Origin of the sequence: Microbacterium sp. MMO-56 (genome assembly GCF_037146215.1) — a bacterium.
GTDB lineage: Bacteria > Actinomycetota > Actinomycetes > Actinomycetales > Microbacteriaceae > Microbacterium.
Window position 1 is genome coordinate 56,395 of record NZ_JBBCVW010000006.1, and the last position, 112,774, is coordinate 169,168.

Sequence of the window (112,774 nt, forward strand, 5' to 3'; positions counted from 1 at the left end):
GGGGCCCGATCAGACAGTCACTGCCGATGCTCACGAAGCCGCCGCCGATGACGACGAAGTCGGCGTTGAGGAAGGTACGGTCGCCGATCGTCAGGCGCATCCCGTAGTCGATGCTGATCGGCGGGCGGAAGTCGATGCCCTCACCGGCTCCGGGCACCAGTTTCCGGAACAGCGCGGTCGCGTGCTCAGGCGCGTCGTGGAAGACGCGGCCGATCTCCGCACAGATGGCGTGCGCCTCGCGGGAGAGCTCCTGCAGCGCCGGAGACGTCCGGTACCTGATCCACCCGCCGTTCAGGAGCGAGGCGAGATCCTCGTCGACGGACGCCAGTTCGCGCACTCGCTGATCGATGAGGGCATCCGCACTCTGGGTCATATCCATCTCCTCCTATAAGTTGTTGTCAACAACATAAAGGAAACGGAGAAGCGCCGCCACTGCACGGTCGGTCGTGTCGGTCGGTGGGTCCGTCCGGCGGCCCGCGTGGGTAGGGTGTGGGCATGGATCTGCGCGTCGCCGCCTACGCCGTCGTCTACGACGACGAGCGCGGGCTGCTCCTCGCGCACTGGCACGAGGGGCGCCGCGGAGCGTGGACGCTCCCCGGGGGTGGCCTCGAGCCGGGCGAGGATCCCGCCGACGCGGTCCGCCGCGAGGTGCGCGAGGAGACCGGCTTCCGGGTCGAGATCGACGAACTCCTCGGCATCCACTCCCGGGTCATCCCGGTGCGCCAACGTCTGGGTTCCGGAGCGGATGTCCCCCTGCACACCATCCGGATCGTCTACCGGGCGCACGTCGTCGGAGGACAGCTGCGCAACGAGGTGGACGGGTCCACCGATCAGGCGGACTGGTTCCCGCGTATCGCCCTGAGCGCGCTCCCCCACGTGCAGCTCGTCGACATCGGCCTCGAGATGGCCGGCCTCGGCTGACCCGCGGCGGCAGCCGGCTCGCGTGGCAGCGTCGGGCGTCAGGCCGCCGGCTGCGAGATGTCGGCGACCGTGGCGGCGTAGGCGGCGATGAGGTCGTCCGCTGCCACGAAGAGGCTGTATCCGTGCGCGCCCGCGCCCATGGCGACGCGGCGCCCGACGATCGACTCGTCGGCGTAGACCGGCCAGTCGGTCGTGCTGCCGATCGGCACGATGGTGCCGCGCTCGTACCCGGTCGCCGCCAGCGCGAGCTCGGGTTCGGGCAACCGCAGCTTGTTGACGCCGACGAGAGCGCGTAGCTTCGGCCACGAGATCGCCCGGTCGCCCGGGATCAGCGCGAAGAGGTACGTGTCGTCGGCACGCTTGACCACGAGGGTCTTCACGATGTCCGCCGGTTCGAGGCCCAGCAGGTCCGCGGCCTCCGCGAGGCTCGTCGCCGCGGGGCGCTCACGGATCTCGATGTCGAGTCCCCGCGCCGCGGCCGCGTCGCGGACGCGGTCGGTGGGTTCAGGCATCCGGTGCGCGCAGCGGGTCGTCCGCCACCCACAGCTCATCGTCGGCACGCAGCGTCTGCCACGCCGCGTAGATCACGCCCGCAGCCGCGGCGACACCGAGGATGATGGCGATGACGCCGCCGGCGCTCACACCCTTCTTGGCGGGCGCGACGGGAACGGCGAACTGCTTCGTGACCTTCTTGCCGTACTTGTCGGCGTTCTTCTGGAGGGCCGCGATGTCGACGGATCCGAAGCCGCGGCCGGCCGCGAGCTGCTTGCGCTTCTCGTTGGCGGCATCCCACACCGACAGTGCCGAACCGATGACGCCCGCGGCGGTCGGAAGGACGGCCTGGTTGTAGACCTTCTTCGAGGTCGCGAGGCCCTGCTCGACATACGGTGCGGCGTACTGCTCGTACGTGTGCTGCACCGTGGGCACGACCTGCTCACGGTTGTAGTTGCCGAGCTGGCGTCCGGCCTCGCGGGCCACGTTCCCCGCCTGGCCGAGCAGCACCTGCTGCGACTCCCACAGAGTCGCCGCCTGGTCCTGGAGCTTGCGGAGTTCCTTCTTGCGCTTGCGGCTGAGGCTCACGGTGCCCTCCCTGGGGATCCGGTGGTTGTCTCTCCATCTTGCCAGACCGCTCCGACCGCGCGAGGGCTTGACAGGTGAAAGAATGCTCAGCATGACGATTCACACCGCGGTAGCGACCCTCCACACGAACCATGGCGACATCGTCGTCAACCTCTTCGGCGACCACGCCCCCCGCACGGTGCAGAACTTCACCGGCCTCGCCGACGGCTCGCAGGCGTGGACCGACCCCGCGACCGGCAAGCCGGGCGAGGGCCCCCTCTACACGGATGTCATCTTCCACCGCATCATCCCGAACTTCATGATCCAGGGCGGCGACCCGCTCGGTCAGGGCATCGGCGGCCCGGGCTACAACTTCGACGACGAGATCCACCCGGAGCTGAACTTCACCGCCCCCTACATCCTCGCGATGGCCAACGCCGGCCTGCGTCGCAACGCCATCACCGGCAAGGCGGAGGGCACGAACGGCTCGCAGTTCTTCATCACCACCGACCCGACCCCGTGGCTGCAGGGCAAGCACACGATCTTCGGCGAGGTCGCCGACGACGCGTCGCGCGCGGTCGTGGACGAGATCGCGGGCGTGCGCACGGGTGCCGGCGACCGCCCCGTCGAGCCCGTCGTCATCAGCTCGATCGACGTCGTCGCCGCCTGACGCGCGGCCGGGATCACCGACCCGAGAGACCCCGTGACCGACACCGACTTCCGCTCCAATCCGGACAACTTCTGCTACCGCCATCCCGAGCGCCAGAGCTTCGTGCTCTGTCAGCGCTGCCTGCGCACGATCTGCCCGGAGTGCCAGACGCAGATGCCCGTCGGGGTGATCTGCCCGGAATGCCTGGGCGAGCAGCAGAAGAAGTCGGCCACGATCACCCGGATGCCCCGTCGGCGCGCGGCCGCGGCCTCGCTCGGCGGGGCGCCCGTGGTGACCTACTCGATCATGGGCGTGACGATCCTCTTCTACCTGGTCGGTCTGATCCCGGGCATCGGCGACCAGATCTCCCGCGCCCTGGTCTTCTGGGCGCCGCTGACCTACGCGCAGCCGTGGCGACTGCTCACGGTGACGCTCGTGCACCTGAGCCCCTGGCACATCGCCCTCAACATGCTGGCGCTGTGGGCGCTGGGGCGCAGCCTCGAGCCGCTTCTCGGTCGATGGCGCTTCCTGGCGCTCTATCTGCTCAGTGCCCTCGGCGGATCGGTGCTGACGGCGCTGATCGCGCCCGGCACCGTCGTCGCCGGCGCATCCGGGGCCGTGTGGGGTCTGCTCGGGGCGATGTTCGTCATCGGCCGGCATCTCGGCGCGAACGTCACCGCGATCGCCGTCCTGCTGGCCTTGAACCTGGTGATCACGTTCCTGCCGGGATCGAACATCGCCTGGCAGGCGCACATCGGCGGTGGCTTGGTGGGTGCTCTCGTGGGGGTCGTCTTCGCACGCACCCGCGCGATCCGGATGCAGCGACGGCAGGTCTGGCTGCTGGTCGCCATCGCGGGAGGGCTGCTCGCCCTCCTGGCCGTGCCGGTGCTGATCTATCGCTGACGCCGCGGGATGCCCGTCATCCCCGAGCTGCGCGTGTGCGCCGAGTTATCCACAGGTCTATCCACACGTGGGGATGAATCACACCGGTGTAATTCACACCCGGACGGTCGATCGGACGAGGCTCAGCGCCACCGCGTGGTCATGAGGAAGCCGACGAACGCGATGCCGAAGCCGATGACGAGGTTCCATCCGCCGATGCCGGGGATGGGGAGCGCCTGACCGCTGAGGTAGAAGACGATCACCCAGAGCAGGCCGAGGATCATGAGCCCCAGCATGATGGGCTTGAACCACACCGGGTTGGGGGCTGCCTCGCCCTCTCCGTGCTCGGTGATCTGCTCGTCATCCCTGCCAGAACGTGCCATGCCGCGATTCTACCTGCCAGCCGCGCCTCAGCCACGCTGTGGGATGATCGCCGTATGGGGCAGACCGAGCCGCGCACACGCCGCAGCGAGCGTGCAGCACGGGAGGCGGCCGAGGCCGAGGCTCGCGTCGAACCCCGTGTGGAGCCCCCGGCTCCGGCGAAGCGCCGAGCGCGCACGTCCGTCGTCGGCGTCGTCGGCGAGCTGCTGATCACGCTCGGCGTGGTGGCGCTCCTGTACGTCTCGTGGCAGATGTGGGTGGGCGACTGGATCATCGGCGCCGAGAAGCACAAGGAGGCCGGTGCGCTGTCGCAGAGCCTCCTGTCGCAGGCGCCGACCGACGCGCCGTCGCCAGATGCGACCATGACCGCCGCTTCGGGCGACGTGCCCGTCCCCGTGCAGGCGCAGCCCGACCACGGCACACAGTTCGGCGTCATGTCGGTCCCCCGGTTCGGCCCGCAGTGGCAGTTCGCGATCGCCTCGGGGACGTCGCGACACGACATTCTCGATGCGGGGGAGATCGGTCACTACACGGACACGGGGATGCCCGGGGCGATCGGCAACACCGTCTATGCCGCCCACCGCTGGACATCCGGAGCGCCCTTCGATCCCATCGACCGGCTGGTGATCGGCGACGCGATCGTCGTGCAGACCAGCGACGGCTGGTACACGTACCGGTTCCGTACCCTCGAATACGTGCAGGACACGCAGGTGGAGGTCCTCCTCGACGTCCCGCAGAAGGTGGGGGTCGCCGCGAACGGCCGCTACCTGACCCTGACCAGCTGCGCCCCGAAGCTCAACATGCTGGAGCGGATCATCGCGTACGCGGTGTTCGAGAGCTTCACCCCGGCCTCCGCGGGCCCGCCGGCGTCGCTCGCCCCGCCCACGCAAGGAGCATCCGCCTGATGTACGCCGCCCTGTGGCGCATCCTCCCGGGACCCGCCTGGGTGCGCATCCTGATCCTGCTCGTCCTGCTGGCGGCCGTGCTCTACGGCCTGTTCTGGTACGTCTTCCCGTGGGTCGGGCAGGTGGTCAACCCGCAGGAGTCCACGATCGGTGGCTGAGCGGATCCTCGTCCTCGACAACCACGACAGCTTCGTCCACACCCTCGTCGGGTATCTGCACGAGCTCGGGGCGCGCACCGACCTTGTCGAGGCGGATGTGGTGCGCTCGCCGGCCGAGGTCCTCTCCGACGTCGCGGGGGTCCTGGTGTCCCCCGGTCCCGGGAGGCCGGAGGATGCCGGCGCGTCCGTCGACGTGATCCGCGCGGCGGCGGTCGCGCGGATCCCCCTGCTCGGCGTGTGCCTCGGGCATCAGGCGCTCGCCGTCGCCTTCGGGGCGCGGGTCTCCGAAGCGCCGGAGCTTCGCCACGGTCTCACGAGCGCGGTCCACCACGACGGCGACGGGCTGTTCGCGGGACTGCCGTCCCCGTTCGCCGCGACGCGGTACCACTCGCTCGCCGTCGAGCCCGACTCTCTCCCGCCTGAGCTCAGGGTGACGGCGTCGACGGCCTCGGGCGTCGTCATGGGGCTGGCCCATCGCGAGCTGCCGCTGCAGGGGGTTCAGTTCCATCCCGAGTCGGTGCTCACGGAGGGCGGCTATCGCTTGCTGGGGAACTGGCTCGAGGGCCTCGGATGCCCCGGAGCCGCCGCCCGCGGCGCCGCCCTGCATCCGCACCGCCGCGTCACCCCCTGACCCCGCCCCGTCGCTCTCGCCCCGCCCCGCCCTTCGCCCCGTCGCCCTCGCCCCGTCGCCCCCTCGTCCCGATTCGTCGCCCCCATCCCGTCTCTCCCCAACCCCCCGAGTGTCCACGACACGCGGCCGCACCCCCACCCCGCACCGCGCGTCGTGGACACTCGGCGGGCCGGGCCGGGCCGGGCCGCGCCCGGCGCGGGTGCGGCCCGGCCCGACGTCCGGCGGTCCGCATCCGCACCGCCACCCCACCGTGTCACCCATTGCGCCGCGTCACCCATCGCGCCGCGTCACCCATTGCCCGAGTGTCCACGACGCGCGGCCACAGCCCTACGCCGCACCGCGCGTCGTGGACACTCGGCAGGGCGGGTTGGGCGGACCGGCGCAGGTGCGGGGAGGTCCGACGTCCGGCGTCCACATCTGCGCAGCCCCGCCACCCCACCCAGCCGCGTCACCCACTGCCCGAGTGTCCACGACCCGCGGGCACACACCCATGCGGCACCGCGCGTCGTGGACACTCGGCGGGACTGGAGGGCGCGACAGCGCGAGGGGCGCGCAGAGGCGAGGCCCGCGCGAGCGAGGGGCGCGACAGCGCGAGGGGCGCGACGGCGCGCAGGGGCGGGGTCAGCCCTTGCCGGTGCAGACGCGGAGCTCCACCGTCGAGTGGATCGGCACATCGCCCGGGGCGAGCGACTGCGCGGCCACGGTCGCCTCGCCGGGTGCGGCGGGGCAGTCCGGGTCGTCCACGACCACGGGCGTGAGCCGGAGGTTGTCGGCAGAGAGGGCGCGCTCCGCGGCATCCGCCGTATAGCCGACGACGTCGACGAGCGTCACCTTCCCGCTGGCGACCACGAGGTTCACCGCCGTGCCGAGGGCGATCTGAGTCCCCTCGCGCTGATCCGCCGACATCACGGTTCCGGCGGACAGACCAGGATCGTTGCGCGTCGTGACCGTCCCGAGCGACAGGCCGGCGGTCGTGAGGGCGGATGTCGCCGCGGCGGTGTCGAGGCCGGTGAGCGTCGGCACGGTCGCCTTCTGCTGCCCCGTGGACACGTACACCTTGACGGACTGCCCGGGCGCGACCGTGGTCCCCGAGCCCGGTGAGGTGCTGACCACGTTGCCGGCTGCGATCTGGTCGTCGCTCTGGTCCACGCGCTCGGCCTGCAGGTCCCGTTCGAAGAGCAGCTCGTTCGCGCGCTCCCACGACATGTCGACGACGTCGGGGACGACGCGGGCGCTGTCGGGGATCGTCGTGCCGGGCCGGTTGCTCAGCACCCAGAACAGGACGGAGATCAGCACGACCGCCAGGACGGCGATGCCTGCCCAGATCCAGGCGACCGGCGGTCCCTGCTGCGTCCGCGCCATGGTCGTGTCGGTCGAGAGCTGGCGCAGCGACCGGGCGGTCTCGGCCGCGTGCCGCGGATTCGCACCGTACAACTCGCTGGTGAGTGCGCCGACCTCCTTCTTGGTCGGCACGTGGCCGTCGCGGGTCGCATCCAGTGCCGCGCGGAACGACGCCGCATCCTGGAAACGCTGGAAGGGATCCTTCGCCAGGGCGCGGAGCGCGACGGCGTCCAGGGCGCGCGGGACCGTCTCGACGAGCTCCGACGGAGCCACCGGGGTCTCACTGACGTGCTGATATGCCACCGCGACGGGGGTCTCGCCGCGGAACGGAGCGCGCCCGGTGAGCAGCTCGTAGAGGACGACACCCGTCGAGTACACGTCGGCGCGGGAGTCGACGGGCTCGCCCTTGGCCTGCTCGGGCGAGAAGTACGCCGCCGTCCCGATGATCTTGGTCGTCTCGGCGACGGTCGACGACGAGTCCGACACCGCGCGCGCGATGCCGAAGTCCATGACCTTGACCTGCCCGGCGGGGGTCACCATCACGTTGCCCGGCTTGATGTCGCGGTGCACGACGCCCGCGCGGTGGGAGTACTCGAGTGCTTCAAGGATGCCGTCGGTGTAGCGCACCGTGTCGGCCAGAGGCACCGGACCCTCGTCGATGATGTCCTTCAGAAGACGCCCGGACACCAGCTCCATGATGATGTACGGCACCGGATGCGACGTGCCGTCCTCGTCCGTCTCGACGGCCTCGCCCGCGTCGAAGACCCGCACGATCGTGGGGTGTGACATCCGTGACGCCGCCTGCGCCTCGAGGCGGAAGCGGGTCCGGAACGTGCCGTCGGCGGCGAGCTCCCGCTTGAGGATCTTGATCGCGACCTCGCGGCCGAGGGTGAGGTCGCGCCCGCGGTAGACGCTCGCCATCCCGCCTCGACCGATGAGGTCGCCGACCTCATAGCGATCGGACAGCACGCGGTGCTCTGCAGACACTTCTCCCCCTGGACCGGCTCGCAAGCCAGCCTATCCGACGCTCAATCAGCGCGCGGGCGGCGTCGGGGTCCCCGTGGAACCGGCCGTGATGGATGCCGCCGCCTCGGGCGACTTGGGCGATTCGCGGTCCCCGCACGACACGGTGTACTGGACGGTGAGCAGCCGCGTCACCTCACCGTTGACGGTCACCGCGACGGGACGATCGCCCGCCTGGAACGTGCGCTCCGTCGTGCCGTCGTCGAACGTGCCGTTGAGCACGGACAGGTTGTAACCGGTGACCGACCCCGTGCCCGACGGGCAGGTGTACGCGTCCCAGACCACCTGGGCGACCGTGCCCTGCTTCACCTCGGAGACCGTCGCGCCGCCGACCTGGATGCGTGCGGCGCCGGACGGGGCGGGAAGCGCCGTCTGCTCCGCGTAGGCCGTCAGGGTGAACTGCTGGGCGAACGGGACGTTCGCCTGCGGCTCGTAGCGGTAGACCTTCCCGACCTCCTCGGCCGTGGGGGCCGGGTCGCCGGGCATGCAGCTGACGTTGGTCAGACCGGCGTCCTCGGCCTTCTGCTTGGCCGCCGTGCAGTCCATGCCGATGAGGTTGAGCGCGTCCACGTTCACCGAGGTCGGCGTGGGCGTGCTGGGCTTCGGCGTCGGAGTCTGCGGTGTCTCGCCCGTCGCGCTGGGCGTCGTCGGCGCCGGGGCGGGCGTGTCGTTCGACACGAGCGCGAAGACGGTCGCCCCGAGCACGATCAGCAGCAGCGCGATGAGCGCGATGAGCGGCCACGTCCACGGGCTGCGCTTCTTCGTCGTCGCCGCGGGCGCTGCGGCCTCCGCCGCCGGCCCGGGCGCGGCGGTCGGCATCAGTCGCGTCGTCTCCTCGCCCGTCGGTCGGAGCAGCTGCGTGGCGTCGTCGAGCCCGCCGGCTCCGCCGATCGCGGGGACGATGGCGACCGCCCCGGCGATGTCGCCGCGGCGCAGCGCGGTCGCGGCGCGGGCGACGGCGGACGCGGTGGCGGGCCGGTCCTCGGGCTTCTTCGCGATCATGCACAGGACGAAGTTGCGCACGGGCTCGGCGATGGTCGCGGGCAGCGGCGGCGGGGCGTCGTTGATCTGCGCCATCGCGATCGCGACCTGCGACTCGCCGGTGAACGGGCGCTTGCCGGCCAGGCACTCGTACGCGACGATGCCGAGCGAGTAGATGTCCGTCGCGGGCGACGCGGGATGACCCGACGCCTGCTCCGGCGAGAGGTACTGCACGGTCCCCATGACCTGACCGGTCGCCGTCAGCGGCACCTGGTCGGCGATGCGGGCGATGCCGAAGTCGGTGATCTTCACCCGCCCGTCGGGCGTGATGAGCAGGTTTCCGGGCTTGATGTCGCGGTGGACGAGCCCGGCCGCGTGGGCCGCCTGCAGGGCGGAGGCGGTCTGCGCGACGATGTCGAGGGTCTTGTCGGTGGACAGCGACCCCTCGCGCTCGAGGATCGTCGACAGCGCCTCACCGGGGACGAGCTCCATCACCAGGAACGCGGAGCCGTTCTCCTCGCCGTAGTCGAAGACGCTCGCGATGCCCTCGTGGTTGACGAGCGCCGCGTGCCGGGCCTCGGCGCGGAAGCGCTCGAGGAACCCCGGGTCGCCCATGTACTCGTCCTTGAGGATCTTGATGGCGACCGTCCGGCCGATGACGTGGTCGGTCGCCTCCCAGACCTCGCCCATGCCGCCGATCGCGATCCGCGAGTCCAGCTCGTAGCGCCCGCCGAAGCTCACACCCTGCGTCGGTCTCATCTGGTCAGCACCGCCTCTATGACTTTCTTCGCGATGGGGGCCGCGATCCCGTTGCTCGTTCCGGACTGCCCGAGCCCTCCGCCGTCCTCGATCATCACCGCGACGGCCACTTTCGGGTCGTTCGCCGGAGCGAAACCGGTGAACCAGAGGGTGTACGGATCACCGGGTCCGTGCTCCGCCGTGCCGGTCTTCCCGGCCACGTCGACGCCGTCTATTCTTGCACCGCTGGCTGCGCCGTCGCTGACATTGGCGATCATGAGGCCGGTCATCGTGGCGGCGTCCGCCTCCGACAGCGCGCGCCCGAACGAGCTGTCCTCGAAGGTCTGCTGCACGGTCAGATCGGGTGCGACGACGCGGTCGACCATGCGCGGGTTCATCACGATGCCCTTGTTCGCGATGGCCGCCGAGACCATCGCGATCTGCAGCGGCGACGCCTTCACGTCGAGCTGTCCGTAGCCGGTCTGCGCCGTCTGATCGGGCGAGAGCGGTCCCGCCGGGTACACCGAGGTTGCGGTCTCCAGCGGGATCTCGAAGCTCTTGCCGAAGCCGTACTTCTGCGCCTCGGCGCGGATCGCGTCGTCGCCGAGGGCGACGGCGAGCTCCGCCATCGGGATGTTGCAGCTGAGGCGCAGCGCGGTCGCGAGGTTGACCTGTTCGCCTGGGCCGCACGTGCCCCCGTCGAAGTTGCGGATCGAGGTGGAGGTGCCCGGGAGCGTGTAGGTCGCCGTGTTCGGGAACGTCGAGTCGGGCGTGAACTGCCCGGACGCGAGGGCGGCGGATGCCACGACGAGCTTGAACGTCGAGCCGGGAGGGTTCAGGGTGTCGATCGCACGGTTGGTCAGGGGATCGACCGCCGAGGCGAGGAGCTCGTCGTGCGTCGTGTTGACCTGCGCGCCGTCGTGCACGGCGAGGGTGTTCGTGTCGAAGCTCGGACTCGTCGCCATCGCGAGGACGCGTCCCGTGGCCGGCTCGAGGGCGATGACGGCGCCCTGGTAGGAGCCGAGGGCAGCCGTCGCGGCCTTCTGCACCGCGGGGTCGAGGGTCAGCAGCACGTTCGACCCGCGGGGTGGCTGACCGGTGATGATCTGGTCCATCCGGGAGAGGAACTGCGAGTTCGCGGTTCCGGAGAGCTCGCGGTTCATCGCCTGCTCGATCCCGGTGGCGGACTGCAGCACGGGGTTGATGTAGCCCGTCACGCCCGCCCACATGGGGGCGTCGGCGTACTCGCGCTGCCAGCTGTAGATGTCGTCGCTCGGCACGGACGAGGCGATCACCTGGTCGCCGGCGATGATCGATCCGCGCTGCACCTCGAACGAGTCGTACAGGGCCCGCTTGTTGCGCGGGTTGTCGGCCAGGTCGCCCGCCTGGGCGACCTGGATCCAGCTCGTCGCGCCGAACAGGGCGACGAACATGAGCAGCATGATGATGCTGAGGCGGCGCAGCTCCTTGGTCATCCGATCACCACCCGCGGTCTCGAGCGGACGGCGTCAGAGATGCGCAGCAGGAGCGCCACCACGATCCAGTTCGCGACGAGCGACGAGCCGCCCGCGGCGAGGAACGGCGTCGTGAGGCCCGTCAGGGGGATGATCCGCGTCACGCCGCCGACCATGATGAACACCTGCAGCGCGATCGTGAACGACAGTCCGGTCGCGAGCAGCTTGCCGAAGTCGTCCTGCCCCGCGATGCCGATGCGGATGCCACGGCTCGTGAACACCATGTACAAGCAGAGGATCGCGAAGACGCCGATGAGGCCGAGCTCCTCGCCGATGCTGGGGAAGATGTAGTCGCTCTGCGCCAGCGGGGTGAGTCCCGGCCGGCCCCGGCCGAGGCCCGTGCCGATCAGGCCGCCGTGGGCGAGTCCGAAGATGCCGCTGACCAGCTGATAGCTGCCGCCCGTGCGGTCGATGACGTCCGGGTCGAAGGCGTTCAGCCAGTTCTGGAAGCGCCAGCCGACGTAGGTGAGCACCTGCGAGGCGATCACCGCGCCCGCGACCGCCAGGCCGACGCCGATGACGACCCAGCTTGTCTTGCCGGTCGCGACGTAGAGCATCGCGATGAACATGCCGAAGATGAGCAGGCCCGTCCCGAGGTCGCGCTGGAGGACGATGATGCCGAGCGAGGCGAGCCAGATGAGCAGGAGCGGGCCGAGCTCGCGTGGGCGCGGCCACGTCATCCCCAGGAAGCGTGTTCCGACGGAGCTGAGCGCCTCGCGGGTGCGCACGAGGTACCCGGCGAAGAAGATCGCCAGGGCGATCTTGGCGAGCTCGCCGGGCTGGAACGAGAAGATGCCGCCGATCGAGATCCAGACGTCGGCGTTGGCGTCGGTGCCGAGACCCGGGACGAAGGGCAGCAGCAGCAGCAGGATGCCGGCGAAGCCGAAGACGTAGGTGTAGCGCAGCAGCACGCGGTAGTTCTTGAGGACCACGACGATGGCCACGGCGGCGGCGATGGCGATGACCAGCCAGACGAGCTGTCGCGTCGACAGCGCCGCCCACCCGGAATCGCCGTCCTCGATGTCGATGCGGTAGATCATGGCGACCCCGAGCCCCGACAGCACCGTCGCGATCGGGACGACGAACGGGTCCGCCTGCGGGGCGCGGTAGCGCAGCACGACGTGGAGGGCCAGGACGAGCACGGTGAGCGCGCCGCAGTAGTAGAGGAAGGTCCAGTCGATCCCGCCCAGGGCCCCCAGCTGCACGAGGGCGACCGCCGCGCCGTTGATGACGAACGAGAACAGCAGCAGGCCGAGCTCGCGGTTGCGCTGCGTCTGCGGCATCCGGAGCTTGCGCAGCGCCTTCAGCACGGTGGTGTCCGTGTTCAGCACGCCGGTCACGGGGAATCCTCCAGGGTCTTGCGCATCGTCTCGACGATCGCCTGGGCGTCGGCCAGGGAGCGCGCGGAGATCGTCTGCTGGACCGCGAGGCGCTGGTAGAACGGCAGCTGGTCCAGAGCGATCCCCGTGTCCTCGAACGGCGACGACAGCGAGATCGGCCCGATGTCCTGCTGGACGCCGCGGAAGATCACGACCGAGTCCTCGTCGGATCCGACGAAGTAGCGCGACTGGGTCCACGAGTAGGCGCCGAACGCCGCGAGGGCGAGAGAGGCGAGGATGACCGCGAATCCGACGATCCACCACACACGGCGGCGCCGCGCGCGGCGCCGATCCTCTTCGATGAGCTCCTCGAGGAACTCGGCGGCGGGCTCGAAGTGGGTGGGTTCGTTCGCGGCCTGGCGGGCGGGGTGCAGCCAGCTCGTGCGGCCGGTGCGCGCGGCCGGGACCTCGACCCCGCGCGGGTTGGAGGCGGAGCCGACCACGGTCCCCGTGCCGCTGAAGAGCGGGTGACTGCCCCCGACGTCCACGATCACGACCGTGACGTTGTCGGGCGCGCCGGCGTCGAGCGCCTGCTTGAGGAGGATGTCGGCGGTGCGGCCGGGTGGAAGGTGCTGTCCGAGCGCCTTCGCCGTGTGGGTGTCGTCCACCACGCCCGACAGTCCGTCGGAGCACAGCAGCCAGCGGTCGCCCGGCTGGGTCGGCATGATGAACGTGTCGACCTCGGGATCGGGGTCCATGTCGCCGAGCACGCGCATCAGCACCGAGCGCCGCGGGTGGTAGCGCGCCTCTTCGGGCGTGATGCGGCCGGAGTCGACCAGACGCTGCACGAACGTGTGGTCCGCGGTGATCTGGGTGAGGGCGTCGTCGCGGTAGAGGTAGATGCGCGAGTCGCCGATGTGCGCGATCACGGCGTAGTCGTCGACCATGTCGAGCGCACTCACCGTCGTGCCCATCCCGGCGAGCTCCGGGCGGCTCGCGACGGTGTCGATCAGGACGGTCGCGGTGGCGCTGATCGTGTCCCGCAAGGCTTCCTCGGCCGCTGTCGGCGTCGGGAAGGGGTGGTCGAGCTCCTTCAGCCGGTGCACCGCGATGCTCGAGGCGACGTCGCCGCCCGCGTGGCCGCCCATGCCGTCGGCGACGACGAACAGGTTCGCGCCGGCGTAGCCCGAATCCTGATTGTTGGAGCGCACCTTCCCCGTGTGGGAGATGGCGGCGCTCGACCCCTCGAAGACCATGGCGGCGTCCGGCTACTTCCGCAGCTCGAACGTCGTCGCGCCGACCTTGATGGGTGCGCCCACCCGCACCGCGACGGGGGTCGCCACCCGTGCGCCGTCGTGCCAGGTGCCGTTCGTCGAGTCGAGATCCTGCAGCATCCACTGGTCGCCCCACAGCAGCAGCCGGGCGTGGTGGCTGGACGTGTAGTCGTCGCGGATGACCAGACCCGATTCGCTGGATCGGCCGATCGTGAGCGGCTCGCCCGTCAGGGGCAGCTCGAGACCCGCCTTCGGCCCGCTCGTGATGACGATCCGCGAGACGGCGTCGCGCGTGGCCTGCGCCGGACCGGCCGGGCGCGCGGCGGGGCGTGCGGGCGGTGCCGCGACGGGGACGACCGGTGCGACCGGGGCGGTCGCGTCGGCCGGTGCGGATGCCGGACCGGCCGACGCGGGTGCGGGATCGGGGAGCTTGCGCACCTTCACCCCGAACACGTCCGCGCGGAGGGAGTACACGACGGCGAAGACGAAGAACCAGAGCAGGATCAGGAATCCGACCTGCAGCAGCAGGAGCGTCAGTTCGCTCACGTGAGACCGCCGATCCCGAACGCGCGCGTCGCGTCGGAGGCCGACGTCGTCGGGCGGGGCGGGGTCGACTGCGCGACCACGCGGAAGGTGATGTCGGTGCGGCCGATCGTGATGATCGAGTCGGGCGGCAGCGGCGCTTCGGCGACCTTGCGCCCGTCGACCTGGGTGCCGTTGGTCGAGCCGAGGTCGCGGACCATGGCGCGCTCGCCGTCCCACAGGATCTCGACGTGCCGACGGCTCGTCCCGGCATCCGAAATCGTGATGTCGGCGTCGCTGCCGCGGCCGATGACCGTGCGCCCCGAGAGCAGGGGGTGGCGCTCGCCGGCGATGTCGACGACGCCGCGCCAGGCGACGGTGCCCGCCGCGGTGCGCGAGGCGACCTGGAGGGTTCCCGTCGGCAGCTGCGGGTCGGCGGTCAGCGTGATCGTCACCGGACCGGCGAAGCTGAAGCCCTGCGACGACGCGTGCGTATCGACGAGCGTGTGCAGCTCGGAGTCGAGGGCGGACCCGATCGACTGCATCCGCTCGGCGTCGGCGGGCGACATGCGCACCTCGAAGGTATTGGGCGCGAGGATGCGGTCGCGGCTGACGACGGCAGCCTTGGCATCCAGCTCCGTGCGCAGCGCGGCGGCGATCTCCACCGGCTGGATGCCGCTGCGGAAGGACTTGGCGAACGCGCTGTTCACTGCGCGTTCGAGTCCCTTCTCGAAGCTGTCAAGTAGTCCCACGGGGCTCCTCAGGGCTTGGGCCGGTGCGTACATGCTAGTTGCACACCCTGAGCACTGCCGGAACGACGCCCCCGGCGACCGATTGGGAGGGCGTCACGCGGCGTGATATCCTCGGAAAGTTGAACACGTGGGATCTTCGGATGCCGCGGTTCGCGCGAGTGGCGGAATAGGCAGACGCGCTGGCTTCAGGTGCCAGTGCCCGAAAGGGCGTGGGGGTTCAACTCCCCCCTCGCGCACCAGATGGTGTCTCAGGACATCAAGAACGGATGGGCCCCCGGTTTCGGGGGCCCATCCGTTCTTGCGTTGGCGCTGGCTTGAGCTGCGTGGCGCTGATCAGGGATCGGAGTGCACGACATGAGCTGTACGCCTCAGTTTCTGTCGGCCGCTCTGGCGATTGCTCTGGCGGGTATCAGCATCGTCGCCTCGAGGTGGGGGGTCGACTACGTGAAGAAGGTCAACGCCGAGAGTGGAGGCGTGCGGGCAACATATGCGCGGCATGTGCCGTATTGGGCAGGACCCACGTTGGCCGCATCCTCGACGGTCGCGGCGGTGGTCACGACGAAGACGTGGTACACATCGTGCACCTCCGGCATTTCGCTGAGTCCGGCGTCGCTCGCGCTGATCGCCCTCAGCGGCACCGTGTTCGTCGTGGCGATGATCCGCTTGATCATGGGGAAAAAGCGGACCGACCGCCGATTCCCTGCGATCTCCAAGAATGAGGACCCGTCGGAGACGGTGAGGACAGATCACTCGGAGCGGTGGCGCGCGCGCGGCCTCGTCGTTTCGGAGTACGGCGTATCGGTCGCGGTCGCGGTCGCGCTGCTCGCGGGGGCCCTGTTCGTCTTCTGATCCATGGCGCTCGCGCGACTGGCGGAGCCCCGGCGCGGGACCCGTATGGTGCGCCACCCGGTCCTGTCCGGCCTCGCCGATGAGTGCCCTTCCACTCCTTCTTTCCTCACGCCATCTGATCGACCATCGTTTACCTCTCCAGCGCCGAGGCGTTCGCTAGTCTCGGGAGGCGAGCCGCGAGGGGAGATGCGATGCCGTCCAACGCGAGTGTGCACCGCGCTCTGGAGGGCGCCCGCGAGGGAACGCCCACGGTCCTGGACATCGAGGGGCACGCGGGCTTCGGCAAGACCCACCTGATCCGCGGCATCGTGGCGGAGTTCCCGCGGGAGCGCGTCCTGATGGCCACCGCGTACGAGGACACCCAGAACGATGCCCTCGGGGTCCTCCGTCAGCTCGGGGTCGATGTCGGCACCGTGAGCCCGAACGCCCTCAGCGCCTCGCAGGCCCTCATGCGCCGGATCGATGCGCTCGGCGGCGGCGAGCCCGTGCTTCTCGTGATCGACGATCTGCACTGGGTCGACCGCAGCTGGCGTCGCTGACGGCGTCCGTATCCACGACGGTCCGATTCACCGATGCCGACGGTGCCGGCGGTCACTGCGAGCCGCTCGCACGCGGCCGGGTCGCGGCGCGGGTGCTCGACTGGCTGGGCGACACCCTCGACGCGTGATCGCCTCGCCGCCGCGCGCGCGGCTCACTCCGCGAACCGCGCCGTGATCCAGTCGGCGGCCTCGGACGGAGCGAAGCGCGGTCGCATCGTCCCCGAGTGGTGCGTCGGCCACCACCGGGCCGTGAGGTCGACGCCCCGGGCGCGATAGCCCGAGAGCAGCCGTCGGGTGAGGGGAGCCGGTGCGACCTCGTCGAAGCGGGCGGCGTCGATCCGGACCGGTGCCCGGTGTCCGCGGAGGGCGGCGACGTCGTTGCGGCGGAAGACCTCGAAGAGCGCGTCGTACAGTTCGTCGCCGGCAGGGCTGGCGATCGAGGAGGGCGCCAACCCGCCCCACGACGTGGGCGCGGCGAGCTCCGTGAGGCACAGCGCATCGAGGTCCGGCCACAGCGCGCGGGCCCGCGCGCCGAGGCCGTCGCCCCTGACCAACCCGCCGACGCGCGCGTCGACCGCCGCCGCGCCGCGCAGCATCAGCCCGATGAGGGCCGAGACGACACCGAACGCGGGGACGGCGATCGGCATCCGCAGGGCCCACCGGATGCTCAGGTCGAGTCGCGTCACCGGCGCGAACGCCGCCGTGCCGCGCAGCCGCGACCGGCCGTCGGGCTCATCGGACACCGAGGCCCACAGGGCGGCGACGGCTCCCTCGGAGTGTCCGGCCGAGACCCAGTCGTCGCCGAGCGCGGCGTCGAACTCCTCGCGGGCGCGGACGATCGACGTCACCGACGCCGCGAGCGAGGAGCCGACGAGATACGGGTGGATGCCCGGGCCGCCGATCCCCTCGTAGTCCGGCCGCACGACGGCCACGCCGCGGGCGAGGAGCGCGTCGCACAGCACGTCGCCCTGGGACATCCGCCGCCACTCGGGATGGGCCGGGTTCCCCGCGCTCGGCGCCGAGCGCGGGCCGCCGCCCGTCGTCATGTGTCCGTAGGCGACGAGCGGGTACCCCGTGCGCGGTGCGGGTGCGTGCGGCACGTGCAGCAGTCCGGTCTGACGGTGCACCGATCCGTCGACCGCCGGCGCGGAGAAGGAGACGGTGCGGGTGGTCCCGTGTCGCATCACCAGCGCCTCACCACCGTCCCCGTGGCAGCAGCAGGCGGAGGGGCCGGGGGATGAAGCCGAGCAGGCCGCCCGGGCGGCGGTCGGCATCGTCGATCACGTCGAGGAAGAGCCGGGCGACGGGCACGAGCTGCGACCGGTCGATGCGCTCGATCGTGTCCGCGTCGTCGTAAAGGTAGAGCGGCCCCGAGATCAGGCTCACGGTGGGGACCCCGGCGACGAGGGTGAACGAGGCGTCGGTCGGGATGCCCCCGGCGAAGAACTCCAGCGCGGTGGCGTCCAGCAGGGTGGTGGCGGGAAGCCCGTGACGACGGATGCCCCGGGCTATCCGCAGGGCGAACAGAGGATTCACGTTTACGAAGATCCCGCGCGGCTCGGTGTCGCCCGTCGCCCGGAAGCCGCCGTCGGATCCCTCGACCGCCCGGAGCCCGATGTGCTCGATCGTCGCGTTGAGGACGATCCGCCACGGGGCGCGGCGCGACAGGACGTGGCGGCGCGCGAACTCCTGATGGGCCTGGTACCCGGTGAAGTGGGTGTCGAAGGTGACGAAGAGGAGCGTCTTCTCGCGCAGACGCCCGCGTGCGGCCTCCGCACCGGCGTACTCGGCGAGGGCGATCACCTCGGCGGTGCCCGACGCGTCCTCCACCGCTCCGGGGCCGACCGAATCGTGGTGGGACTGCACCATGACGGCATCCCTCGTGCGGCCGGGGAGCACCCCGATCACCGAGCGCGAGGTCACCGCTCGGCGCGACACGTGCAGCGTCAGCGCGGCGGACGACGGGCCGCCGCGGGACGCGAGCACGTCGCGCAGCCGCCGCCCCTCGGCGCGCGTGATCCACACCCCCGGCAGGGAGAACAGCGTCCGGCGGTAGTACTCGTTGTGGTACCGCGCCGAGTCGGGGTAGTCGCGCAGGACGCCGATGAGCGCGACGGCGCCCGCGGCCGCGGCCTCGGTCATCGTGCGGGCGAGGGAGGTCACGTAGGGGTTGCGGCTGCCGAGGACGTCGCGGCGCAGCATCCTGCGGCCCGGGTCGTGGATGTAACGCGCGAGCGGCAGGCTGTGCGCCAGGGTCATGTCGAACGTGAGGTCGAAGAGGACGACCGCGCCGCGGACGTCGTGGCGGCGAACGCGATCCGTGCCGATGTCCACGATGCGGGCCCGCACGTCGTGGTCGACGTCGCCGATCTGCTCGTGGTCGCGGAGCCCCGAGTGCAGCACCGGCGCGCACGGGATCGCCACCCCGTCCGTCTCGAGCCGGCACTCCCGCGCCTCCCAGCGGAAGGAGGGAACTTCCAGCACCTCGGTCGACAGGCCCGCGCGCGACATCCGCTCCGCGACGTAGTCGGCGGCGGCCTCACCGCCGGGCGTGCCGGTCGCGCGGGGGGCCAGGTCGACGAGATCCCGGATCGTGGTCATCATCGCGGCCTCGGTCAACACCATGCGCCGAGATTAGGCATTCGAGCGGTCGGGACGCGATCGTACGAATGAATCGTCGAATCCGATGCATCCGCGGATAGTATTCGTCACATGGACGACGACGTCGACGCCCCCACCCTGGACGAGCTCGACCTCGCCATCGTCCACGCCCTCCAGATCGATGCGCGCGTGCCGTGGACGCGCCTCGCGGGAGTCCTCGGGATCGACGCGGCGACGGTGGCCCGGCACTGGCGTCTGCTGAGCGAGCGTCGTGCGGCGTGGCTGACGTCGTGGCCCACGCCGCAACGCTGGGCGTCGAGCAGCGATCTCGCGGTCATCGTGCTCGACACCCCGCCGGGGACGGATGCCGCGGAGGTGCGCGGTGCCGTGCTCGATCTCCCCTGGGCGATCGGCCTCGACGACACCTCGGCCGGTCTCGTCGTGACCGTCGCCGCGTCGCGCGGCCTGGACGCGCTCGCCGAGCGACGCCGGCAGCTGATCGCGCTGGGCACACGGGTGCGACGGATGGACGTGGTGGCGGCGCTCGCCGAGGAGGACTCGACGTGGCGGCTACAGGCGCTCTCTCGCGATCAGCAGCGGGCTCTGGCGAGACCGACCGGGGTGCCGAGCCGTCCTCCGGCATCGCACCTCGTCGACGACATCGCCGCAGCGCTCGACGAGGACCCTCGCCTTCCGACGGTGACTCTCGCCGCGCGACTCGGCGTCTCCGAGCCGACGGCGCGGCGTGCGGTCGACCGGGTGCTCGCGGCCGGGCTCGTGCGCGTCGGCTGCGACCTCGCGATGGCGGGCGCCGGCCTCGGCCGCGGTGCGATCCTGTGGGCACGCGCCCTCGACGTCGAGGCGGCCGCCGCGCGCGCCGCCCGCCTGCCCGAGGCGCACCGCGTCGGTGTCACGGTCGGCCCCGCGCCGCTCTTCGTCTGTGTGCGCGCCCGCTCGCTGGCCGTCCTTCCGCGCATCGAACGCGCCTGGCAGGACGCGACACCGGTCGAGGTCGTCGACCGGTGGACGGTGCTGCGCACCTGGAAGCGCAACGGGCACCTGCTCGATGCGGCGGGCCGGACGCTCAGGCGCGTGCCGGTGGCGTGGTGAGCGGCGGGCTCGCCGCCTCGCGCCGCAGCCGCGCGTCGAGCCGATAGAAGGCGAGCGGCAGCAGACTGAGCGCGCTGAGCGCGGCCGGGATCACCGACGTGCCGAGCACGATCGCGGTCTGCGCGGCACCGGTCTGCACGGTGTCACCGCCCGCCGACGCGAGGTAACCGCCGGCGCCCATCACGGCACCCAGCAGCGCCGGGCCGAGCGCGTAGCCGAGCAGTTCGAATCCGGACCAGACGCCGGAGATCATCCCGATCCGGTTCGATCCCGAGCGGCGTGCATCGGCGGCGGCGATGTCGGGGAGCATCGCGAGGGGGAACAGCTGCCCGCCCGCATACCCGATGCCGACCACACCCGCTGCGGCGAGCATCAGTGCGGCGCCGCCGGCGTGCGCGACGAGGAGGCCGGTCAGGCCGATGACCTGCACGATCGTCGCCGCCGCGAACCCGGCCTTCTTCCCCGCACGGCGGCCGAGGGCGGCCCAGACCGGCGTGCACACGATCGCGGGCGCGACGAAGCAGACGAACGCGTACGTCGCGAGCGACGGGTCCAGATAGACGTGGCGGGCGAGGTAGACGACGCCGCTGAGGACCATGCCCATCGCGACCGCCTGCAGCACGAACGCGCAGACGAGGGCACGGGCGTCGCGGTCGCCCAGCACCGCGCCGAGCTGGGCGAGCAGCCGCCCCGTCGCCTGCTCGGTGCGCAGCTGGGGGACGCCCCGCGTCCCCCACCAGACGCCGACCGTGCCGACGAGGACGAGGACGGCCATGGCCCCGGCCATGATGCGGTAGCCGCCCACACCTCCCGTCGCCGCCACCAGCGCGGGCGCCGTGGCCCCCGAGACGAGGATCGCGAGCGTGAAGACGATCACCCGCCAGCTCACGAGCCGGGTGCGCTCGCCGTAGTCATCCGTGATCTCGGCCGACAGGGCGAGGTAGGGCACCTGGAAGAAGGCGTAGGCGGTCGCGGAGGCGAGGAACAGCGCCAGGACCCACAGCGCACCCGCCAGCGGCGGCGCGGTCGGGCCGAAGAAGATGGCGGCGAACGAGAGCGCGAGCAGAGCACCGGCCCGCAGGAGGAAGGGGCGGCGGCGATCGGCGCGGGGCGAGCGATCGCTGATCCTGCCGGCGATCGGGTTCAGGAACACGTCCCACGCCTTCGGGATGAACACGATGAGTCCGGCGACGGCGGCCTCGACCCCGAGGAGGTCGGTGAGGAACGGCATGAGGATGAGCCCCGGCACCGTACCGTAGGTGCCCGACGCGATGCCGCCCAGCGAGTATCCGATTCGGGTCGCGCGGCGGAGGCTCGTCATGAGCGGATCGTACGGGTCATCCTTCGCGAGAGATCAGCGCGTTCGGTGCAATCGTCGTCCACGTCGACCGCGACGGCCGAATTCGTCGCGGACCCGTGATCGCCGTGGCGCGCGGGCCGTCCGTCACGAGCGCGGCGACGCGCCCGGCGTGACGGCGTAGAGCGTCCGGATCGTGCGCTCCGCCCCGGCGGCATCCCGCGTGGCGACAGCGTCGCGCAGGCGCTGCCAGTTCTCCCGGCGAGGCACCGGCTTCGCGAGCATCCCCGGCCAGCCCTCCAGGTTGCGGCGCACCGCGATCGAACTCTCCCGCAGGATCGAGACGAAGACGCCGTTTCCGGTCGCGCGCGTCGCGAGGACGCCGAGCTGGGATGCGGCCGTGAAGACCGCGGGCTCGTCGTCTCCGTCGATCCCCGCGAGCGCGGCGTCGACGGTGGCCAGGAGTGCGGCGAGCTCGTCGGCGTCGCAGCGGGAGAGGGCCAGGTTCAGGGCGTTCCCCAGGAAGTAGGCGGCGAACTCGCCCGTATCGCGCCTCAGAGCGTCGTCGGGCGCCGTGACCCGTGTGTACCGTCCTACGGCGATCTCCACGAGCCCGAATCGTTCGAGCCGCTGCAGAGCTTCGCGGACCGGGGTGCGGGAGACGCCCAGCTGACCGGCGAGCTCGACGTCGCGCAGACGGTGCCCGGGCGGGAACCGTCCGTCGACGATCGCCGCCCCGATGCGCGCGTAGACCTCGTCGCTCAGGATCATGCCCGCGACGAGATCGATGGGAGAGAGGGCGTCACTCATCTGGATGAAATCGTACGCCGCCGCGGGTGCCGACGACACTGCGCGTCGACCGGCGGCCGGTCAGGTCATGGCGAGGAGGTCGCGCAGCACCTGCTCGGCGCCGTCGCCGTCCCGGGCCGCGATGCACGCGCGCATCCGTTCCCAGGCCTCGCCGCTCTGCGCCGAGGTCACGAAGAACGGCGGCCAGCTGCGGAGATTGCGCCGGATCGCCAGGGATCCCTCCCGCACGACGCCGATGAACACGGCATTGTCGGTCGCGAGGGTGACGTCCACGAACAGTCGGGCGGTGGCCTCGAAGACCCGCAGCCCGTCGCGCTCGCTGACGGCGTCGAGGACGACGTCCGTCTGGCGGAGCAGGTGAGTCAGCTGCTCGTCGTCGCACCGCGACAGCGCGAGGTGCAGGGCGTTGCCCATGAGGAACAGCGTGAACTCGGCGGTGTCGCGACGGAGTGCGACATCGGGGACGGAGACGCGCGTGTAACGCCCGACCGCGATCTCCACGAGTCCGAACCGTTCGAGGCGCTGCAGAGCCTCACGCACCGGTGTGCGGGAGACGCCCAGCTGCTGGGCGAGCTCGACGTCGCGCAGCCGGAACCCCGAGGGGAAGGTGCCGTCCAGGATGGCGGCCCCGATGCGCGCGTAGACCTCGTCGCCCAGGATCATGCCCGGAGCGAGCTCGATGGGAGCGAGGGAGGCCGTCATCATCGACCCCGATTGTACGTCCGGAGTCGCGCCGGGTCACCGGGGGTCGTGACGAGTCCGGCGGGCGCGATCGTCGACTCGTATCGAGGGTCGGCGGTCCGCGGACGACGCGGCCGGACCGCGCAGAACGCCATCGCGACTTCTTCTCCACAGGGCGCCGTCGGGGGAATCGACGGGACAGTACAGTGAGTGTGCCGCGCCGAGCGTGGCATATCCGGGGGGATCCGTCGACGCCCGGGCGACCGCCGAGTGCGGAACGCCCGGGCGTCGAATGGTTGGGGAAAGACCCTGCGATTGTTGCAACGTTTATGTCACCTTCACCGAAAGGATGTCGTGCGCGTCGGAGCACGCGGCTAGGTTGGTCGGTGTCGGCGCAGTCGCGCCGTCGTCGCACGTCGAGTAAGGCAGTTCATGAGCACCAGCGGTACCGTCAAGTGGTTCAACTCGGAGAAGGGTTTCGGGTTCATCGCTCCCGATGAGGGCGGCGCTGACGTCTTCGCCCACTACTCCGCCATCCAGTCGAACGGCTACCGTTCGCTCGAGGAGAACCAGCGCGTCGAGTTCGAGATCGCCCAGGGCCCCAAGGGTCTGCAGGCGGAGAACATCCGGCCCATCTGATCCGGCACACGGCCCGCTTCGAGCGGGCCGTTGCTTTGTGCGCCGTGGTCGCGTGCGCGCGTCGTGCGCGACCACGGCCGTTCGTCGTGCGCCGTCGTCGGGTCAGTCGTCGATGAGCAGGAGCGCGCGCAGCTGGTCGGCCGTGTCGACGACCGCCGCCGCTCCTTCGGACTCGTGCGGCCAGCTGAAGCCCCAGCTCACGAAGATCACGGGGACGCCCCGCGCGGCCCCGCCGTCGACGTCGTGGTGGCGGTCGCCGATGAGGACCGGCCGGCTGATGTCCGCCCCGGCGGCCGAGAGTCGCCGAAGCGCCTCGGCGACGATGTCCGCCTTCGAGGCCAGGGTCTTCTCGTCCGGGGTCGATCCGACGACCGCCTGGAGGTAGGGCGAGAGGTCGAAGTACTCGACGAGGGCGGCCACCTGGTTCTCGGGCTTCGAGCTCGCCGTCGCCTGCGGGATGCCGGCCGCGGCCACCTCGGCGATCACCTCGGCGATGCCCGGATAGAGACGGGCGCCGGTCGCGTATCCGTCGGCCTTGCCGATCCGGCGATAGTAGGCGACCGCTTCGGTCGCCTCGTCCGGTGTCATGCCCACGTTGGTCTGGAACGACTCGAACATCGGCGGCCCGATCCAGTGGACGAGCTCCGCGCGGGTCGGGGCCGGCCGACCGAAGTGCTCCAATGCGATCGTCAGCCGTCGCAGGATGCCGTCGGAGGCATCCACCACCGTGCCGTCGACGTCCCAGAGCACACAGGTCCACGGCGAGCGAAGCGACATGCTCTCAGCTTACCGACGCCGTCGACGCTCCCCCGTCGACGCGAGACCGCCCGGGCAAGGGTCAGAACAGGCGCGGGGCGCCGGACTCGATGCCCTTCATGCCCTCGTAGTCGAGCGTGACGCACCGGATGCCGCGGTCGCCGGCGAGCGTCTTGGCCTGCGGCTTGATCTCCTGGGCGGCGAACACCCCCGCGACGGGAGCGAGGTGGGGGTCGCGGTTGAGCAGGTCCAGGTAGCGCGTGAGCTGCTCCACGCCGTCGATGTCGCCGCGACGCTTCACCTCGACGGCGATGGTGCCGCCGGCGGGGTTGCGCAGCAGGAGGTCGACCGGGCCGATCGCCGTCGGGAACTCTCGGCGCACGAGCGTGAGCCCGTCGCCGATCACGTCGACCTGCTCGGCGAGCAGCCGCTGCAGATCGGCCTCGACGCCGTCCTTCTGCAGACCGGGGTCGATCCCGAGCTCGTGCGACGAGTCGTGCAGCACCTCGTAGATGCGCACGAGCAGGGCATCCCCCGTCTTGGCGTGCGTGACGCGCCAGTGCTCGATGACGCCGGCGGAGGCGGATTCCTCGTCGGGGGTCTCGACCTCGAGCCGGCAGGGCGGACTCATCCAGTTCAGCGGCTTGTAGGAGCCGCCGTCGGAATGCACGAGCAGCGACCCGTCCCCCTTGTGCACGAGCAGGCGCGTGGCGAGCGGGAGATGGGCGTTCAGGCGCCCGGTGTAGTCGACCGAGCAGCGGGCGATGACGAGGCGCACCCGACTACGGTACCCGTCAGTGGTGGCCGGCGCCGACGGTGGACCCGGCGATCGGACGCGCGGCGCCCGATGCGAATCCGCTCATCGCGATGAGGGCGACGATGATCCAGAGAGTCGGCAGGATCCCGATCTGATGGCTGATCCATCCGAGCACCGGGGGTCCGCACAGGAACGCCACGTAGCCGATGGTGGCGGCGGCCGACACGGATGCCGCAGCCTTCGCCGGATCGTCCGCGGCTGCCGACATGCCGAGGGGGAACCCGAGCGACGCGCCCGCACCCCACAGGGCGACACCCACGAAGGCCACCGGCAGGTTCGGCGCCAGGATGAAGACCGCGAGCCCGACGCCGGCGGCGATGGCGAGCGCGCGCAGCGTCCAGACCCGACCGATGCGGTCGACGATCGGGCCGCCGACGGCGCGGAAGACCGTCATCGACACGGAGAACACCGTCAGGAAGATCGCCCCGGTCGCCTCGCTCTCGCTGTGTCCGTCGACGACGGCGATCGTCAGCCAGTCGTTGGCGCTGCCCTCGGCGAACGCCATGCCCAGCACGATCGCTCCGATCGCGTAGGTGCGGGGGTCGCGCCAGACCGCGAGGGCGGCGGCGATGCGCTCGCGCCGCGGCGCGGGCTCGCCCGTGGCCGCGGCGCTCTCGTGGCGGGGGACGAAGCGCAGTGCGACGCTCGTGATCGCGAACCACACCACGGCGACGGTGCCGATGTGCCAGGCGACGCTCACGCCCCACGCGGCCATGACGATCCCCACGCCGGCGCCGGCGACGGTGCCGAGGCTGAAGAACGCGTGGAACAGGGGCATGAGGGTGCGGCCGAAGGCCTGCTCGACGGACGCCGCCTCCACGTTCATCATCACGTCGGTCGCCCCGAACGAGAATCCCGCGAAGGCGAGGCCGCCGGCCGCGAGGGCGTAGGAGCCGACCGTGTCCACGCCCAGCGCGGTGACGAGGAATCCGATCGCGATGCCGACGATCGTGACCGAGAGGCCGCGGCGGGCTCCCCACCGCACGACGATGACGTTCGCGGACATGACGCCGATCAGCGAGCCCGCCCCCATCGCCAGCAGCAGCATGCCCACCTCGAAGTCGTCGATCCCGAGATTCGCCTTCACGGCGGGAAGTCGGGACGCCCAGGAGGCGAAGGTGAGCCCGCACAGCAGGAAGAAGGCGAAGATCGCCGTGCGCCAGTGGACGAGACGGCGGCGGTCGAGGAGGGGTGCGGTGCTCACCGGAACAGCCTACCGAATCGATTCGACGTGCTGGACACGCGCGCGTAGACTTCGTCCGGTGACGATCCGACGCGCCACCATCTCCGACGTCGCCCGCGAGGCGGACGTCTCGCCGTCGACGGCGTCGGTCGTCTTCAGCGGCAAGACGCCGGTGTCTGATGCCACGCGTCGCCGTGTGCTCGCCGCGGCCGCGAATCTCGGCTACATCGGACCCGATCCCCGTGCCGCCTCGCTGCGGCTCGGGCGCAGCGGCATCGTCGGCGTGGTCGTCGGGTCGAGCATGAACCACCTCTTCCTCGACCCGGTCCAGCGGCTCATGATGGACGGCCTCGCCGAGGAGGTCGCCCCGTTCGGTGCCGGACTGCTGCTCCTGCGCACCGGGACGGACGTCGAGAACGCGCCCACCCTGCTCACCGCGCCGTTGGACGCCGCCGTCCTGATCGGCTGCGACCTCCCGCTGCGGCACTCGCTCGACGCCGCGCACAGCCGAGGTCTGCCGATCGTCGTCATCGAGGGGGACGCGGGACCGGGCGTGCCGCGGATCCTGCTCGACAACCGCGACGCCCAGCGCACCGCGGCCGCCTACCTGCGCGACCTCGGCCACACGGACGTCGCGATCGTGACGCTCCGGCCGAGCTTCGAGGTCGGGGGCGGATGGCTCGACGCGGACGTCGACATCACGATCGACGTCACGCGTGAGCGCCTCGAGGGGGCGCGCGACGTGTTCCCGACCGCCCCGGCCCTGGCCACCGCCGGCAGCTCGATCGACGAGGGACTCGCCGCCGGTCGCGTCCTGTTCGCCGACCCGCACCGCAGACCGACCGCGGTCATCGCCCAGAGCGACCTGCTCGCCGCCGGCGTCATCCGCGCCGCCGAGGAGGCGGGGCTCGCCGTGCCCGGCGACGTCAGCGTGACCGGCTTCGACGGCGTACCCGTCGACGGCCTCGCGCCCTACGAGCTGACGACGCTCGTCCAGTCGGCGACCGACAAGGGCCGCGCCGCGGGTGCGGCCGTCGCGGCCATGCTCGACGGTCGCACCCCGGCATCCGTCCTGCTGTCGTGCACATTCCGGATCGGGGATACGACCGGACCCCCCCTTTCGCGCCGGTAGACTGGGAGTCCGACCCCCGGAACCCGTCAGGAGGCCAGATTGCTCGTGCTCCTGGCTGCGTTCGCGGTCGTACCGCTGGCGCTGCCGTGGCTCGTGAGCCGTCTCGGCCCTCGCGCGTTCTTCGTCGCCGCGATCGTGCCCGTCGTGGCCTTCGTCCAGGCGGCTCTCGCGACACCCCGCGTCCTCGCCGGGGAGGTGCCGACGGAGTCGGTCGTCTGGATCCCGCAGCTGGGTCTCGACCTCTCGATGCGCATGGACACGCTCGGCTGGCTGATGTCGCTGATCGTCACCGGCGTGGGTGCGCTCGTCATGATCTACTGCCGCTGGTACTTCGACGGCAAGAAGAACGGCGTGGGGCTGTTCAGCGCGACGCTCCTCGCCTTCGCGGGCGCCATGTACGGCCTCGTGCTGACCGACGACCTGATCATCCTCGTGATGTTCTGGGAGATCACGAGCATCCTGTCGTACCTGCTCATCGGCTTCTATCACGCGCGCGGCGCGAGCCGACGCTCCGCTCTGCAGGCGCTACTGGTGACGACCCTCGGCGGCCTCGCGATGTTCGTCGGCGCGGTGATCCTCGTGGTCCACGCCGGGACGAACAGCATCTCGACGATCATCGCCGAGTACGGCGCCCAGGCGTCGGCGCTCGCCCACGACCCGCTCATCAACACCGCGATCGTGCTGCTGCTGGTGGGGGCGCTGAGCAAATCCGCGATCTTCCCGTTCCACTTCTGGCTGCCCGGTGCGATGGCCGCACCGACCCCGGTCAGCGCCTACCTCCACGCCGCCGCGATGGTGAAGGCGGGGATCTACCTGATCGCGCGCCTGGCCCCGGCCTTCGCGCACAGCGAGCCCTGGCGCCCGATGGTGATCGGACTCGGCCTGTTCACGATGCTGCTGGGCGGGCTGCAGGCGCTGCGCGAGTCCGACCTCAAGCGCATCCTGGCCTTCGGCACGGTGAGCCAGCTCGGCATGCTGACCGTCGTCCTCGGCTACGGGGAGCGCAACTCCGCCCTCGCGGGTCTCGCGCTGCTGATCGGGCACGCGCTGTTCAAGTCCTCGCTGTTCCTGGTCGTCGGCGTCATCGACCGGCAGCTGTCGACGCGCGACATCGGGGAGCTGTCCGGGGTCGGCCGGCAGGCGCCCACCCTCGCCGTCTTCTCGATCATCGCGATCGCCTCGATGGTGGGACTCGCACCGACCGTCGGCTTCGTCGCCAAGGAGGCGGCACTCACCTCGCTGCTCGAGGGCGGCACCGAGCCGAGCGCGCTCCTGCCGCTGATCGGCATCGTGCTCGGATCGGTGCTGACCACCGCCTACGGCCTGCGGTTCGTCTGGGGGGCGTTCTGGACGAAGAAGGACACCGACGGCCGGGCGCTGCCGCCGACGGTATGGCCGGACCCGCCGATCGGATTCCTCGCCTCGCCGATCCTCCTGTCCGGCCTCACGGTGGTCGCCGGCTTCGCGGCGCCGCTGTTGGACCGGGCGTTCTCGGGCTACGCGGACACCCTTCCCGCCGCGGGCGGCGAGGAGGGCTATCCGTACCACCTCGCCCTCTGGCACGGGTGGGAGCCGGCGCTCTTCCTCTCGCTCGGCAGCATCGCGCTCGGCGCCGCCCTCTTCTGGGTCGCGCAGCGCACCGGCAGGATCCCGCGGCGCATCCTGCCCTTCACGGCCCCGGACGTCTACAGCGCCACCCTGCGCGGCATCGCGCGCGTCTCGGTGTGGACGACGACGTTCACCCAGCGCGGGTCGCTGCCCTTCTATGTCGGCACGATCTTCGTCGTCTTCGTCGCCGCGCAGGGCACGGCACTGCTCGCGAGCCCGGACTGGCAGATCTCGATCGACGGCTGGCAGACGCCGATGCAGCTGGTCGCCGCGCCGATCATGATCATCGCGGGGATCTTCGCGGTGCGGGCCCGCAAGCGCTACACCGGCGTCGTGCTCGTCTCGGCCACCGGCCTCGGCATGATCGCGCTGTTCGCCACGAGCGGCGCCCCCGACCTCGCCCTGACGCAGATCCTCGTCGAGACGGTGACCCTCGTCACGTTCGCCCTCGTCCTGCGCCGGATACCCGCCCGGATGGGTGAGCACAACGCCTCCGTGGCGCCGATCGCCCGCGCCGTCCTCGCCGTCGCCGTCGGGGTCACCATGGCCGCCGTCGCCCTCGTCGCGACGGGCGCCCGCGTGGCGGAGCCGATCTCGACCGCGTTCCCGACGCTCGCGTACGAGCTGGGTCACGGCAAGAACGTCGTGAACGTCGCGCTCGTCGACCTCCGCGGGTGGGACACGATGGGCGAGCTCTCCGTCCTCATCCTCGCCGCGACGGGCGTCGCCTCCCTCGTGTTCGTCACCCATCGCGCCGACCTCACCTCGCGCACCATCTCCGCACTGCCGACGGGCGCGACCCGCACCCGTCGTCCTCTGATCGAGACCGACGAGGGCCCGCAGCCCCGCACGAGCGGATCGCGCAGCACCCGGCAGGCGTGGCTCGTCGGCGGCCAGCGGGTGCGGCCGGAGAACCGCTCGATCATGCTCGAGGTGGTCGTCCGGATCCTCTTCCACACGATCATCGTCGTGTCGATCTACCTCCTGTTCGCGGGCCACAGCCTGCCCGGCGGCGGATTCGCGGGCGGCCTGGTCGCGGGCATGGCACTCGTCATGCGCTACGTCGCGGGCGGTCGCTACGAGCTCGGCGCCGCGGCGCCGACGGACGCCGGACGCCTCCTCGGCGCCGGCATGACCCTCGCCGTCGCGTGCGCCGTCGTCCCGCTGCTGTTCGGCGCGGCTCCGCTCACGAGCTGGTTCTGGGAGGCCGAGCTGCCGGTCATCGGACACGTCGAGTTCGTGACCTCCACCCTGTTCGACATCGGTGTCTACCTCGTCGTCATCGGCCTCGTCCTCGACGTCCTCCGCTCTCTGGGGGGCGAGGTCGACCGTCAGGCCCAGGCGCTGCGCGAGGCGCAGGGGGTGCTGCGATGACCGTCTCCCTCGTCCTCGTCATCGTGATGGGGGCCCTGTTCGCGGCCGGTGTGTACGCCATGCTCGAGCGCAGCCTGACCCGCGTGCTGATCGGGTTCCTGCTGCTCGGCAACGCGGCGAACCTCTTCCTGCTGATCGTGATGGGACGCCCCGGTGCGGCGCCGTTCTTCGGCGCCGCCGAGCCGGACGAGATGAGCGATCCCCTCCCGCAGGCCCTCACCCTCACAGCCATCGTCATCACCTTCGCGGTGTCCGCGTTCCTCCTCGCGCTGATCTACCGGTCGTGGCAGCTCGGCCAGGCCGACACCGTGCAGGACGACGAAGAGGACATCGCCCTGCGCGACCGCCCCTCGGCCGACGAGGAGCAGATGGACGAGGAGACCTCGATCGAAGACGACGACGACGACGCGACCACGGACTTCATCGGCACCGAGACGGCGCCGATCACCGTGCTGCACCACCGCGACCTCGAGGGCATCCGCGACGACGCCCCGACGGATCGCCGCGACTCCGACGGCGGTGGTCGCCGATGAGTGCGCTCGTCCCCCTGCTGGTCACCCTGCCGCTGCTCGGCGCCGGCATCGCGCTCGTCTTCGGACGTCAGCGTCGCGTGCAGGTCGGGGTCTCGATCGTCACGCTCACCCTGGTGCTCGCCATCGCCGCCGTGCTGCTGTACGCGGTCGACTCCTCCGATCAGGCGATCGCGGTGTCGGTGGGCGGATGGCCGATCCCGTTCGGCATCGTCCTCTACGTCGACCGTCTCGCCGCCCTGCTCGTGGTGGTCTCCAGCATTGTCCTGCTGGCGGTGCTGCTCTTCTCCGTGGGTCAGGGCGCGGCCGACGGCGACGACGACACCCCGGTCACGATCTTCCACCCGTCGTACCTGATCCTCGCGGCGGGCATCTTCAACGCCTTCATCGCGGGCGACCTGTTCAACCTCTACGTCGGGTTCGAGATCCTGCTCGTCGCGTCGTACGTGCTGATCACGCTCGGCTCGACCGAGTCGCGCATCCGCACCGGCGTCGTCTACATCGTCGTCTCGCTCGTCTCCTCGATCCTGTTCCTCGCGGCGATCGCCGCGATCTACGGGGCGCTGGGCACCGTCAACATCGCGCAGCTCGCCGAGCGGATGGGTGAGCTGCCGGACTCGACGCAGCTCGTGCTGCACCTCATGCTGCTCCTCGCCTTCAGCATCAAGGCGGCCGTCTTCCCGCTCTCGTTCTGGCTGCCGGACTCCTATCCGACCGCGCCGGCCCCGGTCACGGCGGTGTTCGCGGGGCTGCTGACGAAGGTCGGCGTGTACGCGATGATCCGCACAGAGACGCAGATCTTCCGCGACAACGACGTGAACACGCTGCTGCTGATCGTGGCGCTCGCGACGATGATCGTGGGCGTGCTCGGCGCCCTCGCCCAAGCCGAGCTGAAACGCATCCTGTCGTTCACGCTCGTCAGCCATGTCGGCTACCTCGTGTTCGGGCTCGCGATCGCGACGCCTCTCGCCCTCGGCGCGACGATCTACTACATGGTCCACCACATCATCGTGCAGACCACGCTGTTCCTCGCCGTCGGGCTCATCGAGCGACGCGCCGGCTCGACGTCGATCCTCAAGGTCAAGGGCCTGATGCGCGCGGCGCCGGTGATCGCGGTGCTGTACTTCCTCCCGGCGATCAACCTCGGCGGCATCCCGCCGTTCTCGGGCTTCATCGGCAAGTTCGCGCTGTTCGACGCGGCGGCACAGGTCGGCACGCCGCTGATGTACGTGCTGATCGTCGGCGGCGTGATCACGTCGCTGCTGACCCTGTACACGCTGATGCGCGCGTGGAACCTCGCCTTCTGGCGCGAGGACGACGACCACGCCGAAGAGCCGGCCGTCGTCGAGAGGATCATGTACCTGGGCGACGCCCCGGCAGCCGACGAGCAGGGCAGCCGACGCGTCATCCCGCGGATCATGACGACCACGACCGCCGGAATGGTCGCGGTGACCGTCGCGCTCACGCTGTTCGCGGGGCCGCTCTACTCGCTGTGCGCGACGATCGGCGACGCCCTGCTCACCCCGGTCACCCTCGTCCAGCTCGGCGGGGAGGCGGATCAGTGATGAGTCCCGCCTCCCGCTCCCTCGCCTCGGCCGTCTGGCGACAGCTGCCCTTCTTCGTCTGGCTGGTGGCGCTGTGGATGCTGCTGTGGGGGCAGTTCACGGTGCTGGCGGCGCTGACCGGCATCGTGGTCGCCGTGTTCGTGACCCGGATCTTCCGCCTGCCGCCGGTCGAGCTCTCGGGCCGCGTGAACATCTGGTACGGATTCGTGTTCGTGGTGATGTTCTTCCTCGCCCTGATCCGCGGGTCGCTCCTGGTCGCCTGGCAGACGATCAACCTGTCGCGCTATCCGGGGACCGCGATCATCGCCGTCCCCCTGCGCACGGACGACGACCTCATCATGGCCCACGTCGGCGTCACGGCCTCGCTCATCCCGGGCTCGCTGATCGTCGACGTCGACCGCGACCGCCGCATCCTCTATCTGCACGTGCTCGGCGTCTCGTCGCAGCGCGACGTGGAGAACCAGCGACGTGCCGTGCAGGGCTGGGAGTCGCGGATCGTCCGCGCGGTCGGCTCGCGCGCGCAGCTCGAGGCGATCCGACGCGAGGGGTCGCAGACACCGCGCGAAGGGGGGGCAGGACGGTGAACGTGCTCATCGTGGCGATCTACGTCGTCTTCGCGATCGCGGGGCTCCTGACCCTGTGGCGCATCATCGTGGGCCCGTCCATCCTCGACCGCGCCGTCGCCTCGGACGTGCTGCTGACGCTGGTCATGTGCGTCCTCGGCGCGGACATGGTCATCCACCACCACACCCGGAGCCTCCCGGCGCTCCTGATCATCGCGGCCGTCGGCGTCTTCGGCTCCATCGCGATCGCCCGCTTCGTCGCGCGAAGGGACAACACGGACCGATGAACGAGATCCTCGACACCGTCGCGCTGCTGCTCGTGCTGATCGGCGGGCTGCTGTGCATCACGGCCGCGATCGGGCTCATGCGCTTCCACGACGTCCCCACGCGGCTGCACGCCGCGACCAAGCCCCAGGTGCTCGGCCTGCTCCTCATCTGCGCGGCGATCGCCCTGTCGCTGCGGTCGTGGCCCGTCATCGCCTTCCTGGTGCCGGTGGTCATGGTCCAGCTCGCCACCGCGCCGCTGTCGGCGCATATGGTCGGCCGCCAGGCGTACCGCAACGGCACGATCGACGAGCGCTCCCTGTATGTCGACGAGCTCGCCGCCGACCGCGCGACCCCGCCCGCCGCCGGCGGCTGAGCCCGCCCCCCGGCGCGTCCGTCCGCCCGCATCCGCCCGCATCCGCGCCGCAACTCCGCAGGATGTGACGTACTCCGCACCCGATGCCGGGGAGGGGTGCGGAGTACGTGCGGATCTGCGGAGTTCGTCGCCGGCGAGCGGGCGGGCGAGCGGGCGGCGAGCGGGCGGGCGGAGGACTAGGGAGCGAGCGAGGGTGTGCGGCGGATGCCGAACTCGTGGCGCAGGGCGCTGCGCGCGGCGAACCACCCCGACTGGCCGTGCACGCCCGGTCCGGGGACCGTCGACGCGCCGGTGAGATAGACGCCCGGCATCGGCGTACGCCAGGGATCGAGGCTCAGCACGGGGCGCGCCACGAGCTGCCGCAGCGTCGCGGCTCCCGCGGCGATGTCCCCGTCGACGTAGTTCGGGTTCTGCTCGGCGAGCTGGGCGGCGGTCGTGCCGCGCGAGGCGACGATCAGATCGCGGAAGCCCGGGGCGAGCTCCTCGATCGTCCGGGTGACGATCTCCGTCTGGTCGAGCGTCGACCCCGTCGGCACGTGGGTGTAGGTCCACAGGGCATGGCCGCCGTCGGGCGCGCGCGTCGGGTCGAGCACCGAGGGCTGCGAGACGAGGACGTAGGGGGATGCCGTGTGCCGCCCCGCGAGGACGTCGCGCTCGCCCGCCGCGATCCGGGCGCGGGTGCCGCCGATGTGGACCGTGCCCGCGCGGGCCAGCCTCTCGTCGGACCACGGGACCGGGCCCGACAGGGCGAACTGCACCTTGGCCGCGCCGCTGCCGTAGCGGAACCTCTCCAATCGATGCCGGTAGCCGTCGGGCATCCGCGCTCCCGCGAGCCGGATGAGCGCCCGGGGGGTCACATCGAGGATCAGCACGCGAGCCGTCAGCTCCCCCAGGGACGAGACCTCGTGGTCGGTGACGATCTCGCCGCCGTGCGCGCGCAGATCGGCCGCGAGCGCATCGGAGATCGCCTGCGACCCTCCGCGGGGGATCGGCCAGCCGCCGGCGTGCGCGTGGGCCTGCAGCGCGAGCCCCGCCGCGGCGCCGATGAGGCCCGGCTGGGGCGAGATGGCGTGGGCCGCGACGCCGGTGATCATCGCCGGGGCGACCTCGCCCGAGAAGCCCGCGTTCCACGCCGGGCCGCCCTGCCACAGGGCGCGGACGCCGAAGCGGGCGGTGACGATCGGATGCGGCGGCACCCGCAGCAGGGACGATCCGGTGACGCGCGCGATCTCGCGGGCCCGATCGGCGAGCGGCTCGAGCAGGCGTCGGTAGGCGCCGCCGTCGCGTCCGAGCTCGGCGACGGTGCGGTCGAGGTCGCGATAGGCGATGCCCGAGCCGCCCGCGGAGGCCGGGAGGGGGTGGGCGAAGGAGATCTCCGGCGTCAGGAACTCGACGCGGCGCGCGAGGCCGAAGGCCCGGAAGAAGGGCGACGCGACGGCCAGCGGATGCACCGCCGAGCAGGTGTCGTGGTGGAATCCGGCCGCCACGTCCTCGCGCGTCGCCGCACCGCCGCCCCAGCCCGACATCCGCTCGTACACGCGCACGGACAGGCCCGCCCGGGCGAGGGTCACGGCCGCGGCCAGGCCGTTCGGGCCCGACCCCACGACCTCGACGTCGGTCACACCCCCTCCGCGGCGGAGCCGGCGGCGGCGCGCGTCGCGTCGGTCGCCTCTGCGGCATCGGCTGCGGCGTCGGGCCGGGGCCGACCCTCCGCAGGGTCCGGCACGGATCGACGGGCGTGGTCGACGCCGGCCTCGCGCTCGCGTGCGCGCCCCTCGGCGAGATGGGCGAGCCGTCGCAGCGTCTCCACGTTCCGCGCGTGCAGGAGCGGAGCCCACAGGAACCGGGGGAGGAGCCGGGCGGGGCCTCCGACCGGCTCCTCGCCGACGCGCACGACGCAGCCGTCGCCCCGGGGTCGCACCTCGATGACGACGACCGCGCGTCCCGCAGCGCCCGCCTTCGCCCGCAGGCGCATGCGACGGCTGGGCGTCCACTCGACGACCTCCGTGGTGTCGTCGATGAGCACGGGCCACAGCCCGAGCGAGTGGTGCAGCCGCGCGCCCTCGGCGGGCCACTCGGGGTCGACGTCGCGCATCCGGGCGGCGCCGACGACCCAGGTGGGATAGATCCATCCGTCTCCGAGGACGGCGAACACGTCATCGGGGGAGCAGTCGAACAGTCGGGTGGTGGCCGTCGCCATGGGAAACCTCCGGGTCCCTCCCCATGCTAGGCCGCACCTCGCGCGGTCCTCAGGGGGTTGACGACGGCCTTCTCAGCGCCCGGGGGTGAGCACGAGCGTGTCGGTGGCCGACGCCAGGACACGCTCGAGGGTGAAGGTCCAGGGCGTCTGCCGCTGCGCCTGCCACGTCTCGAACTGGTCCGTGTAGTTCGGGTGGAAGGCGTGGCCGCTCGTCCCCGTGAGGTGGTTCCATCGCGAGGCGTCGAGGTCGGCGAGGTCCACCGTCATCCGCATCGACGGCACCGTCGAGATCGCGAAACCGCCGCTGCCGAGCTGCCAGCCCGTCGCGTCCACGACCGAGGACCCTCCCCCCGCGGGGAACGGCCCGCGGTTGAACAGCCACTCGATCGGCGCGATGCCGCTCTCGCCGAACGTGCCGCTCGTGAGGGTGATCGTGTGCAGGTCGCCCCAGCTCCAGGCGTCCGGGTTGTCGCCCTGAAGCGCGACGAGGCGTGCGTACGCGTCCGTCGCGGCGCGCACGAGCATCCCGTGCTGATCCGCGACCCCGATCGTGGGATTGGTCCACCAGGGAGACTGCGGTTCGTCGAGGAGCCGGTCGATGACCACGAAGAGGCGGTCCTGCCCGGAGAGACCGACCGGGTCGTCGCGTCGCGAGAAGAGGTCCTGCGCGAGCTCGTCCCACAGGACGTTCGCGTACGCGGCGGCCGACGACTCGGCGTCGTTCTGCGCGTCCCATCCGGCGAGCAGATCGAGCGCTCGCTGCGCCTTCGGGTCGTCGAGCGTGATGCCGCTGTACGCGGTGCTGAGGCGCTTACCCATCCAGAACTCCTGGTCGGCCTGGATGCTGCTCATGTCGTCGGCCGAGACGTCGCCCCTCGCGATCGCGCGCTCGAGCAGGTCCGTGATGCGCGCGGCGCGCCAGCCCGCGTCCCAGTCCGACCCGAGGACGTACGGATAGTCGGCACCGACGACCGCGTTGTTCGCGGTGACGATGAACCCGCGGTCGGGGTTCAGGACGACGGGGAGATCGTCGAAGGGGATGAACCCCGTCCAGTCGTAGGCCGAGTCCCACCCCGGGGCGGGCATGGTCCCGTCGCCCGCGCCGCGGATCGGCAGCCGGCCCGGCGTCTGATAGCCGATGTCGCCGTGACGGTCGGCGTAGATCATGTTCTGCGCGGGCACGTCGAAGTCGGCCGCCGCCGCGCGGAAGGCGGTGAAGTCCTGCGCCGTGTCCAACGCGAAGATCGCCCGCGCCGCGGTGCCGGGATCGAGCGCCGTCCACCGCAGCGCGACGGCGTACTCGCCGGGGGGAGCGTCCGCCGGGGACTCGGCGGCGTGGGTCGTCCCGGTGTAGGGATCCTCCGCGATGCGGGCCAGGTCGTCCGACGTCGTGGAGAGGATCGGGCCGTGCCCGGTGGAGCGCACCTCGAGGGTCTCGTCGGCTCCGCCGGCGACGCGGAGGGTCTCGGTGCGGGTCTCGAGGGGGACGAGCTGACCGTCGCGCCAGTACCGGTCGCCGTCCAGCTTCTCGAGGTAGAGGTCGGTGACGTCCGCGGTCAGGTTCGTGAACCCCCAGGCGATGTCCGCGTTGTGACCTATGATCACGCCCGGGACGCCGGAGAATCCGAATCCGGCCACGTCGAACGGGCATTCCGGACCCGTCGTGCGGCACCGCAGACCGACCTGATGCCACACGCTCGGAAGCGACGCGCCGAGGTGCGGATCGTTGCTCAGCAGAGGCATGCCGCTCTGCGTATACGAGCCGGAGACCACCCAGGAGTTGGACCCCACTCCCTCGCCGACGCCGCCCAGCAGCGCCGCGGCCGCGTCGAGGACCGATCCGGCCTCACGCCAGACGATCGCCGGCCCGGCGGCCGATCCGGTCGCGGCGCCGGCCACCGACGGCGCACCGGCGTCCGCGGACGCAGCGGACGCCGGAACGGCGGGGGCCACGGGGTCGAGGCCGGTCGTGATGGTCGGGACGATCACCGGGTGGTCGGCGGGGTACGCGGGGTAGAGCTCGGCGATCTCGGCGGGCGTGCGCGTCTGCGCCAGCAGCGCGCGCTCGATCTCCTCCTCGATGTTGCCCCGGAGGTCCCAGGCCATCGCCTTCAGCCACGCGACGGAGTCGGCGGGCGTCCAGGGGGCGATCTCGTACGCGGAGTTCTGCAGGCCCAGCACCGCGTACTCGAAGGACGCCGCCGATCCCCGGTGGTCGGCGAGGTAGGCGTTCACGCCCTCGGCGTAGGCCTCGTAGTATCCGCGCGTCGTGTCGTCGAGGGCGGCGACCTCCTGCTCCGCGATGCGGTGCCACCCGAGGGTGCGCAGGAACCGGTCGGTGGGCAGCTGGGATGCGCCGAACAGCTCCGCGAGTCGGCCCGAGGTCACGTGACGGCGGAAGTCCATCTCCCAGAAGCGATCCTGCGCGTGGACGTATCCCTGGGCGTAGAAGAGATCGTGCGGCGTGTCGGCGACGATGGTGGGGATGCCCAGCTCGTCGCGCGCGACCGTGACGTCGGCTCCGAGTCCGGCGACGGCGACCGTGCCGCTCAGCTGAGGGAACGACCGCTGGATCGTCCACACCACGGTGCCCGCGCCGACGAGCGCGATCACGGTGAGTCCCACGACCACGGCGTACGCGATGATCGCGAGGCGGCGGCGGAGGCGACGGCGTCGCACGGGGCGGTCCACGGGCTGGTCCACCGGGCCGTCCACCGCCGTCCGGTGGGCTCCCGTGAGGGAGGGGAGATCGGACATCCGCGCCGGACCGCCTTCCGGGGGGCGTGCGAGCTCACGGCCCGGACCCTCGCCCCCTCGTCCGGGCCCGTGAACGCATGCTAACCGAACCGGTGCCCGGCGTCAGCCGATGAGGCTCGGCTGCAGATCGCGCAGGGTCCGCCCGTGCGTCATCCGTGTCACGCCGATCACCGCGAGGGTCAGGGCCGCGCCGATCCACACCAGCAGGACGCCGATGTCGGAGCCGACGCGGGCGAGGTCTCCGCCGTACATGAGCTGGCGCATCGCGTCGACGACGTATCCCATCGGCAGCACGTGGTGCAGCCACGCGAGCGGCGCCGGGAGCGTCTGCCAGGGGAACGTGCCGCCCGCCGTCACCAGCTGCAGCACCATCAGGATGAGTCCGATGAACTGACCGACCGAGCCCAGCCAGACGTTCAGCGCGAGGATGATCGAGGCGTAGGTGAACGAGGCCAGCATGAGGATGCCGAGCGTTCCGAGCGGATTGGCGAAACGGAAGCCGAGGGCGAGGGACAGCACGCCGAACAGGGCGACCATGCCGAGGCTGCCCAGGAGGGCCGGGGTGAGCCAGCCGGCGAGGGTCACGCGGATAGGCGAGCGCAGTGCGGTCACCGCACGCCGCGAGATCGGCTTCACGATGAGGAACAGCGCGTAGATGCCGATCCAGCCCGCGAGCGCCGCGAAGAAGGGGGCGAGACCGGCGCCGTACTCCCCGGCGGACGTCTGTGCGTTCGACGAGATCGTCACGGGGTCGGCGATCGTCTTCGCCTGAGCGTCGCGCGTGGCCGCATCGGTGTCGGGGATCGCCTGCACGCCCGCGGCGAGCCCGTCGCGCAGCTGCGCGGCGCCGCCCGCGACCTGCCCGGCTCCGCTCGCCAGGGTGGCGGCGCCGGCCGCCGCCTGGTTCGCCCCGTCCGTCAGGGCGGCGGAGCCCGAGGCGACCTGCTGGGAGCCCGACGCGACCTGCGCGGCGCCGTCCGCGACCTGGGCGGCTCCGTCGGCGAGGCGGTCCACCTGGCCCACCGCCGCCTGCAGGCGCTCGTTCCCGGTGCGTGCGGCGTCGCCGATGGGATCGAGGGCGGCCAGGACGCGATCGATCGTCGCCTGATCGACCCCCTGCTCGGCGAGCAGCCGGGCGATGTCGGCGCGGGCCTGGGGGAGGGCGTCGACGACGTCTCGCCCGGCGGCTCCGGCGCGGTCCGCATACCCGCTCAGGACGGCAGTGCCCTGCGAGACCTGCGCGGCGCCGTCCGCGACCTGCGCGGCGCCGCCCGCGACCTGCTGCGCGCCCGAGGTGAGGGTGCCCGCGCCCTGGGCGAGACCGGCGGTGCCCTGGGCGAGGCTGCCGCTGCCGTCGGCGACCTGCTGCGCCCCGTCGGTGAGCGTCGAGGCGCCTCCGGCGGCCGTCGACAGTTGCGCGCGGATGTCGCTCAGCGCGCCGAGCAGACGCGAGGCCGCCTGCTCTCCCACGAGCTCGGCGACCGAGCGGCGGATCTTCTCGACCGCCTGGGTGCCGATCGTGGAGGCGAGGTAGTTGTTGGCATCGTTCGTCTCGAGGCCGATCGTGGCCTGCCGGGGGGCGGACCCCGCCGCCGACGTCAGAGCGTCCGAGAAGTCCGAGGGGATCGTCACGATGAAGTCGACCTCGCCCTCGCTCAGGGCGGCGCGCGCCGCGTCCGCGGAGAGGGCCCGCCAATCGAACGCGCCGCCGCTGATCAGCTGGTCGGCGACCTGGTCGCCGTACGTCGTGGCATCCGCGCCGGTCCCGGATCCCTCGTCGAGGTCGACGAGGGCGACCGGCACCTGAGCGAACTTGCCGTACGGGTCCTGGTTCGCCCACAGGTACACGCCGCCGTAGAGGACGGGGACGAGCATCAGCGCCACGAGCGCGATGACGGACATCCGCGTCGCGGTGAGGCGCCGCAGTTCCGCGGCGATCATGGCGGGGATCTTCATCGGCGTGCTCCGGACTCGGCGGGGTGGTCGGCGGGGTGATCGTCCGGGCGGCGCGCCGGGTGGGGCGGACGTGCGACGTGCGCGACGAGGCTCGCGCCGCGGCGCAGGCGGATCCCGCTCGGCCGCGGGCGGGCGGGTACCGCCGGAGCGCCGGTGAGGGCTGCGGAGGCCGCGGCCCCGGCGATCACGAGGACCGCGAGGCCGCGCGCGGCGAACTCCTCCGCGAGGGCCCACCAGTGGGCCGGGTCGCCGCCGTGGCGGTCGGGCGACACGAGCACGAGGCCGTCCACCCCCGGCCGCAGGGCGGCCAGCTCGAGCAGGATCTTCAGGCGGGGGACGGGGTCGAGATCGCCGATCGGCAGGCGCGACGAAGAGCGCAGGCCGTACTTCTCGAGCCAGCGGCGAGCCGACAGCGGGTCGCTGGCCAGCCCCGCGAACATGAGCTCCTCGGCGACGACGCCGGCGACCGCGATGTTCGGCGCCGGGTCGCTGACGTCGGGCGCATCGACGAGCGCGATGCGCCGCCGGAGGGCCCCGCGGGCGTGACGGTCGAAGGCGTCGTCCAGCGCGACCGACCCCGTGTCGGGCCGCATGCGCCCGGAGGCGATGAGACCGAGGACGGTGGGGCGCTGCTCGGTCTCGGCGACGGCGAGGGTCGCCCGCCCGCTCCGATAGGCGAGCGTCGTCTCGGGGAGCGCCTCGCCGCGTCGTCCCTTCGTCACCGCGTCCAGCCGGATCCGCATCAGGACTCCCCGAGCAGCTCGGGGTGGGCGGACACTAGGGCATCGCCCTCCCGCCAGGACAGGCCCGCGATGCTCAGGACGGCCCGGACGGCCAGCGACGTCGCGACCGGCGAGGCGGCGTCGACCCTCGTGACGATCCCGCGCGCGGTCTCCTCGATGAGCCGAGCGAGGGTGGGTGCGGCCATGTCGGTGCGCAGGGAGCCGTCGTCCTGCCCCGCACGCACGATGGCGGCCAGGGTGCGCCGCAGCGGTGCGAGCGCGGTCGCGGTCTGCTCGACGCGCGCCTCGTCGAGAGCGAGCGCGGCCGCCACCTGGACGTGCGCCGCGGCCGTCCACAGCGATGCGGTGAGCCGGGCGAGCGCGAGGGGAGGGTGGGGGTCGTCGACGGAGGCGGCGATCGCGTTGAAGCGCTGCGCACCCGCTGCGATCAGCTCGCCCAGGAGTGCCTGACGGTCGTCGAAGTGTCCGTACAGCGCGCGCCGGGTGAGTCCCGCGGCGCGCGCGATCTGGTCGATCGAGGCGCTCGGGTCGACGGCGAGGGTCGTCGCCGCGGCGCGGAGGATGCCGGCGCGGTTCGCCTCGGCGTCCTTCCGCGGTCGGCGGGGAGGTGCGGTCGTGGTCACCCGACGAGTGTAAGAAACTGCACACTGATGTGCAAGTTATTGCGCCCGTCGTCTTTCTTCCGGCCGGGCGGAAGCGAGGGAGGGAGACCCGCCGCGCCGCGTCTCAGTCGGCGCCGAAGTCGAACGACGCCGACTCGGACGCCTCGTCGACCGCCTCCGCCAGCTCCTCGCGGCGCGCGTCGTACGGCGCCGCGTGCGCGGTGATGCCCGGTGCCGCACCCGATGCGAGCTCGCCGACGAGTTCGGCCGTCGCGCCGCCGATGAGGCCCAGGCCCGCGTACTGCTCGAGGCGCGCGCGAGAGTCGGCGATGTCGAGGTTGCGCATCGTCAGCTGGCCGATGCGGTCGACCGGCCCGAAGGCGGCGTCGCCCACGCGCTCCATCGAGAGCTTCTCGGGGGCGTAGGACAGGTTCGGCGACACGGTGTCGAGGATCGTGTAGTCCTCGCCGCGGCGCAGGCGCAGCGTGACGGTGCCGCTGATGGCCGAGCCCACCCAGCGCTGGATCGACTCGCGCAGCATGAACGACTGCGGCTCGAGCCACCGGCCCTCGTACATGAGGCGACCGAGGCGGCGACCCTGCTCGTGGTAGGTCGCGAGGGTGTCCTCGTTGAGGATGCCGTTGACGAGGCGCTCGTACGCGATGAACAGCAGTGCCATCCCGGGGGCCTCGTAGATGCCGCGCGACTTCGCCTCGATGATGCGGTTCTCGATCTGGTCGCTCATGCCGAGGCCGTGGCGGCCGCCGATCGCGTTGACCTCTTGCACGAGCGCCACGGGATCCGCGTACTCGACGCCGTTGACGGCGACCGGGCGTCCCGCCTCGAACGTGATCGACACGTCCTCGGCGGCGATCTCGACCGCCGGGTCCCAGAAGCGCACACCCATGATCGGGTCGACGATCTCGAGGGACACGTCGAGGTGCTCGAGGGTCTTCGCCTCGTGCGTGGCGCCCCAGATGTTGGCATCCGTGGAGTACGCCTTCTCGACCGAGTCGCGGTACGGGAAGTCGTGGGCGACGAGCCACTCGCTCATCTCCTTGCGACCGCCCAGCTCGGTGACGAAGTCGGCGTCGAGCCACGGCTTGTAGATGCGCAGCGACGGGTTGGCGAGCAGGCCGTACCGGTAGAAGCGCTCGATGTCGTTGCCCTTGTAGGTCGAGCCGTCGCCCCAGATGTCGACGCCGTCCTCCTTCATCGCGCGCACCAGGAGCGTGCCGGTCACGGCGCGCCCGATGGGCGTCGTGTTGAAGTAGGTGCGCCCGCCCGAGCGGATGTGGAAGGCGCCGCACGACAGCGCGACGAGCCCCTCCTCCACCAGCAGCGGCTTGCAGTCGATCAGCCGGGACGCCTCGGCGCCGTACTGCAGCGCGCGTCCGGGGATCGAGGCGATGTCGTCCTCGTCGTACTGCCCCAGGTCGCCGGTGTAGGTGAACGGGACGGCGCCCTTGTCGCGCATCCAGGCGACGGCGACGGAGGTATCGAGCCCTCCCGAGAAGGCGATGCCGACGCGCTCGCCGACGGGCAGGGACTGAAGGACCTTCGACATGGTTCCGATTCTATCGACGCGGGGCGGGCGACCCGACGGGCCGCCCGCCCCGCAGCTGTTGCGAGGGGTACTCAGCCCTTCACGACCGGGACGACCAGGCCGCCCCAGGTGTCCGTCTCGTAGTCGGCCGTCGCCTGGGAGGTCAGCAGCTCGTAGAGCGCGGTGATGCGCGGGTCGTCCTTCAGCTCGGCGCGCGTCGCGAGCACGTTGTAGTACGCGCTGTCGGAACCCTCCAGCAGGATCGCCTCCGACGAGGTGAGGCCGGCCGGCAGCGCGAACGAGATCGTCACGAACGCCGTGTCCACGTCGGGCAGGGCCTGCGGGAGCGTCGCGTTCTCGATCTCCTTGAACTCGAACCCGTGGGGGTTCGCGGTGATGCCGGACAGGTCCGTCACGTCGTCGCGCACCTCGATGACGCCCTTCGAGGCGAGCAGCTTGAGCGCGCGGCCCTCGTTGGTCGGGTCGTTCGGGATCGCGATCGACGCGCCGTTCTTGAGGTCGTCGAGGCTCTTCACCTTCGTCGAGTAGAACGCCGCGGAGGGCAGGTAGGCCTCGCCGACGCTCACGAGGTCGGAGCCGGTCTTCTCGTTGAAGGTCTTCAGGAACGTCGCGTTCTGGAACAGGTTCGCGTCGATCGAGCCGTCCACGAGTGCCGTGTTGGGGGTGTTGTAGTCGGTGAACGGCACGAACTCGATCGTGAGGCCCGCCGCCGCGGCGCCGTTCTCGGCGATGTGCGTCAGGATGTCGCCGGCCGGGGTCTGCAGCGCCCCCACCTTGAGGGTGCCGAGCGAACCGGCGTCCCCCGTGGCGGCGGGCTGCGACGAGCCCGCGCATCCCGTGAGCGTGAGGGCGAGGGCCGCCGCGGCGGCGAGGGCGGACAGGCGGAAGGTGCGGGACATGGTGGTTCCTCTCGGAGAACTATCGGGCGGGAAGAGCGGGAGTCAGAACGATGCGACGGTCGTCGCGCGCGTCCGACGGCGCGGCGAGCGTCGAGCCAGGCGCCGGGCGCCCCAGGTCGCCAGGCCCTGGAGGATCATGACGATCGCGAAGATGATGACGATCACCGAGACGATGTGGATCCAGCTGTACTGCTGATAGCCGTAGCGGATCGCGACATCGCCGAGTCCGCCGCCGGCGACCGTGCCCACCATCGCGGAGAAGTTGATGATCGACGTGACCGTCGTCGACAACCCGAGCAGCATCGAGGGGGCCGCCTCGGGGAGCAGGACCTTGGCGACGAGCTGCCACCGGCTCGCACCGAGCGAGGAGGCGACGTCGAGCAGGCCCGGGTCGACCTCCTTGATCGCGATCTCGACCATGCGCGCGAAGAAGGGGATCGCGACCACCGACAGGGGGACGATCGCCGCCGTCGGGCCGATGAACGTGCCGACGATCAGGCGCGTGACCGGGATGAGGGCGACCATCAGGATGATGAACGGGACGGACCGGCCGAAGTTGACGATGAGGTCGAGCGTGCGGTTGATGATCGCCCCGGCGGCGCGCGAGCCGAACGGCCGATCGAGGAAGCGGCCCGGCTCGGTGCCGACGAGCACCACGCCCAGCGGAAGGCCGACGATGATGGTGACCAGCAGCGCGACGCCGACCATGTAGAGGGTCTGGCCCGTCGCGACGAGGAGCACCTGGATCAGCTGGTCGTTCATGAAGCGCCTCCCGTGCCGCCGCGGAGCACATCGACGAGCAGGCCCTGTCCGCGCAGGTCGGTGATGATCGCGCGGGATGCCTCGGCGGGCAGCTGCAGGCGCGTGCGCCCGGCCTGTGTGCCGCCGATCTGCTCGATGAGGGCGCCCAGGATCGACACGTCGACGGCGTGGTCGCGCGCGAGCTGCGCGATGATCGGCCGATCGGCGGTTCCGCCCGCGAAGGTGATGTCGATCACGACGTCGTCCTCGGGCACGTGCGCCGAGACCGGACCGATGGGGAACAGCTGCGAGGTCAGGCGCGACCCGGGCGTGCGGATGAGGTCGACCAGGCGACCGGTCTCGACGACCCGACCGTTCTCGATGAGCGCCGCCGAGTCGCAGACCGACTTCACGACCTCCATCTCGTGCGTGATGAGCAGCACCGTGAGGCCGAGCTCGGTGTTGATGCGGCGGTAGAGGTCGAGGATCGACGCCGTGGTCTCGGGGTCGAGGGCGCTGGTCGCCTCGTCCGAGAGCAGCACCGTCGGGCGCGCCGCGAGTGCGCGCGCGATGCCCACGCGCTGCTGCTGACCGCCGGACAGCTCGTGCACCGACGCGTCCGCGCGATGGCCGAGACCGACGAGGTCGAGCATCTCCTGCGCGCGGGAGGCGCGCTCCGCGCGCGGCGCGCCGTCGAGCTCGAGGGCGAGCTCGACGTTGCCGCGCACCGTCCGGCTGCCGAGCAGGTTGAATCGCTGGAACACCATGCCGATGCGCCGCCGTGCGCGTCGGAGCTCGGCGGGGTTGAGCGAGGTCAGCACCGTGCCGTCGACCGTCACGGTGCCGCGATCGGGACGTTCGAGGAGGTTGACGATCCGCGCGAGTGTGCTCTTGCCCGCGCCGCTCTGCCCGACGACGCCGAAGATCTCGCCCGTGGGGATCTCCAGCGTCACGTCGTCGACGGCGGGGAGGCCGCCGTAGGCCTTGGAGACGTGGTCGAGGGAGATCATCCCCTCGATCCAATCCTCTCGTGGGCCCGCCGCTGAAATCAGATGACGATTCGTGTCATCGGTGCTCGCGCGACACGCGCAAACGTGCTTCACCGCCGAGCCGCCCGCGTGCGCGACCGACCGCGACGGCGACCGCGCCGATCGCGACGATGGCGGCCGCGATCGCGAGCGCGTACAGCGCAACGCCGCCGTACCCCCACGGCTGCAGGTGCGGGTCGAGGAAGGGGTACGGATACCACCACGGGTCCCCGGTGCGGAAGTTCACGACGAGCGGGCCGCGGACGAGCGTGTAGGCGAGCCAGACGAGCGGGAAGATCGTGATGACACCCACCGCCGACCAGGGCAGCGCGCGACGGCGCGGCGCGAGGAGCAGGTCGAGGACGAAGAACAGCGGCGCCCAGACGTGCAGGATCTCGTTGGACCAGGGCACCGTGGCCCCCTGCGGAAGCGGGATTCCGCGCAGAAGTGTGTTGTAGACGAGGCCGGTGATCGTCATGTAGGTCGTCGCACAGACGAGGATCGTCGCGAAGACGCGTCCGTCGCGCGCGCCCGGGCGCAGCAGCATCACACCCCCCACGACGAGCACGACGACGGATGTCGCGTTGGAGAGGATCGTGAAGAAGCTGAAGAAGTCGACGACCGTGCCGCCGACCGGCCACCCCTCGGCGAGCGAGTTGGACACGGATCGGACCAGCTGCGCGACGATGGCGGCGACGATGGCCGCCGCGACGGTCAGGCGGAGGACGCCCCACAGGGCGTCGCGGGTACGGGGCGCAGGCATGCCACGACCGTAGCGGTCGGCGCAGCGCCCGTCACGCGCCCGGGGCATCCGCGCGCCGCACCGATAGGATGGGGTGTAACCGTCCGATAAACGGGGGAGTGAGCCCATGCCAGGCATCGTGATCGTCGGAGTCCAGTGGGGAGACGAGGGCAAGGGCAAGGCCACCGATCTCCTCGGGGAGCGCACCGACTGGGTCGTCAAGTTCAACGGCGGGAACAACGCGGGTCACACCGTCGTCATCGGCGACGAGAAGTACGCGCTGCACCTGCTGCCCTCCGGCATCCTCTCCCCGGGCGTCACCGCCGTGATCGGCAACGGCGTGGTCGTGGACCTCGAGGTCCTCTTCGGCGAGCTCGAGGCGCTCAACGCCCGCGGGCTCGACACGTCGCGGCTGAAGATCAGCGCCAACGCCCACGTGATCACGCAGTACCACCGGACTCTCGACAAGGTCACCGAGCGCTTCCTCGGCAAGCGCATGATCGGCACCACGGGCCGGGGGATCGGACCGACCTACGCCGACAAGATCAACCGGGTGGGCATCCGCATCCAGGACCTGTTCGACGAGAACATCCTGCGCCAGAAGGTCGAGGGAGCCCTCGACCAGAAGAACCATCTGCTCGTCAAGGTGTTCAACCGCCGCGCGATCACGGTCGACGAGGTCGTCGACGACCTGCTCTCCTACGTGGAGCGCCTGCGCCCCATGGTCTGCGACACCGGACTGCTGCTGAACCGCGCACTGGACGCCGGCGAGGTCGTCGTCTTCGAGGGCGGACAGGCCACGATGCTCGACGTCGACCACGGCACGTACCCGTTCGTCACGTCGTCCTCCGCGACCGCGGGCGGCGCCGCGACCGGCTCCGGCGTGGGCCCCAACCGCCTCGACCGCATCGTCGGGATCGTCAAGGCGTACACGACGCGCGTCGGGTCGGGACCCTTCCCGACCGAGCTGTTCGACGAGCAGGGCGAGTGGCTGCGCAAGCGCGGGTTCGAGTTCGGCACCACCACCGGCCGTCCCCGCCGGGTCGGCTGGTACGACGCCCCGATCACCCGGTACGCGACCCGCATCAACGGGATCACGGACCTCGTGCTCACCAAGCTCGACATCCTGACCGGCCTGGAGCGCATCCCGGTCTGCGTCGCGTACGAGGTCGACGGCGAGCGGTTCGACGAGGTCCCGGTCAACCAGAGCGACTTCCACCACGCCACGCCCGTCCTCGAGTACTTCCCCGGCTGGTCGGAGGACATCTCCGGCGCGCGCACCTTCGAGGAGCTGCCGGAGGCGGCGCAGGACTACGTCCTCGCGCTGGAGGCGATGAGCGGTACGCGCATCTCGGTCATCGGCGTGGGACCGGCGCGCGACGCGGTCATCGTGCGTCACGACCTCGTCGACTGATGCCGGGACGCCTCCCGTGAGGTTCTGGCTCGGCGGCTACGGGCCCGAGGACGGCGGTGCGGCCGCCGGGATCGGCGTGCTGAGGGCCGGCGCGTCCGACGACCCGCTCGCGGGCGGCGACCTCGCCTACGGCGGCGTGGCGGCGGCGGCCCCGTCGCCGTCGTGGCTCGCGGCGCATCCGACGCGCGACGTCCTCTACGCGGCCCAGGAGGGCGAGGGCACGGTCCGCGCCCTCGCCCGCTCCGGCGAGGAGTCCTTCGCGCCCCTGGGCGACGCGGTCGCCGCCGGCGAGCTCGTCTGCCACGTCGCCGTGGCGCCGGACGGATCCGCGCTCATCGCGTCGTGCTGGGGCGACGGCCGCGTGGTCCGGTACCCCCTCAGCGCGGAGGGGCGCATCGGGGCGGCGAGCATCGCGCCCGCCGCGTCGGATCCCTACGCCGAGGACGGGGGCGCGCACCCGCGAACGGACGAGCCGGCGGGGCTCCTCGACCTGGCGGCGTTCGGCGATCTGCCGCTGTTCGGGTCGCCGGGAGGCACGGGCCCCGGGACTGCCCCGCCCACCCCGTCCGCTCCGTCCGCCGACGCGGCGGACTCCGTCTCCGAGCAGCCCGCGCGGCGTTCCCGCGCGCACCAGGCCGTCCTCCTCCCCGGCGGTGTCGTCGCCACGACCGACCTCGGGTTCGACCTCGTCCGGTTCTGGGTGGTCGCCGCGGGCGGGCTGCGCGAGACCCAGCGGGTCGTCCTGCCCCGCGGGTGCGGGCCGCGTCACGCGGTATGGCACCCGAGCGGGCACCTGTACGTCGTCACGGAGGACTCGCTCGAGGTCTTCGTCCTGACGCCGGATCCCGCCGCGCCCGTCGCGGAGCGCTGGCGGCTCGTGTCCGGGAGCGGGCTCGGGGCGGGTACCGTGCCGGGGCGCGACGCGGCCGCGGAGATCGCCCTCAGTCGAGACGGGCGGGTCGTCGTCGTCGGCGTCCGCGGAACCGACGTGCTGGCGAGCCTCCGGGTCGGCGACGGCGGTTCTCGACTCGCCCCCGTCGCCGTGGTCGAGTCGGGCGTCGTGTGGCCGCGCCACCACGTCGTCGAGCGCGACACCGTGCTCGTCGCGGGGCAGCGCTCCGACGAGGTCGCCTCTCTCGCCCTGGACGAGCGCACGGGCGTCGTCGGCCGCGTCCGCCGACGCGTCGAGGCTCCCGCCCCGACGCGGCTGCTGAGCGACCGCCGATGACGCGTCAGACCTTGGCGTCCTGTCGCGGGATGTAGACCTTCTTGATGATGAGGAGGATCGACGCCGTGACCGGGATGGCGACCAGCGCGCCCAGCAGGCCCATGAGCGTGCCGCCGACGAGCGCACCGATGACCACGAGCGACCCCGGGACCGCGATCGCCTTGCTCATGACCTTCGGCGTCAGGACGTATGCCTCGATCTGCATGTAGATGAGGTAGAGGACGGCGAACACGAGGGCGGCGATCGGACTGCTGAACAGGGCGACGACCGAGCCGACCACCCAGAACATCACCGTTCCGACGAGGGGGATGATCGTCAGACAGAACGCGATGACCGCCAGCAGCAGCGGGAAGGGCAGCTGGAGCACGCTGTACAGGATGAACGTCATCACGGAGTTGAAGAAGGCGAGCACGACCATCCCGCCCAGGTACGAGCCGACCGAGCCGGTGATCTCCTCGGTCATGTCGCCGATGAACGCGCGGCTGCGCGCGGGCCACAGCCGGGTGAAGGCGGCCTTGATCTGATCGAGCGACGCGAGGAAGTAGAGGCTCAGGACGATGATGATGACCAGCCCCGACAGACCGCTGGCGATCGTCGCACCGACCTGGAGGACCCCGCCGCCGATCGTGGCGATGTTGCTCGGATCGCTGATGAACTTCTGCAGCTGCGCGAGCAGGCCGGCGGCCTGATCGCCGAAGCGCTCGTGGATCCAGGCGTAGACGTCGCTGCGCTGGAAGTCGCCGATCATCTGGGGCACGTCGCGGACGAACTGCGCGATCTGCGTGACCACCGTGGGGATGATCAGCCACAGCACGCCGACGAGGAATAGGACCAGGACGGAGTAGACGATCACGATCCCCCACGCGCGCCCGACGCGGTGACGCTCCAGCCGGCGCACGAGGGGATCGAGCCCCAGCGCGGCGAACAGGGCGAAGGCGATGTAGATCCAGATGGTCACGAGGTTCGTGATCGCCATCCCGAAGGCGAGGGCGACCAGTCCGCCCAGCGTGAGGAAGAAGCCCACGCCGAAGGGGCGGTTGAGATAGGCCCAGAACGTCCGCGCGGCCGGCGGCTCGGCCGGCACGTCGGCGTCGACCGACGCGGGGGCGGGAGACGGGGCGGAGGCGGCGATCCCCCGGTGGGCGCGGCGAGCTCTCATGGCTCACACTTTAGGGCGCGATAGGCTCGACGCATGACCGACGAGGCCGATCCGACCGTGACGCTGCGGCGCCTGCGCGGCAGCATCGACAACATCGACGCGGCGCTCATCCACATGCTCGCCGAGCGCTTCCGTGCGACGCAGCAGGTGGGCGTCCTCAAGGCCCGGCACGGGATGCCGCCGTCCGACCCGGCGCGCGAGGAGCAGCAGATCGCGCGGCTGCGCCGCCTCGCCGAGGATGCCGACCTCGATCCCGAGTTCGCCGAGAAGTGGTTCAACTTCGTCGTCGCCGAGGTCATCCGTCATCACGCGGCGGCCGCCGGCGCCGACGCGCCCGCGACCGCCGATCGCTGAGCCCCGGATCAGGGGACGGCGCGGCGCAGCGCCGGGTACGACACCGCCGCCATCGCGATCGTCGCGACCGCGACGCCCAGGGTGAGTCCCACGACGCCGCCCTCGACGATGGCGGTCATCACCGGTACCCAGGAGCGGGTCGCGGTGATGGTCCACACGACCGCGAGCAGCGCGAGCGCGAACCCGATGATCAGGACGGTCAGCCACAGGTTGCCGAACCGCTTGTAGACGGTCGCGAAGAAGAACCCGAGGACGAACGCGAACATGGCGATGACGAAGAAGAACAGGCCCGCGGCGGCGGGACCCGCCGTCCACAGCCAGTCCAGCGCGAAGAAGTACCCCCCGACGCCCCATCCGCCGGTCGCGATCTCGATCGCTCCGCCCACGACGAACATGACCGCCAGGATGCCGCTCGTGATGCCGGCCGTGAGGAGGGTGCCGAGGTAGAACTCCCGACGGGTGACGCTCATCGCCTGCGAGAACGGGAAGGTCAGTGTGAGGGCCTGGACGCCGACGATCAGGAAGTACCACAGCGGGGCCTGGGCTCCGCCGCCGACCATCGTCACCTCGACGCCTCCGTTCCGGAGGATCACCCAGATCCCCACCGACACCACGAGGGAGCCGCCCAGGACGAGCAGCGGCACCCAGATGAAGGTCTGTCGATTGACCAGCTGCATGCGGACGACGTTCAGTGTGCGGCTCATCGCCGTGCTCCTTCCGAGGCGAACGCGTCGGGTGACGCGGGGGATGCGCGGTGCTGACTCAGCCGCACGACGAGCTGCTGGAGCGAGACGGGCGAGAGCTCCAGGCCCGCCTCGGCGATCCGCGCACGTTCCTGCGGGCCGAGCGCTCCGAGGACCGTGACGCTCGCGACCCGCCCGAGGTGCTCCCGGTGGATGACCTCGCGGCCCTGCACGAACGCGTCGATCGCGGCGGCGTCGCCGACGATGGTCGTCGCGCGCGAGCGCAGCTCGTCGGTGTCCTCATCCAGGAGGATCCTGCCCTCGTCGATCACGACGACCCGCTCGAGCAGGTTCGACACCTCGTCGATCAGGTGGCTGGAGAGGATGACGGTGCGCGGGTGCTCGGCGTAGTCCTCGAGCAGGCGGTCGTAGAAGACCTGCCGGGCGACGGCATCCAGGCCCAGGTACGGCTCGTCGAAGAACGTCAGCTCCGCTCGGGAGGCGAGCCCGATGATCACTCCGACGGCCGAGAGCTGACCGCGTGAGAGCTTCTTGATCCGCGTCTTCAGGGGGAGCCCGAAGGCCGAGACGAGGTCGTCGGCGAGGTCCTGACTCCAGTTCGGGAAGAAGAGCCGTGCCACGCGGAAGGCGTGGGAGGGGAGTGCGTCGTCGGGGTAGCGCTGGCCCTCGCGCACGAAGCAGATGCGCTGCAGGACGGCGGCGTTCTCGTAGGGGTCCTCGCCGAACACGCGCACCTGACCCGAGGTCGGGAAGTTCTGCGCCGTGAGGAGGGTCATGAGGGTCGTCTTGCCGGCGCCGTTGCGCCCGAGCAGACCGTAGATGGCGTTCTCGCGGAAGGCGACGCTGACGTCGTCGAGGGCGAGGGTGTCCGTGTAGCGCTTGGTGAGGTGGCTCACCTCGATGACGTTCATCGTGAGATTCCTTCCGTGGGGGTCTGTGCGGCGCGCTCGGCGGCGCGCTCGCGGACGAGGGCGGCGAGGTCGTCGGGTCCGAGTCCGAGCGCACGAGCCTCGGCGAGCAGCGGATCGACGAAGCGGTCGGCGAAGGCGGAGCGGCGCTCGGAGAGCAGGCGGTCGCGCGCGCCGGCGGCGACGAACATCCCGATCCCGCGACGCTTGACGAGGATCCCCTTGTCGACCAGCAGGTTGACGCCCTTCGCGGCGGTGGCCGGGTTGATGCGGTGGAAGGCGGCGAGCTCGTTGGTCGACGGCGCGCGGTCGTCCTCGGCGAGGCTGCCGCCGAGGATCGCATCCTCGACGCTCTCCGCGATCTGCACGAAGATCGGCCTGCCATCGTCGATCAGCACGGTCACTCCTCGTGTGTTGGTTAGTTACATGACTAATGAACCACATAACCTTCCGATCGTCAAGCACTCGTGCCTCGGCGGCGCGCGTGCGCATGCGCGTGATAGCGCGGCGGGCGCGATGACGCGAATTTGCACGGCGCGTGATGCGATGCAAGCCTGGACGACGGCCCCGGAGGGGGCTCCGTTCGACCAGTCCGCGGTCGCCGGTGGCAGGCCCGGGTGTTCCGGGGCGGCCAGACCGGTGAGCGTACGGTCGGCGGCCCGTGCGCCGGGTCCGACATCCGGCGCCGAGTGCGTCCTCGACAGCGGAGGTCGCGCCGGGAGGCCGCCACCCGGGCGTGACCGATGCAGCCTGTGCACCGGGCTGCCGAGGTGTTCCGTGTCCGACTCACCCGTCCTCGACGCCGCGCGCGTCGACTCCGCCACCGGGCCGTCCCTGCCGCGGCCCGCTCTGGAGGCGAAGAACCTGTACAAGGTCTTCGGCCGCAATCCCAAGGATGCCGTCGCCCGGCTGCGCGCCGGGCAGTCCCGCAGCGAGATCGCCGACGCCGGGACCGCCGCCGTCATCGATGCCTCCTTCACGGTCCAGCCCGGCGAGATCTTCGTGATCATGGGACTGTCCGGGTCGGGCAAGTCCACGATCATCCGCATGCTCAACGGTCTGCTCGCGCCCACCGCCGGCGAGGTCGTCATCGACGGCCGGAACGTGACCACGGCATCCACCGGCGAACTGCGCGCGATCCGCCGCGAAGAGGTCTCGATGGTGTTCCAGCACTTCGCCCTGCTGCCGCATCTGAGCGTGCTCGACAACACCGCCTACGCGCTAGAGATCCAGGGCGTCGGCAAGACGGAGCGCCGCCGCCGCGCGTTGGAGGTGCTCGAGCGGGTCGGTCTCGCCGACCGCGCACACGCCCTGCCCGAGGAGCTCTCCGGGGGCATGCGTCAGCGGGTCGGCATCGCCCGGGCGCTCACCGCCGGCACCGGCATCCTGCTCATGGACGAAGCCTTCTCGGCGCTCGACCCGCTCATCCGCCGCGAGATGCAGGAGCAGCTCGTCGAGCTGCAGCGCGAGCTCGGACGCACCATCGTGTTCATCACGCACGACCTCAACGAGGCGATGTTCCTCGGCGACCGCATCGCGGTCATGCGCGACGGCCGCATCGTGCAGAACGGGACGCCCGAGGAGATCCTCACCGATCCCGCCAACGACTACGTCGCGCAGTTCGTGCAGGACGTCGATCGCGCCCGTGTGCTGACCGCGGCGTCAGTCATGGAGCCCCCGCACCAGACGACGCCGCTCAGCGCGGGCGTCCGCGGCGCCCTCCGGACCCTGCGCTCCCAGCAGGTCGGCGCCGTCTTCGCGACGGAGAACCGGAGGCTCGTCGGCGTCGTCACCGACCGCGCGGTCATCCGGGCCGTCAAGGCCGGGCAGACCGATCTCCGTCAGATCGTCGAGACCGCCGTTCCGAGCGTCGGGCCCGACGACCTGCTCTCCGAAATCGTCGAGACCGCCGTCGAGGCCACGGTGCCCCTCGCCGTCGTCGACGAGAACCGTCGCCTGCTCGGCGTCATCCCGCGCGTGACGCTCCTCGCGGCGCTCGGAAACGTGCCCGCGACGACACGTGAGATGCCGATCGTGCAGTCGCCCATCGACATGGTGGCCGAGTTCACCCCGCTCGTGGACGCCGCGACGGAAGGAGCCCGCTGATGGATGGCTTCCGGATTCCCCTCGGCACGGTCGCCGAGGCGGTCGTCGACGTCCTCGGCGACGTCTTCGGCGGGTTCTTCGACGCCGTCGCCACCGTCCTGCGTGCCGTGTACGGCGGGCTCGAGACGGCGCTGAGCGCGCCGCCCTTCTGGATCGTGATCCTGGTCCTCGCGGCGATCGCCTTCGCGGCCCGCGGCTGGAGGCTCGCCCTCGGCACGGCGCTCGGCCTCCTCGTGATCGTGGGGGTCGACCAGTGGGACAACGCGATGGACACCCTCGCACTCGTGCTCGTCGCGGCGATCGTCGCGATCGTGATCGCGATCCCGCTCGGCATCGCGGCCGCCCGCAGCGGCGCGGTGTCGCGCGTCGTGCGACCCGTGCTCGACTTCCTGCAGACGATGCCCGCCTTCGTCTACCTGATCCCGGCGATCATCTTCTTCGGGGTCGGAGCGGTGCCCGGCATGATCGCCACGATCATGTTCGCCCTCGCGCCCGGCGTCCGGCTCACCGAGCTCGGCATCCGCGGCGTGGACCCCGAGGTCGTCGAGGCCGGTCAGGCGTTCGGCGCGACGCCCGGACGCGTCCTTCGCCAGATCCAGCTCCCCCTCGCGCTGCCCTCGATCATGGCCGGAGTGAACCAGGTGATCATGCTGAGCCTGTCGATGGTCGTCATCGCGGGCATGGTCGGAGCGGGCGGCCTCGGCGGCGAGATCGTCGCGGCGATCGGGCGCATCAACGTCGGGCTCGGCTTCGAGGCCGGGATCTCCGTGGTCATCATCGCGATGATCCTCGACCGGATCACCTCCGGCCTCGGCCGGGGCGACCGCCGCCGACGGACGACGGGCGCGCGCGCGACGCCGGCCCGCGACACGGACGATGCGGCGGATGCCCGCGTGCCGGCCACCGCCTGAGAGCGCGTCCGCGCGCCGACCCCCACACCCCACAGACCGGGCGAGCTCATCACTCGCCGGGGGCGCGGAGACTCCGCGCCCATCAGTCGACGACCGGTCCGTGCACAGCACACGGACGGAGAGGACGCCATGATGACCAAGAGAAGGAACGTTCTGAGCACGCTCGCCCTGGCGGGCGCCGCCGCTCTCACCCTCGCCGGATGCGCCTCCGGCACGGGGGGTGCCGGCGGCTCCGGGACCGCGGATGGTCCCGCCGACCGGCCCGTCGAGATCGCCGTGTTCAACGGCTGGGACGAGGGGATCGCCGCCAGCCACCTGTGGCAGGCGATCCTCGAGGACAAGGGCTATGACGTGACGCTCACGTACGCCGACGTCGCGCCCGTCTATCTGGGGCTCACCCGAGGCGACTTCGACGTCGTGCTCGACACGTGGCTGCCCACGACCCACGCCGACTACATGGAGCAGTACGGCGACAAGGTCGAGGACCTCGGCGCCTGGAACGACGAGGCGAAGCTGACCGTCGCGGTCAACGAGGACGCCCCCATCTCCTCCCTCGACGAGCTCGCCGGATCCGCCGACGCGTTCGGCGGACGGATCGTCGGCATCGAGCCGGGGTCCGGCCTCATGCGCATCACGGGCGACGACGTCGTGCCGGGGTACGGCCTCGAGAAGATGGACCTCGTCGAGTCGTCGACGCCGGCGATGCTCGCCGAGCTGAAGAAGGCGACGGACGCCGGCCAGAACATCGCCGTGACGCTCTGGCGCCCGCACTGGGCCTACAACGCCTTCCCGGTGAAGGACCTCGAGGACCCGAAGGGTCTGCTGGGTGCGGCGGAGAGCATCCACTCGGTCGCCGCGACGTCGTTCGCGCAGGACTTCCCCGAGGTCCACGGCTGGATCTCGGGGTTCCGGATGCCGAGCGAGAAGCTGTACTCCCTGGAGGACGCGATGTTCAACGCGGGCTCGAGCGACGACTACGGTCCCGTCGTGAAGGCATGGATCGACGAGAACCGCGAGTGGGTGGACTCCCTCACGTCCTGACGGCGGTCCTCACGGACGGGGTGCGGCCGCGGCCGGGCCCCGTCCGTCGTCCGGGCGGGTGCTCCCCGACTCCTCCAGGGGCAGCGCCACCTTCTCCTCGAGCACGGTGATCGCGTCGTCCGAGACCACGATGAGCCCCTCCAGCTCTTCGCGGACGCGCTTGTAGGCGACCTGGCGCTCGGCCGGGGTCGCGCCACCGTCGACGGCGACCGACAGGAGCTGCTGCGCGGTCTTGAGGCGCTTGCGCTCGGTCTCGGAGAAGTCGGAGTCCTTCAGCCGGCGCGCCTCGCGCTCGGCGACGTCGAAGGCGACCTCGTACTCGGTGACCGCGTTCGCGTAGGCGGCGAGCTCCTGATCGGTGAGGTGGGCCTTCGGCGACGCGGGACGCAGACGGTCCGCCGTCTTCTTCGCCCGCAGGAAGGCAGCCGTCAGCGGCTGGCGTCCGTCGCTGATCGTCGGATAGGCGATGAGCTTCGCGACGTCGAGCTCGTACTCCAGCCAGCGTGAGGTGACGCCGTCGTGTTCGGCGAACAGCTTCTCGAGCTGCGGCTGGGTCGGCGACGGCTTCGTGATCGGCTTCGGCTCCGCCGCGGAGGCCACCTGTCGGGGCGCCTGCGCCGCCTTGAGGGCCGCCTTCGCCTGCAGGATCTCGAGGCGCCGCTTGTGGCGCGAGCGCGCGCCGAGCTCCCACCGCTTGGCGAACCCGCCGAGCACGGCCATCACCGGGAACACGAGCCACCAATACTCGCCCGCGAAGGTCCAGAACCCGCTCACGGTGTCAGCCTACGCCCCGGCATCGCACGTCTCCGACGACGACTCAATCGCCGGGCGGCCGGGTGCGGCGCGAGGGGATCGGCCACGTCGGCGGCGGGGTGGTCTCGCCACGGCCCGGCGCGCCGCCGTCCGTGCCGTCGCCCGTGCCCTCGCCGGGGCGCGGCGGCGATGCATCCGCCGTCGGTGTGCGGGGTGTACGGGGGGAACCGGGGGTGCGGTCGGGCCCGGGGGCCGGGCGCGATTCGGAGGTGCGGGGCGAGTCCGGAGCGGGACGCGGGTCGGAGGTGCGGGGCGAGTCGGAGCCGCCGCGGGCCGCGGTCGCGCGGGCGAGGGCCTCCGCGCCGCGCGCGAGCACCGTCTGGGTGAGGTTCTGTGCGATCTCCTGCGCGGAGACGACCCACGCGGCGGGCGTCGCGTCGCGGTCGGGACCCGGGCCGCTCGGAGGGACGGAGCCCTCGGCGCGGGCGAGGCGCCACGCCTCCGCCTCGGCGGCCTGGAAGGCGCGCGCCAACCGGGTGACGCCGTCGCGGTACGCACTGAACTGCGCGGGCGTGATGCGGGCATCCGCCGATGCGGGCCGGAGCGCGCGCGTGGTCCGCAGCTCGGCGAGGAAGGCTGCGGTCATCGGCACGCGCGCGTCGCTCATCGCGGGGAAGGCGAGGATGCGCGCCGGGTCGGTCTCGTACTCCATGAAGCGGGCGGACACGGCGTCGTCCTCGGCCATGAGGCGCGCGAGCGGGAGATCGGACGGATGGGTGACGCGTCGCCCCAGGGCGACCCGCTCCGCCGAGACCGTCGCCCGGCGCGCCCGGAGGGTCGCCGCCGCGGCCTTCGTCTCGCGCTGCGCGCGGTCGAGCTCGCGTCGCGCCGACGCGACGTCGCTCGAACTCGCACGGCCGGCCGCGCGGTCGGCCTGCGCGCGGGCCAGCTCGGCGCGGGCGACCCGTGCGGCGACGCGGGCGGTCGCGGCATCCTGCCGTGCGGCGCGCAGGGCGTCGAGCGACGCGGTGTAGGCGAGACGGCGGGCTTTCGCGCCCCGCTGCCCGCGCAGACCCGCCCAGCCGAGGGCGCCGGCGCCGATCACGCTCGGGCCGATCCACCAGAACTCGGCGAGCGCCGCCCATACGGGATCCACAGGCTCATGCTATCCAGCATGCCTGAAAGCGCTCCGGGAGCCCCCGCCTCTCGCCCCCTCGCCCCTCGCCCCTCCACTGGGTCGAGTGTCCACGACGCGCGGCGCGCGGGCCGCGCTCCGCCGCGCGTCGTGGACACTCGGCGGGGTGGGGCGAGCCGGGGTGGGGCGAGCCGGGGGCGCGACGCGGGGGTGGGGTGACGCGCGGGGAGAGACGGGTCAGCCGAAGATCAGGGCCAGGACCGTCGCTCCGCCGCCCACCAGGATGAGGGCGGCGATGACGACCCACGCCACGATCCGGGTGCGGCGGGTGCGGGCTTCGGACATGCCGGCGTACTCGTCCTGATCGCTCATGGCCCTCAGCCTACGGGCTCGGAGACGGTCGCTCCGAAGGCGGCCGGCAGCGTCGCGGTCGACACGGCACGCAGCTCCGACGCGGTCAGCGTGAACAGCCCCTGCACCTCGAGCGCCGCCTCGTCGCCGTCGGCGGCGGGGTCGGTGACGCCGATCCGCAGGACCGGATAGCCGCGCCCCTCGCACAGGCCGCGGAACTTGACGTCCTCCTCGCGCGGGACGGACACGATGACGCGACCGGTCGACTCGCTGAACAGGGCCGTCGCCGCATCCACGCCGTCGCGCTCCATGATCTCCGTCAGCCACACGCGGGCGCCGACGCCGAAGCGCATCACGGCCTCGGCGAGCGCCTGCGCGAGTCCGCCCGACGAGAGGTCGTGGGCGCTGGAGACGAGCTCCTGCTGCGAGGCGGCCTGGATGAGGGCGGCGAGCCGCTTCTCCGCCGCGAGGTCGACGGCCGGCGGGCGACCGCCGAGGTGACCGTGCACGGTGCCGGCCCACGCCGAGCCGCTGAGCTCCGTGGCGGTGACGCCGAGGAGGTAGATGTTCTCGCCGGCATCCTGCCACCCGCTCGGGATGCGGCGGGCGACGTCGTCGATGATGCCGAGGACGCCCACGACGGGCGTCGGGAAGATCGGCACGTCGCCGGTCTGGTTGTAGAAGCTGACGTTGCCGCCCGTGACCGGGACCCCGAGCTCGAGGCAGGCGTCGGCGAGGCCGTCGACCGCCTGGCCGAACTGCCACATCACCTCGGGGTTCTCCGGGCTGCCGAAGTTCAGGCAGTCGGTGACCGCGGTGGGCGCCGCGCCCGTCACGGCGACGTTGCGGTACGCCTCGGCGAGGGCGAGCTGCGCGCCCGCGTACGGGTCGAGCTGGCAGTAGCGGCCGTTGCAGTCGGTGGCGATCGCGAAGCCGAGGCCGGATTCCTCGTCGACGCGGATCATGCCCGCGTCGTCGGGGAAGGCGAGGGCGGTGTTGCCCATGACGTAGTAGTCGTACTGGTTGGTCACCCAGCTCGTGTCGGCGAGGTTCGGGCTGCCGAGCAGCTGCAGGAACTGCCCCTTCAGGGCATCCGGGTCGTCGGTGCGCGGGAGGGCGGATGCCGAGTCGTCGCGGAGGGCGTCGATCCAGGTCGGGTACGCGACGGGGCGCTCGTAGACGGGGCCGTCGACGGCGACCGTCGAGGGGTCGACGTCGACGATCTGCTCGCCGTGCCAGAAGATCTGCAGCCGGCCGTCGCCGGTCACCTCGCCGAGGACGCTCGTCTCGACGTCCCACTTGCCGGTCACCGCGAGGAAGGCATCCAGCTTCTCCGGCGCGACGATCGCCATCATGCGCTCCTGCGACTCGCTCATGAGGATCTCCTCGGGGGTGAGCGAGGGGTCGCGCAGCAGGACGTTCTCGAGGTCGACGCGCATGCCCGACCCGCCGTTGGCGGCGAGCTCGCTCGTCGCGCACGAGATGCCGGCGGCGCCGAGGTCCTGGATGGCTTCGACGAGCTCGTCCTTGTAGAGCTCGAGGCAGCACTCGATGAGCACCTTCTCGGCGAACGGGTCGCCCACCTGGACCGCGGGGCGCTTGGTCGGGCCGCCCTCGGCGAAGGTGTCGGATGCCAGGATCGACGCGCCGCCGATGCCGTCGCCGCCGGTGCGCGCCCCGAAGAGCACGACCTTGTTGCCGGCGCCGGTCGCGTTGGCGAGCTTGATGTCCTCGTGGCGCATGACGCCGACCGCGAGGGCGTTGACGAGGGGGTTGCCCTGGTACACCGCATCGAAGACGGTCTCGCCGCCGATGTTCGGCAGTCCCAGGCAGTTGGCATAGAAGCTGATGCCGCTGACCACGCCGTGTACGACGCGGGCGGTGTCGGGGTCGGAGATGTCGCCGAAGCGCAGCTGGTCCATGACGGCGACGGGGCGCGCGCCCATCGAGATGATGTCGCGGACGATGCCGCCGACGCCGGTCGCCGCACCCTGGAACGGCTCGATGTAGCTGGGGTGGTTGTGCGACTCGACCTTGAAGGTGACCGCCCAGCCCTCGCCGACGTCGACGACGCCCGCGTTCTGGCCCATCCCGACCATGAGCCGGGCCCTCATCTCCTCCGAGACCTTCTGGCCGAAGCGGCGCAGGTAGATCTTCGAGGACTTGTACGAGCAGTGCTCCGACCACATGACCGAGTACATCGCCAGCTCGCCCGAGGTGGGGCGGCGGCCGAGGATGACCTTGATCTGCTCGTACTCGTCGGGCTTGAGACCGAGCGCCGCGTACGGCTGCTCCTTCTCCGGCGTCTGGACGGCGTTCTCGACGGTGTCGGCGACCTTGTTGTCGGATGCGGGGGTGCTCACGCGGCTGGGCTCCAAGACTCGGGTGCCGGGGACGCCATCAGTCTAGCCGCGCGCCCGGCCGCGCCATCCCGGTCACGCACGGCCGGCGCGGGTCGTCAGGCCTCGTCGTCGATCACCCCGATGCCGACCGCGTGGTGGCTCGGCTCATCGGGGCTGGGCGCGAGCGGCTCGTCGGGGGACGGCGCCGACGGCTCCTCCGGATTCGGCGCCGTGGGCTCTTCGCCCGGCTCCTTCTCGGTGCTGGGTTCGGTGAGCTCCGCGGTGCTGGGCTCCGTCGCCTCGGTGGCATCGCCGCCCTCGGCGGGGTCCGTCGTCTCCTCGATGCGGGGCTGGGTGTCCGGGTCGGTCATGGCGTGCTCCTTCGTTCGGGCTCCGAGTCTCCGCCCCGTGGGCGGCCTGCGCACGGGGCTTGACATCCCTCGGAACGACGCGGCCGGCATGGATTGTGGGGAGCGACACGCACGATTGGGCATGTACACGTGCGCATGCTAACATCGACACACGCTTCCTTCCTCCGCTCTGCGGATCCCCCGGCCGTCGAGGGGGAGTGCCATCCGCCGTTCGAGAGAAAGATAGACATGCCCCTGCTCCCTCACCTCACTCGCGTGCCCGCGCGCAAAACCCTCGCCCTCGTCGGAGGCATCGCCGTCTTCGCGATCGTCTCCGCATCAGCGGCCACGCTGGGAGGACTGCAGACCGACCACATCGGTGCGAACTCGAACGCGGTGGCCGCACCGGTCGAGAACGGCGTCTCGGTGTCGTGGGACACCGCGTACGACGTCTCCTCCCGCGCCTACGTCGTCACGGGCGTGTCGATCGCCGCGAGCGACGACGACGAATCCATCCCCGACGCGGCGGAGGTCCGCCTCACGCTCACCGGAACGTCCGGGGCTTCCCTCGGCGAGTACGTGAGCACGGATGGCGGCGCCACCTGGAGCGCGCCGTCCGACATCCTGGCGCACGACGTCACCGGAGCCTCCGTGGTGATCAACGGCGGAGCCGTCACGTCGAGCGTCACCGCCACGCCCTGACGCCGGCGCGCGTGAGCGGCGACAGGGCCCCGGCCCCGACCGGCGGCGACGGGCCCCCGAAGCCCTCGCCGTCGGTCGGTCGACGCGTCACCCGTCAGGAGGCGCATCGCCGCGGATGGCGCCGCCGCGCGATACCCCGACTGCTCTCCCTCGTGCTCACCGCCGTCGCGGTCGTCCTGCTCTGGCCGGCGACCTGGGGCGGGATCTTCGGACTGACCGTCGTCAGCGGGAACTCCATGGTGCCCACGCTCTCCAGCGGTGATCTCGTCGTCACGATGCGACAGCCCTCCTACGGCGTCGGCGACGTCGTCTCGTACGTCGTCCCGGGCGGTCAGGCCGGCGCCGGCGGGCATGTCATCCACCGCGTCCGCGAGGTCGACGAGTCCGGCCCGCGCCCCGTGTTCGTCAGCCAGGGCGACAACAATCCGCAGCCGGATCCGTGGCGGTTCGGCCCGGAGGACGTGTACGGACGCGCCGTCGCGCGCGTGCCCGGACTCGCCGGCGCGGTCGCGGGCTTCGTCTTCCCGGCCGCGGTCGGCGCGGTCGCCGCGCTCGCGTTCCTCGCGTGGGCGTGGCCCCGTCGTGCGCGCCCTGGCGCCGCGCCCGGTGAGCACGGGAGCGCGGGACGATGAGCAGCCGGATGCGGGGACGCACAGCTCGCCTCGCGACGGCCGCCGGGCTGGCGCTGCTCGTGCTCGCGGGCGTGTCGCCCTCGTCGGCTGCGTCGTTGGGCGGTCTGACGACGGATGCTCTGGGCGCGGCGACGGCGACGACCCGGTCGCTCACCGGGGTCACCGTCGAGTGGAATCCCGGCGCGGTCGGTCTGTCCGCCCTCGGCGTCACGGCCGCCCACCTCACCGCCGACGAGGGCGAGACGTTCACGGCGGGAGACGTGATCGTCGCCACGGTGGACGACGGCGCCGCGGGTCGTTGCGACGCATCCGCGGTCGTCTCGTCTTCCGGACCCGTGGCCGACCTCGAGTTCTCGGGGTGCGCGCTCGCCGTCGCGCACCTGCGTCATGTGGCCGTCGCCGTGACGGGCCCGGGGGCGAGCTCCGTCCTCTCCGGTGATCTCGGCGGCATGTCCGGGACGCTGTCCGGCTTCGTCGGAGGTGTCGTCGACCCGTCCGATCGTCTCGCCGCCGGGATCGAGTCGCGGCCGCACGAGGGCGTCGACACGTTGACCGAGCTCTACGTCGACGTCCACGATGCGACGGTCGACGACCTCGTGGGCCGGCGTCTGATCGTCTCCCTCTACGGGTCGTCCACGGGCTCACCGCCCACGCACGTGTACGCGGGCGTGGTCGGCATCGCCGACGACAACGAGGGCATCTGGGCGCAGGTCGATCCAGAGGGCACGGGTGTCGACGACTTCCCGACGATCACGGCGGACATCCGACGGCTCGATCCGGACGGCGACTGGCCCGCGGTCTCCGCCATCGCCCGTTACGAGCTGGTGCTGCTGCAGACGCAGCACCTCGCGTCGCCCGACCGCACGGCAGGAGCACACGCCTACGCGGTGCGAGCCCTCGCCGGAGCGGTGCAGCACCACGGCCCTGCCGACGGCACGCAGCCCGTCGATCTCGACGGTCGGCTCACCTTCTCGGAGCCCGGCGGGCCCGTGACGACCACCAGCAGCCTGTCGTTCTGTCACAGCTTCCAGGTGACGAACACGTCCGCCGAGGTCGTGGAGTGGGCCGTGACCTTCGACACGACCAAGCCGCCGCTGTGGGGCATCGACCCGCGGATCATCGACCCGAACACCTCCGGCGGTGCCCTCACGAGCATCTGGAATGCCCGGACGACGGGCTTCGACGAGTCGACGGGGCTGTGGACGCTCGGCGGCGACACCGACGTGGACCGCACCCTCGACCCCGGCGAGTCCGTGTACGCGGGCTATTGCGCGCGGGCGAACATCCCGCCCGCCGACCCTGCGACATTCGACACCCCGCAGATCACGCTCGACCCGCAGAGCTCGATCTACTACGTCGCGCTCCGCGTGCAGGTGACCAGCGGCTCGCGCTGGTACGTCCCCTGGGAGGTCGAGATCGACCTGGCCGACTACGTCTGCGCCGACGTCCTCCCCTCGTCCCTGGCGCCGGAGAACGCCACCCTCACGCCGATATCCGGTACCCGATACCTCCTGCGAGGCACCGTCTCCGCCGACACCCGCTTCGTCTCGGCGACCACACCGCGCGACTTCACCTTCCTGCGCCTGTCGCCCGGGGGACACCACTATCTGCCCGGCACCTGCGGATGAGACTCCTCGCGTCCGTCGCACGGCGGACGTATCGTCTCCGCATGACCGCTCCGACGCCCTATCTCTCCTTCGACGGCGACGCGCGCGACGCACTGACGTTCTACCGCGGGGTGTTCGGCGGCGAGCTCCAGCTGCACACCTACGCCGACCTCGGCCGGACCGACGCTGCGCCCGAGCGGACCGCGCAGTCGATCGCGCACGGGGAGCTCCGCGGACCCGTGGACCTGTTCGCCTCGGACGCCGCGCCCGGGGAGGCCGGCCTCGAGTCGCGCGGCATCCTGTTCGCCCTGTTGGGCACCGCCGAACCGTCGACGCTCGAGGAATGGTTCGCCGCGCTCGCCGACGGGGGCGACGTGGTCGATCCGCTCGCCCGGAAGCCCTGGGGCGACCACGACGGACAGGTGCGGGACCGGTACGGAGTCACCTGGCTGATCGGCTACCACGGATGACCGACGCGATCGCACGACTCCGGGATCGGGCCGCCGAGCTGGACGGACTGCTCGCGCGCCTGGAGGCGGACGAAGCGGCCCTGCGCGCCGACCGCGCCGACGCGACGGCGGACGACGAGCACGACCCGGAGGGGTCGACGCTCTCCGGCGAGTGGCAGCGCGTCGACGCACTGCGCCGCTCGGTGCGGGAGGAGCGCGAGGGGGTCTCGGCCGCGCTCGCGCGGGTCGCCGAGGGGACGTACGGGGTGTGCGCCGTCTGCGGGCAGGCGATCGCGCCCGGCCGGCTCGAGGCGCGGCCGATGGCGACGACCTGCGTGTCGTGTGCGGTGTGACGGGGGATCAGGCGTTCAGCACGCGCTGGAGGAACTGCTGGGTCCGCTGATGCTGCGGCGCCGTGAAGATCTGCTCGGGGGCGCCCTCCTCCAGGATGATGCCCTCGCTGACGAAGAGCACGCGGTCCGACGTCTCGCGCGCGAAGCGCATCTCGTGCGTGACCACCAGCATCGTCATGCCCGCAGCCGCGAGGTCGCGCATCACCGACGTGACCTCGCCGACGAGCTCGGGGTCCAGCGCCGAGGTCGCCTCGTCGAAGAGCATGATCTCGGGCTCCATCGCGAGAGCGCGCGCGATCGCGACGCGCTGCTGCTGACCGCCCGACAGCTGCGACGGATACTTGTCCGCCTTGTCGCCCAGGCCCACCTTCTCCAAGGCCGCCTGGGCACGCGCCGCTGCCTCCGCCTTGCCCAGCTTCTTCACCCGGCGCAGCGCCAGCGATGCGTTCGCGCGGACGGTGAGGTGGGGGAAGAGGTTGAACTGCTGGAACACCATCCCCGCCTTGCGGTGCACCTGCTCGGCGGTCTTCGGGTCGTGCACGGCGATGCCGCTCACCCACACCTCGCCGCTGTCGATCGTCTCGAGCGCGTTCACGACGCGAAGCAGCGTGCTCTTGCCCGAGCCGCTGGCTCCGATGATGCAGACCACCTCGCCCTTCTCGACCCGCAGGTCGACGCCTTTGAGGACCTCGACATCGCCGTACGACTTGTGGACGTTCTTGGCCTCGATGATCATGATCGAACCGTTTTCCTTTCGAGGTACGACGCCAGCTGGGACATCGGGAAGCAGAGGATGAAGTAGAGGGCCGCGACGACCGTGAGCACCTCGAACGCACCGCCGTAGCGCTCGATGATCCCCTGACCCTGCCGCACGAGCTCGGGGACGCCGATGATCGATGCGAACGAGGTGTACTTCACCAGCGCGATCCACTGCCCGACGAGGGGAGCGAGCGAAATGCGCATCGCCTGGGGCAGGACGACGAAGACGGTGCGATCGAACCTTGACAGCCCGAGGGTGCGGGCCGCCTCGACCTGACCGTCGGGGACGGATTCGAGACCGGCGCGGAACACCTCGGCGTTCAGGGCGCCGATGTACAGCGTGATCGACACGCACGCGGCAGCGAAGGGGACGAAACCCCGCACGCCCAGGTACGCGGCTCCGAAATAGATGAACAGGAGTTGGATCAGCATCGGTGAGCCGCGGAAGAGCTCGATGTATCCGCGCAGGATCTGCGTGACCACGGGGATGCGCGCACGGTAGAGCAGTGCGACGCCCAGACCCAGGAGGGTGCTCGTGACGATCGTGATCACCGACATGACGACGGTGAGCCAGAGACCGCTCAGGATCAGGTTCCGGTGATCCCAGATCGCCTCCCAGGGGTTCATGAGCGTCCTCCCATGGGCAGCACGAGTCGACCGAGTCCTTCGCGGACGGTCCGGCGCGGTCTGTTGAGCGGAGCCTTGAACACGGCCTTCCCCAGTCGGTCGGCGGCGAACGCGATGGCGTTCGTCAGGATGAGATAGAGGACCAGCGCGGTGCCGAACGCCTCCATGGTCTGGAAGGTGCGGCCGTTGAGGATGAGGGCCACCCCGGTCAGCTCGTTGACCGCGATCACGGACAGGATCGACGAATGCAGGATGAGCTGCAGGAACTCGTTCACCATCGGCGGATACACGGCGCGGGCCGCCTGCGGTGCGACGACGTCGAAGAACGTCGCAGACCGGGACAGCCCCAGCGTCCGCGCCGCCTCACGCTGTCCCTTGGAGACCGAGACGATGCCCGTGCGGATGATCGTCACCATGTAGGCCCCGGTGTTGACCGCGAGGGCGAGCAGCCCCGCGACGTAGCCCGGCAGCGTCAGGCCGATCGAGGGCAGCCCGAAGAAGAAGACGTAGACGACGACGAGGAGCGGGATGTTCCGCACGACCTCGACGTAGGTCCGGCTGATCGCCCGCAGGGTGCGGGACCGGGAGAGCGCGGCCAGCGCCCCCAGCACCCCCAGCACGCAGGCGAGGAGGAAGGCGAGGAGGGAGACGGATGCCGTCAGCCAGAAGCCGTAGGCGAAGTCAGGGAAGTACTCGACGAGAAGCACGCGCTGTCCTGTCTGTCACGTGGGGCGCCGTTCGGGGCGGCGCCCCACGCGAACTCAATCGACGTTGACGGTGTCGGGGAGATCGATGAACTCGAAGGTGGGCTCGCGGTCGAACCACTTCCGATAGAGCTCGAGGTCCTCGCCGGACTCATGGAACTTCGCGATGAACTCGTTCACCTTCTCGAGGAGCGCGTCGTTGCCCTTGGCCACGCCGAGGGCGAAGTAGGTCTTGTCGCCCACCTCTCCGTCGAGCGCGATCTGGAAGTTCGGGTTCTTCTCGGCCTCCGCGGTGATCGTGCTCGCCACGTCGACGACGGCCTCGACCTGTCCCTGCTCGAGAGCGAGGAAGAGCGCCGAGGGGACCTCGAACTGCATCAGGTCGGCATCCGGGTTCAGCTTGGCCACGAGAACCTCGGCGGTGCCGCCCTTGGTCACACCGACCTTGCGGCCGGAGAGGTCGGCGACGGTCGTGATGTCGCTGCCCTTCGTGACGAGCAGGCTCGTGCCGGCCGCGATCGTCGGGTTGGCGAAGTCGACCTGCTTCTTGCGCTCATCGGTGATCGTGAAGGTGCAGGCCATGACGTCGTCCTGACCGGTCTGAAGCGCGGGCACCCGGCCGGCACCCGTGACCTCGTGGAGCTCGAGCTTCACGCCGAGGAAGTCGGCGAGCGACTGGGACAGATCGACGTCGAATCCCTCCGGAGTGCCGTCGGCGGCGATCGATCCCCACGGCGGCTGCGTCAGGCAGGCGCCCATGTTGACGGTGCCGGCATCGAGGACACGCTGCAGGGACTGGTCGCCTCCGGCGCCGTCTCCTCCCGCCCCGCATCCGGTGAGCGTGATCGCCGCGGCGACCCCGCCGATCACGGCTGCGGTCAGGGCCGCGCGGAACCGTCCGCGGCGTGTGGACTGTGTGGACATCGGGGGTCCTCCTCTTCGTGGTGCGTCGTTGCATCCGGGTCTCGCGACCCCTGTGCTGCGTCATTGCAACCGCCCGGTGGGCGACGTGGCGGCGGCTCTCCAGCCGTCGGACGATGTGTTAGTAGACTAACATATGATCGCTGAAGTCTGAAATATTAGATTTTGATTCGACCATCGACGCGACGGGGAAGCCCGACGGCGCCGTCGCGGAGCTCGTCGGGGAGCAGGTCCTCCGGCGCGTTCTGCCAGGTGAGCGGCCGCAGGAAGCGCCGGATCGACGTGGCGCCCACGGACGTGTGCAGCGTGTTCGTCGACGGCCAGGGGCCGCCGTGATGCTGCGCCCACGAGACGGCGACTCCGGTCGGGACCTGGTCGAACAGGACACGGCCGGCGCGCTGAGCCAGGGCTGCCGCGATCCGTCTCGTCCGTTCGGCCTCGGAGGTCTCGGCGTACACGGTGCCGGTGAGCGAGCGGGGGATGCGGTCGAGCAGGCCTCCGGGCACGGGTCCCTGGAAACGGATCACGACGGCATGAGGGCCGAAGACCTCGTCGAACGCCCCTTCCGGAACGTCGGCACCGGCGTACTCGACCAGCCGCGGTGCCACGGCGAAGCCGGTCGACCCCACCTCCGCAGCTCGACCACGGACGGTTCGTGCGCCGCCGGAAGGTCGCTCCGGCGCATCGTCGTACGCGTCGAAGATGCGCTCGTTGAGGAGAACCTGAGGCGCGGCGTCGGCGAACAGACGCTCCAGACGGGCGATCAGCCCGTCGCCCTCCGGCCCCTCCTCGATGAGCACGACCCCCGGCTTGGTGCACAGCTGCCCCGCCGACCCGGTCACCGCTGCGAAGAGGTCCTGGGAGATGCCCTCCGACCGCGACTCGGCCGCAGCGGCCGTCACCACGATCGGATTGAGGCTCGAGAGCTCGCCGTAGAACGGGATCGGCTCCGGACGAGAGTTGACGATGTCGAGCAGAGCGCGTCCTCCGGTCTCCGAACCGGTGAAGCCCACGGCCGCCATCCGCGGATCCCGCACGAGTGTCGCTCCCGCCTCCGTGCCGTAGACGATCCCGACCGTCTCCCGCGAATAGCCCGTCTCGGCGAGGGCGTCGCCGGCGATGCGGTGGCTGAGACGGGACAGTCCCGGGTGCGACGAGTGGGCCTTCACGACGACGGGGCATCCGGCCGCGAGCGCCGACACGGTGTCACCGCCGAGCACCGAGAACGCCAACGGGAAGTTGCTGGCGCCGAACACCGCCACGGGGCCGATCGGGACGAGCATCCGGCGCAGGTCCGGGCGGGGGCCCATCGGGGTCTGCCCGGCGTGGTCGATCGTCGCCTCGAGATATCCGCCGTCGAGGATCACGTCGGCGAAGAAGTCGGCCTGGTACGCCGTGCGCGCGAGCTCGCCGCGGAGGCGGGCGGCGGTGAGTCCAGTCTCCGCCACGCCGAGGTCGACGATCTCCTCCTCGGCCGCGCGGAGGCCTCGCCCGATCGCGGCGAGCAGTTCGGCCCGATCGGCTCGACCCCGGCCGTCGAGGGCGGCGGCCGTGGCGGCGGCCGCCCCGACGATCGACGTCAGCTCCGCGGGCGTCGTCGCGGCCGCGACGGGGGCGAGGGTCTCTCCTGTGGCGGGGTTCACTCCCGCGATGAGGGAGGTCATCGGGCGGCCCACTCGGTCACGATCCGCTCGACGCGGGGCGCGGATTCCGGCTCCCATTCGTGAGCGGCGGCCAGGAGCACCAATGCGAGACCGACGGCCCCGGGGTCGGGGGAGCCGAGGGCGCGGTCTCCGACGTAGCTCGCCCGGCCCCGCCGCGCCGTGAGGTCGGCCGTCCGATCGGCTCCCGCCGCGGCCGCTTCGGCGGCGTCGACGAGATCGCCACCGGCCGCCGCGGCGGGAGCGAGCGCGTCCACGAGCGTGCGGTCCCCGGGCTCGGCGGACCCGACGCGCTGCACCGCCGCCAGTCCGTCGCGGAGGCTCGAGGCGAACGCCGCGGCGCGATCGGACGCCGTCGCCGCGTCGGTCGCGCGCGCGACCGACTGGAAGATGAGGCCGAAGAGCGGTCCGCTGGTGCCGCCGACGTCGTTCAGGAAGACGCGGGCGGCGGCGGACATCCCGCTCTCGTCGGACGTCCGCGTCGCCTGTGCGCGCGACAGGCCGCCCGCGAGGTTGTCGCCGAAGTCGCCGTCGCCCGACTGCTGGTCGAGGTGCGTCAGGTGGGAGCGGAAGCGCTCGGACAGCTCGACCATGCGGGCGAGGAGCGTATCCGTGGCGGTGTCCTCCGTCGCGGTCGCCGCGCCGACGGAGGACTCGGTGCGAGCGGGCCCGTCGGTCGTCGGGTCGGGCTGTGCCGGCGTCTCGACCGGTGGGAAGGCGGGCGTGCCGGTCGGGGAGCGGAACCATTCCGTCCACTCGGGCCGGGCGGAGGTCAGACTGATCGAGAAGCCGCGCATGTCGAGTGCCGCCACCAGCGTGCCGACCATGGCGCCCTGCAGGCGCACGCCGCGGTCGGCCAGGAGACGCGCGACGACGTCGTACTGACCGGCGAGCTCGATGTTGGTGGTGCCCCCCAGCCCGTTGACGAGGAGGAGGACGTCGTCGTGCGGCTCGACGGCGGTGAGAAGCTCGCCCACCATCTGCTCCACCGTGGCGCGCGCGCCGGGGTACGTCACCGAACGCTGTGCGCGCTCGCCGTGGATGCCGATGCCGTACTCGATCTCGTCGTCGGCGAGCTCGAACGCCGGTCGGCCGGTGGCCGGAGAGGTGTGGGCGGCACGAGCGACGGCGACGGATGCCGATCGACGCACGATCTCCTCGCCGAGCGCGACGAGCGCGTCCAGGTCGAGTCCGGAGTCCGCCGCCGCGCCGAGGATCTTCTCGACGATCACGGTGCTTCCGGTGCCACGTCGCCCGGTCGCCACGCCGTCCCCGCCGCTGGCGAGATCGTCCTGGACGACGACGCGACCCACGCGGATGCCCTCAGCGGCGAGTCGCTCCGCGGCGATACCGAAGTTGATGAGGTCGCCGGTGTAGTTCTTCACGATGTGCAGCACGCCTCCCGGGCGCGCGACGGCGCGGCTCGCCTCGAAGATCTGCCTGTTGTGCGGCGACGCGAAGATCTGTCCGGGCACGGCGGCGTCGAGCCCTCCCCGGCCCACGAATCCGCCGTGCAGAGGCTCATGTCCTGATCCGCCGCCCGACACCAGGGCGACGACGCGCGTGGGCGACGGGTTCGCGGCGGCGAGGTAGAGCGGCTCCTCCGACACCCGCAGCGTGCGGGGATACAGGGATCCGAGCGCGCGTGCCGCGGCGAGCGGGGCATCCACGCCCTCCGGCAGGAAGTAGTGACTCATCTTCGACCTCTCGTTGTCGACCGTCGACGTTTCGCATCATCGCGAACGCTCGAATCTGATGCTAATGTATCACCCACTAGATCCCACATGAAAGGTCAATGATGACGGACTACCAGAACCTCGGAGGCATGATCTCCACGGTCGTGACGCCCTTCACCGAACAGGACGAGGTGGACTACGACCTTCTCCGTGCGGAAGTGCGGTACCTCCTCGACTCCGGGATCTCGGCGATCTGCGCGTGCGGAAGCACCGGGGAAGGGCAGACGCTGTCGCTCGAGGAGAGCGCGGAGATCATCCGCGTCGTCGCCGAGGAGGTCGACGGACGCCTTCCCGTCATCGCGGGCGTGATCCAGAATTCGACGCGACAGGCCATCCGATACGCCCAGGCCGTTCGGGATGCCGGAGCCGACATCATCCAGGCGACGCCCGTCCACTACGTCTTCAAGCCCGGTGTCGACGAGCAGGTCACCCACTTCAAGCTCATCGCCCAGGAGACCGGGCTTCCGATCATCCTCTACAACGTGGTGCCGTGGGCTCTGCTCGGTCTCGACGTCATCGACCGCCTCGCCGCAGAGGTGCCGGAGGTGATCTCCATCAAGCAGAGCGGGGGCGACATGCACCTGCTCGCGGACATCCTCCACAGCCACGGTGAGCGGTTCCGCGTGCTCGCGGCGCTCGACGACCTGCATTACCCCGCCTTCGTCCTCGGCGCCCACGGGGCGCTCGCGGCCATCCCCACGGTGACGCCGCATCTGAGCGTCGAGCTGTGGGACGCCGTCCAGCGAGGCGATCACACGGAGGCGCTGAAGCTCCACAACCGCATCCTCACCGTGTGGCACGCGATCGACCGCCCGAACCTGCCGGCGACCATCAAGGCCGCCCTGCGGTTGCTCGGCCGGGACGGCGGGCGTCCGCGCGAGCCGTTCTCCCCCGCAACGGAAGATGACTACGCTCGAATCTCAACAGCCCTGCGCGACGCGGGCCTGATCGAATAGGAAGAACGGCGATGGCTCTCACCGGCGCAGGCGGTCGCGACCTCGCGACGGCTTCATCTGGGCTTCAGCACGACACGCTGATGGTGGAGTCGATCGCGGACCAGCTCTATCGCATCATGCGCGATCGCATCGTCACCGGCCAGTATGCGCCGGGGTCGCGGCTGGACCCGCAGTCGATCGCGAGCGAGTTCGGCGTGTCGAGGACACCCGTGCGTGATGCTCTGGCGCAGCTGGAGACCGACCGGCTGATCGAGACCAAGCCGCGTGCCGGCACGTTCATCGTGCAGCCCACGCTCCGGGACATCCACGAGGTGTGCCAGGTCCGAAAGGGGATCGAGTGGGTGGCGACGGGCATCGCGACCGAGCGGATGCCCGCAGACCTGCTCCACGAGCTCCGCGAGGAGATCGTGGAGGCGGAGCGTCAGGCGGAGGCGGGGAACTACCAGCCGTTCTTCGACAGCGATGCACGACTTCATCAGGAGATCGTGCGGGCGACCGGCAACACGCGCCTGATCCGTGCGCGTGCGACCGTCGAGCCGTTCGTCGTCTGGCTGCGGGTCCTCGGGGCGACGGGGTCGCACCGCATCAATGGCTCGACCCATCGTCACCTGGAGATCGTCGACGCCATGATCCGCGGCGACGTCGCCGCGGCGCAGGCCGCGGCGGCGCTGCATCTGGACGAGGTCGAGGAGTGGACGGCCGCGGACATGGAGTCGGCTCTCCAGCCCTAGAGTCCGGTGCCGACGTCGCGTGCAGGCGTCCCGAGAGCCCGTGGTGCGAGCCACGGGCTCTCGTCGTGGCGTCTATGCGTCTCTCGCGGATTGGCGCTCCGACCGGCCCGGGTCGAAGTCGCGGGGGCCCGGCGCGTCCCCCGTGAGCGGCGGCAGGCCGGCCCGGAGGCCGTCGATCGCGATGTCCAGCATGCGGGCCTTCACCATGCGGGTCCGCTCCGCGCCGTCGCCGCGCACCGATCCGACGGCCTCGAGCAGTTTTCCGAGGTCGCTCGACGTGACCCCCTCGCGCACCGCGCCCCGTTGCGCAAGGCGGTGCACGAGTTCGTCGCCGCTGCGGCCCAGGTCCTCCATCCGCGCCCGCTCCTCACCCGTTCGGCCGATGAGCGCGCCGAGTGCGAGCACGTCGGCCGCGCTCGCCGTCCGGAGGAACGCCTCCAGAACGACCCAGGCGTCCTCACCGCGATCGAGCGCGTCATGGGCTCGCTGGAGCGCGTCCGCCCACAGAGACGTCCCCTCGTCGGCCAGGCGTCGCAACAGTTGTTCGCGGCTGCCGAAGCGGCTGTAGATCGCCGACATGCCGACATCGGCGGCGCCCGCGAGCTGCGCCATCGAGCTGCGCGGGTCGAAGACGAGCCGCTCGCGCACGGCAGCGAGGATGCGCGTGTCGGCCTGGACGGCGTGCGGGCGCCGTTCGCGCGCGTCACCGCTTGCGTCGCCCATATCCGTACCCTAGCGTGAGCAATCGGAACGTATCATTCCGAAAGGGGCGAGTTCATGACAGACTTCACCGTCCACGACTATCGGCTGTACCTCGCACCGGAGGACATCCGCGATCTCCAGTCACGAATCGACCGCACCCGCTGGCCGGTGCAACTGCCGGGCGCGGAGGACTGGTCCGCAGGGACCCCGGTGGCCGCGGCGCAGACGTGGGCGGCCGCCCTGCGCGACATCGACTGGGGAGCGTTCCAGGAGGAGTTCAACGCGGTACCTCAGTTCGTCGCGACGATCGACGGCACGACCGTCCACTTCCTCCACGTCCGTTCCGAGCGCCCGGACGCGATTCCGCTTCTCGCTCTGCACGGGTGGCCCGGGACGCCCGTCGAGTACCTCGACCTCGTCGCGCCCCTGACCGACCCCGGGTCCCCGGCGGAGCCGGCTTTCCACGTGGTCGTGCCGTCGCACCCGGGCGTCGGCCTGTCGGGGCCGACTCCCGATGCGGGGTGGGGCGTCGATCGCACGGCACGCGCGTACGCGACACTCATGGCCGGCCTCGGATACGACCGTTACCTCGTGCAGGGCGGCGACCACGGAGCCGTCCTCGCGCCGCACGTCGGGCGCGTCGACCGGGACCACGTGATCGGCGTGCACGTGAACGCCGCGACGATCGGCTTCATGCCGATGGAGCCGGTGAGCGAGGCGGATGCCGAGGATCTCACCGACACTGAACGCGCCCGCCTGGCCTCGATCGGGCGGTTCATGTCGGAGGGGAACGGCTACAACGTCATCCAGGCCACGCGCCCGCAGACCATCGGGTACGGCCTCGAGGACTCACCGGTCGCCCTGCTCACGTGGATGCTCGACAAGATCCACGAATGGACGCATTCGCCGGACATCTTCGAGGACCCGCGCTACCGGGATCGCCACCTGGCCGACGTCCTGATCTACTGGCTGACGCGCACGGCCACGTCGACCGCGAACAATGTCTATGCGGAGTACGGGGCGCTGTTCTCCGATCCGGCGGCGTTCGAGAACTCCGGCGTCCCCACCGCGGTGATCGCGTTCGCCGAGGACATCTCGATCCGCCGCTTCAGCGAGCAGTCCCACACGATCGTGCGATGGACCGACTCCGATGTGGGCGGACACTTCGCGGCCCTGGAGCAACCGGCGGAGCTCCTCGCCGACCTACGGGCCTTCGCCCAGTCGATCGTCTCCTGAGTGCGACCCCGCGCCCGGCCGTCGCCCCGCTCTCGACAACACCTGTCGGGAACGCGATGAGATGACACTGGATGTACGGCCTGCAGGCGTTTCAGGCGAATCCTGGCGGACTTTTGTCGTGACACTTTTCCGACGCGGGTGACGGTCGTCGACGAAACGAGCGTGACGCAGGGGCCGCGCGCACGTGATCAGATCTTGGGGCGGCGGCGCTGGACTGGGGGTACCTCGAGTTTGGGAACCGCGCGGAGCATGAACTTGTCGAAGTCGGGCACCGTAAACGCTGCATATCCATGCTCGGGCGTGTAGAGCAATCCCATTTCGATGAGTTCCGCGCGAGTTGGACCGAGCTGGGTCGAATCGCGTTCAAGCAATCGAGCCACATCCGAGGCTTTTTGGGGCTCGGGGCCCAGTTCGGCCATCGCGCGCATGTACGCGGTTTGAAGAGGTGTAGCGCGATCGAGACGAACTCGAAAGAAGGAGCTGTCGAGCTTGGCTTCATAAGCTTCCTGCGCAAGGGCTACATCTTCACGAGTGATCCGGTTGTTCCGGGCGATGATCCACACCTGGTACCCCAGCTCTTGGATGAAGTAGGGGTATCCGCGAGTGATGTCGACGGCGAGATCGACAGCGTCCCTGTCATAGACGGCGCCTTCCGCGGCGGCCGGCTCGGTGAGTGCGCTGCGTGCGTCAGTGTCATCCAGTGAATCGATCCGCGGGAACTTGAAGAGTCTCTCGGCGTAGGACTTCGCATCGCCCGCAAGCTCGGCGATCTGCGGCAGCCCGGCGCCGACGAACGTGACCGGGAGCTTGCGTTGCACGGTCTTGTGGATGGATTGAATGAGCGCTTTGAGTTGAGTTGCGGCGAGGAACTGGACTTCGTCGATGAGTATCGCGACGCCCTTGCCCTCTTCGGCCGCAGCTTCCCCGATAGCGGTGAGGACATCGGTGAGGTCCATGCCCAGGTCACCGTGATCGCCCAGTCCCTCAGCCGGAGGAACATCCCATGACATCGACCATGTCCCCTGCTGGTCGACGGATACCGCGAACGCGCTCAGTACCTCGGCTGCCCTACGACCCCGCGCTGTCCAACGCGCACGGGGAGAGAGCCGCAAGAGTGCCGCCTTCAGCTGCGAAAAAAGAGCCTGTCGGAACTTCGTATCGTCGTGTTTGCTGGCCTCGAACTCGACGACCTCCCATCCGGCGCCGCGCGCGATCTCTTCGAACCTGTTCAGTAGGACGGTCTTACCGACGCCGCGGAGTCCCGTGATGATCATCGATTGTTCCGATCGCCCGCGCTGGAGCCGGCGGAGAAGAACCTCGAACGACGCGGTCTGATCGTCGCGTCCGATCAGTGCCTCGGGTGAGGCTCCCGCGTTCGGTGTGTATGGGTTGTCGAGGTTGTCCATGGTCTGATCTTAACCGTATTAGGTTGCTTTATTAAATCTAAATAAATCAGAGTAAGACTACAAAAGTAGGTGATCCCCGGCGATCGGCGACGGCGGGAGGGGTCCAGGCGCAGTCCTGGCGCGACATGCGATGGACATCCAGTCCCGATCGGAGGCAGGGCAACGGCGGCAGTAGCGCAGCGGCTGCTGAAGGACCGCACCTGCTCTTGACACGCCGCACCCGCCGGCCTAACGTACAACCAAATGGTTGTACAAACTGAGTTGAGCGACGATGAGACCGATCGCGTGTTCCAGGCGCTGGCGGCGGCGACGCGGCGCGACATCCTGCGCCGGACGATCGCGTCCGAGCAGTCGGTGTCGCAGTTGGCCGCCGCCTACGAGATCTCCTTCGCCGCCGTCCAGAAGCACGTCGCCGTCCTCGAGGCCGCGCAGCTCATCGTCAAGCGAGCCGAGGGGCGGGAACGCCTCGTGCGCGCCGACCCCCGCATGATCGCGCGGGCCCGCGCCCTCCTCGCCCGCTACGAGGACCTCTGGCGCTCGCGTGTCGACCGCCTCGACGCGCTGTTCTCCGAGCCCTCGACCTCGCCCCGCATCCACCCGAGCATCCACCCCGCGACCGACGCCGCACCGCCCGCGACCCGCACCGAAGGAGCCTGACATGCCCGTCACCGACATCACGACCGACCCCGAAGCACTCACCCTGACCATCGCCGCGGAGTTCGACGCTCCGCTCGAGAGGGTCTGGGCGACCTTCACCGATCCGCGTCAGCTCGAGCGCTTCTGGGGCCCTCCGGGCTGGCCCGCCACCTTCACGCAGTTCGACTTCGCCCCCGGCGGCCTAGCGCAGTACGCGATGACGGGCCCGCGCGGCGAGAGCTCGCGGGGCCGGTGGGAGTTCGTCCGCATCGACGAGCCCGACTCGTTCGAGGTGCTCGACGGGTTCGCCGACGAGAACGGCGACCTGGTCGCGGGGATGCCCGCGATGCGCATGGTCTTCTCGTTCACCGCGGACGGGGATCGCACGCGATTCGACGGGGTCACCCACTTCGCGTCGCACGAGGCTCTCGAGCAGTCCGTCGGGATGGGCATGGTGCAGGGCATCCGCCTGGCGATGGGTCAGCTCGACATCGTGCTGCAGGACCTCCGCGCCTACGCGGAGGGGAAGGGCACGCGGACGGAGATCCTGGGCGACCAGCATGTGCGCATCACCCGCCTCATCGACGGGCCTCGCGAGCTCGTGTGGCGCGCCCACCACGAACCGGAGCTGCTGAAGACGTGGCTGCTCGGTCCCGACGGGTGGCAGCTGGTCGAGTGCGAGGTCGGCGAGACGTATCGCTACGTCTGGCAGCAGGGCGACGACGAGGCGACCCGCTTCGGGTTCGAGGGCGAGACGCTGCTCAGCGAGCCCGTCCACCGCTCCGTGACGACCGAGAAGATGATCGGCACGGACGGACCCTCCACCCTCAACGATCTGCAGCTGTACGAGGAGGACGGCGTCACTCTGCTGACGCTCGTGATCGAGTATCCGGATGCCGAGACGCGCGACATGATCCTCGCGACCGGGATGACCGACGGCATGGAGGCCTCGTACGCGCGGCTGGAGCAGGCGATCCGCGCGTCCTGACCCGCCCGGGTCAGGACGGCGGGCGCACCGGCGCGCGCGACGACAGCTGTTCGATCAGTTCGCCGTCGCCCGTGCCGGCGAACTCGACGATCCGGCCGCGTGCGACGCGGTAGAAGCCGAACTCCGCGACGTTGACATGCCGCCGCGTGGCACGGATGCCGCGGAACGCACCCGTGTGGGTGCCCGACCCGCGCAGGTGCGCCGCGACGCGATCGTCCTCCACGATCAGCCGGATGCGGTGCACCTGCCAGTCGGGGAACGAGTGGAGGAGCTCGACGACGTCGGCCATCCAGGCGTCCGCTCCGCCGGGGAGGTGCGCGCGCCGCACGTCCGGATCGACGAACGACCGGATGCCGTCGAGATCGTGGCGATTGCACGCGTCGACGAACTCGCCGAACCACTCGCGCAGTTCCCACGGTTCCATCCGACCATTATCGGGCGGTGCCGCCTCAGGCGGGGTCGACGACGAGGCGGTAGCCCATGCCCTGCTCCGTGAGCAGGTGGCGGGGGTGGGCGGGGTCGCCTTCGAGCTTCTTGCGCAGCTGCGACATGTACAGGCGGAGGTACCCCGAGTCGGCGACCTGGTCGGTGCCCCAGATCTCGCGCAGCAGCGTCTGCCGCGTCACCAGCGCCCCGGGGTTGCGGGCGAGGAACTCCAGCATCCGCCACTCCGTCGGCGTGAGGTGCACGGGGGTGCCTCCTCGCGTCGCCTGCGTCGCGGCGAGGTCGACCTCGACGTCGCCGAAGCGCACGAGGGGGGCATCGGAGGCCGTGCGTGCTCCGGCGCGGCGCGCGAGCGCCCGCAGCCGGGCGAGCAGCTCGTCGATCTGGAACGGCTTGGCGACGTAGTCGTCGGCGCCCGCGTCGAGGGCATCCACCTTGTCGGCCGATCCCGTCCGACCGGAGACCACGATGATCGGCGCATCCGTCCACCCGCGCAGCGCATGGATCACCTGCACGCCGTCGAGCTTGGGCATGCCGAGGTCGAGCAGGATCAGGTCGGGGCGGCTCTGACCGGCGAGGGCCACGGCCGCGGCGCCGTCCGGCGCGGCGATCACGTCGTACCCGTGCGCGGCCAGGGTGATCCGCAGGGCGCGCACGAGCTGGGGATCGTCGTCGGCGATCAGGACCTTCATGGATTCTCCGTCCGTGCGCCGACGATCGGCAGCGTGACCACCATCGTCAGCCCGCCGCCGGGGGTGTCCTCGGGGCGCAGACTGCCGCCCATGCCCTCGGTGAACCCCTTCGACAGCGCGAGCCCGAGTCCGAGGCCGGTCGTGTTGTCGGTGTCGCCGAGCCGGTGGAACGGCGCGAAGAGGTCGTCCTGACGCTCGGTCGGAACGCCCGGTCCGTGGTCGACGATGCGCAGCTCGACGACGTCACCGAAGGTGCTGGATGCGGCGCGCACGCGGGACCCGGCGCCCTCGGAGGGCGCGTGCCGACGTGCGTTCGCGAGCAGGTTCACGACCACCCGCTGCAGCAGCACGGCGTCGGCGCGCACCTCGGGGAGCTCGGGGTCGAGGGCGAGATCGAGCAGCTCGGGGCCGAGGTCCAGCTCGGCCGCGGCGGCGAGCACGACGTCGGAGAGGTCGACGGGCCCGACCGACACGGCCAGGGCGCCCGCCTCGATGCGGCTCACGTCGAGCAGGTCGGTCATGAGTGCCGCCAGCGCGGTGAGGCTCTCGTCGGCCGTCGCCAGCAGTTCGGCCCGGTCAGCCGACGACAGGGCGTCGCCGGCGCTGCGCGCGCCGCCCACCGCCGCCATCGCGGCCGCAAGGGGACGGCGGACGTCGTGGCTCACGGCCGACAGCAGCGCGCTGCGCACCCGATCGGTCTCGGCGAGGATGCCCGCGGCCCGGGCCGCCCGTTCGAGCTCGCCCTGTTCCGCCGCGGCCCCCAGCTGGGCGACGATGACCTCCAGCAGGCGGCGGTCTCCGGCGGAGATCCCCGCGCCGTGCAGCTCGAGGGTGAGAGGGGCGCCGGGGGGCGCGGGCACGGGCATCCGCTGTACCTGCGCCTCGGGAAGGGGTTCGCCGTCGCTCGCGATCGTCTCGCCCTGCGCGTCGACGAGCCGGACGCCGGCGAGGGCGAACGCCTCGCGCGTGCGACTGACGAGGGCGGCCACGGCGCTCTCGCCGCGCAGGACGTTGCCCGACACCGTCGCGAGCAGCTCGGATTCCGCCGCTGCCCGACGGGCGACCCGGGTGCGGCGGGCGGCCTGGTCGACGATCCAGCTCACGAGGATCGCGATCACGACGTAGAGGACGAGCGACAGGCCGTGCAGGGGATCGTCGATCGTGATCGTGTACCGCGGGTCGATGAACAGGAAGTCGAGGGTGAACCCCGACAGCACGGCGGCGAACAGGGCGGGCCAGATGCCGCCCACGAGGGCCACGATCACGACGAGCAGCTGATACGCGAGCACGTCCGAGGTGATGGTTTCGTCGTTCGAGGTCGCGAACAGCAGCCAGGACAGGAGCGGCCCGCCGGCGAGGGCGACGACGAATCCGAGGATGCGCCGACGCACGCTCAGCGCTCCGCCGGTGAGCCGCGGCAGGTGGCGGCCACCGCCGGCGGCGGCGTGCGTGACGATGTGGACGTCGATGTCGCCGGACTCGCGGATGACCGTCGCTCCGATGCCCGGGCCCGAGAGCGCCGCCCCGAGCCGGCTGCGCCGACTCGCGCCGAGGACGAGCTGGGTCGCGTTGACGGAACGGGCGAACTCCACCAGGGTGCGCGGGACGTCGTCGCCGACGACCTGGTGATAGCTGCCGCCGAGCGCCTCGACGAGCGCGCGCTGGGCGACGAGGGCACCGGGCGTCGCGCTGCGCAGGCCGTCGTTGCTCGTGACGTGGGCCGCGAGAAGCTCGCCCCCCGAGGCGCGGGCGGCGATCCGGGCACCCCGGCGCAGCAGCGTCTCGCCCTCGGGGCCGCCGGTGAGGGCGACGACGACGCGTTCGCGGGCCTGCCAGACATCCGTGATCCCGTGCTCGTCGCGATAGGTCTGCAGGGCGCTGTCGACCTCGTCGGCGAGCCACAGCAGTGCGAGCTCACGGAGCGCGGTCAGGTTCCCCAGCCGGAAGTAGTTCGACAGCGCCGCGTCGATCCGCTCGGCGGGGTACACGTGACCGGCGGCGAGGCGATCGCGCAGGGAGGCGGGGGCGAGATCGACGACCTCGATCTGTTCGGCGCCGCGCACCACGGCATCCGGCACCGTCTCGCGCTGCACGACGCCGGTGATCTGCGCGACCGCCTGTCCGAGCGATTCGATGTGCTGCACGTTGACGGTCGTGATGACGTCGATGCCGGCGTCGCGCAGCTCCTCGACGTCCTGCCAGCGCTTCTCGTGCCGTCCGCCGGGAGCGTTGGTGTGGGCGAGTTCGTCGACGAGGACGAGGTCGGGTCGACGCGCGAGGACCGCATCGACGTCGAGTTCGGCCAGGTCGACACCGCGGTGCGGTGCGCGCCGCAGCGCCACGGACGGCAGCCCCACGGCCTGGGCGGCGGTGGCGGCGCGGCCGTGCGTCTCGACGATCCCGATCACGACGTCGCGCCCTTCGAGGAGCAGCCGGCGGCCCTCCTCGAGCATCTCGTACGTCTTGCCGACGCCCGGGGCGGCACCCAGCAGCACCCGGAGCCTGCCGCGTCTCATGCGTTCACCCTAGTTCCGCGGATTCGGACGTCGGCGTGCGCTCGCTCCCGCGTCGGCCCCGTCACCGCCCGGAGTCCAGGGCCAGGTTCAGCGCCACCACGTTCACCCGCGGCTCGCCGAGGAAGCCGAGGTCGCGCCCCGTCGTGTGGGCGGCGACGAGGCGCTCGACCTCGGCGACCGGCAGCGCCCGCGCCGCGGCGACCCGAGGCGCCTGCAGCAGCGCGTAGGCGACCGAGATGTCGGGGTCGAGACCGGACCCCGAGGCGGTGACGGCGTCGGCGGGGACGGCGGCCTCGGGGACGCCCTCGCGAGCGGCGATCCCGGCGCGCCGCGCGGCGATCGCGGCGACGAGATCGGGGTTCGTGGGGCCGAGGTTCGATCCGGACGACGCGGCGCCGTCGTAGCCGGAGCCCGCCGCCGAGGGGCGGCTCTGGAAGTACTGCGGGAGTGCCGCGCCGTCGGCGTCGGTGAAGGACTGGCCGACCAGGGCCGAGCCGACGATCGACCCGCGGGTGTCGGCGACGAGCGATCCGTTCGCCTGCGCGGGCAGGACGAGCTGTCCGATCGCCGTGACGAGGGCGGTGTAGCCGACGCCGAGCACGAGGGTCGCGACGAGCGTCGCGCGGATGCCGACGCCGGTCGCGCGCAGCAGGGGGCGGGTGCGGGACATGGGGGATCTCCTCCGGAGGGCGGGCTCAGAAGCCCGGGATGAGGCTGACGACGAGGTCGATGAGCTTGATGCCGACGAACGGCGCGACGACTCCGCCGACGCCGTAGACGAGCAGGTTGCGGCCCAGGATCTGCGAGGCGCTCGCCGGCCGGTACCGCACGCCCCGGAGGGCGAGCGGGATGAGGATCACGATGATGATCGCGTTGAAGACGATCGCGCTCGTCACCGCGGATGCGGGGGAGTGCAGCTGCATGACGTTGAGCGCCGCGAGCCCCGGGAAGACGCCGAGGAACATCGCCGGGATGATCGCGAAGTACTTGGCGATGTCGTTCGCGAGCGAGAACGTCGTCAGCGCGCCGCGCGTGATGAGCAGCTGCTTGCCGATGCGCACGATGTCGATGAGCTTCGTCGGGTCGGAGTCGAGGTCGACCATGTTGCCGGCCTCCTTCGCCGCCGACGTGCCCGTGTTCATCGCGACGCCGACGTCCGCCTGCGCGAGCGCGGGCGCGTCGTTCGTCCCGTCGCCGGTCATGGCGACGAGCGCGCCGCCCGCCTGTTCGCGCTGGATGAGGGCGAGCTTGTCCTCCGGGGTCGCCTCTGCCAGGACGTCGTCGACCCCCGCCTCCGCTGCGATGGCCCGGGCGGTGAGCGGATTGTCGCCCGTGATCATGACGGTGCGGATGCCCATGGCGCGCAGCTCCGCGAATCGCTCGGGCAGCCCCTCTTTGACGACGTCCTTCAGGTGCACGACGCCGAGCGGAGCTCCTCCGAATCGCGCGTCGAGCACGGCGACCACCAGCGGGGTCCCGCCGGACTGGGCGATGGCATCGGTGATCCGGAGCAGTTCTGCGCGCTGCTCCGGCGGCGGCTCGTGCCCCTCGGCGTCGAGCCAGGCGAGGACGGCGCTGCTCGCGCCTTTGCGGATCCGTGCGCCGCTCGGCAGGTCGAGCCCGCTCATGCGGGTCTGCGCCGTGAACGGCACCGCGGTGGCGTCCAGCGACGCATCGACGTGCACTCCCGCGGCGGCGGCGAGCTCGACGATCGAGACGCCCTCCGGGGTCGGGTCGGACAGCGACGACAGGGCGGCGGTGCGGGCGAGCTCCCTCTCGTCGATGCCCGCGAGGGGCCGGAAGGCGCTCGCGCGACGGTTCCCGTACGTGATCGTGCCGGTCTTGTCGAGGAGGAGCGTCGTCACGTCACCCGCGGCCTCGACCGCACGCCCCGACATCGCCAGCACGTTCCGCTGCACCAGGCGGTCCATGCCCGCGATGCCGATGGCCGACAGCAGGGCGCCGATCGTCGTCGGGATGAGGCAGACCAGCAGCGCCACGAGCACAGGGATGCTGACGGGACTCGCGACGGCGGCGGCGATCGGGTTCAGCGTCAGCACCACGACGACGAAGACGATCGACAGGCTCGCGAGCAGGATGTTCAGCGCGATCTCGTTGGGGGTGCGCTGACGGCTCGCGCCCTCGACGAGCGCGATCATCCGATCGACGAAGGTCTCGCCCGGGCGCGACGTGATCCGCACCACGATCCGGTCGCTCAGCACCCGTGTGCCACCGGTGACGGCGCTGCGGTCGCCGCCCGACTCGCGTACGACGGGCGCGGACTCGCCCGTGATGGCCGATTCGTCGACGGTCGCGATGCCGGCGACGATGTCGCCGTCGCCGGGGATCAGCTCACCCGCCGAGACGACCACGACATCGCCGAGGGTGAGCTCGGACGACGCGACGTCGTCGGTGCCGGAGGTGGATGCCTCGGCATCCGTCTCGGCGTCGTAGCCGCGCACCCGGTGCGCGAGGGTCGACGTGCGGGTCTGGCGCAGCGCCTGGGCCTGCGCCCGCCCGCGCCCCTCGGCGACCGACTCGGCGAGGTTGGCGAACAGGACCGTGAGCCACAGCCAGAGCGCGATGCCCCACGTGAAGCCCGCCGGCACGGGGGAACCGCCGGAGGGCTCGGGCCCGCCGAGGAACGGCTCGGCGATCGCGATCGCCGTCGTGAGGGCGGCGCCCACCCAGACGAGGAACATGACGGGGTTCCGCCACAGCTGTGCCGGGTTCAGCCGCCGCACCGCGCCGGGGAGGGCCTCGGCGAGCTGGGCGATGCCGAAGGCGCGGCGGGCCGTCGACGGAGCATCCGTACGGGTGCCCTTCGCGCGCGCTGCAGAGCCGGCGGAGGGCGCGACGGGCGTCGGTGCGTGGGTGTGATCGGTGATGTTCATGTCAGACGAGACCTTCCGCCAGGGGACCCAGCGTGAGAACGGGGAAGTAGGTGAGGGCGGTGATGACGACCGCGACGACGGCGAGGAGGCCGACGAACTGCGGGCGATGGGTGGGCAGCGTCCCCGCGCCGGCGGGCACGGCCTGCTGACGCGCGAACGATCCGGCCAGCGCCAGGACGAGCACGATCGGCACGAACCGGCCGAGCAGCATCGCGACGCCGAGCGCGGTGGTGAACCAGGGCGTGTTCGCCGTCAGCCCGCCGAACGCGGAGCCGTTGTTGTTGGCGGCTGAGGTGAAGGCGTACAGCACCTCGGTCATCCCGTGGACACCCGGGTTGAGGATCGACGTCGCCTCGACGTCGGCGCGGATCGCCGGGATCGCGAAGCTCAGCGCCGTACCGGCGAGCACGAGCGTCGGCGTCACCAGGATGTACAGGCTCGCGAGCTTGATCTCGGTCGGCCCGATCTTCTTGCCGAGGTACTCCGGCGTCCGCCCGACGAGCAGGCCCCCGACGAACACGGCGATGACGGCCAGCACGAGCATGCCGTAGAGACCCGACCCGACGCCTCCCGGCGCGACCTCGCCGAGCATCATGTTCAGCAGCGGGATCATGCCGCCGAGCGGCGTGAACGAGTCGTGCATCGAGTTGACCGCGCCGGTCGAGGTGAGGGTCGTCACGGCCGCGTACAGCGCCGAGCCGGCCACGCCGAAGCGCTGCTCCTTGCCCTCCATCGCCGCACCGGCGAGCTGGGGCGCGGCGCCCTGTCCGGCGGCCTCGAGCCAGGTGACGGCCGTGATCGAGACGATCGCGAGCGTCGACATGACGGCGAGGATCGCGTAGCCCTGACGGTCGTCGCCGACCATCCGCCCGAAGGTGCGCGGCAGCGCCACGGGGATGACCAGGATCAGCAGCAGCTGGAACAGGTCGGTCCACGGCGTCGGGTTCTCGAACGGATGCGCCGAGTTCGCGTTGAAGAAGCCGCCGCCGTTCGTGCCGAGCAGCTTGATGGACTCCTGCGACGCGACGGGTCCGCCCGGGATCGTCTGGGTGGCGCCGGTGAGCGTCGTCACCTGCGCGAACCCCGAGAGGTTCTGGATCACCCCGCCGGCGATGAGCACGACGGCTCCGACGATCGCGAGCGGCAGCAGGATGCGTCCGACGGCGCGGGCCGCGTCGACCCAGAAATTGCCGATCGTCGTCGCGCCCCGGCGCGAGAGGCCGCGCACGAGCGCGATCGCCACCGCGATGCCGACGGCCGCCGACACGAAGTTCTGCACCGCCAGACCCGTCGCCTGCACGAGGTATCCCATGGTGGCCTCGGGCGAGTACGACTGCCAGTCCGTGTTGGCGACGAAGGACGCCGCCGTGTTGAACGCCAGGCCCTCCGGCACCGCCGGCAGGCCCAGGGACGCGGGCAGCACCGCCTGCAGTCGCTGCAGCGCGTACACGAACAGCAGGCCGACGAGCGAGAACGCGAGGACCCCGCGCAGGTACGCCTGCCAGGTCTGCTCGGCGCGGGGTTCGACCCCGATGAGGCGATAGAGGCCACGCTCGACGGAGGAGTCCTTCGTGCTCGTGAAGACGCGGTGCATCAGATCGCCCACGGGGCGGTAGAGCAGGGCGAGGAGGAGGATCAGGGCGGCGATCTGCAGCGCGGCGAGCCATGCGGCCGAGGCATCCATCAGAATCGCTCCGGCTTCACGAGGGCGACGACGAGGTAGACGACCGCGGCGACCGCGAGGACGGCGGCGATCGCGGAGAAGACGATCACCGGCGGCCCTCCGCCGTGTGCACCTGTCGTGCCGGGTCGAGGCGCGCGCCGTCGCCACGGCCGGGGGCGTCCTCGCGCGGGACGAGGCTCTCCACCCCCCGGGCGACCAGGCCGACGAGCGCGAACACCGCGACCGCCGTGAGGACGTAGATCACATCGAGCAACGGGGACTCCAGACGCTGACCGCACCCGCGAGGGGGACGGATGCCCGCGATGGGCACGGCATCCGATACAACTCCGCCGGATGCCCGCGCGGCGGCATCCTCACGGTTTCCCTACGGCCCGCCCGTCGGTCCCTACGGCTTCCTCACGGACGCATCGACGACACGACCCCCGCTCGCGAGGCGAACGGGGGTCGGAGTCGGGGATGCGGGTCGCGGTGTCAGCCGGCGTCCTCCGCGACCGCGGCGTCGACCGCGGCCCGCTGCTCGGGGGAGAGCCGCCGACGCTCGGCCCGGGAGGGCCGGATCGCGGGGACGTCGCCGACGATCGGCACGGGCGCGCGGTGGAGGCGCACGCCGTACCGGACGACCAGGCCCATCATGACCGTCATCTTGTTGCGCGGTCCGAGCAGGCTCGTGATGTGCACGAACAGCCAGGTCGCCCACGCCATGCGCCCCGTGAGCGGGATGAGCCGGCGCAGCAGCGGGATGCGCCCGAGGACCGTGAGCCGGTGCAGCACCGGGAGCTGCGAGATCCCGGGCACCTCGCCGATCGCGGCGCGGCGCCCGATGATCGCGAGCTGGCCCTTGTCCCAGTACTCGAAGCGTTCGGTCGGCAGGCCCGAGAGGAGGCGCTGGATCTGGCGCGCCACGTGCTGACCGCCCTGGATCGCCGGCTGCGCGAGCTGCGGGAGGTCCTGGGGGGCGATGGCGACGTCCCCCGCGGCGAACACTCCGGGCATCCCCTCGACCTGCAGGTCCTCGCCGACGCGGATGCGGTCGCCCTTGTCGAGGGGCAGGCACCACTCGCGCACCTCCTCGTGGGGCGCGACGCCCGTCGCCCAGATCGTGAGGTCGGACGGCAGGACGGTCCCGTCCGAGAGGCGCACCGCGTCGGGGCAGACCTCGTCGACGCCCGCGCCCAGACGCAGATCGACGTCGCGCCGGCGCAGCTGGTCGGCGGCGTAGGCGCGCAGCTTCGGGAGGAACGGCTTGAGGATCTCGCTGCGCTGCACGAGGGTGATGCGGAACGCATCGCCGTGGAGCTCGGGGTATGCGGGCTCGAGGCCCTGGTCGCGGAGCTCGGCGAGGGCTCCGGCCATCTCGACACCCGTCGGGCCGCCGCCGATGACGACGACCGACAGGCCGCGCGTGCGCTCCGCGTCGGCGGCGGCGCGCTCGAGGCGGGTGAAGAGGGTGTCACGGATCGCGATGGCCTGCGAGCGCGAGTAGACCGCGAACGAGTTCTCCTTCGCGCCGGGCGTACCGTGGTAGGCCGTCGTCACGCCGTTGGCGATGAGGAGGTAGTCGTAGGAGAGCTCCTGCCCGTCGAGCAGGCGGACCGTCCGGGCATCCGGCTCGATCTCCATGAGGTGCTCGTGCACGACCTCGAGGTTCTTCTGCCCGATCCGCAGGCTGCGGAGGAAGTGCGTCACGTCGCCCGGGTTCAGCCCGCCCGTCGCGACCTGGTAGAGCAGCGGCTGGAAGGTGTTGTAGACGCGGCGGTCGACGAGGGTCACCCGTACGGGCGCCTTCCGCAGGGCGCGCGCCGCGCCGATGCCGGCGAAGCCGCCGCCGATGATGACGACGTGGGGCACGTTCGCGGCGCTCATGCCTTGGCGATCGCATCCTCGAGCGCGACCCAGGCGAGCATCGCGCACTTGACGCGTGCGGAGAACTTCGAGACCCCCGACAGGGCGGCCGCGTCTCCGTAGACCTCCTCGCCGAGCTCGAGCTGACCGCGCGAGCGGAGCGCCTCGCGGAACCCCTCGATGAGCGCCACCGTCTCGGCGCGGGTGAGGCCCTCGTCGGCGACCAGGTCGGCGAGCATGGAGGCGGAGGCCTGCGAGATCGAACAGCCGCGGCCCTCCCACGTGACGTCGGCGACGCGCTCGCCGTCGACGAGGGCGCGCAGGGTGATCTCGTCGCCGCAGACCGGGTTCTTCTGGTATGAGGTGCCGTATGTGCCCGACGAGGCCGGGGCGTCGCCCTCGTCGGTCAGCCCGAAGTGCTGCGGATGCTTGGAGTGGTCGAGGATCAGTTCGCGGTAGAGGGCGTCGAGGTCGCTCATGGTCGTGATCGCCTTTTCTTCGAGATGGCGGGCGTCTGTGTCGGGGTGGAGCGGGTCAGGGGGTTCCGCGGGTCGGGCGTCGGGTAGGTCGGGGTCGGGTCGGCATCCTCCCGCCCTCCGTCAGAGACCGAAGTACGGGCGGATGCCGCTCACGGCATCCAGGAACGTGTCGACGTCGGCAACGGTGTTGTACAGCGCGGCCGACGCCCGCACGGATGCCGTCACACCGTACCGGGTGTGCAGGGGCGCCGCACAGTGGTGACCCACCCGGACCGCGACACCACGGGCGTCGAGGAACTGGCCGGCGTCGTGGGCGTGGACGCCCTCGACGTCGAACGACCACAGCCCGACCCGCTCGACGCCCTGGGCGTCGCCCAGCAGCCTGATGCCCGGGATCTCCACGAGCCCGTCCCGCATCCGTTCGGCCAGCATGCCCTCGTGGGCATGGATGCGGTCGAGACCGATGCCGTCGAGGTAGCGGACGGCGGCGGCGAGGCCGATGGCGGGTCCGATGGGCTGCGTGCCCGCCTCGAAGCGCTGCGGCGGAGGCAGGTACTCGGCGCCGTCGAGCGTGACCGTCGTGATCATCGACCCACCGGTGAGGAACGGCGGCATCGCCTCGAGCACCTCGGCGCGGCCGTAGAGGCCGCCGACGCCGTAGGGCCCGAGCATCTTGTGGCCGCTGAAGACCGCGAGGTCGACGCCGAGCGAGGGGAGGTCGAGCGGAAGGTGCGGGGCGGACTGGCAGGCGTCCATGACCGTCAGCGCGCCGACCCGCCGGGCGAGGGCGATGAGCTCGGCGACCGGGTTCACGATGCCGAGCACGTTGGAGACGTGCGTGAACGCGACGATCCGGGTGCGCTCGCCGATGATCTGAGCGGCCGCGTCGAGATCGAGCGTGCCGTCGTCGTTCGCCGGGATGAAGCGGAGCACGGCTCCGGTGCGTGCCGCGAGCTCCTGCCACGGGATCAGGTTCGCGTGGTGCTCGATCGCGGTCGTGACGATCTCGTCGCCGGGCCGCAGGGCGAGGGCGGCGGATGCCGGTGCCCCGCGCCCGACCGAGGCGTTGCCGATCGAGTAGGCGACGAGGTTGAGGCCCATGGTCGCGCCGCTCGTCCAGACGAGCTGCTCGGCGGGGGCTCCGACGAACCCGGCGACGGTGGCCCGGGCATCCTCGAACAGTTCCGTCGCCTCGGCGGCGAGCGTGTGGGCGCCGCGGTGGACGGCGGCGTTCGCGTGCTCGAGGAAGTCGCGTTCCGCGTCGAGCACGGCACGGGGGCGCTGGCTCGTCGCGGCGGAGTCGAGGTAGACGAGCGGATGCCCGTTCACCTGCTCGGCGAGGATCGGGAAGTCCGCCCGCAGCGCTGCCGCATCGATCGGGTCTGCGGACGCGACGGCGGGGGTGGACGCGGGCGCGAAAGTCACCCTCCTAGGCTACGCCCCGCCTCCCCGCCCGGCTCCGTCCCCCGGTGGGGCCCCGGGTTCCGCTCGCGCCGGGCGGGGCGGTCCGCCCGCCGGGGCGGGTGCGACTCGCGCGGGTGCCGCTCGGAATCGGTGCCGAGTGTCCACGACGCGCCGCGGCGGAGGTCGTCCGCACCGCGCGTCGTGGACACTCGCGTCGGCGGGGCGGGGCGGGGCGGGGCGTGGCGGGGCGGGGCGTGGCGGGGCGTGGCGGGGCGGGGCGTGATGCGGCGGGGCGAGGTGCGGGCGTCACGCCCCTGGCTCGTTCCGCGGGTCTCGGGCCCCGTAGCCAGCCGAGTGTCCAGGACACGCTGCGGAGGAGGCGGTGCGCACCGCGTGTGGTGGACACTCGGCGGGGAAGTGGGCGGGGGGAGAGAGACGGGCGGGGGGGAGGGAGACGGGTGGGGAGGCGTGCGACCCTGGAAGGGTGAGTGACCTCGATGCATCCGCGGACGCCCTCCGCCGCGCGGCGGAAGACCGGATCCGACGCGCGCGGCTCGACGAGCAGCTCGCCGCCGTGGTGCGGCTCGGTGACGCCCGCCGAGACGAACTGGCCGAGCTGCAGGCGCGGCTTCGTGTCGAGCAGGCCGATGTCCGCCGCTTCGAGCGGATGTCTCCGTCGCGCATGTGGGCGATCGTGCGCGGGGATGCGGACGATCGCCTCGCACGGGAGCGCGCGGAGCGGGATGTCGCGGAGCGCGCGGTCGCGAACTCCGCGCATCGCCTCGAGGCGGCCCGCGACGAGGTGGCCCGCCTCGTGACGGATCGCGACGCGCTCGGCGATGTCGAATCGCACTACGCATTCACGCTCGCCGCGCACGAGCGCGTGGTGCGGACCCAGGGTGGCCCGGGCATCGAAGAGCTCGCCCGCATCGCGCGCGACATCGGCGAGGCATCCGACGCCCTCCGTGAGATCGACGAGGCCCTCGCCGCCCTCGGCGTGGCGACGGAGGCCCTGCGGGACGCGTTCGAGAAGCTCGAGAGCGCGGGCGGATGGTCGACCTACGACACCTTCTTCGGGGGCGGCTTCATCGCCGACGCGATGAAGCACCAGCGCATCGATCAGGCATCCGCTGCTTTCGAGCGCGTCAATCGCGCCCTCGAGAGGCTGTCGATCGAGCTCCGCGACGTGGACGCGGCGCCCGTTCGCGGCGTCGAGATGTCGTCGTCGCTCGCGGTGTTCGATGTCGTGTTCGACAACATCGTCAGCGACTGGATGGTCCGGGATCGGATCGCGCGTGCGCGCGAGGAATCCCTCGACCTGCGGGTGCGGCTCAGCGAGCTCGAGAAGAGTCTTGCGGAGCGGCGTCTCTCCGTCGCCGAGCATCTCGCCGGCCTCGCCGCCCGTCGCGAGGCTCTCCTCCTCCCGCCCTCCTGACCTCCCGCGCGCTCGCGCGCCCGGGTCTGCCGAGTGTCCACGACCCGCGGCTCGGGGGATGCCTGAGGCGGCGTGTTCTGGACACTCGGCGGCAGGTGGGGACGGCCGGAGGCGAGACGCCTCGCCTTGACGGGGGTGGGCCTGGTCCGCCAGGCCAACCGAGCCCGCCGGCTCGCTCGCCAGGCCCGACCCCGCGCGCGCCCGCCCGCCCGATGCCGAGTGTCCACGACGCGCGGCTCGAGGGGCGGCGGAGGCGGCGTGTGCTGGACGGAACCGCCCGGGGTGAGCCGAGTGCCCACGACTCGCGGCTCGAGGGGTGCCGGAGGCGGCGTGTGCTGGACACTCGGCGGCAGGAGACCCGCCGCGACGGAACCGGACGGAACCGCCCGGGGTGAGCCCGACCTGACCCGCCCGATGCCGAGTGTCCACGACGCGCGGCTCGAGGGGTACCGGAGACGGCGTGTCTTGGACACTCGGCCGCCGGAGACCCCGCCCGGGCCGGGTCAGGGCTGATCGTCGGTGTGGGCCACCAGGCCGTAGCTCGTGATGCGGCCCGCGCGATCGTCGCCGGGCAGGGGACGGGAGCGCCGTCCGTAGATGAGCTCCGTCGAGTCGAGCAGCCACGGCACGAGGGTGATCTGCACGCCGTGCACGAGCATGAGCTGCTGCGCGATGCGCCGGGCGCGGCGGTTGTGCAGCATGCTCTCCCACCAGTGGCCGACGATGTACTGCGGCAGGTACACCGTCACCACGGACGATCCGTGCTTCTTGCGGTACTGCTCGATGAACTGCGCGAGGGGCGCCGCATACTGCCGGTAGGGCGACTCGATGATCAGCAGCGGTACGGGCATCCGGTGGTACTCCCACTCGGACTGCACGTCGCGGGCGTCGTCCGCCGTGACGGCGATGTGCACGGCGAGCGTCTTGTCGTGCTTGGCGGCGAGGGCGTAGTCCAGCGCCTTGGCGACCGGCTTCTGCAGCTTGCCGACGAGGACGATCGCGACGTCGCCGGATGCCCCGAAGTGGACGTCGTCGTCCATCGTGATCTCGTGCTCGACGTCGCGGTAGTACCGGTGCACGCCCACCATGAGGAAGGACAGCACGGGGATCGCGAGGAAGACGAGCCACGCCCCGTGCGTGAACTTCGTGATGGTGACGATCACGAGCACCACGACCGTGAACGTCGCCCCGAGTGAGTTGATGAGCAGGCCCGAATAGGCGGCGCGCCGCTCGGCGGTCGCCTTGGGCGACAGGAGCTTGAGCTCGCGTCGCCAGTGCCGCACCATCCCGATCTGGCCGAGGGAGAACGACACGAACACGCCGATGATGTACAGCTGGATCAGGGTCGTGAGCTTCGCCTGGAACAGCACGAGCACGAGGACCGCGGCCAGCCCCAGGATGATCATGCCGTTCGAGTACACGAGCCGGTCGCCGCGCGTGTTCAGCGCCTTGGGGGCGTAGCCGTCGCGGGCGAGCACGGAGCCCAGCAGCGGGAATCCGTTGAAGGCGGTGTTCGCCGCGAGCAGCAGCACGGCGGCCGTCGCCGCCTGGATGACGAAGAAGAGGATGCTGCCGCTGCCGAAGGTCGCGGCGGCGACCTGAGCCATGAGGCTCGGCTGCACCGCGGCCTGGCAGTCGAACCCGATCAGGTGGCAGGGATTCTCGGCGTAGTGCACTCCGGCGATGAGGGCGAGCAGGGTGAGGCCCGCGAACATGATGATCGCGATCGACCCCATGAGGACGAGAGTCGTCTGGGCGTTGCGCACCTTGGGCTTGCGGAAGGCCGGCACACCGTTCGAGACCGCCTCCACTCCGGTGAGGGCGGAGCATCCGCTGGAGAACGCGCGCAGGATCAGGAGGATCACCGCCGCCTGGCTGAGGTCCTCGGCCTGCACCGCGAACTGCGCGCTCTCGGCGATCGGGGCGTCGCCGAGCATCCAGCGCACGAGACCCGTGACGATCATGAGCAGCACCGACCCGATGAACACGTAGGTCGGGATCGCGAACGCGGTGGAGGCCTCGCGCACGCCGCGGAGGTTCACGAGGATGATCGCGATCACGAACCCGACCGCGAGCTCGACGCGCCACGCGTCCAATCCCGGGAGGGCGGAGATGATGTTGTCGACGCCGGATGCCACCGACACGGCGACGGTCAGGATGTAGTCGACCAGCAGGGCGGCCGCCACGACGACGCCCGCCTTCTCGCCGAGGTTCGTGCGGGCGACCTCGTAGTCGCCGCCGCCCGACGGGTACGCCTTGATGAGCTGGCGGTAGCTCAGTACGACCACGACGAGCAGGGCCACGACCGCCGCCGCGACCCACGGGCTGAAGGCGAGGAAGGCCGTTCCGCCGATGAGCAGGATCATCAGGAGCTCCTGCGGCGCGTAGGCGACCGAGGACAGCGCATCGGAGGCGAAGATCGGCAGCGCCATCTTCTTCGGCAGCAGCTGTCCCTCGAGCTCCTCGCTCGTCAGCGGCTCCCCGATGAGGATGCGTTTGGCGATCGGGGTCTCATCCGCCGCCGGGTGATTGTCATCGGTCACGGCGGGCGACATTACGCCCTGGCGGGTCCGCGCGCAATCCGCGCGCCTGCGAGGATCGGAGCATGGGAAACGAGGTGTACTCGGCGGCCATCGCCATCGGCCTGGGCGCGCTCGTCGGCGTCGCCCTGTTCGTGCCCTTCGTGGCCGTGAGCTACCGGCGCCGCGGGGGCCTGACGTTCGGGCGGTTCGCGCTCTGGGCGGCGGCGCTCGTCTACTTCTGGGCCATCTGGACGTATACGCTCCTTCCCCTTCCCGACAGCGACTCTTTCGCCTGCGCGGGGGTCAACCTGAACCCGGCCGCGTTCATCGAGGACCTCCGCGGGGCGCGCAGCCTCACCGACTTCGCCGTGCTCCAGCTGGCGCTGAACGTGCTGCTGTTCGTCCCGCTCGGGTTCTTCCTGCGGGTGCTGGGCGGGCGCGGGGTCGTCACGGCCCTCCTGGTCGGCTTCGGCGTCTCGCTGACGGTCGAGACGACGCAGCTGACGGGGGTCTGGGGCGTGTACCCGTGCGCGTACCGCGTCTTCGACGTGGACGACTTGCTCACGAACACTCTCGGTGCGGTCCTCGGCTCGGTCGTCGCACTCCTGGTGCCCCGGCGCCTGCGGGGGAGCGCGGTGTCGGATGCCGCGGACCGGCCGCGTCCGGTCACGCGGGGGCGTCGAGTGCTCGCCATCGTGTGCGACGCCCTCGCCGCGTTCCTCGTCTCGGTCGTCGCGTCCGTGGGCGTGCAGCTGTGGCTCCAGTACGTCGTGCGCGATCGCGCCGCGGTCCTGGACGGGACGGCCGCTGCGGTGGCATCCGACATCGCACCGATCCTGGTGTGGCTCGTCCTCGTCCTCGCGACGGGGCGCTCGGTCGGCGATGTCGCCGTCCAGCTGCGCTACCGCGGCGGCCCGATCCCGGTGCCGGTCGCCCGGCTCCTGCGCTATCTGGGCGGACTCGGCGGATTCCTGCTACTGGGCGTCCTGCCCGGGGCGTGGTCGGGCCTGCAGATCCTCTTCGGTCTGGTCTCGGTCGTGCTGCTGTTCACGACAGGTGCGGGCCGGGGACTCCCCGGCATCCTCTCGGGCCAGGCGCTCACCGACGCCCGCGCCGACGAGGGCGCGGGCGTCTCACGGCGAGCCGCTCAGAGGTCCGAATAGCGGAAGTACAGGACGGCCGTGACGACCTTGCCGTCGGTGTCGGCGAACTCGCTGTACTGAGGCGCGCCCGCGGCGTTGGTGCGCGAACGGTCGAACACGAAGCGGATGGCCCCGACGTTCCCGCGCGGTATCTCCGCATCCGGACCGAGTGCACGCACGGCGTCGACCGACATGCCGATCGTGAGGCCGCGCTCGGCGACGATCTCGATGCCGCCGACCCGGTTGCGCGAGAACAGGGTGTAGGACGGCTGCGGATACTGATCCCGCGGCGTCCCGCCCGCCGACTCGATCATGTCGAAGAGCATGAAGCCGTCCCACTGATACACCGTGTAGTCGGGATAGTGCGACCCGTCGCCGGGCTCGACGCGCTGCGTCGGCTCGGCGCCGAAGGCCTTCGACAGGGCGGTGACCGCGGTCGCCGCGTCGTCGGTCCAGGCGTAGCGGAACACCGGAGCGCCGGTGTCGTCGACGAGGGAGAAGCCGGTCGCGGCGAACTCGAGCGACACCGGGACGCGGGCGGGCGTCTTGGTGGGGGTCGGCGTCGGCTGCGCGGTCGGCGCCTCGGACGTCGGGGGAGCGACCGGTGTCGCGTCGGAGGACGAGCCGCGGGTCAGCGCGAACGCGAGCGCCACCACGACCGCGACGAACAGCACGCCCGCGACGATCCCCAGGATCAGCGGGGTGCGCGAACGCTCTTCGGTGGGAGGCGCCGCGGGCGGTCCGGGCGGGGGAGCGGATGTCGCTGCGCCGGCGGGTGCGGCGGGCGTCGGGACCGGGGTCGTGCGAGCCTCGGGCTGCCGCGCGGCGCGACGCTCGCGGGGCGGCTTCGGGGGCTTGGTCGGCTTGGGCTCACGCGGGGGCTTCGGCGGCTTGGGTTCGCGGGGCTGTTTGGGCTGCCTGGGCTCCTTGGCGGGGCGTCCGTCGTCACCCGGATCGTCGCCCGCGCCCGGGCCGAAGAGGTCTTCCAGGCTCACGCGAGGAACTCCCTCGCGGCGACGACGAGCGCGTCGACACCGCGCTCGATCGTCGGGTGCAGGATCGGAGCGTAGTGCGCCGAGTGATTGGTGGGGATGTCCTCGTTGACGGTGCCGCGCGCGAACGCCTCGGCGAACGTCTTCGGGTCGGCCCCGCCCCAGAACCAGAACACGAGCGGCACACCCGCCTCGCGCGCGAACCACGAGACATCCTCGCTGCCGGTGAACATCCCGGGGTCGATCACCGTGCCCTCGCCGAAGGCGCGGTCCCACGCGGCGGTGAGTCGCGCCGTGGCATCCGCGTCGTTGATCGTCGGCGGGAGGGAGTGGTCGGTCGTGATCACCGGCTCCTGTTCCGCTCCGGATGCCTGGGCCTCCGCGCGGACGATCCGCTCGACGCGGGCGAGCACGTCGGCGCGCGCCGCGTCGTCGGGGTAGCGCAGGCTGAGCTCGAGCTTCGCCTCGGCGGGGATGATGTTGTTCTTGAGGCCGGCGTGGATCGATCCGACCGTGACGACCGCCATCTCGCGCGGGTCGATCTCGCGCGAGACGACCGTCTGCAGGCGCATGACCGTGGCCGCCGCCATGACGACGGGGTCGATCGTCGCGTGCGGTCGCGATCCGTGGCCGCCGCGCCCGAGGAGGCGCACCGTGAGTCCGTCGGAGGCCGCCATCTGCGTCCCGGGGCGTACCCCGATCGTGCCCGCCGGCAGCGGCGTCAGGTGCTGACCGAGGACGATGTCGGGCCGCGGGAACCGGTCCAGCACGCCGTCGGCGATCATCGCCTGCGACCCCGCGCCGTATTCCTCGGCGGGCTGGAAGACGGCGACGACGGTGCCGGACCACTCGTCCCGGGTCGCGACGAGGGTATCGAGAGCGCCGAGGAGCGCGGTGACGTGCATGTCGTGGCCGCACGCGTGCATGACCGGGACGTCGTTGCCGGCGGGATCGACACCCCGTGCCGTGCTCGCGTACGGGAGGCCGGTCAGCTCCTCGACGGGGAGGGCGTCCATGTCGGCGCGCAGCCACACCACGGGCCCATCCTCGCCCGCGGTGCCCGTGACGCTCGTCGCGACGCCGGTCCGGCCGATCCCTTCGACGTAGTCGAGTCCGAGGTCGGCGAGCACGCGCGTGATCACTCCCGCCGTGCGGGTCTCCTGGAAAGAGAGCTCCGGGTGGCGGTGCAGGTCGATGTAGAGGGCCTCGAGATCGATGCTCATGGCATCGAGCCTACGCGCCGTGCTCCGCGCGCGACCTTCGGGTCCCGCGCTGGCCCGCGTGTCCGCCTTTGGCCTTCGCGCTCCGGTGGGCCCCTGCGGCGCTGCCCCCGCCCGTGTTTCGGTCGCCTCATGAGTCCGGAACGGACGTGAGGCGAGTTTCGGGCGCCTGAGGGGACCGAAACTCAGGGACGGAGGTGCGACCCGGCGAGGTGGGCGAGGTGCGACCCGGCGAGGTGGGCGAGGTCCGGCGCGGCGAGGCGGGCGAGGTGCGACCCGGCGAGGTGGGCGAGGTGCGACGCGGGTGGGGTGCACAGCGGGTGGCGAGGCGCTCGAGTCCTGATGCGGGGGCATCCCGCCCGTGTTTCGGTCGCCTCGTGAGTCCGAAACGGACGTGAGACGAGATTCGGGCGCCTGTGGGGACCGAAACTCAGGGATGTGATGTGGGAGCAGGGCTCGGTGCGGATCGGCGGGGCGGTGGGTTCAGGGGCGGTGCGGTGGGTTCAGAGGCGGTGCGGTGGGGCGGAGCGGGGTGCGGCGGTGGTCCCCCGCGCGACGACCGCGAAGGGCAGGGACGCGGCGGATGCGGGACCGGTCCGGGATGCGGCGGATGCGCCCGAGAAGGTGTCGTCCGCGCCGACCTCGGCGAGGACGCCGACCTCGGCGAGGACGCCGACCTCGGCGAGGACGCCGACCTCGGCGAGGATCGCCTCGGCGGCTCGCTCGCCCTGAGCGTGGGGGAACTGATCGACCGTGGTGAGCTCGAACAGCCCGGCGAGGTCGTGGCCGTCCACCCCGATCACCGACAGGTCGTCGGGGATGCGGATGCCGAGCTCTCGCGCCTCCGCGAGGACGCCGAAGGCCATTTCGTCCGACGCGGCGAAGATCGCCGTCGGCGGGTCGGAGGATCGCCACAGCTCGCGCAGCGCGCGCCGACCGTCGTCGACGGTGAAGTCCGTGGCGACGAAGAGGGGGTCGACGACCCCGGCATCCGCCATCGCCGCCTCGAACCCGCGACGGCGGCGCGTCGGGATGTCGTACTCCGCGTCCCTCCGCGCGTCGCCGGACCCTGTCCCGCCGGACCCCGTCCCGCCGGACCCGACCCCCGGCTCCACTCCCGCCCCCGCCGCCTCCGGCCCGCCCTCCACGTCGCCCGCCCTCGCTGCCGCAAGGGCCGCCGTCGCCCCGGGGCGGCACGGGTCGACGACGCGCCCCGCCGGGTCGCTCCCGGGATCCGTCCCGACGCTCTGGCCGAGATGGGCGATGCGGCGGTGGCCCAGGTCGAGCAGGTGCTGTGCCGCAGCGCGACCGACCGCGGTGTCGTCGACGCGCAGTGTGGTCAGGCCCCCGCGGGGCAGGCCGAGTCCGAGGACGGGACGCCCCAGCTCGCCCAGTTGCGCGACCTCGTCGTCCGAGAGGGCGACCGACAGGACGATCACGCCGTCGACCCGGCCGCGCCGCAGCGAGGTCGAGAACAGCCGGCGGCGCTGGTCGCGGTCATCGGTGAGGTTGTACAGCGTGAGGTCGTAGCCCTGGCCGGCCAGTCGCGTCGCGATTCCGTCGAGCACGGTCGCGAAGAACCACCGGTCCATGAGCGGTACGACGACGCCGATGTTCTCGGCCCGCCCCGAGGCGAGCGACGCGGCGCTCGCCGAGGCGACGTAGCCGAGGTCGGATGCGATGGTCCGCACCCGCTCGCGCGTCGCCTCCGACGTGCGCCCGCGCCCGCTGAGCGCCCGCGACACCGTGGCCGTGGAGACCCCGGCGGCGCGGGCGACGTCCTCGAGGCTCGCCACGTCAGCGTCCGATCACTCCGCGCGCAGCCACACCGCGGTGTCCGCCGGGAGCTCCGTGCCCGCGAAGGGCTCGCTGGCGGCGAGGATGGTCCCCGCGGGAAGGTCCACCGGCTCGGTGCCGAGGTTCGCGATCACCACGACCTCGCCGTTGCGGAACGCCAGGACCCCCGCGCCGAAGCCGTCGAGCCACTCGAGCGATCCCGCGCCCAGCCCCTCGGCGCGTCGCGTCGCGAGGAGTGTGCGGTAGAGCCAGAGCGTCGACTCGGGGTCGGCCTCCTGCACGTCGCGGGCGAGGGCCGCCCACTCGTCTGGCTGGGGCAGCCACGAGGCATCCGTCGGCCCGAAGCCGTACGACGGGGCATCCGCCGACCAGGGGATCGGCACCCGGCATCCGTCGCGGCCGTAGCGCTCACCCGCCGTGCGGAACCACGTCGGGTCCTGTCGCACGTCGCCGGGGAGGTCGATGACCTCGGGCAGGCCGAGCTCTTCGCCCTGGTAGAGGTAGGCCGACCCGGGCAGAGCGAGCATCAGCGTCGTCGCGGCCCGGGCGCGGCGCAGCCCGGTCTCGGGGATCGGCTGACCGGGGGAGTCCGGTCCGATGCCGTGCCCCTGCGGGTTCTCGGCGGTCAGGGCCAGCCTCGACGCGTGGCGCACGACGTCATGGTTCGACAGCACCCAGGTCGCCGGGGCGCCCACCGCCGGGAACGCGCGCAGCGACTCGGAGATCACCTCGCGGATCGCGGCGGCATCCCACTCCGTCGTCAGGTACGGGAAGTTGAAGGCCTGATGCATCTCGTCGGGGCGCACCCACTCCGCGGTGCGGTCGACGGTCGGCAGCCACGCCTCGGCGCACAGGGCGCGGTCGCCGTCGTACTCAGCGAGCACACGGTGCCAGTCGCGGTAGATCTCGTGCACGCCCTCCTGACCCCAGTAGGGAGCCTCGTCCTGGCCGCCCATGCTGTCGCCGTCGACCGGCGGCAGATGGTCGGGCAGGCCGTCCGTCTTGACGAGGCCGTGGGCGACGTCGACGCGGAAGCCGTCCACGCCCCGGTCGAGCCAGAACCGCAGGATGCCGCGGAAGGACTCCTGCACCTCGGGGTTCGACCAGTCGAAGTCGGGCTGGGACGTGTCGAACAGGTGCAGGTACCACTGCCCGGGAGTGCCGTCCGGTTCGGTGACGCGGGTCCACGCCGGGCCGCCGAAGACCGACTCCCAGTTGTTCGGGGGCAGCTCGCCGTGCTCGCCGCGGCCCTCGCGGAAGAGATAGCGCGCGCGGGCTGCGCTGCCGGGGGCGGCCGCGAGCGCCTCGTGGAACCAGACATGCCGATCGGAGCTGTGGTTGGGCACCAGGTCGACGATCACCCGGATGCCGCGCGCGTGGGCCGCGTCGAGCATGGTGTCGAAGTCGGCGAGGGTGCCGAACAGGGGATCCACGTCGCAGTAGTCGGCGACGTCGTAGCCGGCGTCCTTCTGCGGGGAGGGGTAGAACGGGCTCAGCCACACGGCGTCCACGCCGAGCGACTGGATGTCGTCGAGGTGCGCGGTCACGCCGGGCAGGTCGCCGATGCCGTCGCCGGAGGCGTCGGCGAACGAGCGCGGGTAGATCTGGTAGATCACGGCGGTACGCCACCATTCGGCGCCCGGTCGGCTGTCGGCGAGGTCGGTGAGCGGGGAGGTCAGCTGCGACGTCATGCGACCAGTGTAAGCGCTTGCGCACGGTCCGGGGTAGCCCGCGGCGGGGCACAACTCCGGAGACTCGGAGACGGGGCGCGCCAATCGGGGGTGTGGGGGCAGGGAGGGGCGGAAGTTCCGGAGTTGTGAACGGGGCGGCGGGCGGCGCGTAGCCTGGGGCGGTGACCTCCGAGGCCCTGGTGCGTGCCGAGTCGCTGATTGCGACGATCCCCGACTTCCCCGAACCCGGGATCCTGTTCCGCGACATCTCGCCGCTGCTCGCCGATCCTGCCGCCCTGCGCGCCGTCGTCGACGCGGTCATCGAGCCGTTCGCCGACGGGTTCGACGTCGTCGCCGGTGTCGAGGCGCGGGGATTCCTGCTCGCCGGGGCGGTCGCCATCGCCGCCGGGGTCGGGATGGCGCCGATCCGCAAGGCCGGCAAGCTGCCCCGACCGGCGGCTTCCGTCGACTACGCGCTCGAGTACGGGACGGCGTCGATCGAGATGAGCGACGACCTGGCGCGCGGGACGCGGGTGCTCCTCGTCGACGACATCCTCGCGACGGGCGGCACGCTGCGCGCCGGCCAGGGGCTGCTGGGGGAGCTCGGCCTCGTCCTGGCCGGGACCGCCGTGATCATGGAGCTCGACGGCCTGGGCGGCCAGGCCGCGTGCGGCCCGGTCCACTCGATCTTCCGCGTCTAGGTCCGTCCGGCGACTTCCGCCTCTAGGCCCGCTCGGCGACCGACTCCCTCAGCCGGAGCGGCAGAGGCAGCAGGTGCCGCGCACCCGCGGGAGGGCTCTCGGGCTCGGAGTCCGGGCCGCGCTCGACGAGGTCGATGAGCTCGTCGGTGGCGCGCCGGCCCAGCGCCCGCTGCGGGAAGGCGAACGTCGTGAGCGCCGGCCGCAGCCATCGGGCGAACGGCGTGTCGTCGAACGACACCACGGAGACGTCGTCGGGGATCCGCAGCCCCGCCTCCTGAAGGGCCTGGTACGCGCCCATGGCGAGCCGGTCGTTGAAGCACAGCAGCGCGTCGACCGGCCGGCGTGCCGCGAGCAGGCTGGAGGTGAGGCGGAATCCCTCCGGCGGCAGCCACTGCGCCGCGGAGCCTGCCGACGACACCGCGAGCCCGGCGTCGTCGAGGACGGACAGCACGCCGCGCAGCCGCTGCTCGGCGGCGAGGGCGAACGGATGCGCGTGGGCGGGGTCGGCGCCCACACCGACGAGGTGGATGCGGCGATGCCCGGTCTCCACGAGCAGACGCGCGGCGTCCTGCCCCGCGCGGAATTCGTCGGGCAGCACACGCACGAGCTGGTCGTCGCCGAGGGGTTCGATGTTCAGCAGCACCGTCGGCATGCGCGCGGCGGCGTCGGGCAGCGATCGGGCGTGGGTGAGCATCGTCGCCAGTACGACGCCGTCCACCTGCCGGTCGGACATCGCGTCGAGGAGGTCGCGTTCGAGCTGGGCGTCCCCTCCGGTCTCACCGACGAAGACCATGTAGCCGCGCGCACGCGCCGCCTCGATCGACCCGCGGATCATCTCGCCCGCCAGCTGCGAAGACGCCACCGAGTCCGACACGAAGCCGAGGGTGCGGGTGCTGCCGGTGCGCAGCCCCGCCGACACGGCGTTGGGCCGGTACCCGAGCCGCCGCGCCGCCTCCCGCACCCGCTCCTGCGCCGTGACCGAGATGCGCAGCGCGTCGGCGCGGCCCGCGAGTACGAGCGACGCCGTGGACGCGGCGACCCCCGCCTCCTGGGCCACCTGAGACAGTGTCACTCGCTTGCGCACCATGCGTTCCTCCCCGGTCGATCCTCGGCCGCTCCGCGGTGAGGGGTTGCGAGCATCGATCTCTGCTAGTACGTTTTAGCACGCGAGCTGAATCGGTATAGCAGCAATCCCCTCCTCGCACCGAGAAACTGCATGGAAAGGCAGACAAAGATGTCGAACACGAAGCGCATGCGCGGCTGGGCGGCCCTCGCCACGACCGCCACCGCCGCACTGGCCCTCGCCGCCTGTGCCCCTCCCGGAGCGGACACCTCCGGATCCGCGGCCCCCACGGGCGATGTCGCCCTCACGTGCGGATCCGATCCGGTCACCCTGAGCGCCTACGTCGAGACCGGCTTCCCGATGTTCAACGACCTGACGGCGGAGTTCACGAAGCAGTTCCCCAACGTGACGTTCGACACCCGTGAGGACCAGTTCGCGGTGATCACGCAGAACGCTCCGCGCGTGCTCGTCGACTCGCCGCCGGACATCATGCGCCTGCCCACGATCGTGGACCTCGTCACCGACAAGCTGCTCTACAACCTCGACGCGTACGCCGAGGGGTACGGGTGGGACTCCTGGCCCTCGTCGCAGCTCGAGCAGCTGCGCGTCAACGACCAGGGCCAGCGCGGCGACGGCTCGCTGTACGCCATGGGCACCAACTACTCGGTGACGGGCGTCTTCTACAACAAGAAGCTGGCCGCGCAGATCGGCATGACCGCGGCACCGAAGACGCTCGACGAGTTCGACGGCTACCTGAAGAAGGCCAAGGAGGCCGGCATCACGCCCATCGCGCAGTTCAACGGCGGCGCGACCGGCGGTCTCGCCTTCCCGCTGCAGGCGCTCATGGCCAGCTACGGCGAGCCCTCGAAGATCAACGACTGGATCTTCCTCAAGGACGGCGCGACGATCGACACCCCGGAGAACGTCAAGGCCGCCGAGCACCTGAACTCGTGGATCACGGCCGGATACTTCGCCGACGACGCCAACTCGATGGACTACTCGCAGATGATCAGCCGGTTCACCGGCGGCCAGAGCCTGTTCATCTTCGACGGCGACTGGGAGTCCGGCAACTTCGACACCCAGATGCCCGGCGACGTGGGCTTCTTCCTGGCGCCTCCGGTGACCGCCGGCGGTCAGATCGGCGCGATGTCCGCCCCGCTGACCTACGGTGTGTCCGCGAAGGCGGCGCACCCCGACTGCGCGGCGTTCTTCTTCAACTGGGTGGCCACCAACGACCAGGCGCGCACGATCGCGGTGGAGAAGGGCGGCTCGCACCCCATGGGACCGGCCGACGCGTTCATGCCCGCCGTCGCGGAGGGCTCCGTCACGGCGGAGACGCTCGCCGCCGGCGCCGAGCTCTCGCAGAACAACGGATCGATGGACTTCATCGCCAACGCGACCGGATCCATCTACGCGAAGAGCCTCACCCCGAACCTGCAGGAGCTGTTCGCGGGCAAGCAGACCCCGGCGGGCCTGCTCACCCAGGTGCAGGCCGACTACCTGAGCAGCAAGAAGGGCTGACCATGAGCACGTCCACGCAGCCCGGGGCGACCCGGGCTGCGCAGGACCGTGCGGCCGCCCCGGCCCGCGGCCATCGCACACGACGTGTGCGGTGGTCGCGGGAGGCGGTCATCGGTCTTGCGCTGATCGCCCCGGCCTTCCTCTTCTACGCGCTGTTCGTGCTGGTCCCGCTGGCCTCGACGGTGCAGTACTCGTTCTACGACTGGAACGGCGTCACGACCGCGACGTGGGCGGGTCTCGACAACTACGTGCGCATCTTCACGGATGCCCAGCTGCTCGGCCCCATCGTCAACGCGCTCACGCTCATCCTCTACTTCTCGATCATCCCGGTGACGGTGGGGCTCGTCGCGGCGGCCCTCATCCGCAAGCTGGGCGGCAGCCGGCTCGCCTCCGTCTCGCGCACCGTGCTGTTCCTCCCGCAGGTCATCCCGCTCGTGGCCGCGGGCATCATGTGGACGTGGCTGCTCGCGGCCGACGGCGCGATCAACCAGTTCCTCACCGCGATCGGGCTCGGCGGGATCACCCGCGCCTGGCTCGGCGACTTCGACACGGCTCTTCCCGCCGTCGGCGTGATCGGCGCGTGGGTCTCGCTCGGCCTGTGCATGCTCCTGCTGCTCGCGGGCATGACCAAGATCGATCCCGCGCTGTACGAGGCCGTCCGCATCGACGGAGCGGGCCCGGTCCGCGAGTTCTTCACGGTCACTCTGCCCGCCGTCCGGCAGGAGCTCGGCGTCGCGGTGCTGATCACCGTGATCGGGGCCCTCCGCAGCTTCGACATCATCTACATCTCCACGCAGGGCGGCCCCGGTCGCAGCACCATGGTCCCCGGCCTCGAGATCTACTACCTCGCCTTCTTCGAACGCCAGGTCGGGCAGGCGTCGGCGCTCGCCGTCGTGCTCACGGTGCTCGTGCTCGTCGTCGTGCTGCCGCTCAACAAGCTCACCCGCGGAAAGGACGAGAGCTGATGAAGACCTCCGTCGTCGAGGTGTGGTCCGGCCGCCTCCTGCTCGTCGTGGTGATGGCGTTGACGATCATCCCGTTCATCTCCCTGTTCGTGACCGCGCTGCACGCTCCGGGCACCTATCCCGCCGGGCTGTCGTGGCCCGAGGAACCGCACTGGGACAACTTCGCGCTCGCGTTCCAGTCCGCCGACATGCTGAAGATGCTGGGCTCGAGCATCCTGATCGAACTCGGCGTCGTCCCGGTGAGCCTGCTGGTGGCGACCCTCGCGGGGTTCGCGCTCGGTCACCTGAAGGTGCCGTTCTCCCGCACGCTGTTCGTCGTGTTCGTGCTCGGGCTCACCCTGCCGATCGAGGGCATCATCGTCCCGATCTACTACCAGATCCGCGGCTACGGACTGCTCAACACCCAGTGGGCCATCGTGCTGCCCCTCATCGGCCTGTTCATGCCGTTCGCCGTGATGTGGATGCGGGCCCACTTCGTGAACATGCCGCACGAGCTGACCGAGGCCGCGCGCACCGACGGCGCGAGCACGTGGCAGCTGTTCTGGCGGATCCACGTGCCGCTGTCGGGGCCGGCGATCTCGTCGCTCGCGATCCTGCTGTTCCTGTGGACGTGGAACCAGTTCCTCCTCGCGATCGTGCTCGTCGACGATCCGACCAAGCGCACGATGGCCGGAGCGCTCGGCGCCTTCCAGGGCCAGTGGGGCACCGACATCCCGCTGCTGTGCGCGGGGTCGATCCTCATCCTCCTGCCCACGCTGATCGTGTTCCTGGTGTTCCAGCGGCAGTTCGTCGCGGCGCTGCTCCAGGGCGCGGTGAAGGGATGAGCCCGATCCCGAGGCCGCCGCTGGACCCGGGGGTGGCGCGCGCCCTCGTCGACCTCGACGACATCGTCGTGTCGATCACCGCCGACGACGTGCCGCGGCTGCGGGAGAGCGCGCCCGCGCTGTCCGCGGCGGAACTGACGCGGCACGGGGCGTTCGCGCGCAGCACGCACACCGTCGCTGCGGCGACGGGTCCGGTGCGCGTCGTCGTCGCGGTGCCCGCCGACGCGCGTCGCCCGGTACCGGTCCTGCTGCATCTGCACGGCGGCGGGCTCGTGTCCGGTACCGCCGACTCCGAGATGCCCGCGGTGACCGAGCTCGCCGACCGGGTGGGGTGCGCCGTCGCGTCCGTCGAGTACCGGCTCGCCCCCGAGCATCCCTATCCCGCCGCGCTCGACGACGCGATGGCGGCGCTGCGGTGGGTGGCCGGCCCGGACGCCCCGCCGCAGCTGGACCCCGAGCGTATCGTGCTCACCGGGGTGAGCGCCGGCGCGGGCCTCGCCGCGGCGCTCGCGCTGTACGCCCGCGATCACGGCGGCCCGCGGGCGGCCGGGATGCTGCTGCAGGCGCCCATGCTCGATCATCGCTCGTCGTCGTGGTCGGCGATCCAGATGGCGGGCCACGGCTCGTGGGACCGCACCGCGAACGAGGTGGCGTGGGCCGCCTACCTGGGCGACGGCACGGCCGGCGCCTACGCGTCCCCCGCCCTCGCGGAGGACCTGAGCGGCCTGCCGCCCGCGTTCATCGACGTCGGCTCCGCCGAGACGTTCCGCGACGAGTGCGTGGCCTTCGCTGAGGCGCTATGGCGCGCCGGCGGCGACGCCGAACTGCACGTCTGGCTCGGCGGAACGCACGCCTTCGACCTCATGGCCCCCTGGCTCGCGCTCTCCCGCGACGCACAGCGCGCACGGCGCGCCTGGCTGCGCCGCGTCCTCCGCCGCGCCTGACCTTCCCCCACCCGAAAGAGAGACCCCGTCATGAACGGCACGCCCCCGCAGCTGATCACCTACGTCGACCGCCTCGCCGGAACCGTCCCCGGCGTGCGCGAGATGCTCGACGGCGCGCTGGCGGGGATGTTCGGCGGAGTACACCTGCTGCCGTACTTCACCCCGTTCGACGGCGTCGACGCCGGCTTCGACCCGCGCGATCACACGAGCATCGACCCGCGGCTGGGGACCTGGGACGACGTGCGCGCGCTCAGCGGCGACGCGGTCGTCATGAGCGACGTCATCGTCAACCACGTGTCGGCGGACTCGGATGCCTTCCAGGACGTGCGCCGCCGCGGCGACGCCTCGCCGTCGGCCCCGATGTTCCTGACGATGGACGCGGTGTTCCCCGACGGCGCGCGCGAGGACGACCTCGCCCGCATCTACCGCCCGCGGCCGGGGCTCCCGTTCACGGTGATGGAGCTGGGCGGACGGAAGCGGCTCGTCTGGACGACCTTCACCGCCGACCAGGTCGACATCGACCTGCGCACCGAGGCGGCGTGGGACTACCTGACCTCCGTCGTCGACGCGCTCGCCGCCGCGGGCGTCACGATGCTGCGGCTCGACGCCGTCGGCTACACGGGCAAGGAGGCAGGCACGGACTGCTTCATGACGGCCGCCACCGACCGGTACACCCGGCGCATCCTCGAGATGGCGCACGCACGCGGCATGCGGGTGCTGCTGGAGGTGCACGGGCACTTCACGCAGCAGATCGACATCGCCGGCCGCGTCGACTACGTCTACGACTTCGCGCTGCCGCCGCTCGTGCTGCACGCCCTGCACGCGCGCGATCTGCGCCCCTTGGCGCAGTGGCTCCGTGTCCGACCCGCGAACACGATCACGGTGCTCGACACGCACGACGGCATCGGCATCGTCGACGTGGGGGAGAGCGACCTCAAGCCCGGCGTGCCGGGGCTGCTCGCGCCGGCGCAGATCGACGCCCTCGTCGAGTCCATCCACGAGGCCAGCGGCGGCACGAGCCGGCTCGCGACGGGCGCGGCCGCGTCGAACCTCGACCTGTACCAGGTGAACTGCACCTACTACGACGCCGTCGGCGCCGACGACCGCGCCTACCTGCTGGCACGGCTGATCCAGCTGATGGTGCCGGGCATCCCGCAGGTGTACTACGTGGGGCTGTTCGCCGGGCGCAACGACCTCGACCTGCTGGCGGCGACCGGTGTCGGTCGCGACGTGAACCGCCACCACTACACGCCCGACGAGATCGCCGCGGAGCTCGAGCGCCCCGTCGTGCGCGCGCTCGGCGACCTGCTGCGCCTGCGTGCTGCGAACCCGGCCTTCGACGGCGTGTTCACCGCCGATCTGGCCGACACGAGCGGGGTGCTCCGGTGGGATGCGGGGGCCCACCGCGTCGAGGTCGTGTTCGACGTCGCGGATCGCACGTTCACCCTGACCGTGTCCGATCCGGAGGGCACGCGCACACGGAGCGTCGAGGACCTGCTCGCGGGGGCGTGATCCCGTGCGGAGCACGATGGGATACTCGAAGGCGTGACTTACGAACCGACCGTCCTGATGACCTCGCAGACCGCCGCGGAGATCCATCTCGCGGGTGAGGTCGACGAGGTCTTCGCCTCGACGCAGGAAGGGCTGCGTGGACGCATCGTGGAGTCGATCCGGCTCATGGCGGCATCGGCGGGCGAGCCGGTGACGGCGACGGTCGTCGACGGCGCCACCCGCTGGGCGCTCGTCGTCAGCCCGGACGGCAGCTTCTCCGAGGCGACGGCCCCCGCCGCCGAGTCCGCGGCGGACGAGGAGACCGTTCCGCAGCCCGCGGCGCCCCGGCAGGCCGCACCCCAGCCCGCGGCCCCCCAGGCGGCCGTGCCCGCGGCCCCCGTCGCCGCATCCGAGTCCGTGGCGCCCGCCGAGACGACGCCCGCAGCCCCGCCGTCGGCCGGTACGGACGGCCCGCTCCGCAGCGGAGCCATGCGGCGCGAGGGCACCGTCCGCGCGACGGCTCCGCGCGCCACCCCGACGGTCGACGACCTGCTCAACTCGCGCGCCGACCGCGCCCGCCCCCGCGCGACCGAGGGATGGCGCGGGGCGATCCGCCGGCTCACCGGCGGCATCATCGCGCCCCGCCCGGGCAAGGTCGAGCAGTCGCGCCTCGACCGTGAGCGCTCGGTGCAGCGCCGGCTGGACGGGCCGCGCACGATCGTCATCCTCAACCCGAAGGGCGGCGCGCACAAGACGACCTCGACGCTGCTCCTCGCGGCGACCTTCGGCACCCAGCGCGGGGGCGCGACCCTCGCGTGGGACAACAACGAGACCCGCGGCACGCTGGGATGGCGGGCGCAGAGCGCGCCACACCACCGCACCGCGGTCGATCTGCTGGAGGATCTCGACCGGTTCACCACGCCCGATCGGGCGAGCCTCGCCGCCCTCGACACCTACGTCCGCACGCAGGTCGACGCCCGGTTCGACGTGCTCGCCTCCGATGAGGACGCCGCCGCATCCTCGACGATCGACGCGGCGGCCTTCGACCGCCTGCACGGGGTGCTCTCGCGGTACTACCGACTCCTCATCGTCGACACCGGCAACAACATGCGCGCGTCGAACTGGGTCGCCGCCGTCGCCGCGGCCGACCAGCTCGTCATCGTCTCGACGGTGCGGGAGGACACGGCCGCGAGCGCCGCGTGGCTGCTCGACGGACTGCGCGAGAAGGGCTTCGATCAGAAGATCGACGAGGCCGTGACGATCCTGGCGGCGCCGTCGGCCAAGCCCGACCGCAAGCTCGCGGACCGGCTCGAGCGGCATTTCGCCCAGGTCACCGCCGACGTCGTGCACGTCCCCTTCGACCCGGCGCTCGTCGACGGCGGCCCGATCGACTTCGACGCGCTCTCGCCCGCGACGCGCGATGCGTGGCTCACGGTCGCCGCGTCGATAGCCGGCCGCCTGTAGCGCCGGCGGATCGTCGTCGAGCGGCGCCGTCGGCCCGCCGTCGCGACCGAGGACCCTCGCGTGCGCTCCGAGCCCCGCGTGTGACGGCGACGTAAAACCTCTGGGTCGGTCTGCGCATTCGGGCATCCCCGCCGCACCCGCGGTCGTATCGTCGCGGTAACCACGAGGGGGCGGGGCCCGTCGTGGCATCCGCCCCCTCGGAGCACGACGATCGCACCGGGAGGACCGCATGACCGCCACCGCCACCGCGCCGCCGACGAAGGGCCGCCGACGGGTCGACAACACCGTCGACACGATCCCGCCGCTCGCGCGGCTGTTCCCGCTGGGGCTCCAGCACGTCCTCGCGCTCTATGCGGGCGCCGTCGCGGTGCCGCTGATCGTCGGCGGGGCCCTCGGCTACAGCTCCGCCGACCTCGCCTTCCTCATCAGCGCGGACCTGTTCATCGCCGGGATCGCGACGATCGTGCAGTCGGTCGGCTTCTGGCGGTTCGGGGTGCGCCTGCCCCTCATGCAGGGGGTGACCTTCGCCGCCGTCGGTCCCATGATCGCGATCGGCCAGCAGCACGGCATCACGACGATCTTCGGGTCGGTCATCGCGGTGGGCCTGTTCATGATCCTCATCGCCCCGTTCTTCGCGCAGCTGCTGCGCTTCTTCCCGCCGATCGTCACCGGCACGGTCATCCTCATCATCGGCCTGTCCCTCATGAAGGTCGCCGCGGGATGGATCATGGCGGGATCGAGCGCCGACGAGCCGGGCGCTCCGCCGCTCAACGTCGCCTTCGCCGCGGGGACGCTCCTGTTCATCGTCCTTCTCGAGCGCTTCGCTCCGGCCGCGCTCGCCCGCGTCTCGGTGCTGCTCGGCCTCGTCATCGGCACCGCCGTCGCGGCGTTCGTGCCGGGCATGGTCGACTGGTCCGGCGTCGGCGACGCGGCATGGTTCGCCGTCGTGACGCCGTTCCACTTCGGGCTGCCCACCTTCGAGGTCTTCTCGATCCTGTCGATGCTCATCGTCGGGATCGTGATCATGACCGAGACGACCGGCGACATGATCGCGGTGGGCGAGATCGTCGACAAGCCCGTCACCCGCCGCCAGCTCGCTGACGGGCTGCGTGCGGACGGCCTCGGCACGCTCCTCGGCGGCGTGTTCAACACCTTCCCCTACACCGCCTTCGCCCAGAACGTCGGTCTCGTCTCGCTCACCGGGGTGCGCTCGCGCTACGTCGCGACGATGGCGGGGGCGATCCTCGTGGTGCTCGGGGTCATCCCCAAGGTCGCCGCGATCGTCGAGGGCGTGCCCCGCGCGGTGCTCGGCGGCGCCGGGATCGCCCTGTTCGGCATGGTGGCCGCGAGCGGCATCCGCACCCTGACCAAGGTGAAGTTCAACAACAAGAACGTGCTCGTGGTGGCGCTCTCGGTCGGCGTCGCGCTGCTGCCGACGGTGTCGCCGACGATCTACGACCGCTTCCCGGACTGGTTCCAGCTGATCTTCGACTCGGGGATCTCGGCGGGGGCGATCGCGGCCATCCTGCTGAACCTGCTGCTGAACAGCGATCAGATGCGGGCGGCGCAGGCCGGAGAGCCGGCGCTCGGCGGCTACGACGCCGTCCGCGGACCCGCGGCGGCGGCGCTGACGCACCCCGAGGCGGAGGGTACCGGGCTGATCCCGACCACGGCGCTCGACGCCCCCGAGGGACCGGCCGGCAGCGCCTGACGCCGGCTCACCGGTCGAGGTCGGCGCGGATCAGCCCGCGCACCCGGCGTCCCGCCGCCGGGTGCGCGGCGGTGAAGCGCGCCAGCTCTCGACCGGGATAGCCGTCCGCGCGCCAGGCGGCGGCGACCGCGGCGATGTCGAGGGACGACCCCGGGAGCGCGTCGGTCGACGCCGAGCCGCCATCCGGGCCTGCGGTGTGCCGGGCGGTGGACGCACGCAGCGCGGCCGCGGCGCGCTCGCGACGCACGGGGTCGACCACGTGCGCTGCCCGGAGTGCGAACGACGCCAGGCGTCGGGCACGTTCGGGATCGTCGCCGCGGGCCGCGCGGTCGGCGAGGGCGGTGAGGGCGGCCGCGCGCTCGGCCCGCCGCAGCGCGGCCACGGCGTCGGCGAGGATGCGCGCCCGCTCCTCGTCGTGCCGAGGGTCGGTCTCCGGGGCCGTCAGCAGCGCGTCGGCGAGGAGCGTCGGTGCGGTGGCGTCCCAACGGCCTTCCGATCCGGCGCGCTCGGCCTCGGCCGCCTCGACTCCGAGTGCGAAGACGTCGTCGACGTCCGTGTCGAGCAGCGCCGTCGCGACCTCGGCGAGCCACCGCGCCCGCGCCGCCGCCGGCACCCTGCCGACCGCATCCAGCGCGCCGCGGGCGGCGGAGCGGGCGCCCGCGGCGTCTCCGGCCGCGCTCAGCACCGCGGCGGCGTCGGCGAGGGCGACCGCCTCGGCGCGGGCACGCGTGCGGCGTTCGAGCGGCGTGCCGTGACGCGCGTCGGCGACGGCCTCGACCGCGGCGAGGGCCGCGGGGACGGTCGCGGCGAGGCCCA

108 protein-coding genes and 1 tRNA gene (2 of these 109 running past the window's edge) are annotated in these 112,774 nt (G+C 71.5%); 44 read left to right on the forward strand and 65 right to left on the reverse strand.

Annotated features, from left to right (window positions below; all coding sequences use genetic code 11):
- A protein-coding gene (locus tag WFI00_RS07280; protein ID WP_336632042.1) for a sugar O-acetyltransferase crosses the window boundary here: on the reverse strand, positions 1-373 show its 5' portion. The gene continues 260 nt to the left of window position 1, outside the view; the window shows 373 of its 633 coding nt (coding positions 1-373); the start codon lies at positions 371-373; the stop codon falls past the left edge of the window.
- 122 nt (positions 374-495) lie between these two features.
- On the opposite strand from WFI00_RS07280, the gene WFI00_RS07285 reads away from it, so the two are divergent.
- Positions 496-921, forward strand: coding sequence for an NUDIX hydrolase (locus WFI00_RS07285; RefSeq protein ID WP_336632041.1), 426 nt, complete (start codon positions 496-498; stop codon positions 919-921).
- A 38-nt stretch (positions 922-959) separates the two neighbouring features.
- Here WFI00_RS07285 and WFI00_RS07290 read toward each other — a convergent pair whose 3' ends face one another.
- Positions 960-1,433 (reverse strand): aminoacyl-tRNA deacylase, encoded by a 474-nt coding sequence (locus WFI00_RS07290; protein ID WP_336632040.1) that lies wholly within the window; start codon positions 1,431-1,433, stop codon positions 960-962.
- On the reverse strand, positions 1,426-2,001 hold the full coding sequence (locus WFI00_RS07295; RefSeq protein ID WP_336632039.1) for a DNA helicase: 576 nt from the start codon (positions 1,999-2,001) through the stop codon (positions 1,426-1,428). The genes WFI00_RS07290 and WFI00_RS07295 overlap by 8 nt, the downstream gene beginning before the upstream one ends.
- A 91-nt stretch (positions 2,002-2,092) precedes the next feature.
- Here WFI00_RS07295 and WFI00_RS07300 point away from each other — a divergent pair, with 91 nt between their 5' ends.
- Both WFI00_RS07300 and WFI00_RS07305 read left to right on the forward strand, forming a co-directional pair.
- Positions 2,093-2,650, forward strand: coding sequence for a peptidylprolyl isomerase (locus tag WFI00_RS07300; protein ID WP_336632038.1), 558 nt, complete (start codon positions 2,093-2,095; stop codon positions 2,648-2,650).
- A 33-nt stretch (positions 2,651-2,683) separates the two neighbouring features.
- Positions 2,684-3,532, forward strand: coding sequence for a rhomboid family intramembrane serine protease (locus WFI00_RS07305; protein WP_336632037.1), 849 nt, complete (start codon positions 2,684-2,686; stop codon positions 3,530-3,532).
- A gap of 122 nt (positions 3,533-3,654) precedes the next feature.
- Here the strand turns inward: WFI00_RS07305 and WFI00_RS07310 are convergent, their stop codons facing one another.
- A complete protein-coding gene (locus WFI00_RS07310; protein ID WP_336632036.1) occupies positions 3,655-3,894 on the reverse strand; it encodes a cell division protein CrgA in 240 nt (79 codons plus the stop codon).
- Positions 3,895-3,948: 54 nt separating this feature from the next.
- Between WFI00_RS07310 and WFI00_RS07315 the strand changes: the two genes are divergently transcribed.
- From WFI00_RS07315 to WFI00_RS07325, 3 genes are read left to right on the forward strand one after another with little or no spacing between them, the layout of a single operon-like run.
- A complete protein-coding gene (locus WFI00_RS07315) occupies positions 3,949-4,797 on the forward strand; it encodes a class E sortase (RefSeq protein ID WP_336632035.1) in 849 nt (282 codons plus the stop codon).
- Complete coding sequence (locus WFI00_RS07320) at positions 4,797-4,955, forward strand: hypothetical protein (protein WP_336632034.1); 159 nt, start codon at positions 4,797-4,799, stop codon at positions 4,953-4,955. The genes WFI00_RS07315 and WFI00_RS07320 overlap by 1 nt, the downstream gene beginning before the upstream one ends.
- Complete coding sequence (locus WFI00_RS07325) at positions 4,948-5,586, forward strand: anthranilate synthase component II (RefSeq protein WP_336632033.1); 639 nt, start codon at positions 4,948-4,950, stop codon at positions 5,584-5,586. The genes WFI00_RS07320 and WFI00_RS07325 overlap by 8 nt, the downstream gene beginning before the upstream one ends.
- Positions 5,587-6,207: 621 nt before the next feature.
- Here WFI00_RS07325 and pknB read toward each other — a convergent pair.
- The 7 genes from pknB to WFI00_RS07360 are packed head-to-tail and all read right to left on the reverse strand — an operon-like array spanning position 6,208 to position 15,050.
- Complete coding sequence (pknB, locus tag WFI00_RS07330) at positions 6,208-7,914, reverse strand: Stk1 family PASTA domain-containing Ser/Thr kinase (RefSeq protein ID WP_336632032.1); 1,707 nt, start codon at positions 7,912-7,914, stop codon at positions 6,208-6,210.
- Between the two features lie 45 nt (positions 7,915-7,959).
- Positions 7,960-9,690 (reverse strand): serine/threonine-protein kinase, encoded by a 1,731-nt coding sequence (locus WFI00_RS07335; RefSeq protein ID WP_336632031.1) that lies wholly within the window; start codon positions 9,688-9,690, stop codon positions 7,960-7,962.
- The gene (locus tag WFI00_RS07340) at positions 9,687-11,144 is read right to left on the reverse strand and encodes a peptidoglycan D,D-transpeptidase FtsI family protein (protein ID WP_336632030.1); all 1,458 of its coding nucleotides are present in this window, start codon (positions 11,142-11,144) and stop codon (positions 9,687-9,689) included. The genes WFI00_RS07335 and WFI00_RS07340 overlap by 4 nt, the downstream gene beginning before the upstream one ends.
- Positions 11,141-12,466: an FtsW/RodA/SpoVE family cell cycle protein gene (locus WFI00_RS07345; protein WP_336632089.1), complete on the reverse strand. Its 1,326-nt coding sequence runs from the start codon at positions 12,464-12,466 to the stop codon at positions 11,141-11,143. The genes WFI00_RS07340 and WFI00_RS07345 overlap by 4 nt, the downstream gene beginning before the upstream one ends.
- Positions 12,467-12,519: 53 nt before the next feature.
- Positions 12,520-13,758: a PP2C family protein-serine/threonine phosphatase gene (locus tag WFI00_RS07350; protein ID WP_336632029.1), complete on the reverse strand. Its 1,239-nt coding sequence runs from the start codon at positions 13,756-13,758 to the stop codon at positions 12,520-12,522.
- Positions 13,759-13,770: 12 nt separating this feature from the next.
- Positions 13,771-14,322: an FHA domain-containing protein FhaB/FipA gene (locus tag WFI00_RS07355; RefSeq protein ID WP_336632028.1), complete on the reverse strand. Its 552-nt coding sequence runs from the start codon at positions 14,320-14,322 to the stop codon at positions 13,771-13,773.
- Entirely contained in the window at positions 14,319-15,050 is a 732-nt protein-coding gene (locus tag WFI00_RS07360) for a DUF3662 and FHA domain-containing protein (RefSeq protein WP_336632027.1), read from the reverse strand. Before WFI00_RS07360 ends, WFI00_RS07355 begins: the two co-directional genes overlap by 4 nt.
- 152 nt (positions 15,051-15,202) lie before the next feature.
- Between WFI00_RS07360 and WFI00_RS07365 the strand changes: the two genes are divergently transcribed.
- From WFI00_RS07365 to WFI00_RS07375, 3 genes are all read left to right on the forward strand, one after another.
- Positions 15,203-15,289, forward strand: a tRNA-Leu gene (locus tag WFI00_RS07365).
- 106 nt (positions 15,290-15,395) lie between these two features.
- Positions 15,396-15,899, forward strand: a complete 504-nt coding sequence (locus tag WFI00_RS07370; RefSeq protein WP_336632026.1) for a hypothetical protein — start codon at positions 15,396-15,398, stop codon at positions 15,897-15,899.
- Between the two features lie 191 nt (positions 15,900-16,090).
- Complete coding sequence (locus WFI00_RS07375; RefSeq protein WP_336632025.1) at positions 16,091-16,438, forward strand: ATP-binding protein; 348 nt, start codon at positions 16,091-16,093, stop codon at positions 16,436-16,438.
- Positions 16,439-16,590: 152 nt separating this feature from the next.
- Here WFI00_RS07375 and WFI00_RS07380 read toward each other — a convergent pair whose 3' ends face one another.
- Both WFI00_RS07380 and WFI00_RS07385 read right to left on the reverse strand, forming a co-directional pair.
- Positions 16,591-17,622, reverse strand: a complete 1,032-nt coding sequence (locus tag WFI00_RS07380; RefSeq protein WP_336632024.1) for a lipase family protein — start codon at positions 17,620-17,622, stop codon at positions 16,591-16,593.
- Between the two features lie 10 nt (positions 17,623-17,632).
- Positions 17,633-19,063 (reverse strand): M28 family peptidase, encoded by a 1,431-nt coding sequence (locus WFI00_RS07385; RefSeq protein WP_336632023.1) that lies wholly within the window; start codon positions 19,061-19,063, stop codon positions 17,633-17,635.
- 87 nt (positions 19,064-19,150) lie between these two features.
- Between WFI00_RS07385 and WFI00_RS07390 the strand changes: the two genes are divergently transcribed.
- Positions 19,151-20,149, forward strand: a complete 999-nt coding sequence (locus WFI00_RS07390; protein ID WP_336632022.1) for an AsnC family transcriptional regulator — start codon at positions 19,151-19,153, stop codon at positions 20,147-20,149.
- Here WFI00_RS07390 and WFI00_RS07395 read toward each other — a convergent pair.
- The 3 genes from WFI00_RS07395 to WFI00_RS07405 form a co-directional block, all read right to left on the reverse strand.
- Positions 20,124-21,470: an MFS transporter gene (locus WFI00_RS07395; RefSeq protein ID WP_336632021.1), complete on the reverse strand. Its 1,347-nt coding sequence runs from the start codon at positions 21,468-21,470 to the stop codon at positions 20,124-20,126. The genes WFI00_RS07390 and WFI00_RS07395 overlap by 26 nt on opposite strands.
- Before the next feature lie 123 nt (positions 21,471-21,593).
- A complete protein-coding gene (locus tag WFI00_RS07400) occupies positions 21,594-22,256 on the reverse strand; it encodes a GntR family transcriptional regulator (RefSeq protein ID WP_336632020.1) in 663 nt (220 codons plus the stop codon).
- Between the two features lie 60 nt (positions 22,257-22,316).
- Positions 22,317-22,961: a GntR family transcriptional regulator gene (locus WFI00_RS07405; RefSeq protein ID WP_336632019.1), complete on the reverse strand. Its 645-nt coding sequence runs from the start codon at positions 22,959-22,961 to the stop codon at positions 22,317-22,319.
- A 408-nt stretch (positions 22,962-23,369) separates the two neighbouring features.
- Here WFI00_RS07405 and WFI00_RS07410 point away from each other — a divergent pair, with 408 nt between their 5' ends.
- Positions 23,370-23,576: a cold-shock protein gene (locus WFI00_RS07410; protein ID WP_336632018.1), complete on the forward strand. Its 207-nt coding sequence runs from the start codon at positions 23,370-23,372 to the stop codon at positions 23,574-23,576.
- A gap of 102 nt (positions 23,577-23,678) precedes the next feature.
- Here the strand turns inward: WFI00_RS07410 and WFI00_RS07415 are convergent, their stop codons facing one another.
- From WFI00_RS07415 to WFI00_RS07425, 3 genes are all read right to left on the reverse strand, one after another.
- A complete protein-coding gene (locus WFI00_RS07415) occupies positions 23,679-24,353 on the reverse strand; it encodes an HAD hydrolase-like protein (protein ID WP_336632017.1) in 675 nt (224 codons plus the stop codon).
- Between the two features lie 61 nt (positions 24,354-24,414).
- Positions 24,415-25,110, reverse strand: coding sequence for an endonuclease NucS (gene nucS, locus WFI00_RS07420; RefSeq protein WP_336632016.1), 696 nt, complete (start codon positions 25,108-25,110; stop codon positions 24,415-24,417).
- A 16-nt stretch (positions 25,111-25,126) separates the two neighbouring features.
- Complete coding sequence (locus tag WFI00_RS07425) at positions 25,127-26,353, reverse strand: MFS transporter (protein WP_336632015.1); 1,227 nt, start codon at positions 26,351-26,353, stop codon at positions 25,127-25,129.
- A 58-nt stretch (positions 26,354-26,411) separates the two neighbouring features.
- Here WFI00_RS07425 and WFI00_RS07430 point away from each other — a divergent pair, with 58 nt between their 5' ends.
- Genes WFI00_RS07430 through mnhG form a run of 7 tightly spaced genes read left to right on the forward strand, consistent with a single transcriptional unit; the run spans position 26,412 to position 33,744 of the window.
- The gene (locus WFI00_RS07430) at positions 26,412-27,464 is read left to right on the forward strand and encodes a LacI family DNA-binding transcriptional regulator (RefSeq protein ID WP_336632014.1); all 1,053 of its coding nucleotides are present in this window, start codon (positions 26,412-26,414) and stop codon (positions 27,462-27,464) included.
- Between the two features lie 39 nt (positions 27,465-27,503).
- Positions 27,504-30,446 (forward strand): Na+/H+ antiporter subunit A, encoded by a 2,943-nt coding sequence (locus tag WFI00_RS07435; protein WP_336632013.1) that lies wholly within the window; start codon positions 27,504-27,506, stop codon positions 30,444-30,446.
- Complete coding sequence (locus tag WFI00_RS07440; RefSeq protein ID WP_336632012.1) at positions 30,443-30,979, forward strand: Na(+)/H(+) antiporter subunit C; 537 nt, start codon at positions 30,443-30,445, stop codon at positions 30,977-30,979. The genes WFI00_RS07435 and WFI00_RS07440 overlap by 4 nt, the downstream gene beginning before the upstream one ends.
- Complete coding sequence (locus tag WFI00_RS07445; RefSeq protein WP_336632011.1) at positions 30,976-32,541, forward strand: Na+/H+ antiporter subunit D; 1,566 nt, start codon at positions 30,976-30,978, stop codon at positions 32,539-32,541. The genes WFI00_RS07440 and WFI00_RS07445 overlap by 4 nt, the downstream gene beginning before the upstream one ends.
- Positions 32,541-33,125: a Na+/H+ antiporter subunit E gene (locus WFI00_RS07450; protein ID WP_336632010.1), complete on the forward strand. Its 585-nt coding sequence runs from the start codon at positions 32,541-32,543 to the stop codon at positions 33,123-33,125. The genes WFI00_RS07445 and WFI00_RS07450 overlap by 1 nt, the downstream gene beginning before the upstream one ends.
- The gene (locus WFI00_RS07455) at positions 33,122-33,391 is read left to right on the forward strand and encodes a monovalent cation/H+ antiporter complex subunit F (protein WP_336632009.1); all 270 of its coding nucleotides are present in this window, start codon (positions 33,122-33,124) and stop codon (positions 33,389-33,391) included. The genes WFI00_RS07450 and WFI00_RS07455 overlap by 4 nt, the downstream gene beginning before the upstream one ends.
- Positions 33,388-33,744 carry a monovalent cation/H(+) antiporter subunit G gene (gene mnhG, locus WFI00_RS07460; RefSeq protein ID WP_336632008.1) on the forward strand — a complete coding sequence of 119 codons (357 nt, stop codon included), beginning with the start codon at positions 33,388-33,390 and terminating at the stop codon, positions 33,742-33,744. Before WFI00_RS07455 ends, mnhG begins: the two co-directional genes overlap by 4 nt.
- Positions 33,745-33,920: 176 nt before the next feature.
- Here mnhG and WFI00_RS07465 read toward each other — a convergent pair whose 3' ends face one another.
- The 11 genes from WFI00_RS07465 to WFI00_RS07515 all read right to left on the reverse strand — a co-directional run bounded on the left by WFI00_RS07465 (position 33,921) and on the right by WFI00_RS07515 (position 47,000).
- Positions 33,921-35,366 (reverse strand): phytoene desaturase family protein, encoded by a 1,446-nt coding sequence (locus WFI00_RS07465; RefSeq protein ID WP_336632007.1) that lies wholly within the window; start codon positions 35,364-35,366, stop codon positions 33,921-33,923.
- Positions 35,363-35,944: an SRPBCC family protein gene (locus WFI00_RS07470; protein ID WP_336632006.1), complete on the reverse strand. Its 582-nt coding sequence runs from the start codon at positions 35,942-35,944 to the stop codon at positions 35,363-35,365. The genes WFI00_RS07465 and WFI00_RS07470 overlap by 4 nt, the downstream gene beginning before the upstream one ends.
- A gap of 72 nt (positions 35,945-36,016) precedes the next feature.
- Positions 36,017-38,701, reverse strand: coding sequence for a penicillin acylase family protein (locus WFI00_RS07475; protein ID WP_336632005.1), 2,685 nt, complete (start codon positions 38,699-38,701; stop codon positions 36,017-36,019).
- A gap of 102 nt (positions 38,702-38,803) precedes the next feature.
- Positions 38,804-40,657 (reverse strand): YhgE/Pip family protein, encoded by a 1,854-nt coding sequence (locus tag WFI00_RS07480; protein ID WP_336632004.1) that lies wholly within the window; start codon positions 40,655-40,657, stop codon positions 38,804-38,806.
- On the reverse strand, positions 40,654-41,400 hold the full coding sequence (locus tag WFI00_RS07485) for a hypothetical protein (protein ID WP_336632003.1): 747 nt from the start codon (positions 41,398-41,400) through the stop codon (positions 40,654-40,656). The genes WFI00_RS07480 and WFI00_RS07485 overlap by 4 nt, the downstream gene beginning before the upstream one ends.
- Positions 41,400-42,023, reverse strand: coding sequence for a TetR/AcrR family transcriptional regulator (locus WFI00_RS07490; protein ID WP_336632002.1), 624 nt, complete (start codon positions 42,021-42,023; stop codon positions 41,400-41,402). Before WFI00_RS07490 ends, WFI00_RS07485 begins: the two co-directional genes overlap by 1 nt.
- Positions 42,024-42,126: 103 nt before the next feature.
- Positions 42,127-43,569 carry an argininosuccinate synthase gene (gene argG, locus WFI00_RS07495; RefSeq protein WP_336632001.1) on the reverse strand — a complete coding sequence of 481 codons (1,443 nt, stop codon included), beginning with the start codon at positions 43,567-43,569 and terminating at the stop codon, positions 42,127-42,129.
- A 71-nt stretch (positions 43,570-43,640) separates the two neighbouring features.
- A complete protein-coding gene (locus WFI00_RS07500) occupies positions 43,641-44,468 on the reverse strand; it encodes a MetQ/NlpA family ABC transporter substrate-binding protein (protein ID WP_336632000.1) in 828 nt (275 codons plus the stop codon).
- A 42-nt stretch (positions 44,469-44,510) separates the two neighbouring features.
- Entirely contained in the window at positions 44,511-45,230 is a 720-nt protein-coding gene (locus WFI00_RS07505) for a methionine ABC transporter permease (protein ID WP_336631999.1), read from the reverse strand.
- Complete coding sequence (locus tag WFI00_RS07510; RefSeq protein WP_336631998.1) at positions 45,227-46,219, reverse strand: methionine ABC transporter ATP-binding protein; 993 nt, start codon at positions 46,217-46,219, stop codon at positions 45,227-45,229. Before WFI00_RS07510 ends, WFI00_RS07505 begins: the two co-directional genes overlap by 4 nt.
- A 55-nt stretch (positions 46,220-46,274) precedes the next feature.
- Positions 46,275-47,000, reverse strand: coding sequence for a Pr6Pr family membrane protein (locus tag WFI00_RS07515; RefSeq protein ID WP_336631997.1), 726 nt, complete (start codon positions 46,998-47,000; stop codon positions 46,275-46,277).
- A 106-nt stretch (positions 47,001-47,106) separates the two neighbouring features.
- On the opposite strand from WFI00_RS07515, the gene WFI00_RS07520 reads away from it, so the two are divergent.
- Both WFI00_RS07520 and WFI00_RS07525 read left to right on the forward strand, forming a co-directional pair.
- Entirely contained in the window at positions 47,107-48,393 is a 1,287-nt protein-coding gene (locus tag WFI00_RS07520) for an adenylosuccinate synthase (protein ID WP_336631996.1), read from the forward strand.
- 16 nt (positions 48,394-48,409) lie between these two features.
- Positions 48,410-49,621, forward strand: a complete 1,212-nt coding sequence (locus WFI00_RS07525) for a lactonase family protein (protein WP_336631995.1) — start codon at positions 48,410-48,412, stop codon at positions 49,619-49,621.
- Positions 49,622-49,625: 4 nt separating this feature from the next.
- On the opposite strand, the gene WFI00_RS07530 is transcribed toward WFI00_RS07525, so the two are convergent.
- Positions 49,626-50,780, reverse strand: a complete 1,155-nt coding sequence (locus WFI00_RS07530; protein WP_336631994.1) for an AI-2E family transporter — start codon at positions 50,778-50,780, stop codon at positions 49,626-49,628.
- 33 nt (positions 50,781-50,813) lie between these two features.
- Between WFI00_RS07530 and WFI00_RS07535 the strand changes: the two genes are divergently transcribed.
- Positions 50,814-51,134 carry a chorismate mutase gene (locus tag WFI00_RS07535; RefSeq protein ID WP_336631993.1) on the forward strand — a complete coding sequence of 107 codons (321 nt, stop codon included), beginning with the start codon at positions 50,814-50,816 and terminating at the stop codon, positions 51,132-51,134.
- An 8-nt stretch (positions 51,135-51,142) separates the two neighbouring features.
- On the opposite strand, the gene WFI00_RS07540 is transcribed toward WFI00_RS07535, so the two are convergent.
- Genes WFI00_RS07540 through WFI00_RS07550 form a run of 3 tightly spaced genes read right to left on the reverse strand, consistent with a single transcriptional unit; the run spans position 51,143 to position 53,141 of the window.
- On the reverse strand, positions 51,143-51,838 hold the full coding sequence (locus tag WFI00_RS07540; RefSeq protein ID WP_336631992.1) for a hypothetical protein: 696 nt from the start codon (positions 51,836-51,838) through the stop codon (positions 51,143-51,145).
- Positions 51,835-52,749: an ABC transporter ATP-binding protein gene (locus WFI00_RS07545; protein ID WP_336631991.1), complete on the reverse strand. Its 915-nt coding sequence runs from the start codon at positions 52,747-52,749 to the stop codon at positions 51,835-51,837. The genes WFI00_RS07540 and WFI00_RS07545 overlap by 4 nt, the downstream gene beginning before the upstream one ends.
- Positions 52,746-53,141 (reverse strand): GntR family transcriptional regulator, encoded by a 396-nt coding sequence (locus tag WFI00_RS07550; protein WP_336632088.1) that lies wholly within the window; start codon positions 53,139-53,141, stop codon positions 52,746-52,748. The genes WFI00_RS07545 and WFI00_RS07550 overlap by 4 nt, the downstream gene beginning before the upstream one ends.
- Before the next feature lie 439 nt (positions 53,142-53,580).
- Between WFI00_RS07550 and WFI00_RS07555 the strand changes: the two genes are divergently transcribed.
- From WFI00_RS07555 to WFI00_RS07565, 3 genes are all read left to right on the forward strand, one after another.
- On the forward strand, positions 53,581-54,852 hold the full coding sequence (locus WFI00_RS07555; protein ID WP_336632087.1) for a quaternary amine ABC transporter ATP-binding protein: 1,272 nt from the start codon (positions 53,581-53,583) through the stop codon (positions 54,850-54,852).
- Positions 54,852-55,763: an ABC transporter permease gene (locus tag WFI00_RS07560; protein ID WP_336631990.1), complete on the forward strand. Its 912-nt coding sequence runs from the start codon at positions 54,852-54,854 to the stop codon at positions 55,761-55,763. The genes WFI00_RS07555 and WFI00_RS07560 overlap by 1 nt, the downstream gene beginning before the upstream one ends.
- 129 nt (positions 55,764-55,892) lie before the next feature.
- Positions 55,893-56,804 (forward strand): glycine betaine ABC transporter substrate-binding protein, encoded by a 912-nt coding sequence (locus WFI00_RS07565; RefSeq protein WP_442928310.1) that lies wholly within the window; start codon positions 55,893-55,895, stop codon positions 56,802-56,804.
- Between the two features lie 9 nt (positions 56,805-56,813).
- Here WFI00_RS07565 and WFI00_RS07570 read toward each other — a convergent pair whose 3' ends face one another.
- The 5 genes from WFI00_RS07570 to WFI00_RS07590 all read right to left on the reverse strand — a co-directional run bounded on the left by WFI00_RS07570 (position 56,814) and on the right by WFI00_RS07590 (position 61,756).
- The gene (locus WFI00_RS07570) at positions 56,814-57,578 is read right to left on the reverse strand and encodes a hypothetical protein (protein WP_336631988.1); all 765 of its coding nucleotides are present in this window, start codon (positions 57,576-57,578) and stop codon (positions 56,814-56,816) included.
- Between the two features lie 43 nt (positions 57,579-57,621).
- Positions 57,622-58,713: a hypothetical protein gene (locus tag WFI00_RS07575; RefSeq protein WP_336631987.1), complete on the reverse strand. Its 1,092-nt coding sequence runs from the start codon at positions 58,711-58,713 to the stop codon at positions 57,622-57,624.
- 216 nt (positions 58,714-58,929) lie between these two features.
- Positions 58,930-59,064, reverse strand: a complete 135-nt coding sequence (locus WFI00_RS07580) for a hypothetical protein (protein WP_336631986.1) — start codon at positions 59,062-59,064, stop codon at positions 58,930-58,932.
- 5 nt (positions 59,065-59,069) lie between these two features.
- Entirely contained in the window at positions 59,070-61,406 is a 2,337-nt protein-coding gene (purL, locus tag WFI00_RS07585) for a phosphoribosylformylglycinamidine synthase subunit PurL (RefSeq protein ID WP_336631985.1), read from the reverse strand.
- A 95-nt stretch (positions 61,407-61,501) separates the two neighbouring features.
- Positions 61,502-61,756, reverse strand: a complete 255-nt coding sequence (locus WFI00_RS07590) for a hypothetical protein (RefSeq protein ID WP_336631984.1) — start codon at positions 61,754-61,756, stop codon at positions 61,502-61,504.
- A gap of 228 nt (positions 61,757-61,984) precedes the next feature.
- Here WFI00_RS07590 and WFI00_RS07595 point away from each other — a divergent pair, with 228 nt between their 5' ends.
- From WFI00_RS07595 to WFI00_RS07615, 5 genes are read left to right on the forward strand one after another with little or no spacing between them, the layout of a single operon-like run.
- The gene (locus WFI00_RS07595; protein ID WP_336631983.1) at positions 61,985-62,437 is read left to right on the forward strand and encodes a hypothetical protein; all 453 of its coding nucleotides are present in this window, start codon (positions 61,985-61,987) and stop codon (positions 62,435-62,437) included.
- An 11-nt stretch (positions 62,438-62,448) separates the two neighbouring features.
- Positions 62,449-63,069 carry a signal peptidase I gene (locus WFI00_RS07600; RefSeq protein ID WP_336631982.1) on the forward strand — a complete coding sequence of 207 codons (621 nt, stop codon included), beginning with the start codon at positions 62,449-62,451 and terminating at the stop codon, positions 63,067-63,069.
- A gap of 8 nt (positions 63,070-63,077) precedes the next feature.
- Positions 63,078-64,697, forward strand: coding sequence for a hypothetical protein (locus WFI00_RS07605; protein WP_336631981.1), 1,620 nt, complete (start codon positions 63,078-63,080; stop codon positions 64,695-64,697).
- Positions 64,698-64,738: 41 nt separating this feature from the next.
- Entirely contained in the window at positions 64,739-65,146 is a 408-nt protein-coding gene (locus WFI00_RS07610) for a VOC family protein (RefSeq protein WP_336631980.1), read from the forward strand.
- Positions 65,143-65,478 (forward strand): TraR/DksA family transcriptional regulator, encoded by a 336-nt coding sequence (locus WFI00_RS07615; protein WP_336631979.1) that lies wholly within the window; start codon positions 65,143-65,145, stop codon positions 65,476-65,478. Before WFI00_RS07610 ends, WFI00_RS07615 begins: the two co-directional genes overlap by 4 nt.
- Positions 65,479-65,485: 7 nt before the next feature.
- Here the strand turns inward: WFI00_RS07615 and WFI00_RS07620 are convergent, their stop codons facing one another.
- The 6 genes from WFI00_RS07620 to WFI00_RS07645 form a co-directional block, all read right to left on the reverse strand.
- Positions 65,486-66,214, reverse strand: coding sequence for an amino acid ABC transporter ATP-binding protein (locus tag WFI00_RS07620; protein ID WP_336631978.1), 729 nt, complete (start codon positions 66,212-66,214; stop codon positions 65,486-65,488).
- Positions 66,211-66,864, reverse strand: a complete 654-nt coding sequence (locus tag WFI00_RS07625; RefSeq protein WP_336631977.1) for an amino acid ABC transporter permease — start codon at positions 66,862-66,864, stop codon at positions 66,211-66,213. Before WFI00_RS07625 ends, WFI00_RS07620 begins: the two co-directional genes overlap by 4 nt.
- On the reverse strand, positions 66,861-67,571 hold the full coding sequence (locus WFI00_RS07630) for an amino acid ABC transporter permease (protein WP_336631976.1): 711 nt from the start codon (positions 67,569-67,571) through the stop codon (positions 66,861-66,863). The genes WFI00_RS07625 and WFI00_RS07630 overlap by 4 nt, the downstream gene beginning before the upstream one ends.
- A 54-nt stretch (positions 67,572-67,625) precedes the next feature.
- Positions 67,626-68,492 carry a substrate-binding periplasmic protein gene (locus tag WFI00_RS07635; protein WP_336631975.1) on the reverse strand — a complete coding sequence of 289 codons (867 nt, stop codon included), beginning with the start codon at positions 68,490-68,492 and terminating at the stop codon, positions 67,626-67,628.
- Between the two features lie 155 nt (positions 68,493-68,647).
- On the reverse strand, positions 68,648-70,153 hold the full coding sequence (locus tag WFI00_RS07640) for an aldehyde dehydrogenase family protein (protein WP_336631974.1): 1,506 nt from the start codon (positions 70,151-70,153) through the stop codon (positions 68,648-68,650).
- Complete coding sequence (locus WFI00_RS07645; RefSeq protein WP_336631973.1) at positions 70,150-71,847, reverse strand: dihydroxyacetone kinase subunit DhaK; 1,698 nt, start codon at positions 71,845-71,847, stop codon at positions 70,150-70,152. Before WFI00_RS07645 ends, WFI00_RS07640 begins: the two co-directional genes overlap by 4 nt.
- A gap of 98 nt (positions 71,848-71,945) precedes the next feature.
- Between WFI00_RS07645 and WFI00_RS07650 the strand changes: the two genes are divergently transcribed.
- Complete coding sequence (locus WFI00_RS07650; RefSeq protein ID WP_336631972.1) at positions 71,946-72,842, forward strand: dihydrodipicolinate synthase family protein; 897 nt, start codon at positions 71,946-71,948, stop codon at positions 72,840-72,842.
- 11 nt (positions 72,843-72,853) lie between these two features.
- The gene (locus WFI00_RS07655; RefSeq protein ID WP_336631971.1) at positions 72,854-73,573 is read left to right on the forward strand and encodes a GntR family transcriptional regulator; all 720 of its coding nucleotides are present in this window, start codon (positions 72,854-72,856) and stop codon (positions 73,571-73,573) included.
- Positions 73,574-73,645: 72 nt separating this feature from the next.
- Here WFI00_RS07655 and WFI00_RS07660 read toward each other — a convergent pair whose 3' ends face one another.
- A complete protein-coding gene (locus WFI00_RS07660) occupies positions 73,646-74,296 on the reverse strand; it encodes a TetR/AcrR family transcriptional regulator (protein WP_336631970.1) in 651 nt (216 codons plus the stop codon).
- A 54-nt stretch (positions 74,297-74,350) separates the two neighbouring features.
- Here WFI00_RS07660 and WFI00_RS07665 point away from each other — a divergent pair, with 54 nt between their 5' ends.
- A complete protein-coding gene (locus WFI00_RS07665; protein ID WP_336631969.1) occupies positions 74,351-75,511 on the forward strand; it encodes an epoxide hydrolase family protein in 1,161 nt (386 codons plus the stop codon).
- A gap of 188 nt (positions 75,512-75,699) precedes the next feature.
- On the opposite strand, the gene WFI00_RS07670 is transcribed toward WFI00_RS07665, so the two are convergent.
- Positions 75,700-76,917, reverse strand: a complete 1,218-nt coding sequence (locus WFI00_RS07670) for an ATP-binding protein (protein ID WP_336631968.1) — start codon at positions 76,915-76,917, stop codon at positions 75,700-75,702.
- Between the two features lie 243 nt (positions 76,918-77,160).
- On the opposite strand from WFI00_RS07670, the gene WFI00_RS07675 reads away from it, so the two are divergent.
- Complete coding sequence (locus WFI00_RS07675; protein WP_336631967.1) at positions 77,161-77,574, forward strand: ArsR/SmtB family transcription factor; 414 nt, start codon at positions 77,161-77,163, stop codon at positions 77,572-77,574.
- 1 nt (position 77,575) lies between these two features.
- The gene (locus WFI00_RS07680) at positions 77,576-78,541 is read left to right on the forward strand and encodes an SRPBCC family protein (RefSeq protein WP_336631966.1); all 966 of its coding nucleotides are present in this window, start codon (positions 77,576-77,578) and stop codon (positions 78,539-78,541) included.
- Between the two features lie 10 nt (positions 78,542-78,551).
- Here the strand turns inward: WFI00_RS07680 and WFI00_RS07685 are convergent, their stop codons facing one another.
- The 11 genes from WFI00_RS07685 to WFI00_RS07735 all read right to left on the reverse strand — a co-directional run bounded on the left by WFI00_RS07685 (position 78,552) and on the right by WFI00_RS07735 (position 90,517).
- Complete coding sequence (locus tag WFI00_RS07685) at positions 78,552-78,965, reverse strand: ester cyclase (RefSeq protein ID WP_336631965.1); 414 nt, start codon at positions 78,963-78,965, stop codon at positions 78,552-78,554.
- Between the two features lie 25 nt (positions 78,966-78,990).
- Positions 78,991-79,677 carry a response regulator gene (locus WFI00_RS07690; RefSeq protein ID WP_336631964.1) on the reverse strand — a complete coding sequence of 229 codons (687 nt, stop codon included), beginning with the start codon at positions 79,675-79,677 and terminating at the stop codon, positions 78,991-78,993.
- Entirely contained in the window at positions 79,674-82,193 is a 2,520-nt protein-coding gene (locus WFI00_RS07695) for a DUF4118 domain-containing protein (RefSeq protein ID WP_336631963.1), read from the reverse strand. The genes WFI00_RS07690 and WFI00_RS07695 overlap by 4 nt, the downstream gene beginning before the upstream one ends.
- 61 nt (positions 82,194-82,254) lie before the next feature.
- Positions 82,255-82,863: a K(+)-transporting ATPase subunit C gene (kdpC, locus tag WFI00_RS07700; protein WP_336631962.1), complete on the reverse strand. Its 609-nt coding sequence runs from the start codon at positions 82,861-82,863 to the stop codon at positions 82,255-82,257.
- A 25-nt stretch (positions 82,864-82,888) separates the two neighbouring features.
- Positions 82,889-85,087 carry a potassium-transporting ATPase subunit KdpB gene (gene kdpB, locus WFI00_RS07705; protein ID WP_336631961.1) on the reverse strand — a complete coding sequence of 733 codons (2,199 nt, stop codon included), beginning with the start codon at positions 85,085-85,087 and terminating at the stop codon, positions 82,889-82,891.
- Position 85,088: 1 nt separating this feature from the next.
- Positions 85,089-86,771, reverse strand: a complete 1,683-nt coding sequence (kdpA, locus tag WFI00_RS07710; RefSeq protein WP_336631960.1) for a potassium-transporting ATPase subunit KdpA — start codon at positions 86,769-86,771, stop codon at positions 85,089-85,091.
- Positions 86,771-86,860, reverse strand: coding sequence for a K(+)-transporting ATPase subunit F (gene kdpF, locus WFI00_RS07715; protein ID WP_336631959.1), 90 nt, complete (start codon positions 86,858-86,860; stop codon positions 86,771-86,773). The genes kdpA and kdpF overlap by 1 nt, the downstream gene beginning before the upstream one ends.
- A complete protein-coding gene (locus tag WFI00_RS07720) occupies positions 86,857-87,024 on the reverse strand; it encodes a hypothetical protein (RefSeq protein WP_336631958.1) in 168 nt (55 codons plus the stop codon). The genes kdpF and WFI00_RS07720 overlap by 4 nt, the downstream gene beginning before the upstream one ends.
- Positions 87,025-87,242: 218 nt before the next feature.
- The gene (locus tag WFI00_RS07725; protein ID WP_336631957.1) at positions 87,243-88,634 is read right to left on the reverse strand and encodes an NAD(P)/FAD-dependent oxidoreductase; all 1,392 of its coding nucleotides are present in this window, start codon (positions 88,632-88,634) and stop codon (positions 87,243-87,245) included.
- A complete protein-coding gene (gene sufU, locus WFI00_RS07730; RefSeq protein WP_336631956.1) occupies positions 88,631-89,092 on the reverse strand; it encodes a Fe-S cluster assembly sulfur transfer protein SufU in 462 nt (153 codons plus the stop codon). Before sufU ends, WFI00_RS07725 begins: the two co-directional genes overlap by 4 nt.
- Before the next feature lie 120 nt (positions 89,093-89,212).
- The gene (locus WFI00_RS07735) at positions 89,213-90,517 is read right to left on the reverse strand and encodes a SufS family cysteine desulfurase (RefSeq protein ID WP_336631955.1); all 1,305 of its coding nucleotides are present in this window, start codon (positions 90,515-90,517) and stop codon (positions 89,213-89,215) included.
- Between the two features lie 463 nt (positions 90,518-90,980).
- Between WFI00_RS07735 and WFI00_RS07740 the strand changes: the two genes are divergently transcribed.
- The gene (locus WFI00_RS07740; protein ID WP_336631954.1) at positions 90,981-91,931 is read left to right on the forward strand and encodes a hypothetical protein; all 951 of its coding nucleotides are present in this window, start codon (positions 90,981-90,983) and stop codon (positions 91,929-91,931) included.
- A gap of 503 nt (positions 91,932-92,434) precedes the next feature.
- Here WFI00_RS07740 and WFI00_RS07745 read toward each other — a convergent pair.
- Positions 92,435-94,486 (reverse strand): APC family permease, encoded by a 2,052-nt coding sequence (locus tag WFI00_RS07745; protein WP_336631953.1) that lies wholly within the window; start codon positions 94,484-94,486, stop codon positions 92,435-92,437.
- Positions 94,487-94,536: 50 nt separating this feature from the next.
- On the opposite strand from WFI00_RS07745, the gene WFI00_RS07750 reads away from it, so the two are divergent.
- The gene (locus WFI00_RS07750) at positions 94,537-95,616 is read left to right on the forward strand and encodes a VanZ family protein (protein WP_336631952.1); all 1,080 of its coding nucleotides are present in this window, start codon (positions 94,537-94,539) and stop codon (positions 95,614-95,616) included.
- On the opposite strand, the gene WFI00_RS07755 is transcribed toward WFI00_RS07750, so the two are convergent.
- The 4 genes from WFI00_RS07755 to WFI00_RS07770 form a co-directional block, all read right to left on the reverse strand.
- Positions 95,601-96,590, reverse strand: a complete 990-nt coding sequence (locus WFI00_RS07755; protein ID WP_336638478.1) for a hypothetical protein — start codon at positions 96,588-96,590, stop codon at positions 95,601-95,603. The genes WFI00_RS07750 and WFI00_RS07755 overlap by 16 nt on opposite strands.
- Entirely contained in the window at positions 96,587-97,810 is a 1,224-nt protein-coding gene (locus WFI00_RS07760) for an amidohydrolase (RefSeq protein ID WP_336633332.1), read from the reverse strand. The genes WFI00_RS07755 and WFI00_RS07760 overlap by 4 nt, the downstream gene beginning before the upstream one ends.
- A gap of 500 nt (positions 97,811-98,310) precedes the next feature.
- Complete coding sequence (locus tag WFI00_RS07765) at positions 98,311-99,603, reverse strand: LacI family DNA-binding transcriptional regulator (protein WP_336633333.1); 1,293 nt, start codon at positions 99,601-99,603, stop codon at positions 98,311-98,313.
- 12 nt (positions 99,604-99,615) lie between these two features.
- Positions 99,616-101,295 (reverse strand): glycoside hydrolase family 13 protein, encoded by a 1,680-nt coding sequence (locus WFI00_RS07770; RefSeq protein ID WP_336633334.1) that lies wholly within the window; start codon positions 101,293-101,295, stop codon positions 99,616-99,618.
- A 161-nt stretch (positions 101,296-101,456) separates the two neighbouring features.
- On the opposite strand from WFI00_RS07770, the gene WFI00_RS07775 reads away from it, so the two are divergent.
- A complete protein-coding gene (locus WFI00_RS07775) occupies positions 101,457-101,975 on the forward strand; it encodes an adenine phosphoribosyltransferase (protein WP_336633335.1) in 519 nt (172 codons plus the stop codon).
- Positions 101,976-101,997: 22 nt separating this feature from the next.
- On the opposite strand, the gene WFI00_RS07780 is transcribed toward WFI00_RS07775, so the two are convergent.
- Positions 101,998-103,062 carry a LacI family DNA-binding transcriptional regulator gene (locus tag WFI00_RS07780; RefSeq protein WP_336633336.1) on the reverse strand — a complete coding sequence of 355 codons (1,065 nt, stop codon included), beginning with the start codon at positions 103,060-103,062 and terminating at the stop codon, positions 101,998-102,000.
- Between the two features lie 147 nt (positions 103,063-103,209).
- Between WFI00_RS07780 and WFI00_RS07785 the strand changes: the two genes are divergently transcribed.
- From WFI00_RS07785 to WFI00_RS07815, 7 genes are all read left to right on the forward strand, one after another.
- On the forward strand, positions 103,210-104,559 hold the full coding sequence (locus tag WFI00_RS07785) for an ABC transporter substrate-binding protein (RefSeq protein ID WP_336633337.1): 1,350 nt from the start codon (positions 103,210-103,212) through the stop codon (positions 104,557-104,559).
- Positions 104,560-104,561: 2 nt separating this feature from the next.
- On the forward strand, positions 104,562-105,524 hold the full coding sequence (locus WFI00_RS07790; protein WP_336633338.1) for a carbohydrate ABC transporter permease: 963 nt from the start codon (positions 104,562-104,564) through the stop codon (positions 105,522-105,524).
- Complete coding sequence (locus WFI00_RS07795; RefSeq protein ID WP_336633339.1) at positions 105,524-106,348, forward strand: carbohydrate ABC transporter permease; 825 nt, start codon at positions 105,524-105,526, stop codon at positions 106,346-106,348. Before WFI00_RS07790 ends, WFI00_RS07795 begins: the two co-directional genes overlap by 1 nt.
- Positions 106,345-107,292, forward strand: a complete 948-nt coding sequence (locus tag WFI00_RS07800; RefSeq protein WP_336633340.1) for an alpha/beta hydrolase fold domain-containing protein — start codon at positions 106,345-106,347, stop codon at positions 107,290-107,292. The genes WFI00_RS07795 and WFI00_RS07800 overlap by 4 nt, the downstream gene beginning before the upstream one ends.
- 30 nt (positions 107,293-107,322) lie before the next feature.
- Positions 107,323-108,804 (forward strand): sucrose phosphorylase, encoded by a 1,482-nt coding sequence (gene gtfA, locus WFI00_RS07805; RefSeq protein WP_336633341.1) that lies wholly within the window; start codon positions 107,323-107,325, stop codon positions 108,802-108,804.
- A 33-nt stretch (positions 108,805-108,837) separates the two neighbouring features.
- Positions 108,838-110,247, forward strand: a complete 1,410-nt coding sequence (locus WFI00_RS07810; RefSeq protein ID WP_336633342.1) for a MinD/ParA family ATP-binding protein — start codon at positions 108,838-108,840, stop codon at positions 110,245-110,247.
- A 229-nt stretch (positions 110,248-110,476) separates the two neighbouring features.
- Positions 110,477-111,958, forward strand: coding sequence for a nucleobase:cation symporter-2 family protein (locus WFI00_RS07815; RefSeq protein WP_336633343.1), 1,482 nt, complete (start codon positions 110,477-110,479; stop codon positions 111,956-111,958).
- Positions 111,959-111,965: 7 nt separating this feature from the next.
- On the opposite strand, the gene WFI00_RS07820 is transcribed toward WFI00_RS07815, so the two are convergent.
- Positions 111,966-112,774, reverse strand: the end of a protein-coding gene (locus WFI00_RS07820) for a hypothetical protein (protein ID WP_336633344.1). The gene runs 1,450 nt beyond the window's last position; the window shows 809 of its 2,259 coding nt (coding positions 1,451-2,259); its start codon lies beyond the right edge, outside the window; the stop codon is at positions 111,966-111,968.

Bases quoted from the DNA above. Each gene is read 5' to 3' on its own strand.
- WFI00_RS07540 (WP_336631992.1), bottom strand. From the start codon at position 51,838: ATGAGCCGCACACTGAACGTCGTCCGCATGCAGCTGGTCAATCGACAG.
- WFI00_RS07475 (WP_336632005.1), bottom strand. From the start codon at position 38,701: ATGTCCGATCTCCCCTCCCTCACGGGAGCCCACCGGACGGCGGTGGAC.
- WFI00_RS07795 (WP_336633339.1), top strand. From the start codon at position 105,524: ATGAAGACCTCCGTCGTCGAGGTGTGGTCCGGCCGCCTCCTGCTCGTC.
- WFI00_RS07595 (WP_336631983.1), top strand. From the start codon at position 61,985: ATGCCCCTGCTCCCTCACCTCACTCGCGTGCCCGCGCGCAAAACCCTC.
- WFI00_RS07665 (WP_336631969.1), top strand. From the start codon at position 74,351: ATGACAGACTTCACCGTCCACGACTATCGGCTGTACCTCGCACCGGAG.
- WFI00_RS07605 (WP_336631981.1), top strand. From the start codon at position 63,078: ATGCGGGGACGCACAGCTCGCCTCGCGACGGCCGCCGGGCTGGCGCTG.
- WFI00_RS07690 (WP_336631964.1), bottom strand. From the start codon at position 79,677: ATGAAGGTCCTGATCGCCGACGACGATCCCCAGCTCGTGCGCGCCCTG.
- WFI00_RS07650 (WP_336631972.1), top strand. From the start codon at position 71,946: ATGATGACGGACTACCAGAACCTCGGAGGCATGATCTCCACGGTCGTG.
- WFI00_RS07770 (WP_336633334.1), bottom strand. From the start codon at position 101,295: ATGACGTCGCAGCTGACCTCCCCGCTCACCGACCTCGCCGACAGCCGA.
- WFI00_RS07530 (WP_336631994.1), bottom strand. From the start codon at position 50,780: ATGAGAGCTCGCCGCGCCCACCGGGGGATCGCCGCCTCCGCCCCGTCT.
- WFI00_RS07380 (WP_336632024.1), bottom strand. From the start codon at position 17,622: ATGCGACACGGGACCACCCGCACCGTCTCCTTCTCCGCGCCGGCGGTC.
- kdpA (WP_336631960.1), bottom strand. From the start codon at position 86,771: ATGGATGCCTCGGCCGCATGGCTCGCCGCGCTGCAGATCGCCGCCCTG.
- WFI00_RS07390 (WP_336632022.1), top strand. From the start codon at position 19,151: ATGGACGACGACGTCGACGCCCCCACCCTGGACGAGCTCGACCTCGCC.
- kdpB (WP_336631961.1), bottom strand. From the start codon at position 85,087: ATGAACATCACCGATCACACCCACGCACCGACGCCCGTCGCGCCCTCC.
- WFI00_RS07620 (WP_336631978.1), bottom strand. From the start codon at position 66,214: ATGATCATCGAGGCCAAGAACGTCCACAAGTCGTACGGCGATGTCGAG.
- WFI00_RS07750 (WP_336631952.1), top strand. From the start codon at position 94,537: ATGGGAAACGAGGTGTACTCGGCGGCCATCGCCATCGGCCTGGGCGCG.
- WFI00_RS07590 (WP_336631984.1), bottom strand. From the start codon at position 61,756: ATGACCGACCCGGACACCCAGCCCCGCATCGAGGAGACGACGGACCCC.
- WFI00_RS07400 (WP_336632020.1), bottom strand. From the start codon at position 22,256: ATGAGTGACGCCCTCTCTCCCATCGATCTCGTCGCGGGCATGATCCTG.
- WFI00_RS07655 (WP_336631971.1), top strand. From the start codon at position 72,854: ATGGCTCTCACCGGCGCAGGCGGTCGCGACCTCGCGACGGCTTCATCT.
- WFI00_RS07670 (WP_336631968.1), bottom strand. From the start codon at position 76,917: ATGGACAACCTCGACAACCCATACACACCGAACGCGGGAGCCTCACCC.
- WFI00_RS07375 (WP_336632025.1), top strand. From the start codon at position 16,091: ATGCCGTCCAACGCGAGTGTGCACCGCGCTCTGGAGGGCGCCCGCGAG.
- sufU (WP_336631956.1), bottom strand. From the start codon at position 89,092: ATGAGCGACCTCGACGCCCTCTACCGCGAACTGATCCTCGACCACTCC.
- argG (WP_336632001.1), bottom strand. From the start codon at position 43,569: ATGTCGAAGGTCCTTCAGTCCCTGCCCGTCGGCGAGCGCGTCGGCATC.
- WFI00_RS07660 (WP_336631970.1), bottom strand. From the start codon at position 74,296: ATGGGCGACGCAAGCGGTGACGCGCGCGAACGGCGCCCGCACGCCGTC.
- WFI00_RS07300 (WP_336632038.1), top strand. From the start codon at position 2,093: ATGACGATTCACACCGCGGTAGCGACCCTCCACACGAACCATGGCGAC.
- WFI00_RS07645 (WP_336631973.1), bottom strand. From the start codon at position 71,847: ATGAGTCACTACTTCCTGCCGGAGGGCGTGGATGCCCCGCTCGCCGCG.
- WFI00_RS07515 (WP_336631997.1), bottom strand. From the start codon at position 47,000: ATGCCTGCGCCCCGTACCCGCGACGCCCTGTGGGGCGTCCTCCGCCTG.
- WFI00_RS07675 (WP_336631967.1), top strand. From the start codon at position 77,161: ATGGTTGTACAAACTGAGTTGAGCGACGATGAGACCGATCGCGTGTTC.
- WFI00_RS07405 (WP_336632019.1), bottom strand. From the start codon at position 22,961: ATGATGACGGCCTCCCTCGCTCCCATCGAGCTCGCTCCGGGCATGATC.
- WFI00_RS07565 (WP_442928310.1), top strand. From the start codon at position 55,893: ATGATGACCAAGAGAAGGAACGTTCTGAGCACGCTCGCCCTGGCGGGC.
- WFI00_RS07695 (WP_336631963.1), bottom strand. From the start codon at position 82,193: ATGAGACGCGGCAGGCTCCGGGTGCTGCTGGGTGCCGCCCCGGGCGTC.
- WFI00_RS07410 (WP_336632018.1), top strand. From the start codon at position 23,370: ATGAGCACCAGCGGTACCGTCAAGTGGTTCAACTCGGAGAAGGGTTTC.
- WFI00_RS07785 (WP_336633337.1), top strand. From the start codon at position 103,210: ATGTCGAACACGAAGCGCATGCGCGGCTGGGCGGCCCTCGCCACGACC.
- WFI00_RS07505 (WP_336631999.1), bottom strand. From the start codon at position 45,230: ATGAACGACCAGCTGATCCAGGTGCTCCTCGTCGCGACGGGCCAGACC.
- WFI00_RS07340 (WP_336632030.1), bottom strand. From the start codon at position 11,144: ATGACCAAGGAGCTGCGCCGCCTCAGCATCATCATGCTGCTCATGTTC.
- WFI00_RS07610 (WP_336631980.1), top strand. From the start codon at position 64,739: ATGACCGCTCCGACGCCCTATCTCTCCTTCGACGGCGACGCGCGCGAC.
- gtfA (WP_336633341.1), top strand. From the start codon at position 107,323: ATGAACGGCACGCCCCCGCAGCTGATCACCTACGTCGACCGCCTCGCC.
- WFI00_RS07335 (WP_336632031.1), bottom strand. From the start codon at position 9,690: ATGAGACCGACGCAGGGTGTGAGCTTCGGCGGGCGCTACGAGCTGGAC.
- WFI00_RS07685 (WP_336631965.1), bottom strand. From the start codon at position 78,965: ATGGAACCGTGGGAACTGCGCGAGTGGTTCGGCGAGTTCGTCGACGCG.
- WFI00_RS07780 (WP_336633336.1), bottom strand. From the start codon at position 103,062: ATGGTGCGCAAGCGAGTGACACTGTCTCAGGTGGCCCAGGAGGCGGGG.
- WFI00_RS07625 (WP_336631977.1), bottom strand. From the start codon at position 66,864: ATGAACCCCTGGGAGGCGATCTGGGATCACCGGAACCTGATCCTGAGC.
- WFI00_RS07310 (WP_336632036.1), bottom strand. From the start codon at position 3,894: ATGGCACGTTCTGGCAGGGATGACGAGCAGATCACCGAGCACGGAGAG.
- WFI00_RS07285 (WP_336632041.1), top strand. From the start codon at position 496: ATGGATCTGCGCGTCGCCGCCTACGCCGTCGTCTACGACGACGAGCGC.
- WFI00_RS07520 (WP_336631996.1), top strand. From the start codon at position 47,107: ATGCCAGGCATCGTGATCGTCGGAGTCCAGTGGGGAGACGAGGGCAAG.
- WFI00_RS07680 (WP_336631966.1), top strand. From the start codon at position 77,576: ATGCCCGTCACCGACATCACGACCGACCCCGAAGCACTCACCCTGACC.
- WFI00_RS07790 (WP_336633338.1), top strand. From the start codon at position 104,562: ATGAGCACGTCCACGCAGCCCGGGGCGACCCGGGCTGCGCAGGACCGT.
- WFI00_RS07395 (WP_336632021.1), bottom strand. From the start codon at position 21,470: ATGACGAGCCTCCGCCGCGCGACCCGAATCGGATACTCGCTGGGCGGC.
- WFI00_RS07725 (WP_336631957.1), bottom strand. From the start codon at position 88,634: ATGAGCGCCGCGAACGTGCCCCACGTCGTCATCATCGGCGGCGGCTTC.
- WFI00_RS07560 (WP_336631990.1), top strand. From the start codon at position 54,852: ATGGATGGCTTCCGGATTCCCCTCGGCACGGTCGCCGAGGCGGTCGTC.
- WFI00_RS07385 (WP_336632023.1), bottom strand. From the start codon at position 19,063: ATGGTGTTGACCGAGGCCGCGATGATGACCACGATCCGGGATCTCGTC.
- WFI00_RS07445 (WP_336632011.1), top strand. From the start codon at position 30,976: ATGAGTGCGCTCGTCCCCCTGCTGGTCACCCTGCCGCTGCTCGGCGCC.
- WFI00_RS07640 (WP_336631974.1), bottom strand. From the start codon at position 70,153: ATGACCTCCCTCATCGCGGGAGTGAACCCCGCCACAGGAGAGACCCTC.
- WFI00_RS07745 (WP_336631953.1), bottom strand. From the start codon at position 94,486: ATGTCGCCCGCCGTGACCGATGACAATCACCCGGCGGCGGATGAGACC.
- WFI00_RS07510 (WP_336631998.1), bottom strand. From the start codon at position 46,219: ATGATCTCCCTCGACCACGTCTCCAAGGCCTACGGCGGCCTCCCCGCC.
- WFI00_RS07320 (WP_336632034.1), top strand. From the start codon at position 4,797: ATGTACGCCGCCCTGTGGCGCATCCTCCCGGGACCCGCCTGGGTGCGC.
- WFI00_RS07345 (WP_336632089.1), bottom strand. From the start codon at position 12,466: ATGCCGCAGACGCAGCGCAACCGCGAGCTCGGCCTGCTGCTGTTCTCG.
- WFI00_RS07480 (WP_336632004.1), bottom strand. From the start codon at position 40,657: ATGAAGATCCCCGCCATGATCGCCGCGGAACTGCGGCGCCTCACCGCG.
- WFI00_RS07815 (WP_336633343.1), top strand. From the start codon at position 110,477: ATGACCGCCACCGCCACCGCGCCGCCGACGAAGGGCCGCCGACGGGTC.
- WFI00_RS07635 (WP_336631975.1), bottom strand. From the start codon at position 68,492: ATGTCCACACAGTCCACACGCCGCGGACGGTTCCGCGCGGCCCTGACC.
- WFI00_RS07500 (WP_336632000.1), bottom strand. From the start codon at position 44,468: ATGTCCCGCACCTTCCGCCTGTCCGCCCTCGCCGCCGCGGCGGCCCTC.
- WFI00_RS07315 (WP_336632035.1), top strand. From the start codon at position 3,949: ATGGGGCAGACCGAGCCGCGCACACGCCGCAGCGAGCGTGCAGCACGG.
- WFI00_RS07580 (WP_336631986.1), bottom strand. From the start codon at position 59,064: ATGAGCGATCAGGACGAGTACGCCGGCATGTCCGAAGCCCGCACCCGC.
- WFI00_RS07470 (WP_336632006.1), bottom strand. From the start codon at position 35,944: ATGGCGACGGCCACCACCCGACTGTTCGACTGCTCCCCCGATGACGTG.
- WFI00_RS07535 (WP_336631993.1), top strand. From the start codon at position 50,814: ATGACCGACGAGGCCGATCCGACCGTGACGCTGCGGCGCCTGCGCGGC.
- WFI00_RS07545 (WP_336631991.1), bottom strand. From the start codon at position 52,749: ATGAACGTCATCGAGGTGAGCCACCTCACCAAGCGCTACACGGACACC.
- WFI00_RS07615 (WP_336631979.1), top strand. From the start codon at position 65,143: ATGACCGACGCGATCGCACGACTCCGGGATCGGGCCGCCGAGCTGGAC.
- WFI00_RS07485 (WP_336632003.1), bottom strand. From the start codon at position 41,400: ATGCGGATCCGGCTGGACGCGGTGACGAAGGGACGACGCGGCGAGGCG.
- WFI00_RS07440 (WP_336632012.1), top strand. From the start codon at position 30,443: ATGACCGTCTCCCTCGTCCTCGTCATCGTGATGGGGGCCCTGTTCGCG.
- WFI00_RS07760 (WP_336633332.1), bottom strand. From the start codon at position 97,810: ATGAGCATCGATCTCGAGGCCCTCTACATCGACCTGCACCGCCACCCG.
- WFI00_RS07290 (WP_336632040.1), bottom strand. From the start codon at position 1,433: ATGCCTGAACCCACCGACCGCGTCCGCGACGCGGCCGCGGCGCGGGGA.
- WFI00_RS07800 (WP_336633340.1), top strand. From the start codon at position 106,345: ATGAGCCCGATCCCGAGGCCGCCGCTGGACCCGGGGGTGGCGCGCGCC.
- WFI00_RS07415 (WP_336632017.1), bottom strand. From the start codon at position 24,353: ATGTCGCTTCGCTCGCCGTGGACCTGTGTGCTCTGGGACGTCGACGGC.
- kdpC (WP_336631962.1), bottom strand. From the start codon at position 82,863: ATGTCCCGCACCCGCCCCCTGCTGCGCGCGACCGGCGTCGGCATCCGC.
- WFI00_RS07350 (WP_336632029.1), bottom strand. From the start codon at position 13,758: ATGGTCTTCGAGGGGTCGAGCGCCGCCATCTCCCACACGGGGAAGGTG.
- mnhG (WP_336632008.1), top strand. From the start codon at position 33,388: ATGAACGAGATCCTCGACACCGTCGCGCTGCTGCTCGTGCTGATCGGC.
- WFI00_RS07450 (WP_336632010.1), top strand. From the start codon at position 32,541: ATGAGTCCCGCCTCCCGCTCCCTCGCCTCGGCCGTCTGGCGACAGCTG.